At 45.0% G+C, this 115,343-nt stretch carries 99 protein-coding genes, 1 pseudogene and 1 riboswitch (1 of these 101 running past the window's edge); of the genes and pseudogenes, 34 read left to right on the forward strand and 66 right to left on the reverse strand.

The features are described from left to right. Positions 1-217: 217 nt before the first annotated feature. Positions 218-1,456 carry a beta-ketoacyl-ACP synthase II gene (gene fabF / locus J2T19_RS21010; RefSeq protein ID WP_307219216.1) on the reverse strand — a complete coding sequence of 413 codons (1,239 nt, stop codon included), beginning with the start codon at positions 1,454-1,456 and terminating at the stop codon, positions 218-220. A 131-nt stretch (positions 1,457-1,587) separates the two neighbouring features. On the opposite strand from fabF, the gene J2T19_RS21015 reads away from it, so the two are divergent. Beyond that, positions 1,588-2,451, forward strand: coding sequence for a helix-turn-helix transcriptional regulator (locus J2T19_RS21015; RefSeq protein WP_307219218.1), 864 nt, complete (start codon positions 1,588-1,590; stop codon positions 2,449-2,451). A 194-nt stretch (positions 2,452-2,645) separates the two neighbouring features. Beyond that, positions 2,646-3,320, forward strand: a complete 675-nt coding sequence (locus tag J2T19_RS21020; protein ID WP_307219219.1) for a response regulator transcription factor — start codon at positions 2,646-2,648, stop codon at positions 3,318-3,320. 26 nt (positions 3,321-3,346) lie between these two features. Here J2T19_RS21020 and J2T19_RS21025 read toward each other — a convergent pair whose 3' ends face one another. The 10 genes from J2T19_RS21025 to J2T19_RS21070 form a co-directional block, all read right to left on the reverse strand. Next, positions 3,347-6,637, reverse strand: coding sequence for a response regulator (locus J2T19_RS21025; protein WP_307219222.1), 3,291 nt, complete (start codon positions 6,635-6,637; stop codon positions 3,347-3,349). Between the two features lie 71 nt (positions 6,638-6,708). Continuing rightward, positions 6,709-7,014 carry a PAS domain-containing protein gene (locus tag J2T19_RS21030; protein ID WP_145049172.1) on the reverse strand — a complete coding sequence of 102 codons (306 nt, stop codon included), beginning with the start codon at positions 7,012-7,014 and terminating at the stop codon, positions 6,709-6,711. Between the two features lie 79 nt (positions 7,015-7,093). After that, entirely contained in the window at positions 7,094-9,088 is a 1,995-nt protein-coding gene (locus J2T19_RS21035; protein WP_446843241.1) for a methyl-accepting chemotaxis protein, read from the reverse strand. A gap of 315 nt (positions 9,089-9,403) precedes the next feature. Beyond that, positions 9,404-10,243: a MetQ/NlpA family ABC transporter substrate-binding protein gene (locus J2T19_RS21040; protein WP_307219227.1), complete on the reverse strand. Its 840-nt coding sequence runs from the start codon at positions 10,241-10,243 to the stop codon at positions 9,404-9,406. A gap of 67 nt (positions 10,244-10,310) precedes the next feature. Beyond that, entirely contained in the window at positions 10,311-10,979 is a 669-nt protein-coding gene (locus J2T19_RS21045) for a methionine ABC transporter permease (RefSeq protein WP_307219229.1), read from the reverse strand. Next, positions 10,969-11,799 carry a methionine ABC transporter ATP-binding protein gene (locus J2T19_RS21050; protein ID WP_307219231.1) on the reverse strand — a complete coding sequence of 277 codons (831 nt, stop codon included), beginning with the start codon at positions 11,797-11,799 and terminating at the stop codon, positions 10,969-10,971. Before J2T19_RS21050 ends, J2T19_RS21045 begins: the two co-directional genes overlap by 11 nt. 158 nt (positions 11,800-11,957) lie before the next feature. Further along, positions 11,958-14,243 carry an outer membrane protein assembly factor BamB family protein gene (locus J2T19_RS21055; protein ID WP_307219234.1) on the reverse strand — a complete coding sequence of 762 codons (2,286 nt, stop codon included), beginning with the start codon at positions 14,241-14,243 and terminating at the stop codon, positions 11,958-11,960. A 116-nt stretch (positions 14,244-14,359) separates the two neighbouring features. After that, positions 14,360-15,154, reverse strand: a complete 795-nt coding sequence (locus J2T19_RS21060) for an energy-coupling factor transporter transmembrane component T family protein (RefSeq protein WP_307219236.1) — start codon at positions 15,152-15,154, stop codon at positions 14,360-14,362. Continuing rightward, positions 15,129-16,685, reverse strand: coding sequence for an ABC transporter ATP-binding protein (locus J2T19_RS21065; RefSeq protein WP_307219238.1), 1,557 nt, complete (start codon positions 16,683-16,685; stop codon positions 15,129-15,131). Before J2T19_RS21065 ends, J2T19_RS21060 begins: the two co-directional genes overlap by 26 nt. Then, positions 16,686-17,279 (reverse strand): ECF transporter S component, encoded by a 594-nt coding sequence (locus J2T19_RS21070; RefSeq protein WP_307219239.1) that lies wholly within the window; start codon positions 17,277-17,279, stop codon positions 16,686-16,688. It lies immediately after the preceding gene. Positions 17,280-17,796: 517 nt separating this feature from the next. On the opposite strand from J2T19_RS21070, the gene J2T19_RS21075 reads away from it, so the two are divergent. Further along, the gene (locus J2T19_RS21075) at positions 17,797-18,747 is read left to right on the forward strand and encodes a copper amine oxidase N-terminal domain-containing protein (protein ID WP_307219241.1); all 951 of its coding nucleotides are present in this window, start codon (positions 17,797-17,799) and stop codon (positions 18,745-18,747) included. 93 nt (positions 18,748-18,840) lie between these two features. On the opposite strand, the gene J2T19_RS21080 is transcribed toward J2T19_RS21075, so the two are convergent. Both J2T19_RS21080 and J2T19_RS21085 read right to left on the reverse strand, forming a co-directional pair. Next, positions 18,841-19,509: a pectate lyase gene (locus tag J2T19_RS21080; RefSeq protein WP_307219243.1), complete on the reverse strand. Its 669-nt coding sequence runs from the start codon at positions 19,507-19,509 to the stop codon at positions 18,841-18,843. A gap of 349 nt (positions 19,510-19,858) precedes the next feature. Next, positions 19,859-20,734: a radical SAM/SPASM domain-containing protein gene (locus J2T19_RS21085; protein ID WP_186381067.1), complete on the reverse strand. Its 876-nt coding sequence runs from the start codon at positions 20,732-20,734 to the stop codon at positions 19,859-19,861. A gap of 270 nt (positions 20,735-21,004) precedes the next feature. Then, positions 21,005-21,105, forward strand: a riboswitch (TPP riboswitch). 197 nt (positions 21,106-21,302) lie between these two features. Between J2T19_RS21085 and thiM the strand changes: the two genes are divergently transcribed. From thiM to J2T19_RS21105, 4 genes are all read left to right on the forward strand, one after another. Next, positions 21,303-22,127, forward strand: a complete 825-nt coding sequence (gene thiM, locus J2T19_RS21090; protein ID WP_307219245.1) for a hydroxyethylthiazole kinase — start codon at positions 21,303-21,305, stop codon at positions 22,125-22,127. Then, positions 22,118-22,927: a bifunctional hydroxymethylpyrimidine kinase/phosphomethylpyrimidine kinase gene (gene thiD / locus J2T19_RS21095; protein WP_307219247.1), complete on the forward strand. Its 810-nt coding sequence runs from the start codon at positions 22,118-22,120 to the stop codon at positions 22,925-22,927. The genes thiM and thiD overlap by 10 nt, the downstream gene beginning before the upstream one ends. Next, the gene (gene thiE / locus J2T19_RS21100) at positions 22,927-23,592 is read left to right on the forward strand and encodes a thiamine phosphate synthase (RefSeq protein WP_307219249.1); all 666 of its coding nucleotides are present in this window, start codon (positions 22,927-22,929) and stop codon (positions 23,590-23,592) included. Before thiD ends, thiE begins: the two co-directional genes overlap by 1 nt. Positions 23,593-24,251: 659 nt before the next feature. Then, complete coding sequence (locus tag J2T19_RS21105; protein WP_307219251.1) at positions 24,252-25,001, forward strand: MerR family transcriptional regulator; 750 nt, start codon at positions 24,252-24,254, stop codon at positions 24,999-25,001. Between the two features lie 244 nt (positions 25,002-25,245). Here the strand turns inward: J2T19_RS21105 and J2T19_RS21110 are convergent, their stop codons facing one another. The 3 genes from J2T19_RS21110 to J2T19_RS21120 all read right to left on the reverse strand — a co-directional run bounded on the left by J2T19_RS21110 (position 25,246) and on the right by J2T19_RS21120 (position 27,281). Beyond that, positions 25,246-25,725: a hypothetical protein gene (locus J2T19_RS21110; protein ID WP_307219253.1), complete on the reverse strand. Its 480-nt coding sequence runs from the start codon at positions 25,723-25,725 to the stop codon at positions 25,246-25,248. 279 nt (positions 25,726-26,004) lie between these two features. Next, complete coding sequence (locus J2T19_RS21115; RefSeq protein ID WP_307219255.1) at positions 26,005-26,661, reverse strand: deoxynucleoside kinase; 657 nt, start codon at positions 26,659-26,661, stop codon at positions 26,005-26,007. Continuing rightward, the gene (locus tag J2T19_RS21120) at positions 26,658-27,281 is read right to left on the reverse strand and encodes a deoxynucleoside kinase (RefSeq protein WP_307219257.1); all 624 of its coding nucleotides are present in this window, start codon (positions 27,279-27,281) and stop codon (positions 26,658-26,660) included. The genes J2T19_RS21115 and J2T19_RS21120 overlap by 4 nt, the downstream gene beginning before the upstream one ends. A 326-nt stretch (positions 27,282-27,607) precedes the next feature. Here J2T19_RS21120 and J2T19_RS21125 point away from each other — a divergent pair, with 326 nt between their 5' ends. After that, positions 27,608-28,693: a hypothetical protein gene (locus tag J2T19_RS21125; protein ID WP_307219259.1), complete on the forward strand. Its 1,086-nt coding sequence runs from the start codon at positions 27,608-27,610 to the stop codon at positions 28,691-28,693. Between the two features lie 238 nt (positions 28,694-28,931). Here the strand turns inward: J2T19_RS21125 and J2T19_RS21130 are convergent, their stop codons facing one another. The 7 genes from J2T19_RS21130 to J2T19_RS21160 form a co-directional block, all read right to left on the reverse strand. Next, on the reverse strand, positions 28,932-30,035 hold the full coding sequence (locus J2T19_RS21130) for a PsbP-related protein (protein ID WP_307219261.1): 1,104 nt from the start codon (positions 30,033-30,035) through the stop codon (positions 28,932-28,934). 184 nt (positions 30,036-30,219) lie between these two features. Then, complete coding sequence (locus J2T19_RS21135; protein ID WP_082560289.1) at positions 30,220-30,384, reverse strand: DUF3934 family protein; 165 nt, start codon at positions 30,382-30,384, stop codon at positions 30,220-30,222. A 131-nt stretch (positions 30,385-30,515) separates the two neighbouring features. Beyond that, positions 30,516-31,739 (reverse strand): MFS transporter, encoded by a 1,224-nt coding sequence (locus J2T19_RS21140; protein ID WP_307219263.1) that lies wholly within the window; start codon positions 31,737-31,739, stop codon positions 30,516-30,518. Positions 31,740-31,806: 67 nt separating this feature from the next. After that, complete coding sequence (locus tag J2T19_RS21145; protein WP_307219265.1) at positions 31,807-32,406, reverse strand: TetR/AcrR family transcriptional regulator; 600 nt, start codon at positions 32,404-32,406, stop codon at positions 31,807-31,809. A gap of 236 nt (positions 32,407-32,642) precedes the next feature. Then, on the reverse strand, positions 32,643-32,816 hold the full coding sequence (locus tag J2T19_RS21150; RefSeq protein WP_156395345.1) for a hypothetical protein: 174 nt from the start codon (positions 32,814-32,816) through the stop codon (positions 32,643-32,645). Between the two features lie 94 nt (positions 32,817-32,910). Next, positions 32,911-33,093, reverse strand: coding sequence for a hypothetical protein (locus J2T19_RS21155; RefSeq protein ID WP_239290674.1), 183 nt, complete (start codon positions 33,091-33,093; stop codon positions 32,911-32,913). Between the two features lie 177 nt (positions 33,094-33,270). After that, positions 33,271-33,690: a VOC family protein gene (locus tag J2T19_RS21160; RefSeq protein ID WP_307219268.1), complete on the reverse strand. Its 420-nt coding sequence runs from the start codon at positions 33,688-33,690 to the stop codon at positions 33,271-33,273. Between the two features lie 276 nt (positions 33,691-33,966). Here J2T19_RS21160 and J2T19_RS21165 point away from each other — a divergent pair, with 276 nt between their 5' ends. Further along, the gene (locus tag J2T19_RS21165) at positions 33,967-34,719 is read left to right on the forward strand and encodes a class I SAM-dependent methyltransferase (protein WP_307219270.1); all 753 of its coding nucleotides are present in this window, start codon (positions 33,967-33,969) and stop codon (positions 34,717-34,719) included. Positions 34,720-34,929: 210 nt separating this feature from the next. On the opposite strand, the gene J2T19_RS21170 is transcribed toward J2T19_RS21165, so the two are convergent. Further along, positions 34,930-37,053 carry a penicillin-binding transpeptidase domain-containing protein gene (locus tag J2T19_RS21170; RefSeq protein ID WP_307219272.1) on the reverse strand — a complete coding sequence of 708 codons (2,124 nt, stop codon included), beginning with the start codon at positions 37,051-37,053 and terminating at the stop codon, positions 34,930-34,932. Between the two features lie 147 nt (positions 37,054-37,200). Between J2T19_RS21170 and J2T19_RS21175 the strand changes: the two genes are divergently transcribed. Then, positions 37,201-37,605, forward strand: coding sequence for a CBS domain-containing protein (locus J2T19_RS21175; RefSeq protein ID WP_307219274.1), 405 nt, complete (start codon positions 37,201-37,203; stop codon positions 37,603-37,605). A gap of 200 nt (positions 37,606-37,805) precedes the next feature. On the opposite strand, the gene J2T19_RS21180 is transcribed toward J2T19_RS21175, so the two are convergent. Both J2T19_RS21180 and J2T19_RS21185 read right to left on the reverse strand, forming a co-directional pair. Next, positions 37,806-38,255: a hypothetical protein gene (locus J2T19_RS21180; protein ID WP_307219276.1), complete on the reverse strand. Its 450-nt coding sequence runs from the start codon at positions 38,253-38,255 to the stop codon at positions 37,806-37,808. Between the two features lie 42 nt (positions 38,256-38,297). Beyond that, positions 38,298-38,771: a GyrI-like domain-containing protein gene (locus tag J2T19_RS21185; RefSeq protein ID WP_307219278.1), complete on the reverse strand. Its 474-nt coding sequence runs from the start codon at positions 38,769-38,771 to the stop codon at positions 38,298-38,300. Between the two features lie 146 nt (positions 38,772-38,917). On the opposite strand from J2T19_RS21185, the gene J2T19_RS21190 reads away from it, so the two are divergent. Both J2T19_RS21190 and J2T19_RS21195 read left to right on the forward strand, forming a co-directional pair. Beyond that, positions 38,918-39,064: a hypothetical protein gene (locus J2T19_RS21190; RefSeq protein ID WP_307219279.1), complete on the forward strand. Its 147-nt coding sequence runs from the start codon at positions 38,918-38,920 to the stop codon at positions 39,062-39,064. After that, positions 39,064-39,303, forward strand: coding sequence for a hypothetical protein (locus J2T19_RS21195; RefSeq protein WP_307219281.1), 240 nt, complete (start codon positions 39,064-39,066; stop codon positions 39,301-39,303). The genes J2T19_RS21190 and J2T19_RS21195 overlap by 1 nt, the downstream gene beginning before the upstream one ends. Before the next feature lie 191 nt (positions 39,304-39,494). Here J2T19_RS21195 and J2T19_RS21200 read toward each other — a convergent pair whose 3' ends face one another. Further along, the gene (locus J2T19_RS21200) at positions 39,495-40,481 is read right to left on the reverse strand and encodes a phosphotransferase enzyme family protein (RefSeq protein ID WP_307219283.1); all 987 of its coding nucleotides are present in this window, start codon (positions 40,479-40,481) and stop codon (positions 39,495-39,497) included. A 585-nt stretch (positions 40,482-41,066) separates the two neighbouring features. On the opposite strand from J2T19_RS21200, the gene J2T19_RS21205 reads away from it, so the two are divergent. Further along, positions 41,067-42,476 (forward strand): CAP domain-containing protein, encoded by a 1,410-nt coding sequence (locus J2T19_RS21205; protein WP_307219285.1) that lies wholly within the window; start codon positions 41,067-41,069, stop codon positions 42,474-42,476. A gap of 136 nt (positions 42,477-42,612) precedes the next feature. On the opposite strand, the gene J2T19_RS21210 is transcribed toward J2T19_RS21205, so the two are convergent. Genes J2T19_RS21210 through J2T19_RS21220 form a run of 3 tightly spaced genes read right to left on the reverse strand, consistent with a single transcriptional unit; the run spans position 42,613 to position 44,294 of the window. Next, positions 42,613-43,143: an isochorismatase family protein gene (locus J2T19_RS21210; RefSeq protein ID WP_307219287.1), complete on the reverse strand. Its 531-nt coding sequence runs from the start codon at positions 43,141-43,143 to the stop codon at positions 42,613-42,615. A 29-nt stretch (positions 43,144-43,172) separates the two neighbouring features. Continuing rightward, a complete protein-coding gene (locus J2T19_RS21215) occupies positions 43,173-43,559 on the reverse strand; it encodes an iron chaperone (protein WP_307219289.1) in 387 nt (128 codons plus the stop codon). 60 nt (positions 43,560-43,619) lie between these two features. Beyond that, positions 43,620-44,294 carry a M48 family metallopeptidase gene (locus J2T19_RS21220; protein WP_307219291.1) on the reverse strand — a complete coding sequence of 225 codons (675 nt, stop codon included), beginning with the start codon at positions 44,292-44,294 and terminating at the stop codon, positions 43,620-43,622. A gap of 235 nt (positions 44,295-44,529) precedes the next feature. Here J2T19_RS21220 and J2T19_RS21225 point away from each other — a divergent pair, with 235 nt between their 5' ends. Further along, the gene (locus tag J2T19_RS21225) at positions 44,530-45,291 is read left to right on the forward strand and encodes a GNAT family N-acetyltransferase (RefSeq protein ID WP_307219293.1); all 762 of its coding nucleotides are present in this window, start codon (positions 44,530-44,532) and stop codon (positions 45,289-45,291) included. A 51-nt stretch (positions 45,292-45,342) separates the two neighbouring features. After that, positions 45,343-45,579: a hypothetical protein gene (locus J2T19_RS21230; protein WP_307219295.1), complete on the forward strand. Its 237-nt coding sequence runs from the start codon at positions 45,343-45,345 to the stop codon at positions 45,577-45,579. Between the two features lie 134 nt (positions 45,580-45,713). On the opposite strand, the gene J2T19_RS21235 is transcribed toward J2T19_RS21230, so the two are convergent. Further along, complete coding sequence (locus J2T19_RS21235) at positions 45,714-46,616, reverse strand: SDR family oxidoreductase (protein ID WP_307219296.1); 903 nt, start codon at positions 46,614-46,616, stop codon at positions 45,714-45,716. Between the two features lie 169 nt (positions 46,617-46,785). Here J2T19_RS21235 and J2T19_RS21240 point away from each other — a divergent pair, with 169 nt between their 5' ends. Continuing rightward, positions 46,786-46,956, forward strand: a complete 171-nt coding sequence (locus J2T19_RS21240) for a hypothetical protein (RefSeq protein ID WP_307219298.1) — start codon at positions 46,786-46,788, stop codon at positions 46,954-46,956. Positions 46,957-47,063: 107 nt separating this feature from the next. Here J2T19_RS21240 and J2T19_RS21245 read toward each other — a convergent pair whose 3' ends face one another. Further along, positions 47,064-48,446: an amino acid permease gene (locus J2T19_RS21245; protein ID WP_307219300.1), complete on the reverse strand. Its 1,383-nt coding sequence runs from the start codon at positions 48,444-48,446 to the stop codon at positions 47,064-47,066. 215 nt (positions 48,447-48,661) lie between these two features. On the opposite strand from J2T19_RS21245, the gene J2T19_RS21250 reads away from it, so the two are divergent. The 3 genes from J2T19_RS21250 to J2T19_RS21260 all read left to right on the forward strand — a co-directional run bounded on the left by J2T19_RS21250 (position 48,662) and on the right by J2T19_RS21260 (position 50,190). Then, complete coding sequence (locus J2T19_RS21250; protein ID WP_307219302.1) at positions 48,662-49,381, forward strand: ABC transporter substrate-binding protein; 720 nt, start codon at positions 48,662-48,664, stop codon at positions 49,379-49,381. After that, positions 49,366-49,677, forward strand: coding sequence for an ABC transporter substrate-binding protein (locus J2T19_RS21255; protein WP_307219304.1), 312 nt, complete (start codon positions 49,366-49,368; stop codon positions 49,675-49,677). Before J2T19_RS21250 ends, J2T19_RS21255 begins: the two co-directional genes overlap by 16 nt. A gap of 144 nt (positions 49,678-49,821) precedes the next feature. Continuing rightward, entirely contained in the window at positions 49,822-50,190 is a 369-nt protein-coding gene (locus J2T19_RS21260) for a DUF6713 family protein (protein ID WP_307219306.1), read from the forward strand. A 131-nt stretch (positions 50,191-50,321) separates the two neighbouring features. Here the strand turns inward: J2T19_RS21260 and J2T19_RS21265 are convergent, their stop codons facing one another. The 4 genes and pseudogenes from J2T19_RS21265 to J2T19_RS21280 form a co-directional block, all read right to left on the reverse strand. Then, the gene (locus J2T19_RS21265; RefSeq protein ID WP_307219307.1) at positions 50,322-51,311 is read right to left on the reverse strand and encodes a phosphotransferase; all 990 of its coding nucleotides are present in this window, start codon (positions 51,309-51,311) and stop codon (positions 50,322-50,324) included. Positions 51,312-51,994: 683 nt separating this feature from the next. Then, a pseudogene (locus J2T19_RS21270) lies at positions 51,995-52,201 on the reverse strand (cold-shock protein); the annotation flags it as partial. 38 nt (positions 52,202-52,239) lie between these two features. After that, entirely contained in the window at positions 52,240-52,854 is a 615-nt protein-coding gene (locus J2T19_RS21275) for a hypothetical protein (protein WP_307219309.1), read from the reverse strand. Between the two features lie 86 nt (positions 52,855-52,940). Beyond that, positions 52,941-53,972 carry a hypothetical protein gene (locus tag J2T19_RS21280; RefSeq protein ID WP_307219311.1) on the reverse strand — a complete coding sequence of 344 codons (1,032 nt, stop codon included), beginning with the start codon at positions 53,970-53,972 and terminating at the stop codon, positions 52,941-52,943. A gap of 181 nt (positions 53,973-54,153) precedes the next feature. Between J2T19_RS21280 and J2T19_RS21285 the strand changes: the two genes are divergently transcribed. Continuing rightward, complete coding sequence (locus J2T19_RS21285) at positions 54,154-55,077, forward strand: alpha/beta hydrolase fold domain-containing protein (RefSeq protein WP_307219313.1); 924 nt, start codon at positions 54,154-54,156, stop codon at positions 55,075-55,077. A gap of 164 nt (positions 55,078-55,241) precedes the next feature. Here the strand turns inward: J2T19_RS21285 and gnpA are convergent, their stop codons facing one another. After that, positions 55,242-57,416, reverse strand: coding sequence for a 1,3-beta-galactosyl-N-acetylhexosamine phosphorylase (gene gnpA, locus J2T19_RS21290; protein WP_307219315.1), 2,175 nt, complete (start codon positions 57,414-57,416; stop codon positions 55,242-55,244). A 13-nt stretch (positions 57,417-57,429) separates the two neighbouring features. Further along, positions 57,430-58,449 carry a glycoside hydrolase family 88/105 protein gene (locus tag J2T19_RS21295; protein ID WP_307219317.1) on the reverse strand — a complete coding sequence of 340 codons (1,020 nt, stop codon included), beginning with the start codon at positions 58,447-58,449 and terminating at the stop codon, positions 57,430-57,432. A gap of 168 nt (positions 58,450-58,617) precedes the next feature. Between J2T19_RS21295 and J2T19_RS21300 the strand changes: the two genes are divergently transcribed. Then, a complete protein-coding gene (locus tag J2T19_RS21300; protein ID WP_307219319.1) occupies positions 58,618-59,559 on the forward strand; it encodes an AraC family transcriptional regulator in 942 nt (313 codons plus the stop codon). A gap of 92 nt (positions 59,560-59,651) precedes the next feature. Beyond that, positions 59,652-60,644 carry a DUF4003 family protein gene (locus tag J2T19_RS21305; RefSeq protein ID WP_307219321.1) on the forward strand — a complete coding sequence of 331 codons (993 nt, stop codon included), beginning with the start codon at positions 59,652-59,654 and terminating at the stop codon, positions 60,642-60,644. 196 nt (positions 60,645-60,840) lie between these two features. Here the strand turns inward: J2T19_RS21305 and J2T19_RS21310 are convergent, their stop codons facing one another. Continuing rightward, the gene (locus J2T19_RS21310) at positions 60,841-62,013 is read right to left on the reverse strand and encodes a DUF4317 domain-containing protein (RefSeq protein WP_307219323.1); all 1,173 of its coding nucleotides are present in this window, start codon (positions 62,011-62,013) and stop codon (positions 60,841-60,843) included. Between the two features lie 369 nt (positions 62,014-62,382). Here J2T19_RS21310 and J2T19_RS21315 point away from each other — a divergent pair, with 369 nt between their 5' ends. Beyond that, on the forward strand, positions 62,383-62,985 hold the full coding sequence (locus tag J2T19_RS21315; protein WP_307219324.1) for a hypothetical protein: 603 nt from the start codon (positions 62,383-62,385) through the stop codon (positions 62,983-62,985). Between the two features lie 81 nt (positions 62,986-63,066). After that, on the forward strand, positions 63,067-63,609 hold the full coding sequence (locus J2T19_RS21320) for a hypothetical protein (protein ID WP_307219326.1): 543 nt from the start codon (positions 63,067-63,069) through the stop codon (positions 63,607-63,609). Positions 63,610-63,693: 84 nt separating this feature from the next. Here J2T19_RS21320 and J2T19_RS21325 read toward each other — a convergent pair whose 3' ends face one another. The 9 genes from J2T19_RS21325 to J2T19_RS21365 all read right to left on the reverse strand — a co-directional run bounded on the left by J2T19_RS21325 (position 63,694) and on the right by J2T19_RS21365 (position 77,305). Then, positions 63,694-64,401: a DNA alkylation repair protein gene (locus J2T19_RS21325; protein ID WP_307219328.1), complete on the reverse strand. Its 708-nt coding sequence runs from the start codon at positions 64,399-64,401 to the stop codon at positions 63,694-63,696. 188 nt (positions 64,402-64,589) lie between these two features. Next, positions 64,590-66,101 carry a protoporphyrinogen oxidase gene (gene hemG / locus J2T19_RS21330; RefSeq protein WP_307219331.1) on the reverse strand — a complete coding sequence of 504 codons (1,512 nt, stop codon included), beginning with the start codon at positions 66,099-66,101 and terminating at the stop codon, positions 64,590-64,592. Positions 66,102-66,120: 19 nt separating this feature from the next. Continuing rightward, positions 66,121-67,218, reverse strand: a complete 1,098-nt coding sequence (locus J2T19_RS21335) for a TIGR04053 family radical SAM/SPASM domain-containing protein (RefSeq protein WP_307219465.1) — start codon at positions 67,216-67,218, stop codon at positions 66,121-66,123. A gap of 243 nt (positions 67,219-67,461) precedes the next feature. Further along, entirely contained in the window at positions 67,462-70,833 is a 3,372-nt protein-coding gene (locus tag J2T19_RS21340) for a HEAT repeat domain-containing protein (RefSeq protein ID WP_307219334.1), read from the reverse strand. 332 nt (positions 70,834-71,165) lie between these two features. Further along, on the reverse strand, positions 71,166-73,493 hold the full coding sequence (locus J2T19_RS21345) for an ABC transporter permease (RefSeq protein ID WP_307219336.1): 2,328 nt from the start codon (positions 73,491-73,493) through the stop codon (positions 71,166-71,168). Continuing rightward, positions 73,493-74,197 carry an ABC transporter ATP-binding protein gene (locus tag J2T19_RS21350; RefSeq protein WP_307219338.1) on the reverse strand — a complete coding sequence of 235 codons (705 nt, stop codon included), beginning with the start codon at positions 74,195-74,197 and terminating at the stop codon, positions 73,493-73,495. The genes J2T19_RS21345 and J2T19_RS21350 overlap by 1 nt, the downstream gene beginning before the upstream one ends. A 324-nt stretch (positions 74,198-74,521) precedes the next feature. Then, positions 74,522-75,682 carry a cobalamin-independent methionine synthase II family protein gene (locus J2T19_RS21355; RefSeq protein ID WP_307219340.1) on the reverse strand — a complete coding sequence of 387 codons (1,161 nt, stop codon included), beginning with the start codon at positions 75,680-75,682 and terminating at the stop codon, positions 74,522-74,524. A gap of 251 nt (positions 75,683-75,933) precedes the next feature. After that, a complete protein-coding gene (locus J2T19_RS21360; protein ID WP_307219342.1) occupies positions 75,934-76,674 on the reverse strand; it encodes an MBL fold metallo-hydrolase in 741 nt (246 codons plus the stop codon). Positions 76,675-76,735: 61 nt separating this feature from the next. Beyond that, the gene (locus J2T19_RS21365) at positions 76,736-77,305 is read right to left on the reverse strand and encodes an SF0329 family protein (protein ID WP_307219344.1); all 570 of its coding nucleotides are present in this window, start codon (positions 77,303-77,305) and stop codon (positions 76,736-76,738) included. 173 nt (positions 77,306-77,478) lie between these two features. Here J2T19_RS21365 and J2T19_RS21370 point away from each other — a divergent pair, with 173 nt between their 5' ends. The 4 genes from J2T19_RS21370 (at position 77,479) to J2T19_RS21385 (ending at position 81,008) form a co-directional block, all read left to right on the forward strand. Then, entirely contained in the window at positions 77,479-78,600 is a 1,122-nt protein-coding gene (locus J2T19_RS21370) for a C45 family autoproteolytic acyltransferase/hydrolase (protein WP_307219345.1), read from the forward strand. A gap of 17 nt (positions 78,601-78,617) precedes the next feature. Next, the gene (locus J2T19_RS21375) at positions 78,618-79,493 is read left to right on the forward strand and encodes an AraC family transcriptional regulator (RefSeq protein ID WP_307219347.1); all 876 of its coding nucleotides are present in this window, start codon (positions 78,618-78,620) and stop codon (positions 79,491-79,493) included. 69 nt (positions 79,494-79,562) lie between these two features. After that, positions 79,563-79,913 (forward strand): YkvA family protein, encoded by a 351-nt coding sequence (locus J2T19_RS21380; protein ID WP_370874922.1) that lies wholly within the window; start codon positions 79,563-79,565, stop codon positions 79,911-79,913. A gap of 36 nt (positions 79,914-79,949) precedes the next feature. Beyond that, entirely contained in the window at positions 79,950-81,008 is a 1,059-nt protein-coding gene (locus J2T19_RS21385) for an ankyrin repeat domain-containing protein (protein ID WP_307219349.1), read from the forward strand. A gap of 101 nt (positions 81,009-81,109) precedes the next feature. Here J2T19_RS21385 and J2T19_RS21390 read toward each other — a convergent pair whose 3' ends face one another. Next, the gene (locus tag J2T19_RS21390; RefSeq protein ID WP_307219352.1) at positions 81,110-82,096 is read right to left on the reverse strand and encodes a tRNA dihydrouridine synthase; all 987 of its coding nucleotides are present in this window, start codon (positions 82,094-82,096) and stop codon (positions 81,110-81,112) included. 475 nt (positions 82,097-82,571) lie between these two features. Between J2T19_RS21390 and J2T19_RS21395 the strand changes: the two genes are divergently transcribed. Then, a complete protein-coding gene (locus J2T19_RS21395) occupies positions 82,572-83,066 on the forward strand; it encodes a DinB family protein (RefSeq protein WP_307219354.1) in 495 nt (164 codons plus the stop codon). A gap of 291 nt (positions 83,067-83,357) precedes the next feature. Here J2T19_RS21395 and J2T19_RS21400 read toward each other — a convergent pair whose 3' ends face one another. From J2T19_RS21400 to J2T19_RS21410, 3 genes are all read right to left on the reverse strand, one after another. Continuing rightward, positions 83,358-88,526: an S-layer homology domain-containing protein gene (locus J2T19_RS21400; protein ID WP_307219362.1), complete on the reverse strand. Its 5,169-nt coding sequence runs from the start codon at positions 88,524-88,526 to the stop codon at positions 83,358-83,360. A 263-nt stretch (positions 88,527-88,789) separates the two neighbouring features. Further along, positions 88,790-91,837 (reverse strand): sensor histidine kinase, encoded by a 3,048-nt coding sequence (locus J2T19_RS21405; protein WP_307219364.1) that lies wholly within the window; start codon positions 91,835-91,837, stop codon positions 88,790-88,792. Continuing rightward, a complete protein-coding gene (locus J2T19_RS21410) occupies positions 91,827-92,981 on the reverse strand; it encodes a response regulator (protein WP_307219366.1) in 1,155 nt (384 codons plus the stop codon). Before J2T19_RS21410 ends, J2T19_RS21405 begins: the two co-directional genes overlap by 11 nt. 277 nt (positions 92,982-93,258) lie before the next feature. Between J2T19_RS21410 and J2T19_RS21415 the strand changes: the two genes are divergently transcribed. Beyond that, positions 93,259-93,465 (forward strand): DUF2536 family protein, encoded by a 207-nt coding sequence (locus J2T19_RS21415; protein WP_307219368.1) that lies wholly within the window; start codon positions 93,259-93,261, stop codon positions 93,463-93,465. Between the two features lie 112 nt (positions 93,466-93,577). Here J2T19_RS21415 and J2T19_RS21420 read toward each other — a convergent pair whose 3' ends face one another. The 7 genes from J2T19_RS21420 to J2T19_RS21450 all read right to left on the reverse strand — a co-directional run bounded on the left by J2T19_RS21420 (position 93,578) and on the right by J2T19_RS21450 (position 102,147). Then, the gene (locus J2T19_RS21420) at positions 93,578-95,443 is read right to left on the reverse strand and encodes a leucine-rich repeat domain-containing protein (RefSeq protein ID WP_307219370.1); all 1,866 of its coding nucleotides are present in this window, start codon (positions 95,441-95,443) and stop codon (positions 93,578-93,580) included. 74 nt (positions 95,444-95,517) lie between these two features. Beyond that, a complete protein-coding gene (locus J2T19_RS21425; protein ID WP_307219372.1) occupies positions 95,518-95,772 on the reverse strand; it encodes a nucleoside triphosphate pyrophosphohydrolase family protein in 255 nt (84 codons plus the stop codon). 477 nt (positions 95,773-96,249) lie between these two features. Then, entirely contained in the window at positions 96,250-96,876 is a 627-nt protein-coding gene (locus tag J2T19_RS21430; RefSeq protein WP_307219374.1) for a type 1 glutamine amidotransferase family protein, read from the reverse strand. A 108-nt stretch (positions 96,877-96,984) separates the two neighbouring features. Further along, on the reverse strand, positions 96,985-97,947 hold the full coding sequence (locus tag J2T19_RS21435) for a helix-turn-helix transcriptional regulator (protein WP_307219376.1): 963 nt from the start codon (positions 97,945-97,947) through the stop codon (positions 96,985-96,987). Between the two features lie 264 nt (positions 97,948-98,211). Continuing rightward, positions 98,212-98,697 (reverse strand): hypothetical protein, encoded by a 486-nt coding sequence (locus J2T19_RS21440; RefSeq protein WP_307219378.1) that lies wholly within the window; start codon positions 98,695-98,697, stop codon positions 98,212-98,214. A 476-nt stretch (positions 98,698-99,173) separates the two neighbouring features. Further along, a complete protein-coding gene (rlmD, locus tag J2T19_RS21445) occupies positions 99,174-100,904 on the reverse strand; it encodes a 23S rRNA (uracil(1939)-C(5))-methyltransferase RlmD (protein ID WP_307219380.1) in 1,731 nt (576 codons plus the stop codon). Between the two features lie 361 nt (positions 100,905-101,265). Further along, on the reverse strand, positions 101,266-102,147 hold the full coding sequence (locus tag J2T19_RS21450; protein WP_145053299.1) for a diacylglycerol kinase: 882 nt from the start codon (positions 102,145-102,147) through the stop codon (positions 101,266-101,268). 619 nt (positions 102,148-102,766) lie between these two features. Here J2T19_RS21450 and J2T19_RS21455 point away from each other — a divergent pair. Further along, positions 102,767-103,483 (forward strand): NPP1 family protein, encoded by a 717-nt coding sequence (locus tag J2T19_RS21455; RefSeq protein ID WP_307219383.1) that lies wholly within the window; start codon positions 102,767-102,769, stop codon positions 103,481-103,483. A gap of 70 nt (positions 103,484-103,553) precedes the next feature. Here J2T19_RS21455 and J2T19_RS21460 read toward each other — a convergent pair whose 3' ends face one another. After that, positions 103,554-104,321 (reverse strand): sirohydrochlorin chelatase, encoded by a 768-nt coding sequence (locus J2T19_RS21460; protein ID WP_307219470.1) that lies wholly within the window; start codon positions 104,319-104,321, stop codon positions 103,554-103,556. A gap of 2 nt (positions 104,322-104,323) precedes the next feature. Continuing rightward, positions 104,324-104,614: a YerC/YecD family TrpR-related protein gene (locus J2T19_RS21465; RefSeq protein WP_017690665.1), complete on the reverse strand. Its 291-nt coding sequence runs from the start codon at positions 104,612-104,614 to the stop codon at positions 104,324-104,326. Between the two features lie 454 nt (positions 104,615-105,068). Here J2T19_RS21465 and J2T19_RS21470 point away from each other — a divergent pair, with 454 nt between their 5' ends. Next, positions 105,069-105,704, forward strand: coding sequence for a tyrosine protein kinase (locus tag J2T19_RS21470; RefSeq protein ID WP_307219385.1), 636 nt, complete (start codon positions 105,069-105,071; stop codon positions 105,702-105,704). Between the two features lie 200 nt (positions 105,705-105,904). Then, complete coding sequence (locus tag J2T19_RS21475) at positions 105,905-106,990, forward strand: DNA alkylation repair protein (RefSeq protein ID WP_307219387.1); 1,086 nt, start codon at positions 105,905-105,907, stop codon at positions 106,988-106,990. 203 nt (positions 106,991-107,193) lie between these two features. Here J2T19_RS21475 and corA read toward each other — a convergent pair whose 3' ends face one another. From corA to J2T19_RS21495, 4 genes are all read right to left on the reverse strand, one after another. Further along, a complete protein-coding gene (gene corA / locus J2T19_RS21480; RefSeq protein ID WP_307219389.1) occupies positions 107,194-108,153 on the reverse strand; it encodes a magnesium/cobalt transporter CorA in 960 nt (319 codons plus the stop codon). Between the two features lie 585 nt (positions 108,154-108,738). Continuing rightward, the gene (locus J2T19_RS21485; RefSeq protein WP_056692924.1) at positions 108,739-109,728 is read right to left on the reverse strand and encodes an inorganic phosphate transporter; all 990 of its coding nucleotides are present in this window, start codon (positions 109,726-109,728) and stop codon (positions 108,739-108,741) included. A 14-nt stretch (positions 109,729-109,742) separates the two neighbouring features. Continuing rightward, a complete protein-coding gene (locus J2T19_RS21490) occupies positions 109,743-110,360 on the reverse strand; it encodes a DUF47 domain-containing protein (protein WP_056692927.1) in 618 nt (205 codons plus the stop codon). A gap of 382 nt (positions 110,361-110,742) precedes the next feature. Continuing rightward, positions 110,743-111,816 carry a DUF3048 domain-containing protein gene (locus tag J2T19_RS21495; protein ID WP_307219392.1) on the reverse strand — a complete coding sequence of 358 codons (1,074 nt, stop codon included), beginning with the start codon at positions 111,814-111,816 and terminating at the stop codon, positions 110,743-110,745. 342 nt (positions 111,817-112,158) lie between these two features. On the opposite strand from J2T19_RS21495, the gene J2T19_RS21500 reads away from it, so the two are divergent. Then, a complete protein-coding gene (locus tag J2T19_RS21500) occupies positions 112,159-112,698 on the forward strand; it encodes a DoxX family protein (protein WP_307219394.1) in 540 nt (179 codons plus the stop codon). A 269-nt stretch (positions 112,699-112,967) separates the two neighbouring features. Here the strand turns inward: J2T19_RS21500 and J2T19_RS21505 are convergent, their stop codons facing one another. Next, positions 112,968-115,343 carry the 3' portion of an InlB B-repeat-containing protein gene (locus J2T19_RS21505; protein WP_307219396.1) on the reverse strand. The gene runs 2,421 nt beyond the window's last position, so 2,376 of the gene's 4,797 nt are visible here — the last part of the coding sequence; its start codon lies off the right edge, out of view; it ends in the stop codon at positions 112,968-112,970.

Raw genomic sequence — 115,343 nt, forward strand, 5'->3', positions numbered from 1 at the left:
CTTAAAAAGGATGACCCCTGTAGAATACAGAGATCACCTTCTTCAAGCCATGTAGGTCTTTTTTAGAAATGTCCTTTACATAGGGTACAGTTTAGTGTGGCAACGCTGTTTTTTCATTTGGTTGCTTGAATGTTACTTCTAATTGCCTGAATGTTACTTCGTTACTCTTCTTCGTAATTTTCGTTATTTCGTCAGTTCGTTGAAGTAATTCAACAACTCAAGCCTCAACCTTTCGGAAAACTAACACTGCATTATGTCCGCCAAAACCGAACGAATTGGACATTCCGATGCTCATATTGGCTTCTCTAGCTTTATTAGGGACATAATCTAAGTCACATTCAGGATCTGACTGTTCCTGGTTAATTGTTGGTGGTATAACACCATGTCTCAACGTCTGGATTAGAGAGATCGCTTCCGCACCACCGGCTGCACCGAGCATATGCCCGGTCATCGACTTATTCGCAGTCACAGGAATCCGGTAAGCTGTTTCGCCAAATAACTTCTTGATCGCTCGGGTCTCGGAAAGATCACCTGCTTCTGTGCTTGTTGCATGTGCATTAATGACATCCACATTCTCAGGTTCGAGATGAGCATCCTTCAATGCAGCCCTCATCGCCAAAAATGCACCTCTTCCTTCGGGGTGGGTGGCAACCATGTGGTATGCATCTGAACTCGCGCCATACCCAACAACTTCAGCCAGAATATGAGCACCTCTAGCAAGAGCATGAGACAGCGACTCCACCACAACGATCCCTGCACCCTCAGCCATAACGAAGCCATCTCGCCCTGCATCAAACGGACGACTCGCTGCTTTCACCTCTTCATTACGCGTAGATAATGCCGTTGCGTTGGCAAAACTCGCCAAAGCGACCTCAGTCACTGCAGCCTCAGTGCCTCCTGCAAAAATAACATCAGCTCCGCCATGTCGAATTAACCGAAAAGCTTCTCCAATCGCTGTATTACCAATAGAGCAAGCAGTCACTGGCGAGAGCGTTGGCCCCCAACATCCAAACCTCATGCTGATCATCGATGCCGCCATGTTCGAGATCATCATTGGCACAAGGGTAGGACTGACTCTTCCCGGACCTCGCGCAGTAAGTAGGTTACTCTGTTCAACCAAGGTTTGAATTCCCCCAATGCCGGAACCAACATACACACCCACTCGCTCTCGCTCTAGCTTCTCCAGATCTAGACCCGATTGCGTTAAAGCCTGTTCTGCTGCTGCAACGGCAAATTGGGTGAAGCGATCCATACGGCGAGCCTCTTTACGCCCGAATTGCTGCTCTTCATCAAAATCTCGAACCACGCCAGCCATTTTAGATTTATATTGCGTCATGTCATACGTATCAATCATTGAAATTCCTGATTTGCCCTGAACGAGGTTATTCCAAAATGTTTCCACATCATTTCCCAAAGGAGAGATAATTCCCATTCCTGTAATTACAACACGTTCCATCTTCGTTCCCTCCAGCATGTATTCAAAATGAAGTTCGATTTAATATTGTCATGGGTGTTATCCTATTACAAGTTGTTGTTTATCCTAGTATAATGACCACTAGGATAACGGATTAGATGGAGGGTGAATTCGTGAATCATGACGCCAGGCTTCAAGCTCTATCCTCATTTATGAAAACCCAGCGCGCCAAAATATCGCCAGAATCCGTCGGTCTGCCTTTGGGCACGCGCCGAAGAACACCTGGTTTAAGACGGGAAGAAGTGGCTCAACTAGCTGGGGTAAGTACCACCTGGTACACCTGGCTGGAGCAGGGACGGGATATCCAGGTATCTCATTCCGTGTTGGATAATATCTCGACGGCTCTCAAGTTAACGCCCGATGAACGCAAATACTTGTTCTCGCTAGCACTGGAACATCAGGCAGCAGCACATATTGCGGAAGAAGAACCATTGCAGATCAGTCCACCACTACAACGGATTCTTCGCGATCTGGAGCATTGCCCGAGCATTATCTCTGATCGACGATGCTACATTGTTGGCTGGAACGATGCAGCGAGACATGTATTTATCGATTTTGATCTCATTCCACTTGAACAACGCAATATGATTCGTCTGTTATTTGAACGTAAGGAGTTCCGCAGACTTGCGGTGAACTGGGAGCATTTTGTTAGCGGCTTTCTAGCGATTTTCCGTGCCTACTATGGTCAGTATGTGGAGGATGAATGGTATAATTTGTTTTTGGAGGAGATGATGGATCAATATCCAGACTTTCGTACACTGTGGAAACAGAGTAGTGTCAGCAGCGCCCCTGACGTTCTCATTGAGTTTAGACACTCTAAGGCAGGTAAAATGTTATTTGACCTTACATCCTTGCAGATTCATGGCAGTTCTGACCTGCGCTGTAGCATCTATACACCGGCAGCGGATACAGCTACTGAACAGAAGCTTATGCATCTCATGGAACGAGATCCGAGAAAGCTCGGCAGCTCAGTATAAACCAGATTTGATGCCACATTTACACCAACTCGGCTCTACCCAATATCAAAATCAACTAAGATGAAAACTACATTTCGGATAGCGTCCATCCCATTCTTGACATCATCCCTTCGTAAGTATAGATTATCAGGTAGATTAAGGTGAATTTAAAACAGTTAGCCACTTCCACAACGTGGATTTTAGAAAGGAACATCATGACCAAAGTGCTTATAATAGAAGACGACAATATGTTAGGTGACACATTATCCCTATATCTTCAAGGGGAAGGATATGACGTAATTCGTGTCGATAACGCAAGAGATGGTCTTCTACAGCTTCAAGCGCTGCCTGATATCATTCTTCTTGATTTAATGCTCCCCGACCTGAGAGGTAAGAACCCTTGTCTGCTCATTCGAGAGCATACAACCACACCTATGATCGTCATCTCATCGTTAACCGATATCTCTGAACGAATTCGTTCCTTATCGGATGGAGCCGATGACTATGTATGTAAGCCCTTTAGCATGCAAGAGCTCAAAGCACGCATAGAAGCTGTGCTGCGCCGAACGACAATACATCATAACTCTATCATGTCTAAAGAGCAGCCAGGAATCTCTCTTGATTTGGAACGCAGAACGATTCTGCTCAATCATCGGAAGATTGAAACTACTTTTTCTGAATTTGAAATTATGAAATTATTTGTACTTAATCCAGGCAGGGTATACAGTCGCTATGCCTTGATTGAAGCCATTCGAGGTTTGGATGCCTACATTAATGATCGTACCATTGATGTTCACATTGCAAAATTACGCAAAAAAATTGAAATCAACCCCAAAAACCCCCAATACATTCATACCATCTGGGGGGTGGGATATAAGTTCACACCTTAATGTGAACCATCAGTTATAGATCTGCTTCACCATGGCAAAGACGTAGTAATCACATCTATTTCTTGTTGCACCTTTTCTAGTTGTGCAGCCACATCGGCTCTAGGTGATAGATTAACTAAACATGTCTCTAGTTCAAGAACAAGCTCCAACAACCTTTCGGCATGCAGGTTTGCAGCAACACCTTTGAGTGAATGAACATGGCGAATGGCATCATCCAGCCGATGATATTGAAGCTGCAACTCTACCTTTTTCTGAAACAAACTGTACTCCGCCTTAAACTTCGTAAGCGCATATTGTAAGATATGCGGCTTATCGCCCATCTGGTTGATGGCCTGCTCCACATGCATACCCCTGATCTCTTTCATACCTCTCAGGTTGATCCATAGTGTTAATTTCTCTGCTATTTGTTGCTCATTAATTGGTTTAAACAAGATACTATTCATACCCGCTTCAAGGCATTTCTCATCATCGCTTTGTAACCCATTTGCCGTTAGGGCAAGGATCGGCGTATGATCATACTGCCTAATCTGACGGATACGACGTGCTGTATCGAACCCATTCATTTCAGGCATATACAGATCCAACATAATGAGTTTCCATCTCTGTTCATCCAGCTTCTTCATGACCTCTTGCCCATTAGCCGCCAATGTGACCTCAAACCCCATATGTTCGAGTGTTGCACGTATGGCCAGTTGATTAATTTCATGATCTTCTGCAACGAGAATATGTCCCTTATGTTGTATCGACGAATCTTCTAGATCGTGGTCGGTCCGCTGTTGCTCCATAGCCCCATTTCCCTGAAGAGCAAGCAATGCTTCGAACAAGCCTAGACGTGTGATTGGTTTGAACAATAATATATCGGACTTGCTCAAATTTCCCTCTCCCCAGATATCATGCTCACTAAACGGATGGGTGTATCCGAGCACCTTAACCTTTGAGCGATCAAGACTATTGATAAAGCGGTTCCAATCCGTCCCGTTACCCGTCTCTATGATGTCCATATCAATCATAAATACGGAGTAGGTGCAATCATGATCGGAAGTAAACTCACGACCTGCTGCTACCTCAAATAGTTCAGGATATAACACAGCATGGACACCAAAGGAATGCATCATCTGGACCAAGCTTTCACCCAGTCGCTGATTGTCTTCAATAATCACCGCACCCAAGAGAGGCTGCAATTGAGGATACATGCGAAGGAAAAAATCCCCTTCCGTATCCGCCAAATCCAGTACCAACTCGAAAGAAAAACGACTATATGCTCCCTGTACACTATCCACTTGCAGGATTCCTCCTAATGAGCTCACCAGATGATAACAGATGGTTAAGCCCAAACCGGAACCTCCATATTTACGGTACGTTGATGGATCTCCCTGTGTGAAGGGTACAAATAACCGCTCCATATGTTCTGGCGCTATACCGATGCCCGTATCCTCTACAACAAACCGAACAACGGCCTGCTCAGTATCCAGCGATATGAGCTCAGCGTGAACAAGAACATGACCACGCTCAGTGAATTTGATTGCATTGCTGAGTAAATTCAGCAGAATCTGTTCGAGTCTCACCGGATCACCCAATACTCGCAAAGGCAGATCTGGATCTGTATTGAAGATAACATCAATATTTTTGTAACCCACTGCCGCGCCCGCTTGATCAGCAATGCCCTTGAAGAAATTTTCTAGAGAAAAAGGTACTCTCTCTATGGTAAGCTTGCCTGCTTCAATTTTGGAAAAATCGAGAATATCATTCACTAAGGTAAGCAAGGACTGAGATGACGTATTTATTTTATTCAAATACTCCATTTGCATGGTGTTCAGACCTGTACGTTGAAGCAATAATGTAAAACTGATGATGCCGTTTAGCGGGGTACGAATCTCGTGGCTCATCCATGCGAGAAAATTACTTTTTGCCTGACTAGCCTCGTCAGCCTTCAAGCGTTGAACCTGATCCGTAATATCATGAAATACACCCTTGATACGTTCTGTAGAGTTCGCCAGCTGAACAGGATGTAAGTGCACCCGATAATGTTGTAGCTGCCCATCTTCGAGCCTCAGGCTAAGCTCCATCTCTTGAGAAGACTGATTATACAAGGATTGTTGCAATAGTAATGACCAGTTCTCCAACTCCTCGATCGTAATCAAGTGCTCAAGCTGCTGTGCGAAGACCTGCTCCTTGTTGGTCTGAAGTGCATCGAGAAACCTCTGATTCACCGACACAATGCGTTTATTTGCATCAAATCCGACAAACCAATCCTGGGAGACACGCTCCAACGTTCGATACCGCTCTTCACTCTCTTGAACTCTTCGCTTCACGGCATGATGTTCTGTAATATCAAGTCCGTGACCAATAATATACTTCACTTCGCCGTCTTCCAGTAGAGGCTGTATCTTCACAATGGCATAATAACCCCTATATTCAAACTCATAAAATAAGGACTCTCCTTGCCAAGCCCGCTCATATTGTTCCTGTAGAAAATCCATTTTTTCTTTAGGTAGAAGACTCGTTCCTCCACGTATGTTATTTTCCATTACGCTTTTCATGTCCAAACCCATGCGGGAGAGCATCTCCCCTTCTAATACAACATATTCAAAATTAGCATTCCGCTTCTGTATTTTAAAGGCAAAGCCAGTCTGCATACGCAGCATCTCTAGCATTTCCCGATCTTTCTGAATAACGAGTAGTCGATAATTATGGTTCTGATTGAGATAGTACAAGAATAATGAAACTAATAAAACACAAGCATTCTGAAACGACAAATGAATGCCTAAAATGGGCAGAGACAGTGACTGTATTTCACCCATAGTGAAGATATACACTGAGTTAAACAGCACGGCTCCACATATCCATTTCAGTATAAAATGCCTAACATACTTGAAGATCAAACATACGATGATAACAAACATGATCTCAACGATTAGATATTCCAGATTGCCAAATTGGGGGGTAATCCCTATAACCAATCTAAGGCTTAACATTAAAGCAAAGGTGACAAGCGCAGAAAGACCTCCACCAAAATAAGTGGCTAAAAAATAGACAACGGCTCTAAAATTTAATAATGAGCCATCATTAATTTGAATATTAAAATAATATAGAGCTGTGCCAAGAATGCTATAAAGAACACCAACAACTATTCGATTAACAATGAAAGAAACACGTTTCGTACTCGTCTGGTTTAGATAATAATGTGTAAGAAAAACGAAGATCAGAATCAACGTAATATTCAGTACAAGATCGCGCAGCAATAGGTCACCGTCCAAATCGCGGATTCTGGTATGTGCATTCATGAATTTGGCTGGATTCACGTTTGCAGCTTCCAAGTTAAACAAATCATATTATGCCAATCTCTCTTAATCAATTAAACTATTTTTAATCTTACCCGAACGACGCCTTACTCACACAAATCATTGAAGATACTAATATAAAAGAGAGAATCGTCCAGATAAACAGAGGTAATCGTCACTTCGGCTTCCCAAACTTCTTGGTTAGCTCTTGCAATATGGGCAACGCCAGACCAAGTCTGATTACCTCTCCAATGCGTATCAATCTCTAAGCGAGCAGGCTGGCCGATCATATGCTCCCTAACACAACCTGTTTTGGCCTCATAGATCGAGTTCACCTCCAGAATTACACCATGTTCATCAGTAATCATGACCGCATCCTCTAACAATAAAAAAGTTTTAAGTTCTAGTTGCATCGCAAATACCTCCTCTTGATGTAACATGATGTAAGCTAACTTATCCCTTCGGAGAACACTCCTATATCCTAATACGAGTTTAATATTTGAATTTCTGAATAAGACTTTGTAGATGCTCAGCCATGGACGTTAAGCTTCGTGCTGAAGATGAAATCTCCTCCATCGCTGCTAGTTGCTCCTCTGACGAGGCCGCAACTTCTTCGGACGTTGCCGCATTAGACGAAGCGATACCTGCCAACTCCTTAGAAATCGCTGCTACTTCCTGCACACCTGCTGTAATCTGTTGTGACGTCGCTGCAATCTCTTCAATCTGTGGTGTCGTATCTCTCATGCTATTTAAAATGTACTCAAACTTCTGAATCGCTTCTGTGGAGATGGTCATACCATCACCAACCTCTGTGGTTACCTTTGCCATCATACGAACCGAGGCAGCCATATCCTCCTGAACCGCATTAGTGAGAGCCGTAATTTCGCTCACAGATTGTTGGGATTGTTCCGCCAATACGCGTACTTCACCCGCTACGACGGCAAAGCCATTACCGTGTTCACCTGCACGAGCAGCTTCAATCGATGCATTCAAGGCAAGCAAATTCGTCTGCTTGGCCATGTTACCGATCAGTTCTGTAATCGCAGAAATCTGGTTAGAACGTTTATATAACGCCTGAATCAATTGATTGGTCTCTTCTACGGTGTCCTGAATGGAGTGCATCTGGCTGACGGTCTGTTTGACCGCTTCCCCGCCCTCTTCCGCCTGAACGGTTGTGTGCTTCGCTAAGTCGGCGACACGCATTGAGCTTTCTGCAATACGAGTAATACCTACGGTCATTTCGTTCATCGCTCCATGATTATGTTCGATGCCATTCGTCTGTCTCTCAGCACCACTTGCAATTTCCTGAATAGCTCGTGCCACCTGATCGCTGGCTGCACTCGTCGATTCTGCACTCTGCGTCATTTCCTCTGAGGAAGCAACAACTTCACTTGCGCTGTTCTCGACATTTTGAATCAACAATCGCAGATTGTCCTGCATTTTTCCAAACGCATCACTTAGCTCACCGATCTCATCATGACTTGCACTCACAATCGTCTGGGTAAGATCCCCTTCGCTCACTTGGATCGCTTGGTCTTTCAGACGGCGAATCGGTCGAACGATAGAGCGCATGACCAGTAAGATAATGAGAAAGCCCACGATAAGACAAGCTGAAATGACAATCATCATCCGATGCAAAATAGGTGCAGCTGCAGTATCGATTTCGGAAGAATACATCGTACCGGCTACTTTCCACTCTGTCGCAGCATTGGTTTCGAAATACATCATTTTCTCGTCTTGACCTAACATATAATTAAATTGCCCGCTGTTATTCTCATACACCTGTGTCCACAGATCCTCTGTCGCATCTGTTCCAGCAGGCTGAGTTGGATGGTAAATGTACTTTTGACTGCTATCCAGCAAAATCATATACCCTTCTTCCCCTACCTTAATTCCGCTAACCAAACCACTAATGTTGGTCAAATCCAAATCCAGCTCTATCACACCAGATCTATCACGAAGCGCCTTCGCAATGGTGATGGTAACATCGTTCGTTTCCACAGAAGTATACGGATCACTCACAATAACTTCATCCGGGTTTCCCATCGCTTCGATATACCATGGTCTTGTTCTTGGATCATAGCCATCTGGCATGTCGCCCTCAGATGACATGAGATACACACCTTCCTCCGTCCCCAAGCCGATCGTTATAATATCTGGATTTTGCCCAGCATAGTCCTTCAATTCATCCACAATCAATGTCTCCGCATTTTCTTGACTCATTACTCCTGTGAGCTTATCTGCATAGAATTCGATGTGGCTACGCTTAGCATTTATCACAATATCAATGGTTGAATTAGCCAGGGTAACATTCTCTATCGCACTATGTAAAATTTGTTTTTCTATCTCGCCTCTTGCATTGTTATATGCTAATATTCCAACTAAGAACGAAGGTATGACCAAAAAAGCAATTAATGACAATGCTAGTTTAGCCTTAAAGTTTTTATGAATTTTTGCAAATGAAATCAACTTCCTCTTTATTCTCACCAAATTCCTCTACCTCTCCCGACATATATTTAATTTAAATTTTTTCATTCCTTTAGATTTTCGTTCTACTCCTTTCTCATCGAAAAATCTCTTGATTTTCACTTTTCCTAATGCTAAAGAACTATTTTTCACAAGCTAATTATAAGAAAAAGTTATTAAATAAAGTAAATTAGCGATATGACTAAAATGTTAACTTTTTAAACACATATTAAGAAAACTGTCTATTACTCAACAGCCAACAAAAAAAGACCTGAGCTACATCGCGCTCAGATCTTCAAGTTAATTTTATTCAATTGACGTGTTCAGGTTCACACCTTATTCAAATGCTGGAATTGCGATATCTGCATAGTTCTCTTCGAAGAATGCTTTTACCTCAGGACCAGCCATACGTTTCGCCAATTTCTGAATGGCTTCAGAGTCTTTATTATCTTCACGAGCAACCAATGTGATGGCAAAATGAGAATCATCCTTCTCCGTGAAGAGTGCATCCTTCTTCGGCGTAAGACCCAGTGGGCTTGCATAAGCAGGTGTCATCGCAACCAGATCTGCATCATCCAACATACGAGCCAGCATCAGCAGATCCACTTCCTTAAACTGGAAGTTCTTAGGATTCTCAATAACATCCGATAGTGTAGCATCGAATCCTACGCCCTCTTTCAACTTAATCAAACCATTTTGCTCCATCATGACTAATGAACGTCCTGTGTTCGAAGCATCGTTGGCAATTGCAACCGTCGCTCCGTCCGGCAGTTCGTCCATTGACTTGTATGTTTTGGAATATGCGCCATAGATCGCATTGTAGATGGGTTGAACGCCGACCAGATTAGAGTTATGTGCTTCATTATATTGAGTCATATAAGGCAAATGCTGGAAGAAGTTAGCGTCCACCTCTTTGTTCGCTAGTGCTGTATTCGGCTGCACATTATCGGACAAAACCACAACTTCCAGATTCACACCATCTTCTTTCAATAATGGTTTTACAATGTCCAACACATCCGTCATTGGCGGAATCAATGTAGCCACTTTCAATGTAACTTCCTGTGTTGCCTCGTTGTCTGTGTTCGTTCCTTCTGCTGCAGGTGCTGCTTCCTTCTGACCGCAACCGGCTACTACAAGCATCACTGCGAGCAGTGTAAGCATTAATTTCGCTTTCATTTCATCGTTAACCCCTTCATTATGTAGTCTGTGTGTGACATGTGTTCAGTTCGACCTCATTATACGCTCAAGATCGACGATCAAGCCAGCGTGATAACCTGCTGCCTGTATATTGAATCGTCTGTACCAAGATAATCATAATGATAATCGTAAATACCATAATATCCGTTTCGTACCGCTGGTAACCATACCGAATCGCAAAATCACCAACACCGCCTCCCCCAACAATCCCCATCACTGTGGAGTAGGAGATAAAACTGATGGTCGCCGTCGTAAGACCCAATACAAGACTTGAACGCGCCTCCACATATAGGAATTTCACGACAAGTTGTATGGTTGATGCTCCCATCGAGGTTGCCGCTTCAACCACGCCTTTGGGTACATCAAGCAACGCCTGTTCAACGAGTCTAGCGTAATATGCAATGGCAATGACCGCTAGTGGAACAGATGCCGCAATCGTACCCATGGAGGTTCCCACGACAAACCGTGTGAACGGAATCATGAATACAACCAGCAGGAGGAAGGGAAACGAACGAATAATATTAACCAAGCTTCCGAGAATCGTAAACAACGGTTTATTTTCGTATCGTTGACCCCTTCTGAACAGATAAAGCAACGTTCCTAGAGGCAACCCAATCAGAAGTGCTGCCGCAATGGAGATACCGACCATGACAAAGGTATCGCCGATCGCTTGCCATATTTCATCCTGATACTTGATCACGGATTCAGGTATCATGGCGATGTCCCCCTTGTTCCGTGTGATCTGAGACTGAGACATCTCGGTCTGGCATATCCGCCTCTGAATCATGCAGCAATAGCGATGTCAGCATGTCAGGCTGAGGTTCTGGAACGCTACTGACCTCTGCTTCAGATAAAGTTCTGAACACGCGGCCTTCTTTCATGACCGATATTTGATGGCAGAGCCTGCGTGCAACCTCCATCTGATGAGTAACCACAACAATCGTCACACCTAGCGTCTGGTTCACATGACGAAGTACATCCAGAATTCCACTCGTCGTCTGTGGGTCGAGTGAGGATGTTGGCTCATCACAGAGGAGAACACCGGGACGACTCGCAAGCGCTCTGGCAATCGCCACACGTTGCTTCTGCCCGCCACTTAACTGTGCAGGATACTGCTTCGCTTTATCCTCAAGACCGACAAATCTCAAGACTTCCATGCCTCGGGCAGCCCGCTCAGAACGGGATGACCCACCTGCCAGCTCCAAAGGCATACAGACATTACCGATCACAGTACGATTGCTAACCAGATTAAAATGCTGGAAGATCATACCGATCGATTGACGAGCCTTACGAAGATGCTGTTCACTCATCCCCGTGAGGTTCTGTCCATTGACAAGCACGTCGCCTTCATCCGGTTTCTCCAGCCCATTAAGCATTCGTAGCAGCGTGGATTTGCCGGCACCACTGGCACCGATAATGCCATGGATCTTCCCTTGTCCTATCTCAAGCGAGACAGAGCTTAACGCCTCGAATCCCTGATCTGCACGTTCGCCCCGCTCGTAATAACGTTTGCTTACTCCGTATAATGAAATCATGGAGATTCCTCCCGCGATTAATCGTGCATGGTTCTTCGCGAACACATGAAGAAAGCCCGCACAGCCGATAACCGGAGCGCGAGCAATCCTGTTTATTTATAATAAATCAACAAGCACTATGAGACAACCCTTAACGCGCAACCTCTTGTAATGAATGTTCAAAAAGGATCGTTGTGATTGACCACTGCACGTAAATCCTGTGATCGATATAAACTAAATCGTCCATTGGATGAGCCAATATAGACTTCATCTTCTATGCGATTTATCGCTCCGCTCTTGGCCTGTCGATCTCTATGCTCTGGCTGGCCTGTAACAATATCATTCACCCTGCCTATCAGTTCTCCGTTTTGCGCGTTGAAGACGAGCAGATCTGCCCCCATAGGCAGCAGTAACTGATCATTAATGAGCGTGTAACTCCCCTGATTGATAGGGTGCCGCACCGTTCCTAACGTCTCTTTAACACTCCAGCGTAATTTTCCCGTCTTATAATCCAGTGCAGCAGGAGAGCCGTTCCGGATCACGTATACTTGATCCCCTTCTACCAGACCACGTTCAATCTTAGCGTTCACACTCCAACGTTTCTGGCCACGCTGTGGATCATAGAGTGTTGTTGTGAAATCTTCGTATTCACCGTATTGATGCCCGTGTTTATTTTCACGAATCAGCACCATTCCATCGTTTAATACCTCGATCTGCTGTTCGTGTTTAGCAGGGAAATGTTCCCGCTTTTTGCCTGTATTCAAATCCACCAGCGTCCACTGATCTGCGAGCAGCATCCAACGTTCAGGTCTTGGGCTCTGAAAAGGGTCTATACGATATATCCCATCAAAGTACGGATTGTTCTCTGGGTGATCTACTGTAGACTTCTTAGCTACGATCTTCCAAACGACACGTCCTGTTAACGGATCAGCCGCCGTGAGTTTTCCTTTATCCCAATACAGCACATATGGATCTTCTGCACGCTGGTTCAACAACTGGTAACCCTTGTTAAGCTTGCGTGTCCATAATACTTTACCATTCTTACTATTCAGTACGGATAGATGCCCACCATTGGAAGTTTCGCTCAGACGACTATCTACAACAACCACATGCTTAGCTGCCGTTATATAGTTCACGTCATATCCCTGCTTAGGATTGAATCCCCACATCACCTGACCATCATTCAGTCGGAGATGACGAACACGATCATTGTAGCTTTTCTTATCCGGATCATAATCTGTAAATATGGTAACATGCTCACGTTCGATATCCATCTGAGCCTGCTGTATACCATAACCGGCATTGACCTCCCACAGCTTCTTTCCGGAAAGTCGATCCAGAGCATACATTGAACTTTCGTAATGGTTACCACTTAATCCACCATCGTCACCTTCCATTAAAAGCACATCCTCATTCGCCGCCTGTAAGAAGGTATAATTAATTCCGCCCTGATTCGTCCAGATCGGCTTCCAAGGTAGTGTAGCTGGCAGCACTTTGGCGTCTGTCTTGTTCGTATACTCGTACTCTTCACCAGTACTGAAATAATACTTATCCCAACTGTAGGTTTGTCCACCTTGTAGAATACGCCACTCTGTTCGAGCGATCTTGCCGGCCTGGCTAAAGGTTACAAGAAACTGACTATCCTCTCGTTCATACCGCCAAGTCTCGCCAATACTCATCTTCTGGTATGTATCGGAGAGATTGCTTGAATGCTCTTTCCAATCCGGTTCACCAAGCCACTGCTTCACCTGCTTGGAAGTTGCTGCCTTATTGAACTTTAGAAAGGTTAGATGTCTGATCGCTGTAGTGGTCAACGCCGAATTCTGCTGAAACCAACCATCCTTTATATTTTCATGCTGGTCAATATCCTCTGCCTTAACCCAGAGCAGTGGCGGAAGGTACTCCAAACTATTCTTCGTCCAGTTGCGCGGCGTTATTGAGACACCATACCATCCATTCCATTCTTTGATTAGAAATGCTTCTACAGCACCGATTGACCAGCTTGTTGTGCTCCCTGGGGACAAATATAATTTACGGCCTGGATGCAGTTTGAAAGTCTGTGGAGTGACCGCTTCAACACTACGACTCTCTTTCGATGCATACCACGCCGGGAACCACACCGTTCCCCGATTCTCATCCTGAATCTTAATCCATTCCCCTTCTGCAGACCGCACTTTCCATTTCTCCATGTGGGTCGTGTACGATTGCAGCTTCACACTGTCCAGATCTTCACGGCGCTCTACTCTCTGGATGAACAAAGGCGTATCGGGCACAACCGTCACGGCTTCTCCCTGTTTATAATTAACTTGGGTAGGCTTAGCTTGCGTTACTGTAATTGAGCTTGGTTCTCCTCCAACATCCGTGCGATTATCCAGTAACCCACAGCCTGTAACGAGCATGAGGGATACACCCATTACTGTAATCCATGGATACCTTGCTTTTACTCCGTTTAGCCCAATCTTCACGATGTTCACTCCACTCAAATAGAAGTTATTTCCATTAAAGACGTTTTGAACAAAGAAAAGTTACCCTATGAATCAAATTTAATTTCCCTGCTCACTGGCATTCTCGTATTCTCGTACTATCTTACGTCCACCAGATGGGGGTGATAAGGATACAGGATTCCCAGAGCAAAGGCGGTGGATAACAGGATAACATAATACAATGTGAACCATAGATCCGCACGCGAGTAACCAACCTGCACATAATAGGTGCGACTTTGTCCTTCTGCGAAACCTTTTGCCTCCATCGCAATCGCCATTCGTTGCGCGCGCCTTATGCTCTGAGCGAGTAGAGGAATCGCGTACCGTTTCAATGTGCCGTATAGGTTCCAACGAGAACTACGCTGCTTCGTCCCTCGAATACGAATGGCATAGCGTAACGTCTGAAATTCATCCAGTAGAATTGGTATCATCCGCATCGCTGCAAGAAAGCTATATGCATACTTGGCTGGTAAACGCCATTGCTGCATTAACGAATAGAACAAACGAACAGGCTTGGTCGTAAGTCCAAATAACAAACCGGCTGCTGCCATGCTTAAAGAACGGAACCCCAGATGCAACCCACGATAGAAGCTTTCTTCTGTAATATGAATAAGCCCCGAACGAAACCAAGTGGTTTCTCCCTTACCAAACATCATCATCCCGGTTGAAGTAGAGATGAACACCAGGATGAAGGGCGAGGCGTACAAAAGCAGCCTGTACCACGGGTGACCTGACCAGCATAGTAATAGCAGCATGACAACCGCTACATTAGCCATAACATTCAGATTGTGTATGAGAATAACCATAATAAACATCAGTGTCAGAATAACGAGCTTGAGACCCGGGTTGACCGCATGGAGCCAAGTTTCACGGTGTGGAAACGAGATCTGCATCAATCAACCTCCCCTTATCAATCGTCCAGACATGTGTGCAATACCTCTTCACAATTTCTCGATCATGCGTGACCATAATGATTGCTGTTCCTTGGCGACGTAGACGCTCCAGTTGTGATAACATCGCAAACGTATTACGGGCATCCTGACCAAATGTTGGTTCATCCAGCAACAGAATACGTTGCTCACGTACCAGAGCGGAAGCAACGCTTAACCGCCGTTTTTGTCCCATGGATAATTGATACGGATGCCGATCCGTTAAATTCTGCAGGTTAAATTGCTCTAGCATGGCATGCGTCTGCTGATGCTGCTCTTCCGCAGAGAGCGTTCCAGACAGAAGTGAAAATTCCACTTCATCCTTGACGGAATGAGCAACAAATTGAAATTCTGGATTCTGGAATACAAATGCAATATGATCAGCCAATTTCTCCGTTTTACCAGGTAATTGCCCTTCTACGCGATAATAACCTGTTGTTTTCAATATGTTCATGAGAGCTAATAACAAGGAGCTTTTGCCAGCACCATTGGCTCCAACGACCGCGATCCAATCCCCATGCCACACCTGTGCCAGTTCAATCTCAATAAACGGCGTTTTCCCTCGCCATCCGGTGAAATGCTGTAACTCAAGCGCAGGCTCAGCTTCTGGTGTACTCATCTTCACTAGATCAGTTAGGGAGCCTGTCTTGCCGGGTTCCGTATCGGTCATCACTCGGTAATCCTCTGATGCTAATCTATTACTTGATCGATGCAACCCTTGCTCTTGTTTCTGATTTTCCCCATGTTCTTGTTCCTGCTCATCCCATACCCCTGGGTACCAAATCCCATAGTCTCGCAGCATTTCACGATGATCCGCAAAGATCTGCTCTGCACGGTCGTCCGCAACAATCTTTCCGTCTGGTGACAACACGATAATTCGATCAACTAATCCCACAATCTCATTAATTTTATGTTCAACAATAATCAGCGTTTTGTTCTGCATGATCTGCTTCACCGTATCCCACACTTGCGTAGTTCCCTCGTCATCAAGCAATGCTGTCGGTTCATCTAGAAACAGCACATCAGGTTGCATCGCCAGCATGGAGGCCATAGCTAGGCGTTGCTTCATACCCTGGGACATCGAGTGGATCAATTGGCGATTCCGTTCGAACTTTAATCCCACTTGGTTCAGGTATTGGCTAATCTGCTCAGGCATATGTTCGCGCGGTATATTCCGGTTCTCCAGCACAAAGGCAATTTCTTCATCTGTATAGGACATGCAAAACTGGGTGTCCGGATCTTGAAAAACAAACCCGGCTTGTTTCGGCACCTGAATCTCATCACATTTCATCGGAATCTCTACTGAATTCGGGATGATGCCACTCAATATTTGCAATAATGTTGACTTGCCAGAGCCACTCGGCCCAAGCAACAGTACCTTTTCCCCCTGGCGAATAGTGAGAGACAAGCCTTGAAATAACAAGGCCTGCTCTCCAGGGAACTTACATCTTAGATTGTTTACCCCTACAACCTGCGGACGCTCTTCTTCATGCATTTAGTCCAACGCCTCGTAATCCTGTTTGGATACAGGTCGGAGTGAACGTGTCACGCCTGTAAGTTCAAGTGCTTTGGCTAAATAATATGCAAACACACCAGCAATGATAATACTTCCAAGGAAGCGAAAACCGATAAACAAGGTATAATTCCATGCCGACAATGAATCGATGTAGCCATATTGGTAATCCAGTATAAGCGAAGCTGCTGCTGCACCAACTGCTGCTAGGCAGGTTACCATCAGGTTGGTAAGACGATAGCGAAATGCTGCAAAAAAGACCTCGGCACCTAATCCCTGCAGCAATCCATAGACTAGCGTAGACATGCCCCATTCACTTCCCAGAAAAGCACTTACCGTTGCTGCGGCAACCTCGGCTAAGATCGCTACACCGGGTTTGCGAATCACAACAAAAGCAAAGGTTCCTGCCATAAACCACATGCCATAGATCATCTGCTCGGCATGAATACCGAAAGGCTTCATTAAGTCATAAGTAGGCCCCCATATTTTGTAGATCACGCCAAACACAACCGCAATCACAATCGTTACCAAAATATCTGTCAGCCTCAACTTATTACTGCGCACTGCATTTCCCATGTGAACAACTTCCTTCCTTCGTGTCGTTTAGATTGATAGAACACAAAAAAAGCCTCCCCGGTTTCCAGGCAGACCTACGTATCGTCATGATGATCAGCAGTAGACAATATACCAAAAATATAACAAGTGCATTTCATTACGTGATTGGACTCACATCCGTCATTTTATTTTGCATTGGTTCTCGGTGACCCTCTTACACAGGATCAAAATTGTACATCCATAGATGATTGCAAAATAACTAGGCTTCGAAATGATACTCATTACGCTATTTTCAACGTCTTGTTCACTGTGATTCTATGTTCTCTACGCTGGCATTACCCAGATCAGATATTACGGTCAGCAGCATAAGGCCGCCCTCTCAGCCCAACTTCATTGAGCACCCGGTTCACTTATTTCATTGCCTTTAATGTACACTATATGGGTAATTGTAGCAATGCTAGCTTCATTAAATTTACAACGATATGAAACTTTTGGGATAACTATTCCGTCTGTACACTTAGAAGGGAGATTGATTATGATGAAAAATATCCACTCGGCTTGGCAGCAAAAAAAATGGAAGATGATTCTTGCCGCTTCGATTCTCACCGCAGGTACGGCACCCGCACTGCTGTCACCTCACGTCGTAGAAGCAGCTACCAACCACAAACCCACAGCGTACATTAATAACATCCCATCTTCCTATGACGTTGTCATTCGGCAAGGTGTAACCTATGTAGCACTGACCGAACTTCAATTCTTGGGCAACTATACCTTCGGCTATAACAACAAAACTAAAGAAATTAGTATCCAGACCGATCGCGACAAATACATTCTTACGCCTAACACCAAAACGATAAAGAAAAATGGGCAAACAGCGACACTTGCAGCAGCTCCTATTCTGGTCAATGGCAAAGCTATGCTTCCACTTCGAGCCATTGGTGACGCCTTTGGCGCCCAAGTTAGTTGGAATCAGGCTGCCAAGGAAGCTTACATCTATCAAACGGATGATGCCCTAGTTAAAGCCTATAAAGGCAACGATCTCGTGGCTGCGCGCGAGGCTGCAATTCATCTACCACGTTTCTCGAAGCTGGGACAACCTCGTCTGGAGCTACGTGAAGAACGTGGTGATGTGGACTCCACCACAGCCTATATATTTGAACAAGGCAAAAAGGATCGTTTCTTCATTAACGAGAACAATGACCTAATCAGTTATTATGAGGTCAAAAACGGTCAGGCATTACTGAAATGGCAAGCGAACATAGGTAACGGTTCCGGGACTCTTGGTGATCTGTTCTTCGTCAAAACGAAGCCATATGCTGAAGCTGGAACACGCCCTTCATTAGCCGGTAAAACGATCGTGTCATTCCAGTACTCACTCATGGCCGAGGAAACTTCCTATACGGTCACCAACAAAGCCGGCTCGGTAGCTGAAGGGGCGGCTGTACCACCCAAAGGAAGTATCTTTGTTAACGTACCGGATGAAAAGTAGAAGTAAGAGCCCTTATGGGCACGCATGCTATCTCATCTAGCTGAAACGATATGAAAAGGCATCCCGCGGGATGCCTTTTATCTGTACGCTGCATCAATACTGCGTATTCCCTGACTGGCTTGTCTTACCTGAAGAGAACCCTTTGAACAAAGTAGGCACCTTCGAATATCTGGTGTTCGTAATTTTTCCTTTGGTACTGCTGCTGTCGGTTCGCAAAATGGAATCCTTCACATTGGAAATGTTCGAATTATCTACATTCATGTTCACGGCATAGGATGTGCCTCCATTTTGACGAACGAGCTTGCCAATATCATCTGCTCTGAAATTTTTGATGTTAATAGTTCCGGATGCATTCATCTGAAATACTTTGTCATATGCTTTGTAGGCTGCTCCCCCCGTAATGTTTACCGTTCCTGACGATTTCAAGGTCAATGCATCCTCTCCAACATCCTTCCAGGTGACATTCTCAATGTTACAGCTACCATAACAGTGCACGCCATCAGCTGCTGGCGCTTCAATGACTACGTTCTTCAATGTAGCGCCTGCCTCAAGGCGAAAGATCGGCTTTTGATTTTCCTTTTGACTGCCATCACCAAGTGTGTTCGGATCAGCAGCGACGCTTTTCCCTTTTCCATCATACGTCTTGCCCTTCTCTACAATGATGGTTGTCTTCACGATCTCGGGAGCAGCAGAAGCAGGAATTGCACCAAATACGGAAGCGACCAGACCAACCGACAATAACACCGTTAACAACTTTTTCATCGAAAACGTCCTCCTCTATTGATATGAATTAGTAGCGCATAAGCTTACGCTTGTCTTCACGGTTCCCCAGATGTGCACCTCTGCTTGGAACGTATCCTGATCCTACCAAATCAGGAATGTAACGAGAATAATCATTAGGTGATATGTCTTGGCATTCGCCTTGGAGCCTCCTTATCAGCACATTTTGTACGCCGGCTTATCCGGGCAGTATGCTATTCTGAACTTCAAATATGCTCTATTTAGGGCAGATGAACACATGAATATTGTGCAAAAAGAGCAAAAGATCACGCCATCTGTAACCAGATAACGTGATCTCAACTTGAATATTTGTTATGTGTAACGATGCCAACTATGCGCCAAACCGCTGGCGATACCCACACTTGCGGCACAATTCTTCCACGGCTTGTCTCTTCGAGAATCCATAAAATAAGTTATTGGCTCGTTCCCCATCAACAATCTCCGAGAATGACTTCTCATGTACGTTGCCTAAGTTAATTACACCTTCGCCATCCAGGCAACACGGTACAACCGTGCCATCCACCAAAACGGCTGCCTGACTACGAAGTGCGTGACAGAAGCCTTTGCCGTCATCCTCTGGTGCATCTAAGCTTGGCCACTGGAATTCATGATCTTGATTGAGGTATACATTCGGAGCGATTTTGACACCGCTACCTGGTACGACCTTTTCTTCGATCCGAAAATCCAAGTCAAACTCCCGCTCCAATACTTCAAGCGTTTCCCGGTTTCGGTTCATCTGAGCATTCGTAAAGTTATCCTGTGTCAGGTTCCATAGTCGGAATGAAATAATAACATTATGTTTCACGGCTTCACGAACAAAGGTCAACACGTTATTCAAATATCCTTCGCGGTCTGTCGAGCCTTCATGTCCGTCGAAGCTGTGCAAGGAAAAGTTCATCTGACGTAACGCTGGCTTGCCTAGCAGCTTATGCTGTGTTTTGGGCAGTAGCGTACCATTGGTCGTGATGTTGACCTTGAACCCCTTCTCGTGTGCAGAATCCAGCAGCAGATCGATTTTGGGATGCAGTAACGGCTCACCTTTGACGTGAAGATATATGTGTTTGGTATGTGGCTTAATCTGATCCAGTATATTATTAAAGACGTCAGGGTCAATGAAATTTTTGGCACGCTTGGTCTGCGGACAGAAGCTGCACGCCAAGTTACAGATGCTTGTAATTTCGATGTAGACTTTCTTGAATGTTTTCAACTCGGATCCCCATTCTTCTCCGGAGGGAGAGCGTCCCACCTTCATTTCGTGATATAACGATAACACTTTCATTCGTGAACGATCAAAGCGTTCTTTTGGAACAACCTCTATTATATCGGGTTAGGAAGTAGGGAACAACAACGTTTCAAATCAGATTCCTGCTGCTCAGCCTAAGCAGAAATCTGGCACATCCCTTCTTTACATCTGACTTGCATGTGATATATGCTGGAGCTATAAATACCTGTTCAAAAAGTACTAAAACTGAATATAGCAATGCACTGGGGGAGCCTAACGGCTGAGACGAATTAACTTTCGGACCCTTTGAACCTGATCTGGATCATACCAGCGGAGGGAAGTGGAGCGGCCTTTCAATAAACATCATGCGTTTCATCATACAGAATATGAATGATGAAAACCAATTGCGAATTGATCTTCAGCCCCACTCATTTCTCCGGAAATGGGCGGGGCTTTTTGCATTCTTAAAGACAGACAACATGCACTGAAATCAGGTCAAAATGTAGTCAAGATCCGGCTCCCAGCCTAGATGTACATACAAGGAGGAAAACAGATGTCTTACTTGGAACGTATACGCACTCAAAATCCGTTAGTGCACAATATCACCAACATTGTGGTAGCTCCCTTTGTAGCCAATGGCTTGCTTGCACTTGGAGCATCACCTTTTATGGCTTATGCACACGAGGAGGTTGCCGATGTTGCGAAAATGTCCGGCGCGGTCGTCCTCAACATTGGCACACTTAATAAAGATGTTGTGCAGTCCATCCTGCTCGCTGGTATATCTGCCAACGCCCATCAAGTCCCTGTCGTGCTTGATCCTGTTGGCGCTGGTGCCACATCCTATCGCTCCGAGCAGGTTCAGATGCTCGTTCGTGAGCTACGTCTCACGATCTTGCGTGGCAATGTGGCAGAAGTCGCCAATGTTATTGGTGAGCACTGGAATAGCAAAGGTGTAGATGCTGGACAAGGTGAAGGAGATCGAATCGGAATAGCTGAGCGTGCAGCTCAAAAGTTAAACTGTATCGTTGTGATCACGGGTCGCGAAGATGTCATTACGAATGGACATCTGACCTATCTCGTGAGCAACGGCCACGTCCTCTTAACTCAAGTTACCGGTGCGGGATGTCTGCTCAGTGCTGTAATTGGCGCATTTGCAGCTGTGGCGACTGATAACAAGGAGCGTCTGGATAGCGTTGTAGAAGCTCTCGCCTTCTACGGCGTTGCTGCTGAGTTTGCTGCAGATCGTACGGAAAGCCAGGGCCCTGGCAGTTTCCAGATCGAGCTATTGAACCAACTTGACCTAGTATCCCCGTCGGTATTGCAACAACGTGCTCTTATTCGCCACATCCATGGAGGTGAAGATAGACCATGCGTATAGCTCAGGCTCTAACAATCGCTGGATCGGACAATGGCGGCGGTGCTGGAATTCAAGCCGATCTCAAAACTTTTCAAGAACTTGATGTATACGGTATGACCGTCATTACTGCCATTGCGGCACAGAATACAACAGGAGTTCAAGGTGTATTTCCGATTTCGTATGAAGGCATAGCCCAACAGCTCGATTCGACCGGAGACGACTTCAAGCCAAATGCGGTGAAAACAGGCATGCTCTACAGTACGGAAATTATTCAATTGGTTGCCGAGAAATGGCGCCATTATGAATGGTCTAATCTGGTCATTGATCCCGTTATGGTAGCCAAGGGCGGCGCTCCGCTACTTCAGCAGCAGGCTATTCAGACACTGATTACGGAGCTCATCCCGCATGCACAGATCACCACGCCAAACATTCCTGAAGCTGAACTGCTGACAGGCATGTCCATTCGAAGTTTAAGTGAACGGGAAGAGGCAGCCCGGCGCCTTGTGCAGATGGGTTCTACGTATGCCTTGATCAAAGGCGGCCATGATACGGGCGGCATGATTGTAGATGTACTCTATGATGGGCAGTCCTTCCACTATCTGGAGAACATTCGAATTGTGACCCCTCATACTCACGGAACAGGCTGTACGTATTCTGCCGCCATTACGGCTGAACTGGCGAAAGGTTCGTCCGTTCTGGCTGCCGTCACGACTGCGAGAGCATTCATTCAGGCAGCCATTGAGGATGAGCTCGGTATTGGCGCTGGACATGGACCGACGAATCATTTTGCGTATCAGCGCAGGCAACGAGGTGAGAAGTGATGCATGAGCTGAATGCAGAAGCGGTGCGACGCGCAATGCAGGTGTATTTGGTGATGGGCAGCGTGAATACCACGCAAGACCCTGTGGAGGTGTTGCGCCAGGCGATTGCTGGCGGCATTACGTTGTTCCAGTTCCGGGAAAAAGGAACTGGTGCCCTGGTTGGCGAAGCCCGCCTAGCTCTGGCATGGCGGCTTCGCGAGGTGTGCAGCCAGCACGGAATACCGTTCATCGTGAACGATGATGTGGAGCTGGCTGTAGCTGTGGAGGCCGACGGTGTACATGTCGGCCAAGACGATGCGGACGCGGCACTTGTACGCGCCCGTATTGGAGCTGGGCGGATGCTTGGCGTATCCGCCCACTCCGTGGAGGAAGCCCGCCGTGCGATGCAGGCGGGTGCCGACTATCTTGGCGTCGGGCCAATGTACCCGACGCGCTCCAAAGCGGATGCCCATGCTGTGCTGGGCCCCGCAGGGGTTGCGGAACTGCGCGCCGCAGGCATCGCAGTTCCGGTGGTGGGTATCGGCGGCATTACGCCCGATACCACGGCCGCCGTGATGGCGGCTGGAGCCGACGGCGTAGCCGTCATCTCCGCCATTGCGGGCGCGGCCGACGTGCGCGCAGCGGCTGCGCGGTTCGCTGCGGCGGTGCTTGGGATGCTGGCGTAGCCATGCATCCCTGCACCGCGGCAACCCCGCCGGGGCGCAGGGGTTATGCGCTGAGCCTGTCCGTCGCGTCTACATCATTTAGCTTTATTGCATAGGGTTTATGCGCTGAGCCCATGCCTCGCATCTACATCCTTTAGCTTTATTGCATTATGAATCATGGATTAAGCATTACACATTATGAACTACGTAACTTTTACACACATTAACCTCCGACACAGCTCTAGATATACCCCAGAAAACTCCGCATTGAATTCACGCTTGAATTCAAAGACTTCATTTGCATCAATATCAGCAAGATTGTCTATACCTATAATGTTGAAGTAACCTCATTCATGTTCATAAACCGTCTGTGAATGGTTTGGGTTTGTCTACGAGTAACTTTTGGTCATAGTTCGTAATCATTGATTAGTATGGCGTAACGATTCACAATCTATATACAAAATATGATGCAGCTGTCGAATTGATATCCTGTATGCTTCTTGTTTTCTTCTTGCTCTCTTCTTGTTTGCTCCCTCTCGGTTTCCTATCATTCACTTCGGTTTCTCCTTCCTACTGTGCTTCTCCTTAAAATTTAGTTTAGGTGCTACATTCAAATATGACAGGGTTGACTCTCACGTAACGTGACACTGTACAATCGGTGATGTAAGGAGGTTGGAATCATGGCCATGAAGGTAAAAGAAGTCGCTAAGCTCGCCTCGATCAGTGTGCGCACACTGCATCACTATGATGAGATTGGTTTGTTAACACCGGATGAAGTCACTTCAGCAGGGTATCGACTATATTCAGATGCCAATCTAGACATGCTGCAACAGATTTTATTTTTCAAAGAACTCGACTTCTCACTGAAAGATATCAAAGACATTATAAATAGCCCTTCCTTCAATCGGGAGGAAGCACTTCAGATGCACCGCCAGATCCTTATGGAGAAAAGAGAACGATTAGACCGTATGATTGCCACCATTGATAAAAGTGTTCTGCATATGAGAGGAGACATCGATATGACGACGAAGGAACAATTTGAAGGTTTTAACTTCAAGGAGAACCCATACGAACAGGAAGCGCGTCAGCGCTGGGGGAATAAAGCGGTAGACCAGGCGAATGAAAAGTTACAACGCTCATCACCCAACGAACAAAAGGCAATGTCAGATCAGATGAATAGCATCTTTACTCATTTGGCAACGCTTCGTGACACTTCACCCGGATCGGATGAATCCCAGATGGTCATTGCGGAGTGGTACACCTATCTGAACCAGATGGGGCATTATTCACCTGAGGCTTTTCGAGGATTAGGTCAGATGTATGTGGATGATGAACGCTTCACTCGTAACATTGACCAATTTGGCGAAGGATTAGCTGCGTTTATGAAAGAAGCCATGGCGATCTTTGCGGATCAGCAGCAAGCAGACTAGATACAGCCCGCCGCAGAGCATTTTCAGACACGCCCTAGACTCGGGTTCCCTCTATGATTCACACACGCTAGATCCAAACCCTATTCACAGGGTAAAATATCATCACCAAAAAAGGGACGCACGCCTTCTGGCGTTACGTCCCTTCATGCTTATTTCTCAGCCGCAATGTGAAGGAGCCTCTCGGCACATTCACTCTGAGATTTTTTGGAATGAAGAATATAGGTTACTTCCCTACCTCAACTGATTATGCTCTCGGAGCGTGGTCTGTGGATGAGGCTTCGGTTGCCATACTGGTTTTTGCCATTCGGCCAGGAATCTGCCATGCGGATACGATCGCAAGACCAATAAACAACAGATCCATCGGTTCACCGAAATAGTCCGAGAACGTTTCGATAAACGCATTAACGATCTCGCCGTCAAATACCAATTGCATAAAACTCTCATCAAACATCTCGGATGCAAAATAAACCACCGTCAAGTATTTCCCTAGTACAATGCCGACAAGCGCAAAAATGACCGCAATCACTTTATGTACTGTTGCAATGCGTTTGTTGGACAACAACACGACAGCATAACCTGTCAGTGCACCAATGAGAATTGCAATTAAACCTACCTCATATTCAGTCATTGCTGCGACTGCAGCCCATATGGCACCACCCACAATTGCCGCAATTAACCCGCCGATAATCGGCATCCCAATCTTGATTCCTTGCTTTTCTTCCACGATGTCTTTCCCTCCTGAGTCATGCTTAGGCTTATTTCCCAAAATTCACCTAACTAATAAAACCACATTTCATTTGTTAATTCAACCATTTTCTACGATGATGAAGTTGTAAGCGATATCCAAGCTGGCTCAGTGGTGCGCCTTTCATGACCCGCGTAAAATTGGACAATTCCCTGTAGAATACCGTCAAATCTCAGCCAAACAAACGTAAACAAACACAAAAAAAACTCCCCACTATTCAACATGACATAAGGAGAGTCCATTTCCATTCTATTTATCTTAACGCTGTGCTTCCTTCGCTGGTGTAATCACAGCCGCAATCTGTGCCAGAATTGCATCAACCGATGCCGAATCATGCACATCATATTCATCAATGTTCAAGCGCAGTACCGGACAAGCTGTGAATTGATCGATCCATACGGAGTAGCGCTCATGCATATGCTCCCAATACGAGCGGTCTGTCTGAATCTCCATCTCACGTCCACGTTCGGTAATCCGGTTCAGAATGGATGGCAAGCTGCCTTCCAGGTAGATCAGTACATCCGGATGCGGGAAATATGGCGTCATAACCATAGCTTCGAACAAGCTGCTGTAGGTTTCAAAATCCGTTGCAGACATTGTACCTTGATCCGCATGCATCTGTGCAAAGATCCCCGTATCTTCATAGATCGAACGATCCTGTACGAATCCTCCACCCATTTCAAAAATTTTCTTCTGCTCCTTAAAACGTTCTGCCAAGAAGTAGATCTGCAGATGGAAGCTCCACCGTTCAAAATCATGATAAAACTTCTCTAGATACGGATTATGATCTACCTGTTCCAGAGAGGTTTTGAAATTCAAACGCTCCGCAAGCGCTGCTGTCAGTGTGGATTTACCCACACCAACGGTACCTGCGACGGTAATTAATGCATTGGTCGGAATGCCATAGTTATTCATGTGATATACTCCTTTACCTGGTTAACGATCTGCTTAAAATGTTCTGGATGCTCTACAAAATCGAGTGCTTCTGCATCCACTTTAATAATAATCGGAGGATTAGGGCTGTCTGCTAAATAGGCCATGCCTGTTTTGTAATCAGCAATAAGCTGTTCCATATACGCAGGATCCATGTCCTGCTCGAAGGATCTGCCTCGCTTGTTGATCCGATACATCAAGGTATCAAGCTCTGCTTCAATGTACAGCACCAAGTTAGGTTTCGGCAGGTCATCGGTTAACAGATGATAAATTTGACGGTACTTGTCCCGCTTCGTGCCTTTCAAGGTGCGTTCGGCAAAAATCATATTTTTGTAGATATGATAATCCGAAATGACGGGTGTATGCTGCTGCACATAGTGAGCGCCGGTATCTTCCAATTGCTTAAATCGATTACATAGAAAAAACATCTCAAGCTGGAAGCTCCACTCATCTATATCCTGATAGAAGGAAGCCAGAAATGGATTCTCTTCTACGATCTCCTTCACTAGCGGAAGATTCAACTCCTGAGAAAGCATCGTTGCGAGCGTTGTTTTCCCAGCACCAATTGGACCCTCCACAGCAATAAACGGGGCTGATTTCATCGTGTTCCTGTTCCTCCTCGTGCTTATGCGTGTTTCCGTTTCTCTATAGACCTCACCTATTGTATCACAGCTTCGTAGCGTCGAAGGCCAGTATTTTATGTATAAATTGAATATTGTGCGTATTCACGTAACAGAGCTAAACATTCATCGGATGAAAGACCCTTATACCCACTTTTGGAACTATAAGTCGAAAGTTATATATTCAAATGATTTTATAAATGGTAAAATAACCCTCTTACTATTATTATTATATTTTAATCCACATACAAGACTACCGAGCCTGTATATTACTACATATCATCATGCTCTAAGGAGAGATTAGATACATGATTCACCAATTCATGAAAACAACACGTTCACTTCCACGAACGATAACGATCGCCGCTGCCCTGACCCTTACGCTTACTGGTTGCGCCACCCAAGCCAGCACCTCCAGCCCAGCACCTGTAGCTACGGACACAGCAACAAAGACCGAAGAACAGAATCATGTTCTATCTTCAGCACAGAATGAAGTCGAAATCACTGTCCCACTTGATTGGAATACTTTTCCGCAACCAGGATCACCTATTTTATTGTCTGCCATGGAAAAAAACGGCGAGGGCATCCTTATGATTCAACGAGATAACCGAGAAGATCGAACAGAATCATCTCTTGAGGAAATTGTGGAAAACTGGGATGATGAGTTCTCCTCCGCTGATGGTGGTACATATGAATCGAAACGAACAGGAAGTATGACCATTGATTCAGCAGAAGCCTACCTTACCGAAGGAACAATGGCATTGCCTGTAATGACAGGGAATTTTCTCAGTGCTTCACTAGAGAAGGAAAATCACTACTACCATCTTTACTTCATCCGCCAGCGTGAATTGAACGATAACGATCGGGAATTCTTCAAACAGCTTGCCCAATCTATGCGAATTCTGAACGATCAGCCTGCTGTTGTTGAAACCGAACCGACTTCTGGTTCTACCAAAGTTATTAAATCAGAGGATGGGAAGACCTCAATGCGTATCCCTTCAGATTGGTTTAGTGAAATGAAAAGGGAGGTTGATAACGATCTAGATGCAACTTCTCTAAACGGTGATTTTATGATGCATTTGAAACATCTGAAGTCTGAGTTCGACCCTGGAACAACACTGGATGAGTATTTTGATGCTTATATGGAATACGAGATGGAATTTCTTAGGGATGTCACGGAGTCAGATCGGTTGGCTATAGAGATTGATGGCAGACCAGGTATACAGCTTGAACTTCATGCTACTGTGGACAAAGCAAAGCTCGGCTACTTATTTACGATTCTTGAATATCCAGATCACTTTGCGGTCATTAGTTTCGCTACTACGAGCGATCGATATGACCAAACGAAGGAAGCGTACATGGAATATACGGAGAGCTACCACGAGGAACAGTAAATAGAGTAAGTGTAAACAGAGAAGTTTCACTTGCATATTTGCTTTAAAATCAAAGTGAAGTACTCCCTCTTTAAACTTTATAGCGTTTATCAGTTTCGTACACGAACCTTAAAATAACCTTCTTGCTGATGACCTGACTTCAGGCTCTGTAAGAAGGTTATTTTGTTTTATATCAGGATTTATCAAGTACGATGATTACAGCAGCGATACAAGCGGTTGCCCATTCGGAGAAATTCTATTACCTTGCAGGCTCTACATATGTACGCGTATAGATTTGATAATCGCTCTTCACCCGGTCAAATCGGCTCTCTGTGGTGTAGAACACGATTTCCACAAAGTGATCCCGGGACTCCAGAATAGTGCATAACTCAACGATTTGGCGTTGATTATCCACGTAATGTCCTTCCAGCTGTATGCCTTTTAGACCGTTAATCTCAACAGGGATCATCTCTGGTATGGGAGTATCCTTACCATCCGCGTAGACTTCGGCGACGTATCGTCCGTATTCCTCCAATGTTAGGACTGAATCGAACTCATCCTTGGATGCAAGGTAAACCGACAACTGCTCATTATTCTCAGCCAAAGATACATCCAGCACTGATTCCGACAGATCAAATTCATGAACCTGCCAGTTGGAAGGTGTGCTAATCTGGAACTGTGCGTATTTACCTTGATGGGCAACCAATTCTGCCGAAGATGTGCTATAGTCCGTTGGCTGGTCATTCAAAATATTAAAATGCTTAGCCACTTGTTGTTCAAAAAACTCCTGATCTGCTGCCGTAAATTGGTACATCTTCGTGTATGTAATGATATAGAAATGCTGGTCTGTCTCTAGAAATGCGGTAATGTGTCCGTATTGATGTTTGCCATATTTCGTGCGCCCTTCTTTTACATAAGCTTCTTGTTGGTCAATTATCAACTGACTTGTTCTAATCACCTCATAACTTGTATCTACCGACTCTTGTGCTGCATTTATGTTTTCCTGATGCCGAACCATATAATCCGTCAATGACATCTTTGGAATATAGTCTTCACGGTTCACTCGGTCAATTCGAAGTGATTTCGTTTGATCCTTTGTAGCTAATTTTAAAAGGGACGGGCTGATTTCTTCCGTGACAACTTCCCATTCGGAGGGGAGGCTGACTGATAGTTCTTTCTGCTGAGGATAGAACGTTACGAGCTTTTCCACAGCATCCCTCGAAGAAACGATGGACTCAGAGTTGATCGTGGGCTCAGATACATCGAACGGTGTAGAAGGTATACCGCATCCAGTAAGTGTAGCCATCGCGGACAAACTCAGTATAGTAGTACATACAATGCCTTTGGTAACATGCTTAGCCAATGGTAAAGACTCCTTTGATAAAATAATGAGAATAATACACTCTGTAAATAAGAGGTTTATTTTACCATTTATATCGGCAATTTGGATGGAATAATAAAGGGGGATATAAGTAAAAAAGAGACCTGCCCTTGTCTTAAGGTCAGATCTCTTCATCATGAGCACCTCTCGCTTCGCCATTCCCCATTTACTGGGACTTGTCATCTGAGGTTTCGTTATCATCCTTTTTCTTCGTACCCTTACTCTTATAGGGTTTCGGTGCACTTTTGGCACGATTGGCACTCGCTTGCCAGCGATTCCAGCCTTTTTTGCCTGTACCGCGGCCTGTTCCGCCACCTTTAGATTTACTCATCGTATCACTCCAATAATCCTGTATATGCTTAAAAATGACCATCCTAGATAACGTTCATCGTGACCCAGCCCAATTACTCACTTCCAGCATATATTATTATACCAAAATATCACTTCAAATATCGTTAATCGTTACATTTCGGCTTTCAATTGTCCAGCCTGTTTGCCTCCTCGAAGCACCCACATCGATAATAGGAAACAAATCCCCAGTACAATGGAAGCAGAAACGTACGGATAGTTAATATTCACATCAAATAATGCCCCAGCAACAATTGGCCCTGCAATATTGCCTAGACTTGTGTACGCTGAATTCAATCCCGCCACAAAGCCTTGCTGCTCCTCCGCTAATTTCGACATTTGTGTACTGATTGCCGGGCGTAAGATATCCATTCCGAGGAACACAATAAAGGTAACGACCAGAATCAACCAATACGTATGCACGAATAAGGTCAGCATGACAAACAACGCTACAAAGAAGAGACATACCGAAATGACCTTTTTCTCCCCAAACCGGTTCAGTAACCAGCCAATGAGAGCAACCTGCACGACAGCCCCTGCAATGGAGCCAAATGTAATGATGAACGCAATATCTTGTGTTGTAAATCCAAATTTTTGATATACAAACAGCGAAAATACCGTCTCATAGTTTGCAAGTCCAAATGCCATCACGAATACGATAATCAAGCTGAAAAAGTAAGGCGCTTGATACGATCGTAGCAATTGGGATGCCAAACTCTGCGTTTTAACCTTCGCTTGGGCTGCTCCCACATCAGGTTTATTTGTTGCCGGACTACGTGTCGACTCTGGCAAAATAGCCAGTGTGATGATTGCAGCTAACAAACCGGCAACACCTGCAGCATAGAACGGAATCCGAATACCGAACTCAGCCAGATAACCACCGATACCTGGTCCAATGATGAACCCGGTGGAGATTGCAGCATTGATTAATCCCATTCCTCGGCCGCGTTCTTCCTCTGTCGTAATATCTGCGGTATAGGCCATAACTGCCGGAAAGATCAACGCCGCGCCAATTCCACCAAGCATACGTGCAGCGAAGAGCAGCACAGGTGCATTAACCGCACCAAACATAAATTCGGATACAGCAAAAATTAACATGCCGACGACGATAATCCTTTTACGCCCCAAAGCATCGGACCAACGACCCGCAACCGGGGAGAATAGAAACTGTGTGAAGGAAAATGCCGCTACCAGCAGCCCCACCGTGAATCCGGTGATATGCAGTAGCTCCATGTACGCAGGCATAATGGGCACAACAAGACCTATACCTGTAAAGACGAGAAAAATATTAACCATTAATAGTAGTAATGCGCCCCTATTGCGCGTTAGTAAAGCCATGATTGCATCCTCCGTAGTTGTCAAAATGTTGCCTTCTCATATACTCCGCTCAAGTGGCAACCTGAGTTCAATCCTTATCTTTTGCAATGCCGTGCAAGAATACACTTGCCGCGTGACGATATAAGGCAAGAGCCTGTTCTGGCTCCATGCTGCGCGACATGTGGCTCAATCCGATTATGGTACTTTCTAATATAAGCGCGAGGTGATCTACATTGTCTGTCTTGAACTCTCCGTTATCGATCCCCTCTTGTACCAGTTGCCGGTTAAATTGAATATGCCGCTCAAACATCGATGAGATGCGTTCTTCGATATCGTTCTCTTTCTTCTCCTTGGTGAAAAATTCATCGGCTGCCTTGGTCAGTGGGTGATTCATCTCATCCAGGACAAGCTGTTCAGCTAAACCGTAAATTTTCTCGGTAGAGGTGCGATAGAGATGTTCTTTGGCTGTCCAATTCTCTTCCCATTCCCGATCCCATTCATCAATCAAGTATAGAAAGAGACCCTCTTTACTTTTGAAATGGTAATAAATATTGCCCTTGCTGCTCCCTGTTGCCGCCACGATATCTTCAATGGATGTTGCCTTATAGCCTTTTTGTACAAAAAGAGCTCTAGAGGCATCCGCTAGTTTCTTCTTCGTCTGCTCTGTTTGAAGTTGCTTTTTGTTCATTCTTTCACTCCATTTCTTACATACTGCTTGCATACTGAACATTCGTTCTATATTTTAACGGATGAATGTTGAATAAGCAATATCTAGCCAGCTTGTTTTCATGACAAAAATTACATACCAAGTTGGCCTCTTCGCAATCCTTCCTTTTTCCCAGCACTAACGACAGTGAGATGTACAACAAAGAAGGTGCCGGACGGCACCTTCTTAGCTACTGTTATTTACTTACTTCATACCATTTATTGTTGTCCTGCACGTACCCGAATATTCCCGAGTTCATTGGCATTGATGGCAAATGCATTTCCGCCTTGCCCCACCGAAGCCTTCGCCGATTGTCTCGCATTAAACTTCAGACGACTTTTGTCTACCTCTACCCGATTGACGTGTTTAGCATGTTTTGGCTTCTTAGCCATACCGATCCGCCTCCCCTTTCCTATTATTCTTCTCTGCAGAAATAGAACTTCATGGACATTTCACGATTATTGATTCATTAATTACGTCAGGAGACTAACGTTTACGCGAGGATCGGCGTCCCTTCTTCTTCTCCTTTATAATCTGAACGTTAACAGCATTACTCGCGAGCACATTCCCCGACTCCGCATAACCTTTGGCGGTTTGGTGAATCTGAATAACAATATACTGATTCTTCCCGACACGATACCGGTAACTTTTCACGTTGGAACGGTTCATATCCATCTCCCCTGAACATCGTTGTGGGTCATGCATGTTCTATGTTATTCATGTCCATATTCAAGGGGCTGTGTGAATGCTGTATTTATAGTGGATTCCCAAAAAAATAACCTTCCTATTTTAATAGGAAGGCTATCTCAATTTTCATATATACAATTGAATGTTAACTTGCTTAATTTATTCCTCTGTCGGGAATGCACTCAGATCCATATAGGATACTTCCCACAGGTGATCGTCCAGATCTTGAAAGCTCCAGCCATACATAAATCCATGATCCTGCGGATCATTGTAGTGCTTGCCGCCTGCATCCAGAGCAGCTTGTACAATCTGATCGACCTGTTCACGGCTATCTACGGATAGAGCAACGATGACTTCGGCCGTCTCGGCAGCATTAGAGATTTTCTTAGGAATGAACGATAGGAAACGCTCTTCCACCAGCAGCATAGCATAAATGTTGTCCCCAATGATCATACAGGTAGCTGACTCATCCGTAAAATTAGCATTAAACTCAAACCCAATCTTGGTGAAAAACTCCACCGATTTATTCAAATCTTTGATGGGGAGGTTAACAAAAATCTGCTTAGCACTTACAGCCACCATCGATCACCTCGATCTATTGGATTAGATTCCCAACCCAAATTAACATGTCGCATATAGGCTGTCAAATGAATTATACTAGTTATATTCCAAATGGTGAGGTGAGAAGGATGCTATTCCAATTTGTTCGAAGTAATTAGTTATCGGGCTGGGTCAAAACGCGTACCAGCTATGTAAGGATACGTCTGTCTTCTTGACCTAGCTCGGTAGAGATTACTGTATCGAACTTGAATAACAACTACTCATTGTATCTACACAAATTTGGAGGAATAACGAATGAAACAAACCATACATTATGAAGCTTTTTATGAACAGATCGGGGCCATCAACGGTTGGGATTTCAGTTCCCTGCAGGTTGTATCCGAAGGCGTCCTATGGGATCTGTATACTGAAGTTATACGCCATATCCGTCCCTCTGACCTCTTACTCGACATTGGCACAGGTGGCGGAGAAGCATTGCTCTCTCATGCCGAGGCTGCATCATTACTTGTAGGGATTGACCTTTCCCACGGCATGATACAGACTGCACAGCGTAATCTTCTCGCGTCAGGGCGCTTCAACGTCCGATTTGTGCAGATGAATGCTGAGCAGCTTCAATTCCCCGATCAATTTTTCAATATGATTTCTTGCAGACATGCTCCCTTCTGCGCATCGGAAGCATATCGTGTACTTGCTGATGGAGGCATGTTTCTGACCCAGCAGGTTCGGGAAAATGATAAATATAACATCAAAGAAGCCTTCGGCTTGGAGGCAACCGAAGACTTGCCAACAAGCCCATTAGCGGAGAGATACGTGAACGAGCTGCATGAAGCTGGATTCCGTGATATTCAACTCAAGGAATATAATGCGACCGAGTATTATGCTCGTCCAGAAGATCTGCTCTTCCTGCTGACTCATGCGCCGATTATTCCCGGCTTCGGAGAACAAGTTACAGATGTGCAGACACTCCAACGTTTTATTCATCAATATGAGTGTGATCTGGGAATTCGGACGAACGCTGCACGTTTCCTGATAACAGCTCGCAAATAAAGCACTATAATTCGAATCAATTTCATAATACCTTTACTGCTTAAATCAAGACTAGATATAGATCAAAAACGGTTTAATTTGTTTATATCTAGTTACATAAAACTCGGTTTAATGAGTTATGAAATTGATTCATCTAACTGAAAAACAACAAAAAACAGCCCACCAGACCTTTGGCAATGCAATTCAGGTCTGGTGGGCTGTTAAGTATGATCATGATGCAGGTACGTTCAATTTCTCCAGAAACGGCTCTAACTTATCTACGACATAATGACTCCCGCCCCGGCCATTCACTTGTTCGATAACTGCAGAGATGAGGAAAGAAGGGGAGTCGGTATCAAACACCACAACAAATCCGTTCTCCTGTCCTTTCTCTCCCTTCTTCGCTTTCAGTTCAGCGGTTCCCGTCTTGGCAGCTAACGCACCTGGAAGCGAATTAAGGGAATGAGCTGTTCCACCGGAACGGGTGACGACTTGACCGAGTGCGTCCTTCACCGTAGCTGCCACATCAGGTGTGATGATCACCTCGGGTTCAGACGTTTCTTTGCCTACAATCAGTACCGGCTGCACCATTTTCCCTTCATTAATAAAAGGCGTAAACGAAGTCGCCAGATGGATCGGAGACATTAACATCTCTCCTTGACCGTAGGACGTATCTGCGAGAAGCACCTCTGATGCAAGATCTAGATGCGCCTCATTTGCATACTGGCTTGGCTTCAAGTACAATTCGTCCAATCCGAAGTTATCACCGAATCCAAACTTTTGAATACCTTCGATAAATTTGGCACTTCCCATCTCAATGGCTTCTTGGGCAAAATAGATATTATCTGAATAGACCAAAGCATCGACCATATTTACAGGTGATACACTCTTCACACGTTTCACATAATAACCGCCCCAACTCTCATCCTTACGCCATTGTAAACCAGGGATATCATGTTCTTTATCCGCAGTAGTTACGTTCTCCATGAGTCCTGCTGCTGCTGTGATTGCTTTGAAGGTTGACCCTGGTGCATAACGATTCGTGAATCGATTGATAAAAGGTAACCCTTCATCTGCGGAATACGCATCCCATTCTGCCTGTGTAAGACCTGTCACCATTTTATTCGGATCATAGGCTGGTGCACTAACCATCGCAAGTAGATGACCATCTGTCGGATTCATCAGCACCATCGCTCCGGCATCTCCACCGCTGGAAAGGGTCTGGTACAATTTTTGCTGTGTTTGCGCATCAATGGTCAGCTGCACATCTTGTCCATCAACTGCATCATGGCGAATTAGCTCAGAGCGGACATTCCCTAGTTCATCTGTAATCTCAATCAAGCCACCTCGCTCGCCGCGAAGTTGTTTCTCCATGGATTGCTCCAGACCGGCTTTACCAATCCAGTCCTCAGCTCGGTAATAACCTTCGGTATCTTTCTCCAGATCCTCTTTCGTCACTTTACGCACATAACCAACCAGATGAGCAGCCGCCTCACCCAGCGGGTAGTATCGAATCGTCTTGGATTGCAGCTTCACGCCATTCAGCCCGTCAGGCACCATGGATTCATCGGTCGTAGCAATTGGCACAAAATATTCTGGCTTAACCCACTTCTGAGCTAATGCTGTATTAATGGCATCTTCAGATACCTTGTAATGCTGAGCAATCTGGGCAATTATTGCATCTGGGTTGTCGCCCAGTTCTCCTGGCACAATGCCCCATTCATTGACCGACCCTTTTGTCGCAAGAGGCATCCCTTCATGATCTACGATGTTGCCACGTTCCGGAAATAGTGTCCGGACTCTCACCTTACTGCCTTTAACCATATCTTTGAGAATCATCGACGGCTGCCAATCAATCCGCCAGACTTTGGTGCCATCCTCAAGCTCTTGTCTGACAAGCTTCAAGGACTGGGTCTCGTTCACGTCGCCAAGCAAGGTTGTCAACTGCAGATTATAGTCCACCTCGTAGATGTCAGGGTTGGTTTCCTCGGCGCTTGCATTTTCACCGGCTCCTTCACTTGTTCCGGATTCTGATTCATTGGAATCCGCTGTCGTTTCGGTGGCCTGCGGCTTCACTTCTGCCTTGACCTCAGATACCTCCATGCCGGAGTAGATAGCGTTATACTTTTCCACGAACTGTTCTCGACTCAGTCCAGACTCATCCAGTGAAGCAGGCGTCATCATCGTATATAGCTGATCGAATTCCTTCTTCTGCAAATGGTCTATGTACTGTGTTACAGTGGCCTCTGGCTTCGCTTCTTCAGCTTTGCTGTTCTGCATATATAAGTACATTCCGACTCCACCCGCAAACAAGATCGGAAGTAGTCCGTACAAAATTTTATGTTTCTTTTTCATGGTCATATCACCTCTACAATATACTATAGATTTCCAAGCTCATTTAAACAATGGCACAAATCTGACGATTTTATCATAAAAAATAGCCGAATACTCACATAATATGTTTAAATAAGGAGAGTGAAATTACTGCAAAGGAGCCCGATGATGGAAATCAGCTATTTTTTACTCCCCAAAGCCGAAGTGGCCTATATCAAGTCTTCCGCTTCCATGAAGGATGCGATCGAGCAGCTTGAAGCGCAGCATTATACTGCCATACCCGTAATTGATGAGGATGGAAAATATGTTGCTACCCTGTCCGAAGGTGACTTGTTATGGAAAATGCGAAGTACGCCTGGATTGACTTTTGATAATATGGATCAGGTTGAGGTACATGAGATTAACAACCGTGTGTACAATGAATGCGTATACATTGAGGCCGAGATGGAGGATATGCTGACATTGGCAGCCGATCAAAATTTCGTACCTGTTGTTGATGTAGATCGTGTGTTTCTCGGCATCATCCGTCGCAAAGACATTATCGAATACTATACGCGCAACATCTCTGATTAGAGCAATACACTACTTACCCGCTGCACACTACATAGCACTAAGCTAGACCGTTGTACAATAGGGTGAAACAAATAAGGCGAGCCGCGGCTCGTCTTTTTGGCATGATTTCTGGATATAACATTTGGGTATGTCACCAGGGTAGGTCGTAACTTGCTCTCCGCTGAGATTCACTTCAATTTCACTTCAATATAACCGTTTCTTCATTGCGTGGGTTCCTCATCGAGCTTGAAATACCATTCTAGAAATACGTTGAAATTCGACCATTGCGGTGTACTCTCCCCCCGAAGGAAAAGCTCAATCGATTCGCCTAGCTCAACCAAAATGACTTCACCCGTCACTCGATTATAAAAGAACCCACCTTCACCCTCAAAGCTATCCAGCGGGATATAAGCATCCGGCAGTCCTAACGTGAGCTGTGCCACAGTAATGTCTTCCATATAAACGGTATTCACCATAAACCAACAAATCTGATATAGCTCCTGATTTCTACTATAGAATGTAGGGCCATCCTCAACATGCAAATAAAATTGCGCAAATTCGGATTCCAGAGCAATACCCAGTTTCCGTAACGCTTCTTCATAATCTACCGGTACATCTTCATGCCACCAGCCTTGATCCTCACAATACTCCATCACCCGAGTTGATAACATGATACGCCTCCTAATGATTGAACCTTCTAGAAATTTTACCTTTTACGACTTTACTGGGATCCACACTTGAGGCGGAGCACCTTCACCACGGTATACTTCAAGCTCTGGAATGCCTGCATGCTCATAAGAGCCTGTAGGAAACCATTCAGACATAATATATTCCCACAAGCGCTGTATCGCTTCTGGTGCAAGTTCTTCTCCTTCGAATACAACCCATTTCACCGCGGGAAGCTCTATTCCATACATGCCTGCTGGGATTTCATCCGAATGAGAGGTAGCAATCCAGTACTCCATTTGCCCGTCATGCAACTGCCTCTGATCTACACAGATCCCCACCAAACCAGGGATTACCCCGTTATTCAGCTCGCTCAGTCGATCCTCAATTCCCTCAGCCAGCGCTTCTTGCCACATTAGGGGAATGCCTCTAAGATTCTCACCGTCTACGCAAGAGAAGGTTCGTTTGATTCCAACAAAATGAAGAGCCTGCTGCTCCATAACGTCATACTTTACATTCATTACAATTCCCCTCTCCAATTCGCGCGGTCGTGTCTTCCTTCAGGATGACCTATAACTACTCTATCAAAAGAATCTATCGAATGGAAATGAGCAACCTTTCCTGCTGACATTCGTCTAATCACTAATTACGGAATAAGGAGCTGACTATGCGGATAACTTGCGAAGCTGGTACTGGATTTACGATTGGCATGATTGCACTTCAACCCGAGACACTGGACGTAGACTGTTCCAGCAGCCAGATCACCCATGTGGTTGATCCTGAACGAATTGGCGCGGTCGAACATATCATGTAATGACATATGGATACGATGAAGAAGTGCGCAATCCGAGCAATGTCATTTTTCGATGTACGAATGAAGAAGACGTATTTGTAGTTGGAGAGATTGTTCCTTACTCTACTACGTCAACCACAGGTCAGCGCTTCGGTATGCTTCATTTCCGTGCCTTAATCTCTGCCAGGGATGATCTCTACCCCCTTAGCTACATGTGCAAACCCGATTTCGATCTATCTATTCATGCTTCGGAATCATAGTTTGGCGATACATAATATGAAAGAGCGCTAGGTTTACCCATGACGTGGGTTCACCTGCGCTCTTTATGATAGTGAAAAGTCCCTTTGGCATATTGCTTATGAGTGCTGCGTGTGGGTACTATCTGGTGCTATTGGTACGATATGAACTCTGATAAGGTTTATGTCATACTCGCATTGCAGCTCCTACAACTCTAAGACAGCGGTTGACCGAATAGCTTCGCTTTTTCTACCATTGCCTTCTCCAACCTCTCCCGCAATCCACACATCCACTCTGGCTCATGCGCCCATTGTTGCGCGGCAGATCGAAGTATGCGTACGTAGCCGTACAGGTTGGCGAAGCGGCGACATGCCGGAAACATCATCTCCATATCAACCGTTTCATCGGCTACAGACCAGTAGCCTTGCATAAAGGATTGTTTCATCTGCTCCCCGTGCTCTGGCTCAATCTCCTCCTGTAAACTATCCAATGATTGCTGCACATCCATCGCATACCAGTGAACCATAGCATCATCGAAATCAATGGCATAGAAGGCATGATCCTCCTGATCATAAAATACATTATCCAGTTCAAAATCATAATGAATGAGACCAAAGTTCTGCTTCGTAACAGGCCATGAGGCTAATACCGTCCGTACAGCATCGACCTCGTTCAGAGCCTCTGTCTCATCAGGAAAACCTGCTAACACACCTTGCATCCAATTCAGCACTTCTGTATAAGTCCAGCGACTCGTATGTTCTGGCACGTACTGACGGGATACGTTGTGCAGCTTGCCTAATGCCTGACCGTAACCATGAACAATCGTCTCATCTAGATCAACACGAGCCAGTGATATGCCTGGAACCCGCTTGAACACCGATGCATAATAGGCCCCCCACGGTGTATGAACCTGAACAAGCTCCTCCCCGGTATGTGCCGGAACAGCCTCCAGAGCTCCATATTGATGTCGGTGCAGCTCGTGCAAGAATGCTAATTCGGCTTCTATATTCGATTTATCCTTTTCGTCCACGGGTGCAAAACGAAGTAACCGAACCTCCTCTTGAAACCGGAATGGGTATACCGCATTCGACGATATCCGGTAATGTTGGAACATATCCAGTGACTCTACATCATAGTCCCATTGCTTCAATATCATCTCGGCCAGATCGTGGTTGTGAAATAAATAGTTTAGTTTTAACATGGGCATCTAACTCCTCATTATTTAATGTCATTAATACTGCTCAGGCTAGCCTGATAAAAGGAATGATGACCAGCAGCTATTGACTGCAATGTCTCGTTCCATTGACCCGATGCCGGGTTAAATGGCTATTTTGGCGCGCAAAAAACCGCAGGCTATGCCTGCGGCTTTTAAAATTCGTGGTGTACGAGAGGATAGGCATAAACAAATAAACCTCGTGATCACCAGGAAAAAAATGCAGTTATATCCCTATGGTCAGCAGCATCCGATGGAATCCTGGGCAGCCTACTGCCGCCACCTAACCCCCGATGTCTGCTGTATCTATTCAATTTATAATCACCTTAATGGTTGTAGTCATTGGATTCGTCTTAGCCCGTCGTTTCATGACGCTCACTCCCTTCGAGAAACAAAGTCACTTCTATATTAATCCATTTTTTGAATGTAAGCAATTACAAAACCATATTATACGGGCTCTAACTGAAAATCGCTAAATTCAAGGAGAGAAAAGCTAACGAAAGATACCTCTACTGTCGATAATAACCATTGGATACATAATATTAAAATTTATAATTAAAAGGAGATTGAAACATGATTAATGGCAAACGCTACATTCGTTCGTTACTTGCGGTACCTCTAGCTGGTCTACTTTTTGTTTTGCTTGCATCCCAACAAGCTTCTGCAGCACCTATCGACAGCTTGTTACCTGAGCGGAATGAGCAAGAAATTACGCAGAAGTGGAATGAATGGATGAGCGAGAAAGATAAATCGGTTACGTTTACCGAGACACCTTCCGCTATGGCACCTTATATTGCAGGAAAAATTAGTGATACGTCCTTACAGCACGCCCTAAATGCAGCTAACTTTTATCGTTATCTGTCAGGACTCGAAGGAGATCTCGTCCTTGATCCTACACTTAATCATCAAGCACAACATGGAGCAGTCGTAATCTCTACATCAGCACTCTCACATTACCCACCTCAACCAGTAGACATGCCTAAAGACTTTTACGACTTAGGTGCGAAATCAGCCTCAAGCTCCAATCTATTTGCAGCTTACAGCTCCAGAGGGAACGTAGCCGTTAACAGTGTTGAGGCTTATATGGATGATTCGGATGCAAGCAACATTGCTGCACTCGGTCATCGCCGCTGGATTTTGAGCACACAATTGAAGAAGACTGGCTTCGGTGTTGCGTACCGTGATAACAAATCATATGCTAACCAGTTCAGTACGATGCAGGTTCTCGATACCAGCCGTGCGGAAAAGGTAAACTATAATTACAGCTTGTATCCGAATAAAGGGGATTTCCCGATTGAAGCGTTCAAAAGCTCTCAAGCTTGGTCTGTCCAACTGAACCCAGATGTCTTCGCGAAGCCTTCGCAATCGAATGTGCGAGTTGAGGTTGTTCGCTCATCAGATCAACGGACGTGGGTATTAGGAGCCAATCATAAGAACAGCACCGACCCTTCAGGAGCTTACTTTAATGTAAATAACGATTCTTATGCATACAACTATGCTATCATTTTCCGGCCGGATCAGATCCAATCTTTGAAAGAAAATGATACGTTTAACATCCGAATTACAGGCCTGAAGAAAAAAGACGGCTCCAATGCCGAGATTTCGTATCAAACCCGATTCTTCTCTGTGAATAAGTCACAACCGAATCCAGGAACAGATCCAGGATCACAGCAACCAGATCCTCAAGATATCTTGGATAATTTCCTAGTTAAATTTCAATATACAGCAGACCGTACGTTAAAGATTAATGGGACACTGTTGAAATACGCTAACCAAACGTTCACCTTCCAGATCTATGGCCCATCACCTGATGAAAGCCATATCAGAACAGTGAATGTGAACGTAGATGCAAATGGTAGATTCGGTCTCACACTCCCTGACCTGTCTGCTTCCGATCTCAACATCTACATGAAAGTCAGTGACGACATTACCTATCTCATTACAGCAGCTGGTAACTCAAACGTAACCTATTACATTGATTAATTAGAACATGGATGAAATAAAAAACAGTCAGGACGCCATGAAGGCATTCTCGACTGTTTTTTTGTATTGAGTGACATTATTCGGTTGGATAGATGAATCTGTGGCAAAACACTGCAGAATCTTCTGATAGATAAACTTAGGTGTACATTTCCTTGAACTCATCCACATACAACACTTCTATACACCCAGACCAATTGAGAATTGAGCCAACAAAATCCTGAATGTCTAAGCCCTTCATCTCATACGTTTCCTCGGTGTTGACGGTGCCTGTCGCATCTTCGATCAAGGTCACTTGGAAACCTTCATGCTCTGCTGTAATCGCTGTAAATAGGCAACAGTACTCCGTATTGAACCCTACAATAAATACATGATCAATGTGTCGTTCCAACATCCATGTCTTTAATGCCGGGTTGCTGAACGCACTTGGCTTGCTCTTCTCCAACACAGGGTGCTGCTTCGTATCAAGCACAATCTCTAGATTGGCACGCTCTTTATAGTACAAAGACGAATCCTCTTGCTCGTAATCTACATGCTTCATATATACAATTGGCCAGTCCCGTTCCTCGAACTCCGCAATGACAGATTGAATCTTGGCAACTGGTTCTGATACGTCACGTAATCGTACAATACCCTGCTGTACATCCAGCACAATTAAAGCCTTATTCATCTAAACGCTCCTTTGATCAGGTCGGTTTATTACTTCTTCTGCTTCTTCGTTGCTGCCTTCTCCACGTTCTCTTTCACCCGGAATTCAACGATTCGTCGAATCAACGCTTCAGGTAACGGCTGATTATGCGGGAACTGAACCGATCCCTTCGCATTCTTGAACGCTGAGAGTTCCTCTTGAAACGCCGTGATCCCACTAGGAGCCGGATAGAACCCAATATGATGTTGGTACGCAGCGAAATGAACCAAATTCCCATGCTGTGCATACGTGGGCATCTTGTAACTGATCTTCTCTTCCGCATTCGGGGCTGTCTCCCGAATCATCTGCCTTAAAGCTTGAAGTCGTGCCTGCACCTCAGGTGCAAATCCCATAATATATTCCTCCACCTGCACAGAAAAGGGATTGCTATCTGGCATCATTAACTCCTTCCACCACAGAGTAAACCTCGTGGTACGGGTATTTGGATTCATTGTAATTCACAGCGTCATCGCACGTCCATGTCTCATCAGGTAGTCTTCCTTTGATTTGTAATCAGGCATGATGCTGCCGACACGACGCCAGAACGAGCGGTCATGATTCATATGATGAATGTGGCAGAGCTCATGGATAATGACATAATCAATAACTTCATACGGTGCCATAGCTAAACGATAGTTAAAGGTAAGCTTTTTGTCCCAGCTACAGCTCCCCCACTTCGTGGCTGATTCCACAATGTCTACAGACTTCGGCTTCACCTTAAGCTCCTGTTGGTAGCGAATGATGCGCTCCCCAATTACCCTTTTGCACTCACTAAAGTAGAACTTCTTCAGGGTCGCTCTTAGCTCCTCTTCCCCCAATCCCTCGACAGGGATTAATTCATGTAGTGCATATTCCTTACCAAAATGTAAAAATGCTCCCTTGCCCTCTTGTTCATACTCCTTAGCCTGAGGGCCTTCTAGTGCCTGCTGCATAAGCGCCGACTTGGTGAGGATGACCTCTCCGTGCTGCTTCACGAGTGCTTTTAACGCCTCTTCACTAGTGCCATTAGGTGCCTTAATCGTAACCATGTAGGGCAAATCCATCGTGATGGAAGCTTTTTTTCGTTTGCCATATTCGATATGGCATGTAATGATCTGTCCCTGGACTTCTATCGTAATCATGTTGTACTCCATTTCTGCAACTTGAGCTGTATGCTAATGCTTGTTCACTGATATAACTTCTTATTTGTAACCTCTTATTTATCCTTACTAGTTAATGCTGCATTTCACTCTGTTCTACAGATTGTATACTAATAATCAGATGTTTAACATCCGTACGAAACTATTTGAATTTTTATTCATTTTTGTGTATTATTATCAAATTAAAATCTTACATATATTTGAGCATTACACTGGGAGGATGAACAAAATGTATGCAACAGAGTATACGCATCGGCATATTGAAGAACTGACGCTTAACCACTGGCAGCCTTTATCAACCTCACTGTATGACGGATGGGTGCTGCGTTTTGCCAAAGGGTATACAAAGCGAGCCAACTCGGTTCAAGCGCTCTACCCTTCTACCCTGGATGTACATGAAAAGATCACAACATGTGAGCAATTCTATACGTCCAACCAGTTGAGTACTATTTTCAAAATTACACCTTTTGTTCAGCCAGAAGAATTGGATCAGCTTTTGCATGATAAAGGTTATGTCACCGTGGATCGGACTCTTGTGCAGCTTCGAAATCTAGAGGAACTGAAAGCTCCTGTACATCTAGAGGTACATATCGACGAGTTGCTAACTGACGAATGGCTGGATCACTTCTGCCGTTTGAATGCAGTCAACGAAGAGTTCAAGGCAACGATGACACTGATGCTCTTAAATATTCGTGCAAAAACAGCGTTCATCACCCTCTCTGTTGATGGCGTTGTGGCGGCCTGCGGACTTGGCGTGGTAGAGCGGGGAGTCATTGGACTGCATGACATCATTACAGAGGCAACCTACCGTAATCGCGGCCTGGCGGAACAGATGATCCTGCATCTGCTCCACTGGGGTAAGAGTCATGGTGCTGTATCCAGCTATCTGCAAGTCGTAGAAAACAATGCACCCGCACGGCGGCTATATGCCAAGTTGGGCTATACCGATGCCTATTCGTATTGGTATCGGGTTAAGCAATACATACAGTAAAGCTCCATCATGTTGGTATTTTGGTGAAGGGTGTAGGCGTATGCGCTAGTTATGCTTCCGTATACAAACTGCTATCAGACCTTTCCAGCTAAAACCAAGGCAGAGACAGCGTTGAAAAAAGGGGAGACATCTGTTATCCTTCGGTTTGCTTCACCTGTTAACTCAGATGAACTGATGACAGCCGCTGGTGAAGCGCTCGCCGCAGTGGACGAATCACTGCTGAATACCGCACAGCTTGCCACGCTTGGTAGCTATGCCATTCTGGAATCGAAACCGGAACAGAAATAGTTCAAGTCTAATCTGACACGAGACATACAAAACGGGACAAAGCAGCTTACCACTGCTTTGTCCCGTTTTTTTTAAAAACCTGATGAGACGTAACGCCCCCAGATAATCGTTTATCGGAATAATACATGCTACGGTTACGGACTTACGGTACCACCATTCGCGTTCAACGTCTCTCCGCTCACATAGCTGGATTCCTGGCTCGCGAGAAATACGTATGCTGGAGCCATCTCAACAGGTTGTCCCGGACGACCCAGCGGCGTATTGTTGCCGAATTCGGCCAACTTCTCTACGGGTTGTCCACCGACAATCTGAAGCGGTGTCCACACTGGCCCTGGCGCGACAACGTTCACACGAATGCCTTTGCTGCCAACCTGTTGAGCAAGTGCTTTGCTGAAGGTATTGATCGAAGCCTTCGTCGTTGCATAGTCCAACAGAATCGGTGACGGACTGTATGCTTGGATGGACGATGTATTAATGATCGAACCACCGGGCTTCATATGTTTCACGGCTGCTTTACAGAGCCAGAACATGGAATACACATTGGTTTTGAACGTCGCATCGAATTGTTCAGTTGTTAGGTCTGCAATCTGCTCGACAAACTGTTGCTTCCCTGCCACGTTTGCCAGAATGTCTATACCGCCCAGTTCTTTGACCGCAGTTTCAATCAATTTCTCGCAGTATTTCTCATCCTTTAGATCACCCGGAAGAGCAATTGCTCTTCGGCCAGCTTCCTCGATCAATTGCACGACTTCCTTCGCATCCGCTTCTTCCTCCGGCAGATAGGAGAGTACAACATCCGCACCTTCACGAGCATATGCAATCGCCGCTGCCCGGCCAATCCCGCTGTCCGCACCGGTAACGACCGCTTTACGACCTGTCAGCCGGCCGCTGCCTTTATATGTTTTCTCACCGCAATCTGGAACAGGAGTCATCTCACGCTGTAATCCCGGCTCTTCCTGCTGTTGTTTCCACTCCGGTGTAGCCTTTGGATATTGTGTAGTCGGATCTTGTATGGTGTGTTGGTCTTGGTTTGCCATCGTCAATTTCCTCCTCGGTTATTATTGTTTAATTTCATATAGGTTGTTATAAAAGTCTCACTCCTTCCTTTGTAACCGAGATGGGCGGAGTTTAAACTGAGCATTCCTATTTACCATCCACTCCTACAGATAAATCTCCAAGAACTTGAAAGTGCATACCCTCCATTCCATGCTCTCCATTTTGCATCAAGCCAAACAATATGAAGCTGAATCCGCTCTAAGTACAAAGCAATCTCTTGGTTATGTATCCAGCCTGGTCGAATCGATGAACGCCAGCGCAGCTAGACGAAAAAAATTTGTCTCCGCCAAGCTTAAACCTCCAGTTACAGGAGATTCATGAACCAAAAAAGATGAAGCTGAATTTTCTCAGCTTCATCTTGAATTTTGAATTCTTACCGCCACTAATGGTTAAGAGGCGTAATCCCTTTTTATCTACATCACAGCTTATTAATGTTGAGTTGGATCCTGCTCAATTCGCTGCTTTTTCCCAATTCCGAACAGGAAGTAACCGATGACTACAATCGCCATAAAGGTCGCACCCACAATCAGCGGCAGACGTGTATCCGGATTAAACGCCATACCGATAATGACCAGAATCAGATACACGATAATGATGTAGTTACTGATTGGGAACCATTTCGACTTAAAGTTATGATCCCCCATCTCATTACCCCAACGCTTACGGAATCTGAATTGGCTAAATGCCAGTGCAAACCACGGAACCATCCCTGGCAGAACGCTCGCGCTGTAGATGTAAAGGAACAGCTTCGAATCTGGCATTATATAATTCAGAATTACACCAATGAGCAACAAGGATATGGTGACGACAATACTGTTGCGGGGAACTCCGCCCTTGGATAACTTTTTGAAAAAGGCTGGCGCCTGTCCATTCTCCGCAAGGGTATACAGCATTCGCCCTGCACTATAAATACCACTATTACAGCCTGACATGGCAGCCGTAAGTACAACAAAGTTGATAATACCTGCGGCAGCCACAATTCCCACTTTGGCAAATGTCAGCACGAATGGACTTCCCGTCTCCCCAACCTCATTCCACGGATACAAGGTTACAATAACGAAAATTGCTCCCACATAGAAGATCAGGATACGCCAAACGATATTTTTGATCGCTTTACGCAGTGTAAACTTTGGATTCTCCGCTTCTCCCGCTGTAATACCTACCATCTCGACACCCTGATACGCTGCCGTGACAATACATAGTGCAAAAAGGAAGCCTTTGAGCCCACCTGGGAAGAATCCGCCATGACTGAACAGATTGGATAGACCAATCGCTTGACCTCCATTCCCCCAGCCAAAGAAGATCAGCCCTGTACCAATCACAATCATCGCCACAATGGCGGTCACCTTGATCATGGCAAACCAAAACTCGAATTCACCATAGAACTTCACCGCAGCTAAATTCGCCGCAGCAATAATCAACACCCCAGCAAGCGCCGGAATCCACTGCGGAATATCTGGGAACCAATACCCTACGTAAATACCAATCGCCGTAACCTCAGCCATGCCGACCGTTACCCAGAGGAACCAGTAACTCCAGGCGGTGAGAAAGCCAGCAAGTGGGCCAATATATTTGTGGGCAAATGTAGCGAAGGAGCCTGTTACCGGTTCCTGAATCAACATTTCTCCCATAATGCGCATGACAAAAAAGATCACAATCCCAGCCAGCAGGTAGGCAAGCAAAACGGAAGGACCAGCCCATTTAATCGTACTTGCCGATCCCATAAATAAACCCACGCCAATCGTGCCGCCGAGTGCAATCAGCTCAACGTGCCTGGGCTTCAGCCCTCTAGATAGTTGCTTCGATTCCAAACGTCATTCCCCTTTTCTTGTGAACATCTTCATGTTGTAAAAAATCGTCTTTTCGCATCCACATTAACGCAATGCAGAATTACTTCACCAAATTGTACGAGATGTATCGCAGAAATACAACAAGGAATGTGAGGAAGGATTGAAATGAGAATGATTATCAACTATAATAACAACAAAAATCCCATTCTGACATTCACGATGGATGAGGAGGCAACATGGATTTATCCACCTATATACAGCAATGGACTCAATTGTCCATACATATACTTGATGTTCGTTATACGCTAATCCCAACGGGTAAGCCGCTTCCACCCTATCGATTTCCCGCAAACGCCTTCTTACTTGTCTCCCACAGTCGCGGGACTAGTATCCAGCCATCTCAGGCAAGCACATCTGTTGAATACCAGCATGATATGGGCGTAACGAAGCTGGAAGGCACACCGAATAAAATTGCAGCTGCCGATTATCGAATCATGGATACCCTGTATGCGTTAGGTGTATATCCTCATGCCACAACCACTTATGGGGGCTCTACGGTTCTGCCATATATGGATGTAGATCAGCAGAATCCAGATATTCTGCCTTTAGGGGATAAGATCAATCTTGAAGCAGCTGTGGAAAGCGAGCCCGATCTCATTATTGCTCGTCACATTGAACCCGCCGTCTATGAGCAATTGAGCAAAGTAGCTCCGGTTATCGTCTTCCGTGGGGATGGCGATTGGCGAGAAGAAATGAAGGAGATTGCCACTGTCGTGGGTAAAGAGCAACAGGCCGAAGACTGGCTAGCACAGTACGATCTCAAAGCAGCACAAATGAAAGAAAAAATGGCACAGCATATCGGTGAAGATGAGACCTTCCTATTCTGCGTGTTCAAAAAAATGTGCAGGTTGCCAGCCCCAATGTTCATCTGGGAGCAACCTTGTCCAATGATTTAGGGCTCAAGTATGTGCCTCAATTGGCAAACATGAAAGATACGTATGAGACGTTATCCTTGGAGACACTCCCCGAGTTGAACCCGGATCATATCTTTATGACCATAGGCAAATCCACAGTTAGCCATGATGATGAAGCTGAGAAGGTGCTTGAAGAGATGAAGCAATCTGCCGTATGGAGCAATCTAAAAGCCGTAAAAGCGGGAAATATTCATATCATGCCACAGTGGGTGTTTGGGGATTACCCGAATATTAAGGTTGAGTCACTTGAACTTGTTGAGCAGGCTTTAGTGAAATAATAGCTAGCGTTCATCTCAACACTCATCTAATGAAAATTTCCGAAATGGAACCTAACGATCAGCCTCAATGCGTTCTTGGAACCAACGTAATTCAACACTCGTATCTATATCTGATTGTTCATTCAGAATGAGGGGAGGCTCCGCATGCCCGATCTGTTATTGGTCTTATTTTTGTTCAACCTCTCTCTATTTCTTCTACACGAAATGGATGCCATTAGGCGATCCGAATGGAGATTGTTTATCGTACTGAAAGATATGGAAGACGACAAAGCCTTTAAGTACTTCACTTGGATTCACCTACCTCTGTACACCGTCATCCTATCGCTTCTATTTAGTTCGTATCAGAGTATTGCATTCTGGATACTCGATATCTTTTTCATCATACATACTGTATTACACTTTTTCTTCGAAAAGCATCCGCGCAATGAGTTCAAAAATAGTTTCTCCAGATCCATTATCTACTTCATGGGACTGGGCGCAACCATTCATTTGATATGGTTAGCACTTCAGTAAAGATAATTTGGAATGATGTAAAAAGCGGCGCAAAGGAGAAGGATTTCTCCTTCCCTCTTTGCTAACTGCTCGCTTTGCGAAACCGTCTGTTAGAAACAACACGTTATCAAGAAGAAGACAACTAGAAAGAATTACACTACGATCCCCATATCCCGGAACTCATTTACAAAATCATTTAGCCAATCCTCGCCATAATCCAGCGCCCCCATATCATTATCAATAAAGGCTACATCCAGACCCATGACCCAGAACCGTCGAGCCATGATAAAGAGATCAACGGCTTGTTCGTCCTCGGAAGAGAAGTTTCGAATAGAACGATAGCCGGACAGAAGCGCCTTCCACAGCACGTCCTTTTTCTCCCCAGATTGCCGTTTACGTGCCTTCACCTGAGCCAGATCATATGCACGCCATCCCTTAGCTACCCATTCAAAGTCATAATGAGTAAACACTTCCCCCTGCTGAAACGCATTATTATTCCCATGCATATCTCCATGGCATAAGCCTGTATCTAACGCTTTTTGGGACGCAATGTTAATGCTTTCTTTCAATGTACTCGCGAACGTCTGGAGGAAAGCAGTCGCTTGATTTGTCTCACCAATATAATGGATAATCCGCTCTAGTGGTTGATCAATAAGAAACGATGTATCCAATTCATAACGCGGCTGATCGACAACGACGTGATCTAGCGCCTCATGCAGCTGTGCTGCAGATTGACCAAATGCATAACAGGATGTCTCATCCTCAAGATTGTTCTCTACTCCATCAATATAGCGGAACATCACGGCAATCCGTGTACCTTCCGGGGCATCTATAACGGTATATGTACTATGATCTTTCTTCGCAATATGCTCTCCGACATCTGCATGACTAGAAGAGTTCAGCTTCTCCTTTAATTGAGAGATTACAGATAGTTCATACTGCACCTCTTCTTCCTTAATTTCAGTGCGATATACACGCAGAATATACAGTCCTGTTGACGTCTTTACTCGATACGTATCATTCAGGCCTCTTAGCCAGTACACGCATTCTTGCCAATTTCCGATGTCATACTGCTCACTCATTATGAATTCTAAGTATCTACCATCTAGTACAGATCGCAAAGCTTTCGGTTGGGTATACATGTACTATTCTCCTTTAAGTTAAATGAATAACAACTCTGATTCAGGCAGTAATGAAAGCGATACCAAAATATTGCATGTTGAACCTCGCAGCCCAACTTATGTATAACATATTATAGTCAACATTGAATTACCAGTTTTTATGTATAATTGAATCTGGATTAGAGCAGTCTATGAAACTCATTTAGATTAAATAAATAACTTTCCGTGGCGTTCTTCGTGTCATTAATTCGATGTTTATACTGGTGTAAAGCTACTTCGTTAGCTTCAATCCGTTCTTGAAGATATGGAAATGGTACTTCCCACACGCCATACAATGGTTCTACCGTGTACGTTTTATATTGAAGCTGTTCCCAGTGTACCCAGAAGTATATGGCGGCTGTCGGATATAATCTTTTATAATGTTCATAATCTTTGTGATTGAAAGTCACCGTGTATTGGGGATCATATCCATACCGACCTGCTGAGAAAAAGGGTGTCTTTTGTGTTTTGAGATCGGCTAGTGTTCCTTGATCCGTGTTCAGTAGATCTATCATGGTTTTGCGAGTCTTTTTGTCTGGATGCACGATAAGATTACGAGAGATGCGGGGAACAATTTCACGGACAAATGCTTCTTCTTCAATCTCCCCTGCTCGGCACCAATATAGCTTATCCTCGGTGTCATGCTCAATCGCTTGATTTCGCTCCAGAACCCGAACATGAATCGCGGTTAAGCCGCGCGGTGTTTCTTCTACATCATATTCAACGCTCTGGCCTTCGATTAATGTTTTGAACCCTTCTGCCTGGATGTTGCTAAAATGTACATTCACATCTTTAGGGCCATGATTGCCTGAGATAAAGCCATACCCTTTGGTTTTGTTAAACATCTTCACCTTACCGTTGAACTTCCCCATTGGCATCCTCCTTATTATTTCACAATGTGCAATCTACCTCATATTTTAAAATCCTTGAACGTATTCGATGCCAGCTCTTGGCACTTCACAAAGCCGAAATACGTTTCATCCCTATTGGGGTTCAATACATAGTCATGGTAGTGCACACAATCATCCGTATCAAATTCGAACACCACATTGCCTTTCGCATACAAGTTCAGATCACAATGACCGAATGGAAATGCCACTTTTGAATCAAAACCATATTCATAACAGGTTGAGTCTACAGATTCCATGCTCCATTCTCTTCGAAAAGACAAGATTTGTCCCTGCCGATCTCTAAAATATGTATAATCTTCCTTCACCGTTATATCTAGAGGTGATACCTCAATATTGCCGCCTACTAGCCCTTCCAATCTCAGCTTGCCAAAACCCTGAATTTGTATCGCTATACTCTTACTTCTATCTATAATTTCTCTAAGGCGTGTGTCCTCCTCAAGGTTTACATATGTAGTCCAATCGAACTCTGGCATCAAGCTCGCGCCCCACACCTCTATCTCCAGATTCTTGGGCAGCGTAGTCGGGATATCAAAAAACAGCGTCTTACCATCATAGAAATCTACTCCGTTAATATCATCAAATTTCTCGCGAGTTAAATCCACTTTAATTTTCATTAAGATCACCCCAGTACAGATATTATTTTAGTTTATGAAATTTTCAAAAGAACATATTGCTTTCCATGATACGTCTTACATAGAATCTAGGTTGCAGATCGAATTTCTCCAATAATGCAAACTTTCAAAAACCGATCTAATACATCAATACACTCTCTGACACGCTGTGTAGCTGCCTCAAGTTCACCACCATGGAAACTTTTGTTTCTAACAGAGTAGATACTTAACAACAACGCCCCTTCGAGATCTGCTGCTAATTCAGGATCGCATGCTGAGTCCACACTTTGTTTTACATCTAAAAAATGCTTCACTTCATCCGAAATGGAAGGGTACCGGCTGCCTTTCCTTAAAGTCAACGAAGCATCAGCAAAGCTTCTTATCACCTGAATGTTCTGTTCAGTATATTTGGTAATAAACTCGCGCGCATACGGACGATTATTCATATAGTTTACTATTTTATCTCTTTCCCCTTGTACGCTTTCCAATGAAAATAGAGCATTAAAGGCAGACCATAGATCCCGAAACCTCGCGTGTAGTCCACTAAAATCTATTCCTTGAGTACCACCCGCCTCATTTGCTCTATGAATCCAAAACATTGCGCTATGCAGGGCATCTTTGATTGATGCATTAGAAATATTATTAAAGTTTGCAATACTCGGCAGTGTCTCTTCTATTTCTTGGAGTTTTATTGGGTCGGCCTTGTCATAACTCATGTAACGCGCTTCCAGTGGAGAATCTGCAGAGAAGAAACTATCAAAACCCTCATCACTATGGTACTTCAATTTAAACTTAACAGGATCATTACGATAAACATAATTTAACGCTCCGATTCGTTCAGATTGAGTATGAAGTAGAAGTGTACTTGTTATCCACGGCTCAAGCGAAAATAAAACAAAACTTTTCCCTGCATGATAAACGTTAAAATTCTCAGCGGGAAACGCGAAGTCCGTTGTTACCTGACCATTCACAATGGTGGAATCCTCACCTGTACTTGTAAAATGTAAGGCATCTAATGTATTTAATGAATCACCTAACGAAGGATATAAATTTTTGTTTATAGAACCATTCACCGATGCGCCATTAAATTTCATTTGAAATGAATATGTATAACTGGCCATGTTGTTCCTCCAATATGTAATTGCTATTAGGTAAAATCCTTCCTAAATTATAACATGTTAGTACTGTGAGATTCACACCAACATACATAGGCAACCCGCTTATTCAGCCTTGACCTTGAAGTATACTTCAACCTTTATACTGTAGATGAATTACTTTTCAACCATGAAAGGCGGCATACCAATGAGTGTAACTATATATCCTAATAAACGCTCTGTCATGAGCTATCTCTTTGAGAAATATATCGGGTTACTAGATACCAAGAAAAATTTATCTTCACGGGAAAACACAATGAAGCATCTTGAGCACATGGGTACCCAGAATACCAAACCCTATCAGCTAGGAAAGGTTAAACTAACGTCTACCATAGTCGAATGCTCCTTTGAAGATATGCAGGTATTCACCTTGAATGATCAGCAATCTAGCGCTCAAAACGTTATTCTCTATATCCATGGAGGTGCACATACCCATCAGCCTTTATCCTTTCACTGGCGGTTCATGGATCGCATGGCACAAGCGCTGAATGCCAAAGTTATCGCTCCAATCTATCCCAAAGTACCACATTTTAATTATCAGCATACGTATCCGAGGCTCTTAAATCTGTACCGAAAAATGATTAAATCCGTAAAAACACCCTCTCAACTCACCATTATGGGAGATTCAGCAGGGGGCAATATTTCACTTAGCTTCGCTCATTACATCAACATGAATTCTCTGCCACAGTCCAAAGATATTATTTTGTTATCGCCATGCGTTGATATGGTACTAGACAACCCCGTTATCTTCGACTATGAAACTAGAGATCCAATGCTGGCCTTGGAAGGATATGATGTGATTCGACGGATCTGGGCAGCCGATAAACCTTTAGACGATCCACTTATCAGTCCGATCTATGGTGATTTTGAAGAGCTTGGAAAAATTAGTATCTTTATTGGAACCCACGAGGGATTATTTCCTGATAACATGAAACTTGATAAACTTCTTACAGACCAAGGCATTGAGCATCATACCTTTGTTTATCCCAAAATGAATCATGTCTTCGCGTTATACCCGATTCCTGAAGCCAAAGATGCGCAGCGCAAAATCATTGATATCATTAAATACTAATTCCCTTACTTATATAGATAGAGTCGATAAAGAGAACTGTCGAAATCTATCCTTTTAAACTAAACCGCCCATCACATCCCAAAAAGCTCAAGCATCAGACGAGTCTCGTCAGTCGCTTGAGCCTTTTAATAGGTTTTACCTGAAGTCATAGGGTTCTATGCATCCTATACGGACTTAATCACACCAATATTCGTGATCACCGTATCATACGGTTCGAGTTCAAACGTTTGTTGCCCATACTCCGTATCAATCGTTGTGGACTGAGCCTGATCACTATTGTTAATCACGACTAATATTTTACTTTCTGGATAATAGGCACACTCCGTATACCAATTATCTGAAATGTATTTTGGCTCACTCGGCTCATGACCTGCTAGACGAATTAGATTAAGCAATAATCTTGCATTAGCCCAAGTGAATTCGAATGAAGGCAGATAAATTCCTTTTCCTTTACCAAAGTCATGCGTAGACAGCGTAATGTCGCCATCTTGATCATTGACCACGTTTGCTGCTCCATCGGTAAGATAAATGTTATGTTTACCTTTTATCGTCGCTCCTTCAGGAACTAATTGATGCTCATCCTTCACGGTATACGACCATTTACCATGAACCACTCTTGCGCCAGTATCCTCATCGACGCCAAGCACATGCGCCATTCGGAAAAAGTGATCATACCCTTCAACTGCCGAAGGCTGATTCACGCCAATGAAGGTTCCCCCTTCATACACCCACTGCGTCAGAATATCTACACAAGTATGGTCATTCCAATGTTCTCCACCGCTCCAGGCGGAGCCCGCCGAACCCGCATTAATCACGACGTCACAATCTGCAAGTGCTCCCTGACGGATATCTTCAAAATCAATAAACTGCACGTCAACCGGTAACCCGGACAACGCCTCATTGATATGAATCAAATCATGCATATACGTTTCGTGAAAATGCCCGGACAACGTCCATGATCTTAATTTGCCCCAGCTATGCAGAATAGCTACCTTCGTCTTCAATTCATAAGGCTTGCCAGCCTGATGCAGTTCTTTCATCTCTCTGAATTCATCGGCAATCTTCTCAATATACGCCACAAAGTCAGGATAAGGCTCGACCAGATGTAAGTATCCTCCCAGTCCGATTCGATCAATCGACTCTCTTAACAGCGCACGCCGGATGTTAATCCAATATTTCTTCGCGTCCAGTGTAGGGTCTCCACCCTCTTTGAACGTAGGCAGTCCACCTAATCCCACTGGGAACAGGTACGGATGCAAGCGTATCTCATGCGTATCCACTTTAACCTCAGAGCACATCCGTGCCTCATAACCGGAGAATACACATTTAATCATGCCATCGAACCCAAACTCTTCGAAACGGTCATTGTAGGGTTCCATCCCTACCCAGCTATCATCGAAGAACACATATGCTAACTTGTCGTGCCTGTGCACGATATCAATCAACTGCTTACCGAATTCAATGACAAAATCATTAATAAATGCCATCCAATCGAGTTTGTGCTGCTGTGCTGGAATGTGGCTAACCCGGTATTTTCCACCGTTCACAAAGTCCTCTGCCGTTAATGAATACCCGTACTTCTGAGCAAACAGATCCAGCGCTCTGGAGCTTACGGTAAAATCATATGAACCCCAGTCTGAGAACAAATGGCGGTTACGCTCATCACTCCCCCAGATCCAGGCAAAGTTATAGAACAAGGATGTAAACCGAACAACCGTTGTTTCCGGATGCTGGACACACCACTTTTCCATCCAATCCAGAAGGTACGTTTGCGTCTCGGTATAGATCGGATCAATCTGCATGAGATGCTCTTTGTCCCAATGATTGGTGGTGTGATTGTACATGGAGATCTCTTCCCAGATCCGATAAGCTAAGAAACTCACGGTGTATTTATGCCAAGGAACAATGCCGGTGAGAACAACATTCCCAGACTCCCGCTCATAATTCCACTGCTCTCTTGGTACTTCCTCACCCGTCGTTCGGTCATATACCTGCCAATACTTAAAGGCTTCTTTGGAGTCATTCACCTTGAACTGTTCAGCAAAAAAATCCTCCATCAGATAGATGGAAATATAATCTTGTACAGCCACCTTCGGGTTCGTAATCAAAAAGCACTGTTGCAGCTTATCTAGATTACGAGATGCCCACTCGTTATGATCCCGAATAATGCAAATGGTCGAGTAGATACCATACCCGGCATTAATGATCTCATCAGACAATTTCGTACCATCACTATCACGGATGACATCTGCGCCCCAGCGCTCAGCAAGTTCCAGTGTTAACGTCTCATAACCGGATTCGCCCGGTAATGTAAAAGAGCCTTTCGTTGTTTTCGACAACTTCGTTCCCTCCCTATCTCAACATGTCGGACAGAAAAGCGAGTGTGAGCCCTTGACCCCAGCCTTGAATCCAATCTTTAGGAATATTGCGATACCCATCCCGGTCTTTCATTACTGCAGTGCCACCGGATACCCCTAGGACACGACCGTCTTCACTAATATTTTGCAAAATGCCTTCCAGCGCCTTCTGCACATACTTGGTATGAAGCGGGTTACCGTTATTAATCATCGCTGCTGCGATTCCGCTGGATGCAGATACTTCCTCATACGATTCAGCATCATCCAAAACTGTCCGCCACAGGCCATTCTCTGTCTGAAGCAGCTTCAGCGCTGCCAATTGATCGCGCAGTGAACACTCTACGTCCATACATTGCGGGTACAAGTACCACTCTTTCAACTGAGGTTTTACCTGAGACATCGTGTATGCTCCCCAAGCATTCGCTCTTCCCCAGTAGAATCCGGACATGTGATCCTTGTTCACGTTGTTGTAGCCGTGATACCACAGACCCGTGCTTGGATCTTGAAGGTATTTGATATGCCAATAATATTGATTCAAAGCATCTTGAATCATCGCCTCATCCTTCAATTTGCTACCCACACGAAGCAGGAAAAACGCCGCCATAAACAACGTATCTGCCCATGCTTGCTCCGGGAAATCATTGGCAACCGATACCGTATGCTGAAGCACATTGTCTCCAAAACGAAGCGCATGATTCTGGAGATAATCCACCTTGCTCATCGCAATATCCCAGTATTTCTGATCTCCTGTCTCTTCATAAAGTGTTATCAGCATATGCCCCATCGCACATGTATTTACTGTCCAGCTCGGTAGACCCAGCTCAATATATTCGTCTGCCCACTTCACAAGCCTGTCCAGAATCTCTTGGTTGCCTGTCGTCTGGTAGGCTCTAGATACTCCGTAATAGGCTACACCGCAGGGCCAATCCCATGTCAAATCCATATCCAGCGTTTTCTTGGTAACCCGATCAATAACCTGAAGAATCTCTTCTCTGTCATATTTCACTTGAAGCATTGTAATTCCCCTCTCCTGCGTACACACCCCCAAGTGCGCCCTGAGAGGTGTCCGTTCAATTTGTAAACGCTTTACTTATTCCATTTTACGCAGTAAAATAGTCTCAATCTAAGCATATTCGCAACAAAACTGCGCAATTTCAATCATTTATGAATGGGAGCATCGAATATGCCAAAAAAAAAGAAACCTGTTATTGAATACCGGCATTACAGCCTACCTATTGATTTTCCTGTGCTGCTGCTCAGTGGGGATCGCTGGAAAATATCGGATATCAAGAGTGAACACCTTCATTTTCATAATCACATGGAGATTGGCATCTGTTATTCCGATGGAGGCATTATGGAGATTAAGGGGGAATCTGTGCCTTTTCGAGCAGGGGACATCACATTTATTCCCCGCTATCTTCCGCACACTACATACAGTTCACCTAATACCGCGAGCTTGTGGGCGTATATCTTTTTTTCCCCAGAAGAGCTCTTCCGTCACTCACTGAAAACAGCCCAAAGCCACATCGAACCTAACCTGTGGGCAATCCAGGGAATGAATTGCATTTTGAATAAAGAGCAGCATCCGAAGATTTACACGCTCGCAACATCCATCGTAGAAGAAATCAAACAGCAGTCCCCCTACTATCAAGAGAGCGCATATGGCTTGTTAATGTCTTTATATATCGAGCTGCTTCGTATTCATGCAAGCAACGAGAACTGGTCTGAACAGGATCAGGAGCCTGACCTTCAAGGAGAGTTGGTCATTTCACCGGTACTGGAGTTTATCACCAAAAATTATATGATGCCTGTAAGCATCGATTACCTCGCTGATTTATGCCATCTGAGCACCACACATTTTCGCCGTAAGTTTCACGAGCTTATGGGGACTACACCGCTCGATTTTCTGAACAGTACTCGAATTGAGGAAGCCTGTAAACGATTGAAAAGCACGGATGCGTCAATCCTCTCCATCTCTGAGCAAGTTGGCTTCCGATCCATCTCCAGCTTTAATCGCTGCTTCGCCAAACTAATGGGACAATCGCCAAAAGCATGGCGAAAGGCAGCTCAGTCTGAAGCTCAATCTGCTAAAGCATCCATTCTCGAATTCACAGGTTGGGTATAAAATGATAGATACTTCATTAAAGCATTTTAATAACTTATTAAAATTAGTTGTAATAATGGTAGAATGACATTAACTTGGCAGGAGGACGACTTATGTTAGAGCAACACACGGCAAGAATTGAATTATTCGTTTCCAACACTCACATGATGAAAAAAGCTTTTAAATGGCAAAATGCAATGATTCATCGCCTTGCAGCCTTATTGTACACATCGGAAAATAAAACCGTCGATACGGATGGGATTAAGATCAGCCACGACCGTATTAAAGAACATACCGGATTGTTCTCCACCTTCAGAGGGAATACGGCCATCCTGCTCTCTTCATTCCTCACGCTTGCTCCAGAACGAGAAGACTTACTGGCCGACAGTCTGATGGTATATGACATGATGAAAGAACATAAATTCCGCGCCTCGGATTATCTCGTCATCGCGGCGTACCAGATAGCCGCACATACACCTAAAGAACAATTCGAAGACGCCGTACAACGAGCTAAACTATTCTATGACCTAATGAAGACAGAGCATTCTTTCTTGACAGGTAAGGATGACTACATATTTGCCTCCATGCTTGCACTGTCCACACTAGAGCCTGAGCCGGCGGTTGCACGGATGGAGGAGCTCTACACGGAGCTACGACGCGAATTCTCCGCGGGGAATGGCTTGCACACATTAACTCAGGTGCTGACTCTAGGTGAGCATTCAACGCAGGTCGGAACGCGATTACTTGAATTAAATGACGTATTCCGCGCAACAGGCTTGCGGATGGACAAAGCACAAACCCTGCCTACACTGGGTGTACTCTCCCTACTCCCCATTGACACAGGTACAATTGTGGAGGAGGTTAGTCAAACCTTTGAAGAGCTACGTCAGCAAAAAGGATTTGGTCCCTGGTCAGTTACCAAACAAGAGCTATTGCTTCATTCTTCGGCGCTCGTTGCTACAAGTCACGTTGAGAATTTGCAAAAAGGCGTGCTCACCACAAGCCTATCGACCAGCATTGTGAATATGCTCATTGCCCAGCAGGCAGCAATGGCCGCCGCCGCTGCATCTGCTGCTGCGGCAGCATCCTCGTCCAGCAGCAGTTGATGCAGCGATAAGCATCTATTAGCACAAACGCCACTTCACGAATGAATCCGAAACAGTTTTCTTCGGAGACGTATTTCCTATAACCAAAAAGTGAAAAAAGCCCAGTGCCTTGGCGGTTTATCGCTTAGACATCGGGCTTTTGACTGTCGTATAGGGAATGTAATTCATACCTTGGAAGTTTTATATCATTAAATTCTTATAAGTTCTCTGTAGTAAGTGTAAATCCTTCGATTACAGCATCCTCATCAACCTCAATCATAATGCAGCGTTTCCCCTGATAGTTAACTTGTCTTACGTATTTCAGATCTTGCGGACTGACAGAGATTGTGGCTACCTTAGTATCAATTTTGATCGATTTGGAAGTGTATTTCGGCATGACACTATTGGCCTTCAACTCATAGTTCTTGTTATCCACAATTGTCTCAAATGCCCGCTCTACTTTCTCCTCGGTCAGATCCTCTACTCCGCTCGCAGTGAGTACACGCTCCACATCCTTGTAATCAAGCTTCGGCGGCTCTTCCTCGTGTGATTCTTCACTCACTTCAATCACTCGATTAATCTCTTCATATACATGAGCAAGGGTAGACGCATCCATTTGTTCCCCCGTGATCTCTTTCACGATATCTTCAAAGATGGCTCGTTCCTCCAGTGCTGTCACAGACCGATCGCCATTCAACACCTGTTCTACAAAGTGTGGATCTGGAAAATTGGATTTCCCAGTACAGTATAGAACACGATTTACGTCAGAATAATTATCTGTCACGCTCGGATACAGGAACCCCTGCTCTGGCGTGCTCAATTTGATAATCGGATCAACAATGACATTATACTTAAACTCCCGTTCCACATAGTCAAACAACATTGTCTTCTTTTGTTTTTCCGTTGAGTTTACGCTACACAGAATGAAGGGATGAGCAAACACTTCGTTCTTCTCACTCTCTTCCGTTGCTTCGTTTCTAGCCTGAGTTGGCAGATAGTATTGCCCCTTAACAAACGTAACTACCATGTCCCGCTCATACTTCGCATCGGTCAGCATACGATCCACAAGCAGCAACATCAGGTCTGACCATTCGTCCGGATCACCTGTTACGAGTGCTTGGTGCAGCATCACCTGTGCAGGCTCTTCTGCCTGTTCTTGAAACTTCAGCTCGAACAATTTCTGATCCAGTTCGCCGGTCAGCAGTTTTTTGAAATTCCCCATGTATAGCTCTTGCTTCTCCCGATCCACGAGTTCAAACGGGTGGCGCTCCCAATGGTAGACCTCATTCGTTTCCTTCGTAATATAGACGTTAAGAATATCGTAAATATTCAGTAGATCGTGATCCAATTTGAATTGTTTGCGTATATGCGCGACTTCTTTTTTATTCATGTTCCGTTAGACAACTCCTATAATAAAATGATTTTTATCTATCCGCAGCTCCCATATGCTAGACATGAATGCTGCCTTTGAAGTCTTCCACCTATGCTAGATTGCGATCGGGGCGCAGGTATGGAGTAGCTACATATAACTGTGCTTGCTCTCCATTTTTGTACGCTCAGTGAAAAATTATATCATATAATGATGCGGATGAATGAGAATCAATCTGTGGCATTTTACCTTATTATCACCAAATGACGTGAGCATACAAATCGGAGCAAATAGTAACCTTTTTATACCTACATATCTTGTAATGAACGTAGAAACTTCACATATCATCTGGTAGACTTATTAAGATTACATACCAATGGAGGAAATATTGTGAAGAAATTAATACTCGTTTTATCAGCCTTTATTGTAGTTTCCGTGTTGAGTGCGTGCAATGCAACGACAAAGGCAAGAGAGACTGCACCAGCAAGTACTGAAAGTACAGAAGATATAGAAAGTACAGCAGCAACTGAAGCAGAAAATACGGATGTGGCAAAAGAGGAAGTATCTACGACCAGTGCCGTCGAACAGTCGGAACAGAATGATCAGATAGAACAGGCTTCTGTAGATTGGAAATCAAAAGTGAACGAGTTGGCTGACAGCAATCTGTCACCTACAGCCAAAGCGGAAGCTACCGAAAAGCTTGCTCGGGAGTACAAGCCTACAACAGATGAACTCGAAGAATTTAAGTACCATGTCCTTCAGGAGTTTATTAGTTTTAAATATCTCGAAGACGGCTCGAATGCAGAGTACATGTTAAACAATTTATTTCAAGCCATTGTGTTAGAACATCACGATGTTTCTGTTGTAAGGGACTTCGCTCTTGCCTTCTATCACAACACTAAGAATGTGTTTACAGGGGCAGAAGCAGTAGATAGCGATAGTGTGAAGGCTTACGAAGAACTACTCTTCAAAGCCATTAATGATGGTAGATAGTTCCTTCAAGTGAAAATAAACTCATGTTAACCACAAAATATATCAGCCTAAACTCAGCCTTAATAACATGGAGGTAGCCCGATGGATATATTCCAGTATTTAGATGAACTACAAGTAGATTTAAGTGGTACGCACCTTGAAGAAATTGAAGAAAAATATTTTCGTATTTGTTCCAAGTTAGCTGGAGTGGATCGAGCCCTTGCAATTAAACAAGTAAACTTAAATGAGTATGTGCATGATCTTAAATCTGGCCTTCATCAATCTATTACATTGGCTCAGCAACAATCGGCCAAAGCAATCTACTTTGAATATGATTTAGATAACAACTGGGATAGCACTTTTTATATTTGTGAGCAATACAGTAGACTTGAGGATCATGATGATGATTGGGCTAGTGATTGGCTTGAGGATCTAGAAGGTCCTTCTTTAGAAGCGTTTGCTGACATTTATGCGTTAGAAGGATTTGATGGTAATGAGACAGCTCTCGGTTCAACCATTTACTTAATCACTAGAACTGTTGTATCTTATGCCAAAGCATATCAATCACTATCTGGTGGAAGTTCACTCGCAGTTTGTATTGCATTTCATGATCAAGATCCTATCCTTAGAATGAAGAAATTGTGATAGTATACGTAATTATGGTGTGCACCTAGTAGAATAGGAAAACCGCTCCTTTATAGGTAGCGGTTTTCTTCATCCAATCTCGTACTAACACCTTACATATTTGCGCTTAAAACCTATCCGCCCTTGATCCACGGCCTTCTGAATGTTCTCAGAAGCTTGTATTAGCTTGCTCTTAGGCTTGTCCTTGTTCACTTCAACAGGGCCAACCATCTTAGCCGTCTCCACGGCCTGATCATGTAGAGGTTGATAGGATGTCGCTACAGTATATATGAAGTTATTCATAGAAAATTTTGTTCGTTCCGGCGAATCATGAATCGTGTCCTTCACCTGTTCCAGCATGGCTTCTAGCTTATCTGAGGAGAACTCACCATCCTTCCGGCTTCCGAGCAACCAACAGTAACAGCTCCAGCCTGCTGACATCTTCAGCTCATCCCCACTCGCAATCCAAGCATCGGCAACCTCTTGAGCAATATCCGTCTCCGCGAGTGTGACCGCTACGATATAATCAGAAATCATGTAGAAATATGCCGTTTCCATCCAACGCTCAAAATCCGCTGCAGTCATCGCTTTGGGGTCAGCAATAACGCCAGCAAAATACATCGCATCATAATTGCCCGTAGCATAGAGTTGATCGGCAAGTGCCTGGTCTTTCTTAATCTTGCGGGACATCGGCTTCATCGCACCAGTAGCAACACCAAAAAGTGGCTCGTGCGCACCATTAGACATATATATTTTTTTCGTCCGTTCCTTACCCAAGGATTCAAGCTCCTGCATCACTTCTTCCAGATTCATTGGAGGATATGCCCCTTTCTATAGAAACAATATTGATCATTAATGAAATGAATAGACCTGTTTGTATTCTATCACAGTTGTTCTAACGTCATACATTCAGAAGAGGCATACGATATCAATTTTAATGCTCACGTACGCACCCAAAAAAAGCAAAAAGCCGCCTCTCTAGAAGAGCAGCGACAATTGGATTAAGCCATATCTATTAATCTGGTTAACAACTTATTTGCCATAGCCTTGCCTTGGGATATACAATCCGGAACTCCAATTCCTCGGTATCCCCCACCACCAAGGTACACACCTGGCATAACCGTTGCCAATGCATCATCCAGATCCTGCATACGTTCCAGATGTCCCACCTTATATTGTGGCATCGCATCGGGAAGTCGGTTCACTTCCGTGAAGATCGGCTCGGCAGATATGCCCATCATCTCTTCCAGTTCACGGCGTACATGGTGCACCAGCTTCTCATCTGAGAGCTGATCATCATTCTCCTGGCCGTATTTGCCCACGTAAGCTCGTAACAGAATATGACCTTCTGGAGCCGTATGTGCCCATTTGGAAGACGTCCAGGTGCAGGCGGTTACCGTACGTCCTTCTTTACGAGGGACGACGAAGCCCGATGCTTCCAAGGAGATGCCCACATCCTGCTCGCGATAAGCAAGTACAACATTCATCACAGATGCATAGGGAATAGTTTGCAATAACTTGGATATAGACTCATCTGGCAATAACCTAGCTGCTACATGGGCTGGAGTAGCGATTACCATTGCGTCTGCATGAAGCTTCGTTCCATTATGCAAGTGAACAACATAACGTTCCCCTTCATGTGTGACACCTGATATTTCCGTATTCTTCATCATATTAATACTGGAGGATAACGACTTTTCGAGATGAGTTACGACCTCTTCCAACCCTCCACGGGCACTTAGAAACATGCTTTTCTTCACCGTACTTGTACTACCACTACCATTACCACTTCCAGTTTTACTTGTACTTTTATTTGTAGTTTTACTTGTCGTCTGGCTCGATTGCGTCGTCTGCTTCGGAGCCCTGCTCTTCCGCACACCAAGCATGCCTACAATTAAGCTCCGATGCTTTTGTTCGGTTTCTTGCAGCATCGGAAAGGTAGCCTGCACACTTAGAGCATCTGCATTGCCTGCATAGATTCCTGCCAACAGTGGCTCAGCAATCTGTTCCAGCACCTCATCTCCCAGACGTCTACGGAGCAGTTGTCCTAGAGACTCATCTTCCACATTCGACTTTCTTGGCAAAACAAGATCAGCAGCAGCTCGCACCTTCCCCCGTACAGATATCAGCTTGGTTGTAAGGAACGGTTTCCACTTCGTCGGTACGCCAAGCATAAAGCCATCCGGGATGGGATGCAGCTGATTCCGATAAGCAATGTAGCTGTGGGATATCCCAGGTCTTGTGCCAACAATGTCATCCCCGATGCCCAGCTCCTGCATCAGTTCAATGATGGAAGTTTTGCGGGCAAGAAACGAGTCCGGCCCCCGTTCAATGACAAATCCATCCTTTTTCCCAGTATGCACATGTCCGCCGAACCGATCACTTTTCTCCACCAACACGATCTCTGCTTCGATCGCGTGCGCCCTGCACAACTGCTCTACATAATAAGCTGTACTGAGTCCCGTGATTCCTCCTCCAGCAATAACGATTTGCTTCCTGCGTTGTTTATCCATTTCACACTTCCCACCAATATTATGTTTGTCGCAGCGCAGACGGAATATAGGCACACGCTGTATCACTCGCCATATAATCTCCCGTAAGCGCATACGCTCTTGCCCTTGATCCACCGCACATGGTTTTAAATTCACAGACACCGCATTTGCCCTGTAATTGAGACTTGTCTCGCAACGTCTGCATTACTGGAGAATTCCTGTACACATCAATAATTGATTGCTCCTTCACATTGCCGCACACAACAGGCAGAAATCCGCTAGGATACACATCGCCGGTGTGACTGATAAATACAAACCCGTCACCATCATTCACACTTTGAGGTGCACGCCCCAGCATGTCCACCCGTTTCAATGGGGCACTCCCCGTCTCCATTCCCGCTGTCCGGCGCTCCTGCATCATCACTCGCCGATAGTGCGGTGCTTCCGTCGATTTCACACCGTAAGGCATCTCTTGCGCAATACGTACCATCCACTTCATGACCTTTTCATGCTCTTCTGGGCTAATCATATCCTTCTCTTGGGCTCTCCCTGTCGGGATCAGGAAAAATAAACTCCACAGAACCACGCCCATCTCCTTCACCTTGCGGCTAATCGCCTGCAAATCGTGCAGGTTGTATCGGGAAACAGTGGTATTCACTTGAATCGGAATGTCGGCTTCTTGCAGATACTGGATTCCCTTCATCGTCATATCGTAAGAACCCTTCGTTCCGCGAAAATGGTCATGGATCTCCGCTGTCGAACCGTCCAGGCTGAATGCCCAGCGGGATAAACCCACTTCTTTGGCTTTTGTTATTGCAGCACGCGTCACCTTGGGTGTAGCACTTGGTGTCATGGAGACAGGAAGCTGCTTCTCCTTAATGGCGTACTCTGCCAACTCAAATAAATCCGGTCGCATTAACGGATCACCACCCGTAAACACAAATAACGGCTGCTCTTCCATTGCCGCGATGTCATCGATCAATTTTTTCCCCTGTTCTGTTGTCAGCTGCCTTGGGTCTGCTCTATACTGGGCTTCCGCACGGCAATGAAGACATTTCAGAGCACACGCTCGTGTGACCTCCCAGATCACAATGAACGGATATTTAGCATAATCTCGCGGTTTTATCTGAGGCATCATTTGAGGTTTCATCATCCATTCTCCTCCTCATACACATTCCATTAATTTTAAAGTAGCTGGAATAGCATGAAAGTGAGATGAATCACAATTATGTATTTGTCCTAGATCGCCTGCTCACTTGTATGAAAATAAATCAAAAAAACCGGACTCACCGCCGTATGGAGGTAAGACCGGTCTTTGATTATTTATATTCATGTAACTTCGAACTGAAGTTATAAACACTAGCGAATTCAAATCGTGTTTTTATTCAACAACAGTCCACAGATCCAATGCCATCATGCGGATCATCTCATGTTCATGATTTCGATAAGTCCTTAACCGATCGGCAGAAGCCTCGTTCCATAATAGAGCCTTACCGGCAATCTTCAACAGCGAAAGACCTATATATGAGGAAGCGATCTGCGGCTGAGCGTTCAACCGATCCACGAGTTCAAGCAGCCCCTCTGGTTTCCAGTAACCTACGCTGCCATTGACGACCCGGGCGATCTGATGATAGGCAAAGTCGAGCAAATAAGGCTGTCCATCTACCATCGGAATAACAGCATTCAAACTAGCGACCGCTCCTTCTGTATTGCTCCAATCCGTCATAGCTAATTGCAACTTAATTATAGAAGGTTTCATCGTATCTTGAGACTGGAGACATTCAATTAAGCCTTCATATAAAGGAACAAGTAACCGCCTAACAGGGCGAGGCAATGAGGCAAGTTTATCAATTAAGGCGAGCAAACGCTGCCGGTGTGGCAGATCTCGCTCAGTTCCGGCATTCCAATCAGCGGTCGTTGCAGTATCAGCCAATTGTCTGCACAAGGCGATGACCTGTTCATTCGTTTGGCCATCATGACAAGTTGCAATGAGTGTATCACGTGCCGCCTTCCAACGTGTGCCATCTTGCAGATCCCCGAGTGCTCTGCTCGCGCAAGCCGCAATCACATCTTCGTTCCCGTTCACCCACTGGGTCATTGCTCGGAAAGCTTCTTTTGCTACGGTCGAATCCGTGTGACCTGCAATCTCTGTAATCCACTGCAAATACCGCGGACGCGCGGACGCGGGAAGATCACCCGGCTGCTGATTCAGCAAACTCCTTGCGATGTCCCGCTGTGGAGACGAAGCCATCGTGCTCATCATCCCCCAGCTACGTTCTTCGTCAAGACACTGTCTTGCTGCATGCCCTATGGCAATAATCACGTCTTTGTGCGTATTCGGTTTCTCGTATTCCCGAACGAGCAGTGACATGCTCTCACTCGTTTTATAAGCGCCCAGAAGTCGAATTGCTTCTTTTCTAACCGTAACTTTCAGCTTCTCCCGGTTTAATAATTCGGAGAGAATGGACGTTAACAACAAAGGACTTACTCTGCGTGCGCATCTAGGAATGGAATACATCGCAACACGTGCTCGGTCTCCCTCTAGGTTGTCTAACAAAATAGGGAGTGCTTTCTCCGGCTCTTCCAGTAGCGAATACGCATGGAGCGCTGCCTCAACGACGTGTACTTCTTTGTCCTGCAAGAGGACTTCCAGTTGGCCCGAAGCATAGTCGGGCATACTCGCAAGGTTTCTCATCGCCGATGCACGCTCATGGAAACTGCGCTTGGCATCTAATGCGACTCGCTCTAGCAAGGTAGCTAGTGCTTTCTGCTGACGTGGCAGCCAACGGTAAAAGCCATTATAGACTGGCACAAGATAGATCGTTTTGCCCGATAGATGTTTTCCTTTAATAACTTTTCCTGAGATAAACGGATCGAGCCACTCTTGTCGTTTCAAATGCAGATGGTTGAACACCTCATAGAAAGCAATGAAGGACGGATCTCTGTCGAGCAGCTCTCTGACTCTCTCATCCCGCGTTTTATAAGAAGCTAGCCAGTGCCGAACAGCCTGTGCAGGGAACTTTTGAGTTTTGACCAGTTGCTCTAACAGGTGTTGGAGCTTCGGCAATCGCTCTACAGCTTTACCGAACGCATCCGCCATCCGTAGGACTACATCGTCATTTTCACGTTTGTTAGCTTCCGTGGCAAAAGCATAAATCTCATCAAACAAAATCTGAAGGGCATGATTCGGTATGCTATCCCAATCTTTGGCGAACAACACAAACTGCCCATCCCGCATAACCATTCTCTCAAAAGTTCGCAAAGCGAATTTAAACAGCCTACTCTCTGGCTCCAGTACATGCTCCCTCAGTAAGTCAAAAGCCAATCTTTCCGTCACGTTCTTCGTTCCATATGAGGTATCTCGTGCTTCAACCACACTATCTATCAAGACTGTTAGATCCTCTATATGCTCCTCCTTGAACATGTGCGCGGGACAGTTCGACAGTTCTGATATAACTGCAAATCGAACTGGATCTTGGTCGTTTTTGACTCGAATCAAGAAATGTAGTGTATCATCCATACCGCGCCGAGATAGAATTGTGCTCTGAATCAACCGCCTATAAGCTAGGGCACGCTCATCCGCATTAGATACTTGAACTGATCCCTCTAGCTCCGCTCTCACATGTCCAATCAAACGCCTTGCTGTAATTTCAAGCGTCTGATACTGATCATCGCGAATCTCTCGGAGCTCCAGCATCCGCGCAGCTACCTTATCCCGTAATTGGTGTGGCAACACATCTAACAATGAGGTAGGAAATACACGTGTTTTGCGCTCAGCTTCTGGATATGCGGCGTCAAACATCGCTTGACGAGATGATGGAGCGAGTGTATCCAGCACCTTAGCAACATGCACAGGCTGATCGGCAAGCAAGGTGACCAGTGTTGTCCACTGCGCTGTCGTAAACCACTTTCTTTTATTCAAAATACCTGCGGGCACCCCATGATTCAGAAGATACCCTCTTGCCTCTTCTCTTGTCAGCAGTTCAAATACACCCTCAGGGTTAGCCTGGATGAGCATACCTAAATGCCGCTTAAGGACAGGATGAATCTCGTCCTTCGGTCCATACTTCAGGGCGCAATCTATAACGATAGCCGGTCTTGTAACACTAAGTTTCTCAACGGCGGAAGAAAGTGTCCACCATACATATCCCTTTTCCCGATGCGTAGCCTTCTGCAGCTCATTTTCCAGATATTCAGCAACCAGATCCGGGAAACGTCTCGTTAACTTCCGCCAATTATGTACCGCATAACCTAAGTCGGAGAGCCGGCTACGAACCGTCTCCTCGCTGCATATAGACAATAACACAGCAGCCTCATGGGCTCCCCAGCGAGTATGCACAACCGGCAACAATCGCTCTGCCCAATCCTCTCTACCGATGTTCACAATGCTTTGCAACAAATGGCGACGGCAATGGTGCGACATCGTTGTGATCTCGGATTCAATGGCATATTCGGGATCGGTGATAAGTTCCGGCAACAATCTAGCTGCCCGTCCCCTGACCCCTGCCTTAGGATGCTGCATAGCGAACAGTACAGCCTGTGCATCCTTAGCGACTTGAGCGCCAGTCAGCGCTAAATGTGCCTCGTACGCGGTGCCGCTCTCCAGCAAGCTTATTAGTAACGCTGAATAGCCCTTATCTTCTCGGTGCACACGCGCCAGTAGCGCCATTTGTTTCATCCTATTCGAATACCCTAGTGTGTCTAGCTCCTTCAAGAGCTGTCCTTGGTTTAGTGGTGTTGGATTAAGTGTCATTGGTTCTGCTCTCCCTTCGTCTCCATGTAACCGTCTGAGCATTCATACAGAGATATCTCCTGTTTAACTCCACAGAATACAAAATCTCTCAAATCATCATAATCATTAATACGCTTAACACCAGCTAAAGGTTTTGCAAAAAAATCCCACCATTCATCATCGTAGAGATTTTTGCTTCTTCTACTGTGATTAATGGTGGGGGCATATCACATTAATTTCTATCTATTTTGCTACCCTTCTCCTGCATCAATTTTATGTGCTAAGCATCAACACCAATTCCGGAATATCGTTGTTTTGCGTCAATTGTTTGTATACTCACTTTTGTCACTATGCTACTCTACGCTTTTTAGCGATTCCGTCATATGAATATTGGCGATATTCCTTCTCAATAGCAGGTTGGACAACATGGTAAGCAGGAACGCCAGTAGTATGGAAATCAGTAGGCCTGTTACATTTAATTGATCTGGGATTTGTTGATGGGTACTAGATAATGCATTGATCACAATTGTAAAACAGTACATACCTAAAGGTACGGCAATAACAGCTGCCAAGCCAGTTAATATAATGTTTTCCTTAAAAATAAGACGATTGATTTTACCTATGGGATAACCCAGAACCTTGAGTGTGGCTAATTCTCTATTCCTTTCATGAATGTTAATAGAAGAGATTGTGTAGACGGCTCCCAAGGAGAGAATTACCGCACTTATGATGAACATCACAAACATAAACTGATTCTGATTCAGTATATATCTGGCCGATTCCTGAATTTCCTGCTTATCCGTAAGCGAGTTCACACGTTGATCCTGTTCAAAAAACTGGCGTATGCCTGCTAACTCCGTATCATTATTAGCTTTAATTAACATCGAGGTTGGATGATAATCGACCCTGAAGCTCTCCAAATAGGTTGGAGTGATATAAAAGGATGGGTGATTATACTGATTCGTAATCTGGGCAACCTCCATCGTTACAGATTGATTCCGTCGCTCCGGCTGCGTGAAGCGCAGTTGAATGAAGTCGCCTTCTACGATGTTGTAATGATCCGCATAGGATTTCGGTACAATCACGCCATGATCCCCCATAGCTATTGGTCGATCTGCTTGATCAAACAATTGAATGAGGTTGTTTTCTTTTTCCATCACGACAATCGTCGCATTCTCTCTGTTATTCGCCTCTACGAGTTCCACAGGTAGGGTAGAAATGAAGTGATGGCTTTGAATATCTGAGGGCAGGTCGATTGCCTCAAGCGCAGTACCTATTTTGTAATCTACTCTCAGATCATAGGTATACACATCCTCAATCTGGTTGGCTATTTTCAGCAATGACGCTTGGGTACCTACGGCGATGATCAGCAATACCATGCTCACCATCGTTCCAACGGAACTTGCCACTGCTTTCTTTTTGTTCAGAAATAGGTTTCGTAAAATGATTTTGTGGCTGAAGGAAATCCGTTTCCACATTCCGGGAATTCGTTCGATCAGTAGGTTCTTCATGTTGCGGGGTGGCTTCGGACGCATGGCATGAGCTGCACGCTCGTTAAGTATCGTTCTACCACTCCAATAGACGGACAAGAGTCCAAAGCTACTAGAGAACAACAACGGCGGCAGAACCGACCATGGGGAGAGCGCAAATGTAATGCCAGGCAACGAATATGACTTGGCGCTAGATGCTGTGACTAATGGGATAAACACGTAGAGGGCTACGATGCAGCCTACGAGGGAACCGATTATACTAACCAGCAGAGCATATTCCATGTAATGAAACATAATCCAGCTATTCTTAATCCCCAGAGCCTTCATGATGCCGATCTGATTGCGCTGTGAATCAATTGTTCTGGACATGGTTAGAAACAAAATGATCGCTGAGATCAAAAAGAGAATGAGCGGAATTACTTTACTCATCATACCGTTGTTATAGATGGTCTGCTGGATCTGGGCATATCCGAATGACCGCTCTTTGCTCGTTTGCCCTAGATATGAAAGGTCTGCGGATTGTGCTTCCATAGTCTTCGCAATGAAATCCACATCATGCCCTTCCTTGGTATCAATGAGCAATTCATTGTAATATAGACTACCTGCAATCTTTGGAATCGCTTCTGGGGCAACATAGGCTATGGCATGGGTTTTATGGTCTTGCGTAGCATTTTTCTTCACATATTCTACATTCTCAATCAGTCCGCTGATCTCAAACGTCACTTCTCTTCCATTCGTGCTCAAACGAATCGAATCACCAACCTGATACGAATGTTCCTCGGCATAATGCGAGTCCACCATGATCTCAGCAGGTTCGGAAGGAAGACGCCCCTCTATGATCATCGGTCTATTGATCTGATTGTCGGACGGCAGTGAATGGATAGTGAATGCCGCTGTATAACCATCGAAGTATTGTAATGCATCCGTTGTATAACGCGCTTCAATACGTTCAACTCCGTCTACTTTAGCGAATTGTGCTACATCTTCTACAGCCACACGGTCATAATACACATTCAGATCACTTAAGTGATATGTTGCAAAATAATCCTCGGTGTACTCACGCTGCTTCTGACTATAGCTACTTAATCCCGCATAGAAGAAGGCGCCTACAGCGATGACCAACACTAACGCAATACATTGGACAATGGATTGTTTCATATCTCTGAACAGCTTCACGACTAATTTCTTCATCACCATTCAATTCCTTCGATGCTTTGTTTGTTATCATTGATTGTGATGGATTCGATACCACCACTTTTGACCTTAATGATCTTGTCGGCGATTGGAGCGATTGCGGCATTATGGGTGACCAGCACGACACATGTGTTGTGATCCCGATTTACTTCTTGAAGAAGCTTCAACACAGCCTTGCCCGTAACGTAGTCCAAAGCCCCCGTTGGTTCATCACATAGGAGTAGCATAGGATTCTTGGCGAGCGCTCGAGCAATAGCAACCCTTTGCTGCTCCCCACCAGAGAGCTGAGATGGAAAGTTGTGCAGACGATGCGACAGTCCCACCTGGTTCAGTACAGCCTCCGCGTCGAGATGATCTCTGCATACTTCCGTGGCAAACTCTACATTTTCCAATGCATTCAGATTCGGGATCAGATTATAAAATTGAAATACGAAACCAACATTCTCCCCACGATGAGCGGTTAATTTTTTTTCGTTCCATTTCGTAATGTCCTGATTGCCGATGATAACCTGACCTGACGTAGCCGTATCCATGCCGCCAAGGATGTTCAAAATTGTGCTTTTCCCCGCACCACTTGCTCCCAAAATAACGACCAGCTCTCCCTCGGCAATCGTAAAATTCACATCGTTCAGCGCCTTGATTCGCACTTCGCCAATCTGATATTCCTTCGAAACTTGTTTGAATTCAATCAGTGTTCCCACCACTCACAACTCCTCCCGTGTTATATGCCGCATCCAAAGAGTTAGAGCCTAATATGAAGCCCATATCCCCTTTTAATCACTTCAGTTCCATCATACCTCTTGGTAAAAAAACGACCTCATGCAAGCGAAGGATCGTACCCTCCGTCTCAAGAAGGAATTCAGTGGAGGGATATAAGCTTAAACTTGGCATACAAAACAAAAAAAGAGATGACTCGCGATTCATTGCTGAATCTGCAAGCCATCTCTATGAACTTCATGTATCGTTATTGGCGTCTGGAGACTAGACTGTGACGAATGAAGTGATACTACTTTTCCGATACGTTCCTAGCTGCCCCAATATTGCTTGGCAATCCGTTGACCTTGATCAATCTTCGCCCATTGCTCGGATTCGCTCAGTTCGTTACCACCGTCGCAGGATGCAAACCCGCATTGGTGGGATAGCAGCAGACGATCCTTATCAATGATTTTGGATGCTTCGTCCAGCAGGCGGATTACACGATCTTCATCATCCAATGTGCTCGTTTTGGAAGACAACAGACCCAGTACAATTTCCGTTTCAGGTCTGTCCTTGAATACTTCCAGTGCTTCAATCGAACCTGCACGATCGTCATCCCACTCTAGGAAGAAGCGATCATACTTCAACTGCTTCAGGAATAGATTCGCGATTTTTGCGTATGATCCTCCACCCATGTTGCGGGAATCATAGTTACCGCGGCAGTTATGGGTCCACATTTTCAAGCCAAGGCTATGACCGAAGTCGATTACGGTGTTGTTAATATCAATAAATTCAGTAGCGAGACCCTGTACTTCCTCTTGATTAATATGCTCCCCAGTAAACGGAGAGTTCGGGTTGTCGTCTGCAAATAGCTCCCATAAGCAATCATCGAATTGCAGGATTTTACCGCCGGCTGCAGCAAATTCTGTTACGAATTCTTTATAAGCTTTTACAAGCCCTGCTTTGAGCTCCTGAATGTTCTGGTACACCGCGTCTGTGCCACCAATGTTATCCGACCAAGACAACTCACCGAAGATATGGGAAGGTGACGGTACGCAAAGCTTTGTTTGCTGATCACCAGCGGTGTCTTGCAGCTGTTTGAACAGTTGAATGAAATGGTGATTCTTGCCGCTCAGTTCACCAGTGATGCGGAGCCCAATGTCTTTACGTGTTTCATATTTCGAAGTGCCATCCACGTCTCTGAAAAAGTATCCATGATCCGCGATATAACGCTTCACTCCACCAAAACCCCACACAAAATCTAGATGCCACATGGATTTGGAGAATTCACCATCTGTAATAATTGACAGGTTATGCTCAATTTCTTTCTTGACCACCTGCTCGATTGCTTTCGTTTCGCACTGTGCATATCCCTCAAAATGGTTATAGAACGGATACTGGATATCATCACGGTGTTCAATTTGCGTTTTATATTCTAGCAGCTCATCCGGCCGCAATAAACTTCCTACGATCTGGAACTTATCAGTCATGTAAATAACCCCCTCGTTGTGTACGAGTATCATATCACGAGGAGATGAGTTCGAAGAATAATCAATAATGGATAACTAGTTATAGCTAAAAGCTATAGCAAATACTTCCTGCAGATCTTATCATTGAATGGTCATACTCTCTTTGCTCTCACAACTTAAGGAAACCGCAATTGTAACATTTATGATCTCCAGCCAAAGAAGAATACCGACAAGCGGTCATGAGAAGCTTAATATCCCTTCAACGTAATAACTTATGGACACGTATAATTATGGATTAGTTGTTGGAGTGCTTGTTTTACATGCCCATGAAACAAACCTCCATGATAGCAAATCAGCTGTTCAATGTCATATTCAAGCAATCGTTGGACAGAGCGGATGGCCGCTTCCATATCCATTGTGTATTGGGGATTAGCAATGGCTAGCTTGTCATCTTCAATCACGACGGCATCAGCTGCAATCATGGTTTTGCTGGCGGAAAAATAAACGGAAATATGACCAGGCATATGACCGGGAGTATGGATGATTTCGATCCCATCACACCAAGGGAGTTTTTCCTTATGGGTTACCGTTTGATCAACGGCAATGGGCTCAATTGACTCTAGCAAAGCCATAAATTGTTCTGCATACGGCTTGTCTTCATCAGGCAACGTGTTAAATGTGGATTCCGCCTGTTCAAGTCGCAATGACTTTTTCTGTCCTTCTATATACGGAGCCTCGAGCTCGTGGGCGATAATTTGGATATGGGGGTAAGCGCGCTTCAGTGCAGCGAGCGAGCCAACATGATCCATATCGTGATGCGTGACGATAAGTTTAGTCATAGATTGGAGAGTAACGTTATGCCGGTTTGCTGCTTCTTCAAGAAGAGGGACAAAATTCGGATAACCGCAGTCAATGAGTATCGTATCGATCTCATCTTGAAGAATCACTGGGGTAATGACCTGCTTTTGTCTGTTATGCTCAAACTCAATCTCCATTAGATGATAGCTACTCATACATACACCCCCCCCATTATTAACATAATTTCCCTAATACTTATAATGTCATACTACAATTTTATAGCGAGCTACGCCGTAATTCATAAAAATACTGCACAGCGGAATGCCTAGACTTCACCTTCTCGGACATGTTCAATATTCGCTTCTTGCCCACACGCCTGTCCACTAGAGCCAGAATATTCAACAGAATATCATCGCTCTCCAGGCTTACCTCTATCGAGGTTGTCAAAAACGTATTGGCCACCACGTTAAAATTGGATTTACTTAGTGCAGTCTGTGCGGACAAAATCTCTTTCACTACGGCTGTACTTTTCTTGCTTCTTGCCATGACGGGTAAACGATCCTCCGGCACGTTTCCTTTGGTCGCTTTTCTAACCGCTTCAATATCTTCATCACTGACTGGAATCTCAATCTGCGGGTCATTCTTAATCTCCTGATCCGACTGGTACCAGCGGATCGGGGTTGTTTTATCCATCATATTAAGAATGTTCTTCTTATCTACAACAAGATAACTAAGTCCAGCCTTATCCGGTGAATACCGGTAACTGGTTGATCCATATTCAACTCTTCCAACTAACGCAGGACAGAGGAAACTCTCCAATTGTTGCTTCAATTTACTCCAGGACATAATTCCTCCTATGTTGATCCATTTGATAGATGCTGCACACCATGTTTTCGAAATGCATTTTAAAACATCCATTCCACTCTTCATCTTACTTTAGTATAGCTCAAAAAACAGCACAAAATATCATGCACCCCTTCTCTCTCTGGCTTAAACTTTGGAAAAAAGGAGGGTTCACGATGTTAACACTTCCCGTTCATACACTAGAATTACAAGGTTCAAACTACGAAATTGGCTATAGACTAGGCACACTGATTTCTGAAAATAAAGAACAACAACTCGCGTATACACGCACACTTGAAGGCTTTGGCGAGAACGAATATCGAGAGGCAGTCCATCTCTTCGATGAATGGTGCCCAGGCATAACGGAAGAGATTGCTGGATTTGCAGAGGCCTTGCACGTACCTGCCAAACAAATTGCATATTATGCCCTATCTTACCTGCTCCCGCGATGCAGCCAGATTGCCCTGCTGCCCTCGATGACAGCACTGAACACACCCCTACTTGCTCGTAACTATGAATTCAATCATCAGATGGAGGAGTTTGTTCTTGCTAGAACCTCTGTAACAGGTAAATACACACACATGGGAACGAGTACGATGAGCTTTGGACGTGACGATGGTTTCAATGAGCATGGACTTGCGATAACGATGAGTGCTTGCGGTTTTCCCGTTGGGGCTGTGCCCTTTATGCGAGCACCTAAGCTTAAAGGCTTACATTTCTGGGCGGCTATTCGAGCGGTACTGGAGCGTTGTACTAATGTTGAAGAAGCGCTGCTCTATCTCAAAGACATGCCGATCGCCTGTAATGTCAATATGATGTTGCTCGATCAATCCGGTAACGCTGCTTTATTCGAAACGATGGATGGCAACCAAGCGACAAAGCACATTGACCCAGCCTCGCAAGAGCAGTTTCTCTGGGCGACCAATCATCCTGTTCTTCCTAAACTCGTGAGTTATGAGCCACAGGCTGCGATTCATTCTTTGCGACGGGCAGAGTGGATTATTTCCCAACTGAAGGGATCGACGGGTGTAACACATGAACAGCTCAAGGACATGTTATTGTCGAGCTACCCCAATGGGCTGTGTTGTCATTATTTTGAGGACTTTTTCGGCACAACCAAAAGCATGCTGTTCTCCCCCGCAGAAGGTATAATAGAGTTATGTTGGGGCGGTAGAGCCGCCAACGGCTGGCACACATACGATATCAGACAACCCCTGCCAGAAACATCGACTACGATTCAGATTAGCTTGGAGAGAGCTGACCCGGCGATGTTCGGATACCAATCCTTGCACCGTTGATCATGGAGGGATTCCTATTGGACTACCGACCAGCATTAGAGCAGGCAATCATCTATATCGAAGATAGACTTGGTGAAGACATCAAAGTGGAGGAGGTTGCGCGGGCAGCAGGATACTCCTACTACCATTTGAACCGCCAATTCAGCGCAATATTGGGAGAAAGCATTGGCAGTTACATTAAGAAACGGCGATTAGCAAGTGCAGCGAAGGCTTTACTTTATACGAATAAAAAGGTTATTGAGATTGCGCTGGAAAATGGATTCGAGTCGTCCGAGTCGTTTAGCCGTGCGTTTAAATTCAACTATAGGATCAGCCCACAGGAATACCGCATCAATCGCTTAGATACCTTTATTGCTTCCAAGTCGAAACTACACACGAATGATTTGGATCATTTAACGCTCAACGTCACCACACAGCCCACCATTGTCATGTTTCCAGAAACGAAGATCGTGGGAATACGTGGACAAACCACACTTAAAGATAATAAGCTATCCGCCTTGTGGCAGGAGTTCAACCGAATCTCCACCCAGATCCCCCACCGCTCCATTCCTGGACGAGGATTTGGTATTTGCGAGGCATGTCATGAGAACAGCCTGTACGAGATGAGTGATGAGGTGGTATTCACAGAGGTTGCTGGCGTGGAGGTTGAGTCTTTTGCTGAGCTGTCTGAATCATTCGTGCAAAAGATACTTCCAGCAGGACGTTACGCGGTATTCACTCACACAGGCTCACTGCGTGCCCTTCCTCAGACCTTCCAGTATATCTGGGGAACATGGCTGCTGAATACAAAAGAAGAAATGGACGACCGAGAGGATTTTGAATTATACGATCACCGTTATTTGGGATATGACCACCCTAATTCCAAGATTGATTTATACATTCCGCTTAAATAAGGTAAACAGGATGTACATATATAGAGGGGGACTACCACCATTTTACGAAAACTAAAACAAGCTGCGAAATTGCTTAAAGCCAATTTGCTCGTTTTGTACCTATCCTACCGTGACCCTAGAGTAAAATGGTTTGCTAAGCTGTTTACATTGTGTGTTGTAGCTTATGCCTTCAGCCCCATCGATCTTATCCCAGACTTCATCCCCGTTCTCGGTTATGTGGACGACCTCATTATCGTTCCAATCGGCATCGTTCTTGCCCTGAAAATGATACCTCAAGTGGTCATTGAAGAGAACAGACCCAAAGCACAGGAGATTTTAAGCAAACCCAGAAACTGGTACACGGCTACATTGTTCATGATCGTATGGGTTCTCCTTGCTGCCTGGCTTAGTTTGTACGTGTATAACCGTTTTTTCCGTTGAAGAAGGTCACTACTTATAGAGGAGAGGAATAAACGAATGGCTAAGAAAAAGAAAACAACCTTACCCGCTGATATTGAAAAACTTATTGCCAATAATGATATTGCTGCCGTCAAAGAGGTATTTGAGCAATGCGAATGGGATGCCCGCGGGGGCTATAGCAAAGGTACAACGCTCAGCTTACGGAAGATTTCCGATGAACTCATTCGCTGGTTAGTGGAACAAGGGGCTGATGTTAACGCCCAAGACAAATACCAGCGTACACCTCTTCACGCTCATGCTGCACACTGGTCAGGAAATGTAAGCTTGCTTCTTGAATTGGGCGCAGATCCGAATGCTGTTGATTACCAGAACGAGACACCGCTGCACGCAGCCTTCAATTCGTATAGAACCCAAGCGGTACAAGAGTTGGTTAACCATGGTGTAGATATTAACGTACAGAATAAAAGGGGAAATACTCCACTGGCTAAGGGCTTAATCAATTGCCGGAATCCAGATATTGTTCATATGGCAGAAATCGCCACTATTCTGTTGGATGCTGGAGCATCAGTCACCCCGGAGATGAAAGAGTCGGTAAAAGGAATTGGCAAGAATTTTGAATTCATTCGAGAAAAATATAATAAAGACCGTGTTGACGAGGTTTCAGGCGCACTACTCAAGCTGTATCAGCTCTTTGATGTGGAGCCAGTAGCTGTACGCATCATGCATGATGGAACTACGCCCATTCAGGTAACAGCAACCACTTGGCCTAAACAACACCAAGAGCTGTGGGAATATCTCATCCCGCCCCAAGGCTATGCCCCGACGGTTCAGGGAGAGGTTATTCGGATCACCGGGCGTGTGTCCCATGAAGTATTGGACAATGGTGGTGGCAACTGGGATGTCGATTTCCGTAAGATGCTGGATGCGTTGGTACAGCACTTCGGTACGGGTTCACCGTTAACTCCGGCACTTCTGCAAGAGGCAAACGACTTGGTCAGTAGGCTTCGCAAAGGTTCGGACTATGATGCGCCTGCCAGATTATGCGAATTAGCGGTGCAATGGGTGCTTGCTAATCCTCAGCCAGTGACGATGGCGCAACCGGCGTATTCTCGCTGAAGGTAGGCTTGGTCATTTTACACTCTATAAAAAAAGCTAAACTGCTTCTCCGACATGAAGTCAGAAGAATTGCAGTTTAGCTTTACTTTTTTCCATATATGTTACGACTCTTCTATCCTATCTTGACTCTTGCTTGCAAACTCATCAAGCAGCGTCCGCACGACACTTGTTGATTTTGCATTCATTAAGTCATTGCGAAGCTCACTTGCGCCTCGGAATCCACGAACGTAGATTTTGAAGAAACGTGTAAGCGCGCTGAATGAACGTGGCTCTTGCTCTGAATATTGGTCATGGAGATCCAGGTGCAACCGTAGCAGATGAAGCAATTCCTCACTGCTGTGTTCTTTAGGCTCCTTCTCGAAGGCAAACGGATTCTGGAAAATGCCCCGCCCAATCATAATACCGTCTACACCATACTGTTCAGCGAGCTTCAAACCAGTCTCACGATCAGGAATATCGCCGTTAATCGTCAGGAGTGTATGCGGCGCGATCTCATCCCGAAGCTTTTTAATCTCCGGAATCAGTTCCCAGTGCGCATCAACTTTACTCATCTCTTCTCTTGTCCGTAGGTGAATGGACAGGTTCACAATGTCCTGCTGTAAAATATGAGTTAACCAGTCGCGCCATTCGTCTACTTCTGTGAAGCCGAGTCTTGTTTTCACACTGACAGGCAGTCCCCCTGCTTTGGCAGCTTGGATGATCTCCGCAGCGATTGCGGGACGGCAGATCAGGCCGCTCCCTTTCCCATTCTCTGCAACATTGGCTACAGGACAACCCATATTAATGTCGATGCCTTTGAAGCCTTCTTTTGCCATACCGATACTCATTTCACGAAAGAATTCCGGTTTATCTCCCCAAATATGAGCCACAATAGGCTGTTCGTCCGCTGTAAACGTCAAACGACCACGCACACTTTTGTTCCCTTCAGGGTGACAGTAGCTCTCCGTGTTCGCAAATTCCGTAAAAAATACATCGGGTCTCCCTGCTTCACTCACAACATGACGAAACACAACATCCGTCACATCCTCCATCGGTGCCAGTATAAAAAATGGTCGTGGTAATTCTCGCCAAAAATTGTCTTTCGTCATATCCAAAACCTCTCTATGCATACTAGGGAATTCTTTATCCCGGAAATGTTAAATCATCTGTAACCGATTATATCACACCCCCGAGAGAAGCATACTTCTCCCGCTAGCATGAGTATGGTCAACATATAGAAATGAATATTTAAATATCTTGAACCTATTGAATGTACCATTATAAAACCACGGCTTGGCGCATGACAACTTCATTATCCACATTTAATCCAACTTCTTTTTTCCATCTGTGTATTCCATGACGATTACATCGTAACTAAATATGTGTTTGACATCAATATATATTGAAGATATTATGGATATGTATAATCTCCAATCAAGACGAAGATAAATTAAAGTCTGAATCATGAGCCATGTTGTGCAAGGGTGGGATTGAACGTAACCATTTCCCCCATGCTATAGAGGTAATTACGGTTATCCATCTAGTTCTGAATGTACAGTCCACTCAAAAAGGAGATTATTGATTATGGACGAATTAACTAGTCAAACGGATGTATTAATGCATCAGTACGAAATGATGAAGCGAACGAGAGAATCCCTTTTCCAGATGTGTGAAAGCATGTCCCCCACCGCGTATGTTCAACCCGTTGAAGCCCTAGGTGGAGATTCCATCCGTGACCTGCATGTACATGTCACAGATTGTTATCGCGTATGGTTAGGCGTTCGTGGACTTGGCCGATCTATCCCCAAATTAAGACCACAGTCTATTCAAGATGTACAGAAGATGCGTGCTTTATTTGAAAAGACAGACTTTCTCGTTCACGAATTTCTCCATAGTTTTCAAGACGGCTGGAACCCAGAAATTCAAGCAAGCTGGATGAGTGATACCGCTCAATCTACTGAACTATGGATTTTTACACATTGCATAACCCATGAATTTCATCACCGAGGGCAAATAACAAAAATCGCAAGACTACTCGGAACCATACCGCCCAAAATGAACTTATCTAAAATAAAGTAATGTTGCTCCTAAGTATTGATCAGACACATGAACACGCTGGGCTAAGGAAAATTACAATAGTTATTGCGTCGATAAGGGGGTGTGCTCTTGCTCAAATCATAAAGCTAGGCATTCACCTATATTTACGATAGGGACTGTCATGCTTATGCTTGCCGTTATAGATCATAATGGCGGCTAACCTTGAAACGAAAAAAACGGAACGCAGGCTGATCAGAGCCCTCGTTCCACTTTTTTATTTTCCATGCGATATTTTTGAATTCACCGCAAGATCGTTTAAACGCCTATCTCTACTTAGATTAGATCCGACTTCTGTAGCAATCTCTGCATGATCGTCGCAATCTCGGCACGTGTGATCTTACCTTTTGGCGCCAATAAAGACTGGCTGCGCCCCTGCACAAGACCCGACTTCACGCTATCTACTGCACTACTGCGTGCCCAATTGGATACCGTAGTCTCATCTTGGAATGACTGGAGCGTTGTATCCAGAGTTTCAGAGTTTAAGCTGTCTGCCAGCCCAGTAATCGTCATCGCTTTCGCCAATATGACCATCGCCTGTTCTCTTGTAATGGTTTCATTAGGATGGAACATACCATCCTCAAAGCCGTTGATCAGTCCATAAGCATTTGCTGTACGAATCGCGCCATTGTACCAATCCGTGGTTTGAACATCCGAAAATGGAGTCTCCCCATTCTCCGGACGAAGTCCTAGCCCACGAACCACGATGGCAGCAAACTCTGCACGGGTCACAGCTCGATCGGGATTGAAGTTGCCGTTACCGACACCTTCCACAATCATGCGAGATCCCATGTCGTTCACAGCATCTTTACTCCAATGATTCGTTACGTCTGCAAATTGTAGCGGATGCCATACCACGGCATATGTGCTATTGGTAAGGCTGTTAATTTGAGCTTCGTATCTTCCATTATTCTGACGTACTTTGGTTGGAACATGGCGAACCGTGCCGTCCGGCTCCACCACAACGCCGGTTGTAATCTTGTTAGGATCTACGTTGTCTGGAATAGCTATCGTTCTCTCGACATAGGCATCAAAATGACTGACTTCAACGGACTTGTCCCCATAAACGGCATTAACCGTAAAGTCCAGCGGTGGAGCAACTAGTGTGAACTCGTTTTGAGCGACTGCGCGCCCTACAATGTCCGATTGAGCAGATGTCGGAGCTGCGATTTCAATCTGTACCTTGATTCCCTGCAAATCGTTAGACCCTCCAACTTGGCTCGCAATCTCTCCAATGCGGATCTGTCCTGCAGGAACGGTATATGAAGCTTGCTCCGTTTGGAATTCCAGTACAGCTTGATAATCTTCCATCGTCCTGATCATTTCCCCAGTAAGCTCACCAATGAAGATATCAGACGTTTGGCGAATCGGAATTGTAACAACAGCGCGTTGCCCTTCCGCTGCCAATCTATCGTTCAGCTTCTGCTGATCCACCACAATCGTCAATGCGGATTGTTGATCACGCCGGGATATTGTCGCTTGTCCAGCATTCTCCACTTTTCCATTAACCAGAATATCGACACCTGTCGTTACCGTTGTTGGCACTGTTGGTACTGTTGTCGGTGTTGTGATTGGCGCTACTGGTGCGGTCGATGGAGCTTCTGTTACAGGTGGATTGGTTGGCGGAACTGAGGCTGCTATTGGCACAACTACATTGGACTTCACCGAGTCCATGCTTTTGCCTGCACCGTTAATGGCTTTCACCGTAAACGTGTAGCTTGTTCCGTTACTCAATCCTTGTACTGTAATTGGACTAGCACTGCCTGTAACTATCTTCTTCCCTGGTGATACAGTCACCTCGTATCCCGTAATTGGACTTCCACCATCATGGGCTGGCGCTGTAAATCTCACAGTGGCTTGTCCGTTGCCCGGCGTCGCTGTCACATCTGATGGAGCCCCAGGCACTTTTGAAGGAGTAACGCTAACCTGATTGGAGGCTTCGCTAAGTCCTCCCTTATTTTCTGCTTTTACAACAAAGTAATAGGTCTTACCGTTAACCAAATCAGGGATTGTATAAGGTGATGATGCATCCTCCGTGATTCCAACCATGAGGTCAGGATCATCGTCTGTTGCCATGTAAATCCGGTAATTTACATCGGGTTCCGTAACCCATTTCAATGTGACATGACCATCCCCAGGTTCCGCTGTCAGATTTCGAGGATTGGCTGGCGCATTAGGCAAATTCACCGCTTGTGTTACTTTGAACGTGATAGGTAGCATATGATCTGCTGCTAATGTAACCGTAGCTATATATGTTCCTGCTGGTAATCTGTCTTTGGCTTTCAAGGTAAAATGGGTCTGGTCTCCAGCGGCTAATTCAGTATCTGGCTGTGTGATAACAAAGGCTTCCGAATCATCCCCGCTCAGGGATGCAGATAAATTAGCCAGATCCCCCGTACCCGTATGCTGAATGGACACGGTATTTGTTTCCTGAGTACCAGATTCATATCCGAGTAATAGCGAGTCCAATATGCGATCTTCAATCGGAGCAATCGTATACGTTGGAGCTGCTGTTACTGTAAGCGCCATGCTACCTTTTTTGCTGATATCTACTGTGGAGGTCGCGGTTATCATGTATTCCCCTGGCTCAGCATCGGCTTCCACCGTAACATAACCCGTATCGCTGACCCTCACCTTATTCGTTGTATCGTTACTGCTCCAAGTCACCGTTATATCAGCTCCGCCTACAGTATCTACGGTTGCCGTCAGTTGTCTGCTCTCTCCCTGCATCAGGGTATCGGTAACCGGATTAACGATGACACTGTACACGGCCGGGGTATACGTTACCTTGATGACTGCCGTTGCAACCTTAGTTAGATCTGACACTGAGGTTGCTGTAATGATATAGTCCCCTGGTACGGCGTCGGAAGCAACGCTAACATTCCCCGTGCTGCTCACCGTTACCTTGTTGCTGGAATCGTTGCTGAGCCACATTACAGAAGGATCGGCTCCGCCCACCGCAGTTACCGTCGCTGTGAGTTGTTCACTATTCCCTTGTGCGACATTAACACTTTCCGGATTGACACTAATATTGTGAATGGCTGGCGCATACGTCACTGTAACGGTTGCCATTCCCATTTTGCTGCCGTCCTCAATGGATGTAGCTGTAATCGTATAGTCTCCTGGCACACCATCTGCTGCAACCGTTACAAAACCCGTATTACTTACCGTGATTTTGCCAGTTTGGTCGCTGCTGTTCCACGTAACGTCCATCGAGGCCCCACCTACCGCCTCAACGACTGCCTCTAACTGCAAGCTATCCCCTTGCATAATACTTGCCGGATCAGGTGAAACAAGTACCCCGTTTACTGCGGGTGCATATGTCACCGTAATGGTTGCTGTACCCACTTTACTATTGTCTAACGTCGAAGTTGCCGTAATCGTGTAGCTCCCTGGCACAGTATCTACTGCCACCGTCACGAAGCCTGTATCGCTTACCGCAACTTTGTTATCCATGTCACTACTAGCCCACGCAACTGTATCTGCGGCTCCACCGACGGCATTCACCGTTGCGACCAGTTGTCTGCTCTCTCCCTGCATCATACTGTCGGTACCCGGACTAACGCTAACGCTATTCACGGCTGGCGCATATCGCACCGTAATGACTGCCGATTCTCTCTTGCCCGTATCATATGAAGAAGAAGCTGTAATGGTGTAGTCACCCGGACTAGCATCGGTTGCCACACTAACCTTCCCAGTTGTATCTACCGTTACTTTATTATTGAGATCATGGCTATACCAATTTACCGTGTCTGGCGCTCCACCTACGGCCACGACGGTTGCCGTTAACTGAGTGCTCTCCCCCTGCATCAAGCTATCAGTACTTGGATTAACCGTTATACTCTGAATTGCTGGTGCATATGTCACCGTAACGGTAGATGTTGCTGTTTTGCTACGATCGAACGTGGAAGTCGCCGTGATGATGTAATTACCTGGTGTAGCGTCCCGTGCAACCGTAACTAAGCCCGTAGCATTTACTGCAGCCTTGTTCGCGGTGTCACTACTGCTCCATGTCACCGTCGTTGGTGCCTCTCCTACAGCGTTAACAGCAGCAAATAGCTGTCTGTTACCACCTTGCATCGTACTTGTTGTAACTGGGCTTACAGTAACACTAGTTACGCTTGGTGGTGGCGGCGGGGTGAATTGGGCTGCCCTTATATTTACTACCTTTCTGTCATTCTCGTCCCACACCGCATACAGCGCTCCGTTCATGGCTGCTATAGCAGGGTGCATGGCTGTTTTAGTTGCAAAAGCATTCAAGCCACCATTTCTTCCATTTTCGGCTAGAACCCATCCATTGCCATCATATTTTCTCACACGAATTTTGAAAACAGAAACGCCGCTTGCCATCTCTCCCGAATTTTCGGTCCATATGGCATATAATTCATTATTTAGACCTGCTAACTGCACCTCGAAAGCACGCAACCCTGTATTCACATTGATGCCGTATTCGCCATCACCATCAATATTAGTCCAAGTAGTGCCGTCGAATTTCTTAACACGAATCTGATCATCCGTGCTATATTGACCTCCACGAGCTTCCACCCATGCTACGTACAATTGATCATTCATAACACTTAGAGATGGACTGATTGCGTTATTCCAACTAACCTTGTTCAAGCCAGCTCCACCGTCAGCGACTGTCCAGTTGGTGCCATCATATTTCTTAGCCCGCACTGTATTGAAGCCGGTGCCTACTCTTTCAGACCACAGTGCATATAAATCATTGCCAAATACAATCATGGCTGGTCCACCTGCTCCACTGCCTGGGTCTACATTCAACCCATCCGTTCCGCCGCCATCGAGGCTTGTCCACGTCGTACCGTTGTATTTCTTCGCACGAATCTTAGCTGCTTCTTGCCAGATTGCATACAACTCACCTTTATATGCAGTCAATTTTGGACTTAATGCTGTGATGGAAGGATTCTCATTGATCCCGGCAGGGTTACCCCCTTCAGCATTTGTCCAGCTCGTACCATCATATTTTTTGACCCGAACTTGTGCAGTATAAGAAGCATTTCTCTCCAACCATGTGAGATACAGCTCATTGTTATAAACAGCTAATGCCGGAGACTCGACATCTCTGTTGACATCGTAATTCAAACCATAGGTTGGGTGCCCCCCATCAACACTGACCCAATTAGAGCCATTAAACTTCTTAACTCTGATCTGGCTAATCGTAGACGTACTTGGAATTGTTTCTCGCCATGCCACATAAATTTCACCATTCCATTCCAATATGGCAGGATTTTCGCCCCTCATGGCTGGATTTACATTAATGCCAGTTGCTCCATTCCCATCAATAATTGACCAGCCGGATGCCGCCGAAGTGACGCCTCCTCCAATCACCAAGGATGGTATTAAGAGAATGATGGCTAGCAATAGGTGTGCCATTCTTCGAAAATGTCTGTTGTATCTCTTACTTGTTGTTCTCACTGGAATCATTACGCATCTATCCCTCCGTCTTCTCGTTCTATTGATGCATCTCTATATTTCTACTCAACATAACGGAAGGCACCTTAAAAAAACCTTAAAAAATGACGTTATTCGACATTCTTCGACTAACTTAATTGCACAACTATCTCTTAATTCTTGCTCGTAGGGCATGTAAAACTAACCATTTCATATTTTGTTGGAACTAACGCTATACCAATACAAAAAAGGCTCCATCGCCAATGCGATGAAACCTTAGTATTAACACGTTCTCTTTAAGACTGCATATCTGGAATACGAAAAGCAACACTTGTTCCTCGTCCCGGCTCGCTTGTAAGTTCCAGAGCAGTTCCGTACTCAAATCTCAGTCGCTTATTGATATTTCGCAAGCCTACACCTTGCTCGCTACTCGATTCATTTTGATCCAAGAACAGATCTATTCGCTCCGAAGAAATTCCAACCCCATCATCGGTTACAGTGAACAACCAATAACCTTCCGTTCTCACTGCTGTCAATTGTACCGTACCGCCTTCAATTCGAGCTCCGATGCCATGGCGAATTGCATTTTCAACCAACGGCTGCAGCAGCAGTGGAGGCATCTGCACACGATATGCCGCTTCGGGAATATCATATTTGAAGCAGATCCGATCCCCGAACCTTGCTTGCTCAATCTCCACATATGTTTGAATAAGCTGGAATTCTTCATCAAATTCGATACGTTCATCCGTATTGCTGAACCGGAAGCTTCCTCGTAAATAATCTGCCAACGCAATAATCATGTTCCGTGCACGCTCCACGTCAGTATAACTGGAAGACACGATACTATTGAGAACGTTATATAGAAAGTGTGGCTTGATCTGCGACTGAAGGAATGCTACCTCCATATGTACTGCCCGTCCCAGCGATTCCTTCATGGCTAGCAAACTTCCGATTCGAGCTTTCAGTTCTTCTAGATCAAATGGCTTAGGCAGATAATCATTAGCTCCCACCTGGAATGCCGCCACTTTATCCTGAGGTTGCAGCGCTGCTGTAACCATGAGTACAGGCAAGTCTAGCAATGAATACCGTTTGCGAATTTCTAGACATACTTCATATCCAGACATACCAGGCATCATGAGATCAAGAATGACCAGATCAATTCTACCTGGCTGGTCGATCTGTTCGAGCGCCTCATATCCATCTTTGACCGCAATAACGCGATAATTGAGCGATTGCAATGCATCGAGCAGTACCTTTAGATTCACATACTGATCATCAACGATTAATACCGTAAGTTGGCCTTCGGCGTTCACAACATAAGGCGTTGAGAATGAATATCCCTTCTCCAAGGGATGATTATACGCTGTAGATGAAGAAACCCACGGATCGTCACTGTGTTGTAATGCCCTAGGCAATGTAAATGTAAAGGTTGTACCTACTCCGAGCGTAGACATTACAGCAAGCTCACCTCCTTGCAGTTCAATCAGCTGCTTCGCAATCGGCAATCCAAGCCCAAAGCCGCGCTTCCGTGTTTCCTCCGTGGATTTAAACGGCTCGTAAATATGCGGCAGATTCTCCGGGTCAATGCCTGCACCTGTATCTCTCACTTCAAATTGGAGCACATCTTCGTGCTCTTTCCCAGTAACAATAATCGTTCCATGTTCCGTGTGCTTGATCGCGTTATCGAGCAGATTACTAATGACTTGGCTTATCCGATTTTCGTCAGCTTGCGCAAGAGACAAGCCCGCTGGAACCTGATTGATGAGCTGAATATCCTTTTCTGTACAGAGATAGGTATAGAAACGGATCTGAACCTCCACAACTGAACGTACATCCACGGGTGCAAGCACAATCCTGAATTCTCCCTGTTTCAGTTTGGACAAATCCAGAATGTCATAGACAAGTTGAGACAGCTTTCGGGTAATCTCAATCATTAATTGCAGCTTTTCCTGCTGCCCAGTTGTAGCCGGATTGGCAGCATCATCAAGCATGGAGCGCGATATATTCATCACGCCGTGCAGAGGTGTCTTGAATTCATGCGAGGTACGCGCAAGAAAGTCATCCTTGTGTTTGTCTGCCTCCAGCAGTTGCTCGGAAAGCTCCTCAATCCGCTGAAAAGCATTGGAAAAGCGAAGTGACATCAACAGTGCAAGCATGAGGAGCACAAGAAACGGCTCGACTGGTGGCAACGAATAGATGGGCACGCCGAAATATACGTTCAAGTTCTGATTCAAAATCAAAGCGTTTAACGCCATAGCCGCCACGGCAAGATACCAACTGCCAGCGACCTTATGTAGAACAGCGTGAACAAACACATATGTTGCGTAAAGTAGAGCTAACGTGACATATAATGATGTCACAAGACGTAGCAGTCCTGTTGTAATTTGCGTAGCGAAGGCCAGATGCAAGAAGAGTAGACACGTCCCTGTAACCAAGCCTCCTTTAGTAAGCCACTTGTGAATGTAGGGGCGGAATGCGGTGTACACATATAGTAAAAATCCTACGCCTACCCCAACGGTCACTACCATTTGAATTCGGAAATATAGCCAAAATGGGACTGGTCCAATGACATCAAATAATACCCGCTCACCACTGACACTTGTAAACGCCGCGATAAACAAACAGACGAATCCAAATACAATAAGGGAAAGATCGTTTCTCCTCTGAGAGAATAGTCCGATAAAATAAAGCCCCATGATTAGAAAGGAGGTTAAGACCACCCAATCATGTGCAGTTGCAAGATCACGAATTCTAGAGATCTGATCAGCTTTACCGAATTGAAACGATTCACCTATTCCGCTAGCAACTTTAAATTCGTGATTAGCGACCTCAATCAAAATATCGTTCCAACCTTGTTTTAGTGTGAAGTAACTGACATATGGCTTATTGAGAGCACGATAGTACTCTTTCAGGTCTGGATCTCCGCTGGAGCCTACAACTTGACCATTGACGATCAGTCTGTTAGAGAGAAGGACGGCGGCTGTTTTGATGCCATATACGACACTGTTATCATCAATCCGAACCTTCAATCGGTATGTTGCCATGCCCAACGTATCCATCTGTTTACTCCAATAACCAGGTACCTGAATTAATGAAGGTGGCTGATCCCCCATACTCTCGTTATCGAGTGGGTGGCTGAAGAGTAGTCGATGAGGATAAAACTCCCATTGTCCATCCAAACGAACGACACCATTCTTGTCAAATGCCCAGTCGTTCAAGTCTATTGTTCCATTGCTTGCAATGGGCATCGTTTTCTTATTCACTGTGAAATATGTCAGCAGTAACCCATAAGTCGCGAACAGCATCGCAACTGTAATTAGTACGGCGATAAATTTACGTTTCATTTGGCTGTGCACTCTGTCTTTCCTTCGTTTGTTGAACCAGTAACATCGTTTCCTCCTCTAATTCTGTTCCAAGCTGGATGCGTACAGCCTGTTCCAACTGCAAGCATACTCGGTACGCTTCGCTCCGGGTACCAAGCTCCAGATGCAGTCTGATCAGCGCGCGGCCATCGATCTCGGAGTCAGGATGTAGCTTGAGCAGTCGCTGTAAACTATCCACCGCAAGCGAGAGCTTTTCTTGGCTACGGTAATACCTATTCCATTTGCGAAGAACACGAACATACAATGATTTGATCTCCAACTGTCTGGCAATCGCCCAGTCAAAATTGCAACCATCCATATAATCGCCGGTGTACATCTCGTTCATCTGATTGTAATGCTTCTCTTGCAGATTCTCTTCGTCCAATATTTGGTTTAGTAATTTCTCGAATGGAGCAACATCTGTTGTGATCCCGTTGAGTTCAGCGAAGAAACCCTGATTCCCTTTGCGAATATGGATCGGGATTTCCTGAGCCGTCAGGCTTCTCCGCAGATAAGAAAGGCAGGTGTATAAATACGATTTGGCTTTGTCGAGATCATATCCCGGCCATAACGCTTCAATAATAACACCAGCATTCACACGCTTGCCTTCATGATGAATCAGGAAGGCGCAGAGCTCTCGCTCCTTTTTCGTTTTCCACACTACTTCTTTGTCGGTCTCACTCGGTGAATCGATGCGAAACCCTCCAAGAGAATGAACAGACGGAACAGGAGCCTGATTGGGCTGCACTGGGTCTGCTTCGTTGTAAAGGTTTTTGGTTATCCGTGCAATTGTATTCTCTAATCTGCCTGCCGTAAAAGGCTTCAGCAAATAATCCGTAGAATCGATCTCGAATGCTTCTAGTGCATATTCCGCATAAGCTGTCGTAAATATAATAGGTAGCTCAGGAGAGATACTTCTGATGCGACGAGCAGCTTCAGTTCCCTTCATACCAGGCATCTGGATATCTAAGAACACTGCATCCACCATCGTTTGGTTTAGAGCATCGATCGCCTGAATGGGATTGAGATACGTTCCGGCAATCTCGACGTTTCCTACTTGTTTAAGCAATATCTGAAGCAGATTCAATGCATCGACTTCATCGTCGATTAACATGACTCGTATCATTGGCTGTTGACCTCCTTCTCAGTTCAAGCTAAAGGCTGGCGGTTTGAAGTCAATGTTTACATTTTTTACATCAGATGATGATTTATATATTTATCGGGCGGGTGCCTTCGTCTCATTAGACTCTTTTCATTTTCTGCGATAGACAATCTTTAAACAACTAGATTTCGCTGTTCATTTCTGACCCTTTTCCTCTTGTCGAACTGGAGAAGCTGCTCTACAATGAAGCTCGGCAGGCTCTTAACCTGCAATTAAGATTTGGAGGAGGCCTGAAAGAGACATGGAAATTTCACTGGATATGATCAAAGACAAAGTGGAGTGTGTACAAGCTTATGATTTGAAAGAACTGGAGCGTATGATTGAGGATCGAATTGGAATTAACAAAGCGCTGATGCTGCGGGTGAAGCACGTTCAGCATCAAGTGACGTACCACCCCATTCTCAACAAGATGTTATATAGTGCCGTTGTGCATTTTGCTATGGAGTGATGATACAGAAAACCATTATTACAGACGAAAACCCAGACTGGGCATCAAAGCCAGTCCGGGTTTTTACGTGATGATTGCAACCTAGAAGTAACATCCTAACGATTGGCACAGCTTAATAAACGGCAATCCTGTCATCCAACATAGTCTTGTTCTGAACGGGATTACCCGTAATGTAGACCTTTCTTAAAGAGGAAAGCTCACTAAGCGGGTTGAGATTGGATATCGCATTATTTTCTACGTGCAGAATCTCTAGCTGTTTCCAGCCTTTTACGAAATCAAGCGTTTGGATGGAACTGTCCTGTAGAGTGAAGGAGTGAATCCCTGTTAACCCTGCCAAGTAGGACGTAATCTGTTCTAAGTCCTCAATATGATTGTTACCGAGCGAAAAATACGAGTTATTAAGATTCAACTGCTCCAGTGCGCCGTTATTAAAAGGGGCGTCCCCTTCCAACTGAAATGTACACTCTACACATTCAAGTGTTTTAAGATTCGATAATTGAAACAGTTCTCGCGTCTCCCCGTAAAAAGAAGTCTTGCTGGCGTTCAATACTTGAAAATTAGGTAGACGATTCAAAGCCTTTACCTGAGTAAAGCTGCCTGACTCCAACATTGAAAGTTCCTCTAGCTGCGAGAAACGTAACATATCACCGCCGCTGATTTCCCCGCTGTTCAGATTAACGGTTAAGTGACGGACAGCGGGTGCATGAAGAAGCGGTACGAAGGAGGCAGGCAGCACCAATTCCGTTACACGGGGGAGGTTGAGCTCTGGCGCCGTGCTATAGTAACCAGAGACAGCAAGCGAAGACAACGAACTCAGGCTGTTGATTACTTGCAGTGTCTCCTGTGCTCCTGCATCCGCAAGCCTCAGCCTGGTGAGTGATGCTTTATTCCGCAATGGTTCCAGACTAACAAGGCTGACCTGATTTACATCCAGAGTATGAAGCTTAGGCATGCTGGCTACAAAATCGAGCGTCCTCAAATTTCGCACGCCGTCAAATTTTAACTCTTCCATTTGGCTGAGTGCATACAGACTGCTGAAGTCAGTCGCTTCACTGGTGCCGATGCTTAATGATTCCAAAGAAGGAAGCGTGGACAAAAAGCTCAGATCGTCTATTGTTGTAATCGCAAGGGATCGTAATGGTAGCTGCTGCAGTAATTGAAAATCGGTTACCGATTCATCAACGTATGTAATGCTTAAATTCTGCAGATTAGAAAATTCAAGCAATCGTGCCATTTCGTCATTGTTGCGTATCTGAGTCGTTAATTGCTGAATGCGGCTCTTATCACCGAAATAAGAGGCGAACACATGGAACGATTCGTTGAAGCCAGACGAATAACTTTTCAAATTCTTCATATGACTGAAGCCCACGTCTCTCGTCTGGGTTATTTCGTACTCCCCATTTAAGTCCAGCCCAGTCAAACCCGAAAACGCTTCGAAGTCCTTCTGCTCAATTCGCTGAGTATTCAGCACTTTATCTGTCACGACATATTCTTTCCATTCTGACTGTTCGTTTGTGAACGGATCGTCGAAGCTGTACCTGAACCGCCATCGGTCATCCGCTTTATCCACGGATAAAAAACGAATGCTGCCAAGTTCCTCTAACGATGGCATAGCCGCCGTCTTATCAAAGATGTCTCTTAGGAAGAGCTGCAGCACCTCGCTTTCTGGCTCTGTCCGCACAACATGGGATTGGCTTGCCCCTCCCCCACTTCCCTGATTGGCGAAAATCCATATAAAATAGACGGAAAGAGCAAGAACCAGCAAACCCGCTAGCAAGCCATTCCGTTTCAATATCGGCCTGACAGGTCTGGTTGGAACAGCTGTCCCGTGATAATGGTGAACCGATTGATCCACATGGTATACGTTATTCTCTTGGAGCAGTAGTTCCGTCTCACAAAATGGACATTTGAACAACCTTTCCCCTTTTGGCTCTATCTTTCCATTACAATTTGGACATTTCAGTTGAATAAATGCCACGGTACACCTCCTGCATTTATAAAAAACAAGTTTTCATCTTATACGCATCAGTCCACAGTAGGTAACAGCTCGATCTATAAGTAGACTTTTATCCAAGCTCGATGTGCAAAGATTTGCGTCCAATTAAACAAATCTTGATGTTCACACAAACTTAAACCTATTATCCAAGTTAACTGTGTTAAATCCATTGTTTGTGGTAAAGGATTGCTCATTTTCTGAATGATGGCATCCTTCATGTCAAAAGCATGCTCATTGATTGTCTGTTGGCTATTCATCCATTGGAAAAGTTCCAGCAGCTCGCTCGCTTCTAAAGTTATCGGTAACGCCAAATCCTTAGGATCATGAAACGAATTCTAATTTCTTGAACCCCTGAAATGAATAATTTTATTAATTCGTTCGTTCATATGTACCTTCTTCAATTCTCCAATATAGGTATATTACATCATCTACCATGAACAAGAGTAGCTCTTACAAGCAAACATTGTAACTTCAAAAATTACTAACTGTTATGGAGGGAAACTCAATAATAATCTAAGTATATATGTTGATGCATTAAAAGTAGCGAGTTGGGCGCAAAGCGGCATCGCCGACAGCTTAGAAACTGGCATTGTAAAAGGAAAAATCGCCTGTCCCTTCAAAAGAAGTTAAGACACGGCGATTTTTGGTCCATATTCGGGATTTCAAGTTTGTTATAGAGACAGTAGAGAAATACTGCTGCTTCTGCTTTGGTTGTGTTTCCTCGCGAGTTGACTCTGTTATTGAGAGAATTTTTCAATTTTGTAGCTCCATAGTGAATCCCTAATCTGTCATTGGATTGAATTCATTAACTCGTAGAAATATGTAGGTTCCTGAGTTTTATTAAGACGATACCAAGCATCTAATGTGTTTGGAGAAAATACATCTAGTGCTTTTAAAACATGAATAGAGAATTCTAATGGAGCTACTCCGGATGCAGTAATCAATTTCCCATCGGTGACAGCAGATTCTAGATTGTAATATTCTTCGCCTGTGTAAGAGGGACAGACCATTTTTAGGTAGGCTAGATCATTGCTTGTGTGCCGACGTGAATCTAACAACCCTGCTTGAGCAAGCCCTAGGGTAGCACCGCAAATGGCTCCAACGACGATTCCTTCCTTTAGACACATCTCGGCAATTGTTAATATCGGCTCGTGAACAGCATCTGTCCATGTATTTCCACCAGGTAAAATAAGTGCATCGATGTTTCTAATACTGCATTCATCCACTGTAACTTCAGGCATTATTTTCAATCCGCCCATTGTTGTTACTGGCGCCTTTTCTATTCCAACAGTAACTATCTGAACTGGAGCCAGCCCCGGTCTGAAGTACCTTCCAGAGTTCAATTCGGCGGTTAGATAACCTATCTCCCAATCGGACATGGAATCAAAGACATAAAGATATACCGTATTATTCATTCCTAAGTGCTCCTCATAAAGTTATTAGATACAGCAACCATTCATCTTTAATAAGTGGTTATCATTATAATAAAATAACTTCACTGACAACTGCTGTCAGTGAAGTTACTAAACTTGATAATATTCCATTAACTCTGATGCAACCGCTACAAGTTTATTCTTTAGATTCTGTGGCTCTATCACTTTGATGGACTTCCCATAGGGAAGAATGATATTCGGAACATGCGTATACAGTAACTCTTCTTCAAGTACAAAGGTAGCTTGCGTTGATGTCCGCTCCTGCAAATGATGCTCCAAAAACCAGTGTAAGCATAAATCATCCAACGCTTCTGCCCTGCCACCAATAATTAAAGAAATTAATCCGGATTTACCTGCTACATCTGGCAGCAGATTGTTCATAAAAAAAGTACGCGCTGAAAAATCATTGGGACGATTAAATGAGAATGGCGTACGCGTGATGTTCAGAATTCGTTCTACCCGAAAGCTTCGGATCTCATTCCGAAGGTGGCAAAACGCAATGGTGTACCACTTATTGTTCCAATTTACCACGCCATAAGGGTCAATCACCCTATTTTGCGACTGCTCGTCATGTTTTTTACGATAACAAATTTCTACAGACCCTTCATTTGCTACAGCATGCTCCAATTCTTGCAATACCGGCTGAACAGTGAGGTACCCCTTACGGTTTATCACTTCAAACCCAGCTAATTGATGGCTTAGTATGCTTTCCTGCTCCTGATTCGAATACATTTTCAACTTGGATGTTGCATTCTCCAGTGCCTCACTCAAAGGATATCCGGCTTCTTTGGCAAATAGGGCAGCATGAAGCAGTGTCTTTTTTTCATCCATACTAAAAAGCAGAGGAGATTGGATAAAATTGTGCAGCAAGCTATAACCTCCATTGTGGCCTGAATCAGATATGATCGGAACCCCACTGGCACATAATGCATCAATATACCGATACACGGTCCGTATACTTATCTCTAACTTTTCTGATATTTGCTTGGCAGTCCATTTCTCTCCCGAATTCAACATCCATAGAATGGTTAACATATTATCATTTTTGGACATTACTTAACCCACCTTTGGCTACACTGAGCTCTTGTTCTCAACTAAGACTGATACACCCAGCAACTTGCTCTTTCAACGTATCATCCTCAAACTCATAAAATTGTAGCACATCACCTTATTATTGATAGCAGAACTAGAAAAATATTCAATACAGAATCGTTAAAAGACCCAAGCATTAGATGCTTGAGTCCGAATCGAATATGTAAATGTAAGATTATGTAACTCACTTTTAGCTCCACAGTGACAGGTATTCCCCATCATACTTTACTTTCTCTTAGCAGGTCTCCATTTAAAGCCGCAGTTCATACAGCCGTTAACAATTTCACTTCTTCCAGCGAACCCGACCAGGATACTTACAGGTAAAGAAGTAAACATTGATATCCCGCAAATAACTCCGATGATCGCTAATATAGCTCCAAATGATCCATCTCCAGTACTACTTCCACCACTAATTCCACCAATTTCGATTCTTGCATTCGATTGAAAATAAAAAGCTACAATCGTACCAATTAACACTAATAGGAAAGGAAATAACCCCATCCATCCCAGAGTTTTAAACATGTTTGCGAAACTGTACCCTCTTTTGTTAGCTACTACTTGCTGTGACTTGCATTTGCGACATGCAACAGCTTTATTTGCAGTGTTCGGTTGCCTCTCTGCTCCCCCTGTTTGACTTTCAATAGCCCTGTTAGCTTGGGCGGGCGTTGTCCTGTTGGGACTTTTGACGGTTGATCTCGTAGTACTTTGCAATTCTTTTGACTCCCTCCTGATGCTTTATTGTAGGTATATTGAACTATTCGGCAAAACTTTCCAAACTCCTCTTTACGGCCTTCGTATTTATGTTCGCGCCTTATTAAACATGGAGCGACCATTAATAGTAAGGGGTTGATGACTATGAAATAGCAAGCAAATAGTACTGAAAATGCACATCCCTCCATTATCACAATGGACAAGCACTTATGCATATTGGAAAAGATGAATAAACAGAGATTGAAAGCCTACTTTAAACAAAAAAAGACACGGAAGAACAACTCCGTGCCTTTAGAAAGCAAATACCTCGCTTAACCGAACTTGACGTTGACGATAAAACAAGTCTTGAAGCAGGTACTTCAAAGACTTATTCAGAAAATTGAAGTAAATGAAGACGGTTCAATCAAAGCCATACATTACAACATTTCCCGTCCTCAATCCGTAAGAACGTTAAAACAAAAAGGGACGTAACGGAACTAATCCTGCCCCTTCCATTTTAACATCGCTACGCTCTCCACATGATTTGTGTGCGGGAACATATCAACCGGCGTAACTTCTACCGTTTGGTATCCACCATCCTCCAGCACTCGCAGGTCGCGTGCCAACGTACTTGGGTTACAACTCACGTACACTACGCGCTCCGGCTTCATCTCCAAAATCGTATTGAGCAAACGCGGGTCACAGCCCTTACGCGGCGGATCAACGACGATGACATCAGCTTCGATGCCTTGTTCTTTCCAGCGTGGAATCACGTCTTCAGATGCACCGACTTCGAACTTCACGTTTTTCATCTCGTTCAACATCGCATTGCTACGCGCATCCTCAATAGCCTCAGGTACAATTTCAACCCCGTACACCTGATCCGCATGCTGTGCGAGGAAAAGAGAGATTGTACCGATACCGCAATACGCGTCAATAACCGTTTCTTTGCCGCTGAGTCCAGCGTACTCTACCGTTTTTCCATACAGCACTTCCGTCTGAACCGGGTTTACCTGATAGAATGAACGAGCTGAGATTGCAAATTGCACATCGCCAATAAAGTCATAGATCACATCGCGACCCCAAAGGACTCGCGTCTCATCCCCAAAGATGACATTTGTCTGTTTCTTATTCACGTTCTGACAGATGCTCGCCACATGCGGGATCGCTTCACGGATACTGCCAATCCACTCATCCTTGTAAGGAATGTCCTTACCATTGGTAACGAGCACGAGCATCATCTCGCCTGTACGGAACGCCTTTTTCACAACGACATGACGCAGCAGTCCACGGCCAGTCTCTTCGTTATACGCACTAATTCCAAAATGACTGCCGATCTCCTTCACCTTCGCAACCACTTCGTCGTTGTGCTCATGCTGGATGAGGCATGTCTCCATGTCGATAATACGGTGGCTACCTTTGGCATAAAATCCACCCACTAGTCCACCTTCGGTTACACCAATCGGCACCTGTGCCTTATTGCGATAACGCCAAGGCTCGGTCATGCCCATCGTAGGGAGTACGCGAATCCCCTGCGCTGTGTCTTCCTCGTTCATGACACCTTCAAGACGCAGACGGATGCGATTGCTTTCGTTGCTGTTGGCATCGGACAAAGCCTGTCCAGTTGTCTCATTTGCATACTGTTCTGACTGTCCCGCCAACGTCTCCGCGTCCTCCACCAATACATTCAGCTTACCAATCCGCTGCAAATTATCCACCACGAGCTGGCGTTTCCACGCAAGCTGTCCGGCATAACTCATATGCTGGATCTGACAGCCGCCGCACTGATCATAAATTGGACAAGGTGCGGATACTCGATCTGGGCTCGCCTTCACGATCTCCAGAAGTTTGGCGTAACCATATTGCTTCTTGGTTTTCATCACGCGTACACGTACCGTCTCACCCGGAAGTGCTCCTTGTACAAAAAGGGTATACCCATTGGCACGGCCTACGCCCTCACCATCATGGTTCATGCCAATAATGTCAATGACCGTCTCTTCATTTTTGCTAACGGGCAATCCTTCGATAGACGCAGATTCACGCACACGCCCCTGTGGACGAACGGTAGAAAGAGATGCGCCTTGTGGCCGCCCCCCCTTCCCCTGCTGACGTGTAGATGGACGAGATGATTGACTCGACTGACGGGATGCTGAAGCGTTCCCTTGCCCCTGAGAGGCAGCCGAATTCCGGCGGTTTTTTCCACGACCGCTGCGGTTCGTATTAGACAACGTACATTCACTTCTTTCTTCTTAATATATAATCAACTCTAACGAACCTGAGACACCTTATTCACATCAAAAATAACGTTCCAAAATTCTAACGAACTTCAGAGACGTTATTTCATTCTACAGTGGTGTTTCCATATCTTTTTAGATCATTTCAGCCTAAATAGCGATGCTGAGATTCGTTAGGTTTCTAATTCTACTCATTTCGCCAGAATAAGGCTTCCTGGGTTCGTTAGCACGAACCCCATGAGATTATACGTGATCTTAGCAATCGCCGCAACTGGAAAAGCTCTACGATGAAGCACTCAGTCTATCGACTCGTCCATGTAGCAGGTAGCGCTTCTAGTTGCAGCTTCCACTCATATCAACGGTATAACATAAGATGGTGACGTAGGTTCTTAAACGTTGCTGGCAACGTACCGCCCAGCTCTCCATCCAGATTCAGTTGCACATAGCCTGGTGAAGTCACTTCCATATAGTCCGTCTGGAAATGAACAACTTTCTTATCATTTAGGTGTTCACCACGCAATGCAAGCGTGACAAGGCGGATCATGTCCGCCAGGTTACATTTGCGAACACCGATGACATCAAATAGTCCATCATCAATCGTCGCACCTGGGGCAAGCTTCTCGAAGCCACCAACGGAGTTCGTATTAGCGATCAAGAACAACATGAATTCATCATGAATTTCCTCCTGACCTGCCGCGCGGATAATTAGCTCCTGCGGAGACAGGCTCGCCATTTTCTCAATGCCCTTCATATAATAGGCCAATTGCCCAATCATCGTTTTGAGACGGCTTGGCACTTCGTAGGTCAGCTCAGTCAATGAACCTCCACCTGCGATGTTGATAAAATATTTATCGTTCACCTTCCCAAGATCCAGAGGACGAAGCTGTTGGTTAATCACCAGATCCACATAATCCTCCCACTGTCTTGGAATTCCCAGTGCACGCGCAAAATCATTGGTCGTTCCGAGTGGAAACACGCCTAATGGTGGACGATTCTCACGCTCAGCCATACCGTTGATGACTTCATATAGCGTCCCATCGCCGCCAGCAGCAATAATCATATCGTATCCACGCTCAATGGCGAGTTCCGCTTCCCGGGTTGCATCTCCCTCACCCGTTGTTGCATGACATGAAGCTTCAATACCGCCCTGATCCAAACGCTGCAAAATATCAGCCAGACGTTTCTTCATTTCTTCCCGGCCTGAGGTCGGATTATATATTAAACGAGCTTTTTTCATCTCATACGCCACCTATTCCACATTATGCATGAGTCTGTACGATCTCATTCTCATTAGCTTTCATTGTAAGCCTCTTGCGCTATCCAGAATTTACCCAATTCATCCCATCCGTTAATCATGCCTTAACAATGTTGTTACCCTATATCTATGCTTAAGGAATTCCGTCTCATTCCCTAAGCCTTTATATTACATCATATCATCAAATGTGAACTTGTCCTAGCCTGCTAGCCACAAGTATTTTTTCAGATATATGGTTTGCTGACACAGTATATATATGTATACAGGTACATATTAACAAAGTAAGTTGATTTAGAACAATCCCTTTGATCGTTAGGATACATATTCATCTATACCCACTGTCCCTATCATCTGACCTGCCTTGGATTTTGCCGAACAACATTTGAGTGAAGTAAGTAAACCATCAATCTCTCCCATCAATCTTTCATTCTGCCCGTCTGAGTAGGAAATAGACCATGCTTCAACCAGTTATGCCTTCTATTTTTCTATATTTTTACATAAAACCAGAATGGAACAACAATATAATCAATACTTTTCTAATATATTCATACTGCATCCTGCAACAATCTGACTAAAAAATCACATATGAAGGAGTATCAAAATGAAAAAATACTTACTCATGCTTATGGTTTCGTTATTAGCTTGCATTTCAATAGTCCCTACTGCTGGAGCAGCAGAGATTAATCATGACCAAGTTACCGGGTTCCAAGAAGTCGTTCCCGCCACGGTAACCCAAAAAGCAGCCAAAAAGTTTCAACCCTATCTAAAAGTCTTCCACGGATGTGTGCCTTTCCCTGCAGTTAATCAACAGGGCGATACAAGTGCAGGCTTGCAAACTTCTGGTGCATCGAATGGTCAATGCAATTCAAGCTCGGGGCAAATTTACTCCCGCTCGGCATGGCACAATGGTGTATGGGCAATAATGTATGCGTGGTATTTCCCTAAAGATTCCCCTTCTCCAGGACTCGGTCATCGTCACGATTGGGAAGGAATTGTTGTATGGCTAGATAATCCCGCAGCAGCCAATCCACAAGTCCTCTCAATTGCGTATTCCGGTCACGGGAGATTCACTAACGTTACACCAAATAGCAGCAATATGAAAGGTAACAATCCGTTAATTAGTTATAATAGTACTTGGCCTCTTAATCACGAGCTCGGAATTACTGGGGTAGTTGGTGGAACGCAGCCTTTGATCGGATGGGATGATCTAACTCCAGCTGCACGGGATGCTTTAAACACTACAGACTTTGGAAGTGCTAACGTTCCAATGAACGATCACAATTTTACGAATAACTTAAACAAAGCCTGGTTTCAATAATTTAAACGAAAATAGGCTAAGCCATTAAGGCTTAGCCTATTCACTATCCTATTATCCTACAGGAAATTTCCTAGCAGGCTCGCTCTAATAATATCCGAATCTGCCGTTCCAGCCACTGACCTAAGAGCGGATGTGGCAACAGTGTCTCACCGATATATGCATAACTCAGATCCTTCAGGCGCTCTGGAATAACGTTCATGGTGAAATAACCGGCACTCAAAAACAGCGGCGCCACGATCACTCGGCTCCCTCGCTCTTCACTCCAATACTTCGCCTTATCATACACACTCTCCGGGTTAAGCAAAGCATAATCGGTGTGTGCTACACCACTAACTTCACGAACCCGTTCCGCAAGTGAAGCAATACCTGCTTCCCAGCGCTGACGGAAACCATCACGGATACTTCCATGACCCACCAGCAAAATCGTTTCATGCTCAGGCTCCTGTGATAGTGACTTCACCTTATCCCACACCATAACAGCGATATCAGGGTCGTTATCGACCGGATAGCCGAAGTGTACCTTGGCTGTGACATGGAACGGTTCCAGATCAGTTTCGCGTTCTGGCGCGTCTTTGGCGCCAATCGCATACTCTATCTCATCCACATGCGTACTGCCTGAGGATACAAATAGAGGTACAACTAAGAGATCAGTAACGCCTTGTGCTTCCAGTCGGTCGATACCGTCCTGGATCAGGCGTCCTTCCACAAGTTCAAGAAAACCGGCTTCAACAGGCATAGCCTCAGGTAAGTTTAATTGAGCGATCGCGTCATCGACGGAGTCTACCCAAGTCTGCTCCTGAGAGCCGTGACTAATGATAAGTACACCCGGCTTCTTCATCATTAGCGTCCCAGACGTTCCAAAGTCATTTTATATCCATCGTTACCATAGTTCAGGCAACGTTTAACGCGGGAAATCGTCGCAGTGCTTGCGCCTGTCTCCGCTTCAATCTGATTATACGTGTTGCCTTTACCAAGCATACGGGCAACTTCCAAACGTTGAGACATCGATTGAATCTCATTTACTGTGCATAGATCATCAAAGAACACATAACATTCTTCAATATCTTTCAGTGTTAAGATCGCTTCGAATAATTGCTCAATACTTTTATCATTTAGCTTTTTCAGCTGCATTTTATCATCATCCCCTAGCGGTTACTGTGTACCCCCATTGTACGCATCCTGAGTTGGTATTTCAAGCGTTAACGATTTCACGCAGTGCAGAATAAAAATACATGTTACCGTTTTCAAAAGAACTATTGTCCTCCCACCGCGTACAACTCGTAATAATCCCGCAGTATATCCAGTTTTTCGCCTGTATATTCCCGATTAAATATGTAGGGTTTTAACCATCCTAATTGTTACAATTTTGTGTCGGAACTACCGAATGCGTCATAAAATCCCCTCTAATGCCCTGCGCCCAAATCCGCAAATATCCCGTTTTCCGTGACACCCGCCTACGCCGTCTCTCCGCGAATGACATACAGTATAGCAAAAGGGAGTTCCATCTCGGCCTTGTTATGTACGTTTGACACCAAGCTGAGGGAACGCAATTCCGAAATCCAACATAGAAGGAACGTGATTGTTTATGCCACAGCATTATTATCACCGCCAGCCTACGCCACGGCAACGTCCGTCTTCCCACCCACATCGGCAACGGCAGGCTTATACTTCAGCCTATGCACCGCCAGGGGTTATCCAACGTTCATTAAATGAAGCTCCGGTTCAATCCATGTATCCTGGCGTGGAACCCTATTATCCAAACTTCGCAGAGGTGGAAGCATCTGGACTGGTTCCTTATGGGCAAGGCGCACCTGCCCCTAATTTTTATGCCGGAGGCGCCCCAGTTAGTGCCCCCATTCCAGTTCCAGAACCTGCATCATCGGGTAGCTCTGGGTTCTCACTCGCCAACATCGGTGAATTAAAAGGAATGATCGACCGTTTCGGCGGTATTGATGGCATCATGAGCGGTATCGGCAAAATGCAAAAGGTTGTTGGCGGTATTCAACAAATGGCTCCAATGATGAAACTGGTGATGGGAATTCTGCCGTTTGGTAAAGGGAAAAACAATAACAGCGAGGCAGATGCGGATTATGAGGAATATTCTTCGCCTCGGCCACGTAAACGCCGCAAAAAAACGACAACAACTCCTCGTCGCCGTAGCAACACGGTCAAACGCAAAACAAGTCCCACCAAACGTCGTCCCAAAAGTAGCAAACGTTAACGCCCGCTTTGGCACCTTCTTGAAGAAAGAAGGTGCCTTCATTTTTCTCTATTTTAATTAAGAACTTATGTTCTTATTCATCTAAATTAAGGTATACTATATATGTTAACCCAACCATTGCGCATATTTAGTTGGTCGGACATATTGAACATAACCCATAACTGAACTTAGCCATTACATAAGAAACAAGGAGGCAGACTATGGAGCTCTTTAAAGACAAATACACACCTGCATTATTAGAACACACGGGTAAGCTACTGCATCAATTCCATCCCACCCTGGATACTCAGCGTTTTCACGATCTTGTCTTTGCCGAAGGCTGGGACACATTAGAGTTCAAGGGAAGAATACGCAGAATTACCCTCTCGCTAACCGAAGTACTGCCAGATCGTTATGAGGAAGCATTACAAATTATTGAGCAGGCTGCACCGGACATGCGCGGCGTTGAGTATCTATTTGTACCCGATTATATTGAAGTTAACGGGCTTGAGCCAGAACACTATGCGTTGTCCATGAAGTACTTAACCGTCTTCACACCTTATTCCAGCTCGGAGTTCGCGGTACGCCCGTTTATTGAACGTTATCCCATTGAAACGATGAAGCATTTGATGGAATGGACAGGCAGTTCGAACGAGCATATCCGTAGATTAGCAAGCGAAGGCAGCCGTCCGCGTTTACCATGGGGCTCGAAGCTCCGAAGTTTAGTCAGCGATCCTTCACCAGCACTCCCTATTCTCCATGCATTAAAACAAGACGATTCACTCTATGTGCGTAAAAGTGTGGCAAACCATCTCAATGACATCTCGAAGGATCATCCTGACCTGGTTCTCGATCTCGCATCTACTTGGTATGGGCAGCATGAACATACCGACTGGATTGTACGTCACGCGTGTCGTTCCCTACTCAAGCAAGGACATGTACAAGCACTGCGTTTATTCGGTTATCTTGAACAGGACGCCATTCATATTGAACATCTAACGCTTGCGCAGGAGACCGTAGCTATCGGTGAAGAACTTCATTTTTCGTTCGATGTGGTAAATGAGAGCGGTGAAGCACAGATGCTGCGGATTGAATACGAGATGGGCTATATGAAGGCAAATGGCAAACAGGCACCCAAACGGTTCAAATGTTCTGATAAGGTATACCCACCAGGAAGAACCCGAGTAACTACGAAGCAATCGTTCAAGGTGATTACCACGCGAAAATATTATGCCGGTCTGCACACGCTAACCATTATTGTGAACGGGGTAGAGACAGCCGCTGCTTCTTTTGTAGTGGAAGTGTAGAGCTACAGCATAACGCAGCGACAAACTAAAAAGTTATGCACATCTTATTTGCTGCCGAAAACTTATTCACATGTGGATACAATTGATCTCCCTTATATACAAGAATCATAAAGGCCACCTGGCAACCGATCTCCCGACCGTTAATACCGTCTGAGATTTTGCCCTGTGGCCTATACTGATGTGATGTTCGGAATTTTACGCTATCACTTGAACCATCCGCGCTTCACAAACCATGCCACCATACTGCCGCCTAGCACAAACATCAATAATAGCACCGCACCATACCCAAATTTCCACTGTAGCTCAGGCATATAAGCAAAATTCATCCCATAAATACCCGCGATCAGCGTAAGTGGCATAAACACCGTTGTAATCACCGTGAGTGTTTTCATAATCTGATTCATTCGATTGGAGTTCAGCGAGATGTAGCTATCACGCAGATCTGCTGTCATCTCTCGATCAGCCTCAATCATATCCGTCAGCTTGAGCAAATGATCATAGATATCTGTAAAATACGCTGTATGCTCTCCTGTACGCTGCACATGTTGGGAATTAATCACTCGGTAGAGCAGATCCCTCATAGGGACTACCGTCCGTCTGAGCTTAAGCAGCCGGCTACGCAGGTCGAACACCTGGTTCATCAGATCCTCCACGGACTCCCTGCCACCCCGGTTCTCCAGATCTGCTAGCTCATCCTCTATGGCAAACAAGGACGGAAAATAATGATCGACGAGTTTGTCCATCACAGTATAGGCTGCAGCTACCGGGCCGCGAGCCCAGATCGTTCGTTCATGTGCGTGATGCAATAACCGCTCCCAGGCCTCATCGACCTCTTCAAGTACACCGTGGTGGAATGAAACTAAGAAGTTAGTTCCTAGAAACAAGTCCACCTCTTCCGCTTCCAACGTGACTGGATTCAAGGCATGTAACACAAGAAACTGTAAATTATCATAATAGTCGAGCTTTGGACGCTGCAATACATGCAGACAATCTTCTATTGCTAATGGGTGAAAATGAAAATATGTATCCAGCATACGGCTTTCTTCTTCCGTAGGCTGGTTAAAATCTGCCCATACCCAGGCGTAATCGTTCAAATCTAGCTCTGCAAGTGGCACATTTACGGAGACTCGATGATCTCGTGTAATCGCGAGTGTACGTATCATAAAATAGACCACGTCCTTGTCCTAGTATCCTTTACGTTATTGTACAATTTAATCATCATATCGTCTCCTGCAACCGCCTGCTAGTCCTTGCTACGTAGTAGAAGCTCCTACGAACACGACAACAAAAAAAGCCAACCCTGTTGGCTTCTCTCATTCCCTATCCACAGTTTCCTGTATCCACAGGATAAATATCTTTTGGTTTATCATTCCACGGATGGCTATCCACATATCCAGCCTGTCCACACGTTCATGCACAGGCGTCTCTTCTTTTTGGTTGTATAATTATCCACATATCCCGATATTCACAATGTTATGAACAACTGTGACTAGCTTGTCCGTCATGATTAGGAACATTTTTCTTATTAGTACGTGTTCAAAAAGGTCGGTTTTCAGTACCAAGAAGATGGGATGAAGATAGAAATGGAGTAGCGGAGCGTAGATTAAGCTACGTGAGCAACTACATTGTTTCCGAAGGAAACAAACTCCGTAAGCATCCCACTTATTTCGGCTGAATCCCATATTCGAAGCTGAGATGCAGCTTGCGCATCCTTCGTAATCAAAAGCGGACTTTTTGAACAACCTCTATTAGAAAATGATCCAGTACAGCAAACCTGCTAATGCAGCAGTAATTGGAATCGTAATGAACCAGGTAATAATGATCCGTCCAGCCAGTCCCCATTTTACGGCAGAGAAACGTTTAGCAGAACCAACACCCAGAATTGCAGATGTGATTGCATGCGTTGTACTTACCGGAAGATGTAGTAACGTCGCAGTGAAAATAACGGAAGCCGCTGACAAGTCTGCAGCAAAACCATTAATCGGTTCGATTTTAAAGATCTTGGTTCCCATCGTTTTGATGATTTTCCAACCACCAATGGAAGTACCAAGTGCCATGGCTGTTGCTGCAGAGATTTTAACCCACAGCGGAACCTCCAAATGGTCTTGTACTTTGGCTGCAACGAGAGCAAAGGTGATAATACCCATCGCTTTTTGTGCATCGTTCGTACCGTGCGTAAACGCCTGTAGTGCCGCTGTGAAGATCTGTACCGTACGGAACCCTTTGTTCACGTTATGCGGACTGCGTTTAGCGAAAATGTATTTGAGAATAATCATGACCACATAACCTATGGCAAACGCAATCAGAGGTGATAACAACAAACCTCCGACGATATCAATAAATCCACTCCACTTCACTTTGTCCGATCCTGCACCCACGAACACAGCTCCTGCCAACGCTCCAATCAGTGCATGAGAGGATGAAGAAGGAATGCCGAACCACCAGGTTACAAGATTCCAGATAATTGCCGAGATTAAGGTGACGATGACGACCTCAATCCCGTTATCTAGCTTGGTGGGGTCAGTCACACTCCCCCCAATCGTCTTCGCAACACCCGTAAACATCATTGCACCGACAAAGTTCATCACGGCTGCGAGCAGAATCGCACGTCGCGGCGTCAGTGCCCGTGTGGATACCGAAGTGGCAATGGCGTTCGCCGTGTCATGAAACCCGTTGATGAAGTCAAACGCCAGTGCAAGGAAGACGACTATACCTAATACCCAAATCGTTGTTTCCATTATTCTCTGGCTCCTTAAGAATTACGCATGATGATAGACTCAAGCACGTTCGCTACATGTTCACAAGCATCCGTTGTCGTCTCAAGACGCTCATAAATTTCTTTGCGCTTGATCAGCTCAATTGGATCTGACACGGTAGCGAAGAGATTTTTGATACACATGCGTAGTACTTCGTCGCCCTGGTTTTCCAGATCATTCAGACGAATGGTGTACTCACGAATAGCGAGCAATTTTTTCTGTGATAGCAGATGAATTGCCTTCTGAATTTCGTAAGCCGATTGGCGCAAAATGTCAGCAAATTGAACGATATACTCGTCCGGGTCCGTCAGTTGGTACATATAGAAACGGGAAGCCGTTGCTTCGATTCCGTCCAATACGTCATCAAGAGTTGTTGTCAGCTCCATGATATCATCGCGTTCGATCGGCGTGATAAATGTTTTGTTGAGTTCTGTAATGATCGTATGCACGTAATCATCACATTTCGACTCGTACTTCTTCATTTCATTGGCAAAAAGAGTCACATCCTGAAGGTTGGAAACATGCTGGGAGAAATAATCTGCCGCTTGAACAACCGTATCTGCCATGTTCTCCAGTGTTTCAAAAAATATATCCTTCTTCTTCTTAAGCTTCATAGCTCTATCCCCTTTACGAGAAATTGCCGATAACCGATGAAACATGAAATGACAACCTTTGATATCTTATCATATTTGTTTCATGGTTTGTACAAAAGGTGTGATCCTTTTTTATATTCTTATCATATTAATCTGAAATGAATCTTAATTATTTGGTATGACTGGCAAATTCAAGGTTAGATTTTACACTGCGTTTACAAATGGGTACAAAAATCGGATGTGATGACCATCACATTTTCACACTAGAGCTAAATTCCCCGGCCTAAATCATCATCTATTCAAAATCTAAATTCATCGATCCATGTCGTTTCCCATCTATTTCCTCATCCTTTTTTCCATTCATTGTCATCTGCTGCTGTTGCACGGTTCGGGTGGACTTTATTTATTGCTCACTCAGCTTCACGTGGTCGGCAAAACTCGGCTGATTCGGCACAATGCTAATAAACGTCTTACCCGGTACAAGCGCTACCTCACGGCCATCCTGCACAAATCGAAGGATATCCCCTTGCTTCTTCTCCCACTGTCCACGAATCATCTTGCCCTTCTGGAATAACATCGCTTCCCCGCCTTGCTCCAGATTGACGGACAATCGCCCTACATCATCGAGCACCTTGTGATCTGCACCCGCAACAATAATGTTGGCTGCTCCAAGCTGTTCACCGTTATCCATATCCTGATCGGCTTTGCCGTTTACCAATCTCATATATCGTCCGCTAACTTCATCATAATCATACGTCACAAGGTAACTATTCAATAAATAATGAATTTCGAAGCGCTTCGCCGTCTCTCCGCTAGAAGTAGAACCTTCTTCATTATACGTATAGACAGGCGATACACTATCGTGACTGTAGCCCTTGATATCGGCTCCTTCTCTCAGCTTGTCCACAGAGGTGTATAGATTATGCGGAGCTTTGCGATCTGAGGAACGCCAGAAATACGGCCCCCCGTTTGATATTTCATCCATATGTTGTTTTTGTTGTCGTTGTAAAATCGAATACGCCTCTGGGCTACCACCTGCATGAACAAGCACCCCATCATAACTCTCGCCAAGCTCGATCAAATACGGCCGTATACTTCGTACTGGTCCTACCGTCTCAGCACCGCCTTCACTCTGGAAGATCGCGATGAAACGGGTAATGCCACCCTCTGCAAGCACCTCCATAATAATATCTGCAGAACTTAGACCTGATTGGGGTCTCGCGGCAGGCGCGTTATTAATCATGACAGCCAACGGTCTATTCGTAATCGCTTCATTAGAAGGTAAACCAGTAAGTGGTGCAGAAAAGAGAGCTTTCGCTGGTTCTTCGATGACTTGTTCCTCCTGTACGGGTGCTGGAACATTATTGGGCTGCTCTGGCATCTGGGATAACTCTTTGTTCTGACACGCAGCAAGACTAATGGCAAGGATAAGCAGGGACGTAGCAGATGCAGTGTGTTTCCATGGGAAAAGCTTCAATTCAATGTACCTCCTGAACGATATGGCTGGATCTAAGATGTGGATGAATATCTCAGTAGAAGACCATTTCACGTTTTTCTTTCCATTTAATCACATGAGCAGGGGTTTGTCTTTGATTTGGGAGCAATTGTGTACCCCATAACATCCATTTGAAACCATAGATAAGAAAAGATATGTGTCCTAACTGTGAACTTCTCAAAGCTTACTTAAAATTTGAACTAGATTGTGATTTTTATCACAAACAAAATAACCCTCGAACTATACAATAAAGACATCAAAGGTGATCACTTAGAAAAACAAAAACAAACAACACACACTAGATTCCATGAAGGAGTGGTTTATATGTTCAGCTTCAACCAATGGCTTAGAGAAAACAAAGTGGCAATGTGGATTTTGACAGTACTTCGGGTTTACATCGGTTACGATTGGATGATGCATGGGTGGGATAAATTGACTGGTGGATTCCAAGCTGGAGGCTTCCTTGCAGGAGCACTGGAAAAAACAACGGGTGACCATCCCGCAGTTCAAGCTTGGTGGGGAACGTTCCTTGAAAAATTCGCTGTACCAAACGCTGGATTGTTCGATTTCGTCATCCCACTGGGTGAATTCCTTGTAGGTCTTGGTCTCATCCTTGGATGTTTCACAACACTGGCTGCACTGATGGCTATGGTCATGAACTTCGCGTTCCTCTTCTCGGGCACAGTCAGCACGAATGCTCAACTGGTAGTGATGGAGATCTTCCTTGTAGTCGCTGGTGCAAATGCTGGTAAGATCGGTTTGGATCACTGGGTACTGCCTTACCTTCGCGGATTGTTCAGCCGTAACAAAGGTAATAACACCAAGGACACACCGACCATTAGCGCGAATCACAAAACAGCTTAACAAATATTAAACAACGCTGCCGCCCTGCTCTCCATCCCCCGGAGAGTGGGGCTTTTTACGTCCAATTATTCAATGTTCTGTACTTGGCGTGAACACGATAAAAAATGAAAAAAGCCGTTTTACGATACGACATCGTAAAACGGCAAGTAGGTCATCCCCGCATCGGGTTCATTTATGTTAGGTGCATTCATCAACACTTGCACCGTTTCCGCTCGTGTGGCTTCCGCGTGAGGAGCGAATTGCCCGTTGCTTCCGCCATCACATCACGATTACTTGACTCGTGCTCTCATCAATACCTGCGCTGCTTCCGCACGGGTTGTCAGGGCCGAAGAATCAAATGTACCATTGACTCGACCTTTCATCAGACCCGATTGCTGCATGTGAGCTGCTGCCTGGCTTGCCCAAGTAGGGATGCTGGCTGCATCAGTAAAGGAAGCTTCGGTCGCAGCGTCAGTCAGTATCAGCACACGGCTGACCATAACTGCCATCTCCGCACGTGTTATTGAAGCGTTTGGACGGAATTTTCCGTCCGCATGGCCTTGAATCCAACCTAGCGCGCTTGCCTGTACAATAGCATCATGTGCCCATGCTCCGATCTGAGCCTCATCCGTGAAAGAAGGCATGGTTGAGATAGCAATTTCTAGCTCAGATACCGGCTTCAGCATCCGTACAAGCATTGCTGTAAATTCTGCTCGTGTAACATGTGTCCCTGGACGGAAACTTCCATCCGAGTAACCATTTACGATACCGAGTGAAGCCGCTTCACGAATGCTGGCAGATGCCCAGTGACCTTCAATATCGCTAAAATTGGCTTCTGCAGGGACAGCTATCGTTGCCGGAACTGCCATCACAGCAAAACGTGTAAAGTGATTCACATCTACGCTGATGTTGTTCCCCTCCAATTTGCCGTCTTCAATCATTATCCATGGCGTATCCGGCTGTTGCTGGTAAAAGACCGCAAGCTTCTCATTACTTCGAAGTGAAGTTGGGTTAAAGGTTAGTGTTAATTTCACTGGAATTTTGAAATTGCCCTGCGTGTTTTTGGTGAATTCCACCACCTGACTTACAATGCGCTCATTGCTGGCTAAACCAGTCACCGGTGTGTCTACCATGATGGCTTTAATTTCTAACGGCTGATCCGACGCACCAGCTGGAACCTGGAGCAGCACTCCTGTGCCTAGCCGAAGCTCGCCAGCCTGCCCTGCAGGAATGGATACGGTTGCCTGTGTAGAACTTGAATCATTAGAAGGGTTACCGCTTGAGATTGGGCTGGAGTTGGAACCTCCTCCACTTTCGTTGTTTCCACTATCTCCACTACCGCCACTATTCCCTGTGTTTCCATTGTTTCCGGAGTTACTACCGCCTGGTGGTGGTATAAGCGTCCAACCCGCATATAACGTCATATCTGCATTTACAGTGGCTGTTGCAAAATCAAACGGCTGACTGCGTGCGATATCCGAGTACCATCCCGTAAACGTATACCCTGTTCGCACCGGATCGCTTGGAAGAGGCAACAGGTCACCGTTATTTACTTCAATAGCCTGTATTGTCGTTCCACCATCCGTATTAAAGGTGACGGTTCGCACGGCTATATTCCATTTCGCATACAACGTCATATCTGCAACTACTGTAGATGTTGCAAAATCGAATGACTGCCCATACTCCGAATCGGTATACCACCCAGCAAACATATAACCTGCACGCTCTGGATCGGTTGGACGAGACAACAGGTCACCGTAGGCCGCTGTCTGAGTAGCAATTGCACTGCCACCACCTGTATCAAATGTAATCTGCTGTACTTGAATCGCCCATTTGGCATACAAAGTTACATTCGACTGGATCGGCTGACTAAAGTCAAACTTAACCGAAAGCTGTGAATCCGCAAACCAACCGGCGAAGACCTGACCTTCCGTATCCGAAGTTGGCTCATTCATTAAGGTTATCTGATCACCATATCCGATACTCATATCCGGTATATTCGAGCCTCCGGTCGTATCAAAGCTAACCGTATAGAAAATACGTTCCCAGCCTGCATAGAGCTGAATATGATCCTGAATAGACGATGTCGCAAAATCGAAACGCTGCTGTAAGCTAGCATCACTATACCAACCGGCAAAGATATACCCCGTTCGGCTCGGTTGCTGTGGCTCCTGTACTGGATTGCCATAGTCGAGCAATTGCTCGCTCACTGGAGTACCGCCATTACTATCAAAGTTGGCTGTGTATTGGTCAGTGCTCCAGCCTGCATATAAGGTAAGTGAGTCAGTAATTATCGTTTGGAAATCAAAGGGCTGCGTATGTGCCGCATCTGCATACCAATCCGTAAACGTATATCCTGTTCGTACCGGATCTGCCGGTCGAGTAATGAGTGTACCGTACGGTATCGTCTGATCAGGCACATTAGCATGATCTCCTTGATATACATCGAATGTGACCGTATACGATTGGAGTGTCCAGTTTGCATAAAGTTGTGTATCCACCGTTACTGGCATATTTGCAAAATCAAAGCGCTGTGTATGAGCCTCATCTGTATACCAACCGCCAAATGTATAACCCGTTAGCGTTGGAGCAGTTGGCTCACTCATAAGCGTACCGTAGTCGATCTGACGATCGGATACCGCTGTACCTCCGTTACTATCAAAGCT

This window comes from Paenibacillus tundrae (assembly GCF_030812775.1).
Classification (GTDB): Bacteria; Bacillota; Bacilli; order Paenibacillales; family Paenibacillaceae; genus Paenibacillus; species Paenibacillus tundrae_A.

What these genes read in the sequence shown, in the direction of transcription:
- fabF (WP_307219216.1), bottom strand. Translation starts at nt 1,456, where the DNA reads ATGGAACGTGTTGTAATTACAGGAATGGGAATTATCTCTCCTTTGGGA.
- J2T19_RS21020 (WP_307219219.1), top strand. Translation starts at nt 2,646, where the DNA reads ATGACCAAAGTGCTTATAATAGAAGACGACAATATGTTAGGTGACACA.
- J2T19_RS21030 (WP_145049172.1), bottom strand. Translation starts at nt 7,014, where the DNA reads ATGCAACTAGAACTTAAAACTTTTTTATTGTTAGAGGATGCGGTCATG.
- J2T19_RS21040 (WP_307219227.1), bottom strand. Translation starts at nt 10,243, where the DNA reads ATGAAAGCGAAATTAATGCTTACACTGCTCGCAGTGATGCTTGTAGTA.
- J2T19_RS21045 (WP_307219229.1), bottom strand. Translation starts at nt 10,979, where the DNA reads ATGATACCTGAATCCGTGATCAAGTATCAGGATGAAATATGGCAAGCG.
- J2T19_RS21050 (WP_307219231.1), bottom strand. Translation starts at nt 11,799, where the DNA reads ATGATTTCATTATACGGAGTAAGCAAACGTTATTACGAGCGGGGCGAA.
- J2T19_RS21060 (WP_307219236.1), bottom strand. Translation starts at nt 15,154, where the DNA reads ATGCAGATCTCGTTTCCACACCGTGAAACTTGGCTCCATGCGGTCAAC.
- J2T19_RS21065 (WP_307219238.1), bottom strand. Translation starts at nt 16,685, where the DNA reads ATGCATGAAGAAGAGCGTCCGCAGGTTGTAGGGGTAAACAATCTAAGA.
- J2T19_RS21070 (WP_307219239.1), bottom strand. Translation starts at nt 17,279, where the DNA reads ATGGGAAATGCAGTGCGCAGTAATAAGTTGAGGCTGACAGATATTTTG.
- J2T19_RS21075 (WP_307219241.1), top strand. Translation starts at nt 17,797, where the DNA reads ATGAAAAATATCCACTCGGCTTGGCAGCAAAAAAAATGGAAGATGATT.
- J2T19_RS21080 (WP_307219243.1), bottom strand. Translation starts at nt 19,509, where the DNA reads ATGAAAAAGTTGTTAACGGTGTTATTGTCGGTTGGTCTGGTCGCTTCC.
- thiM (WP_307219245.1), top strand. Translation starts at nt 21,303, where the DNA reads ATGTCTTACTTGGAACGTATACGCACTCAAAATCCGTTAGTGCACAAT.
- thiD (WP_307219247.1), top strand. Translation starts at nt 22,118, where the DNA reads ATGCGTATAGCTCAGGCTCTAACAATCGCTGGATCGGACAATGGCGGC.
- thiE (WP_307219249.1), top strand. Translation starts at nt 22,927, where the DNA reads ATGCATGAGCTGAATGCAGAAGCGGTGCGACGCGCAATGCAGGTGTAT.
- J2T19_RS21105 (WP_307219251.1), top strand. Translation starts at nt 24,252, where the DNA reads ATGGCCATGAAGGTAAAAGAAGTCGCTAAGCTCGCCTCGATCAGTGTG.
- J2T19_RS21115 (WP_307219255.1), bottom strand. Translation starts at nt 26,661, where the DNA reads ATGAATAACTATGGCATTCCGACCAATGCATTAATTACCGTCGCAGGT.
- J2T19_RS21120 (WP_307219257.1), bottom strand. Translation starts at nt 27,281, where the DNA reads ATGAAATCAGCCCCGTTTATTGCTGTGGAGGGTCCAATTGGTGCTGGG.
- J2T19_RS21125 (WP_307219259.1), top strand. Translation starts at nt 27,608, where the DNA reads ATGATTCACCAATTCATGAAAACAACACGTTCACTTCCACGAACGATA.
- J2T19_RS21135 (WP_082560289.1), bottom strand. Translation starts at nt 30,384, where the DNA reads ATGAGTAAATCTAAAGGTGGCGGAACAGGCCGCGGTACAGGCAAAAAA.
- J2T19_RS21140 (WP_307219263.1), bottom strand. Translation starts at nt 31,739, where the DNA reads ATGGCTTTACTAACGCGCAATAGGGGCGCATTACTACTATTAATGGTT.
- J2T19_RS21145 (WP_307219265.1), bottom strand. Translation starts at nt 32,406, where the DNA reads ATGAACAAAAAGCAACTTCAAACAGAGCAGACGAAGAAGAAACTAGCG.
- J2T19_RS21150 (WP_156395345.1), bottom strand. Translation starts at nt 32,816, where the DNA reads ATGGCTAAGAAGCCAAAACATGCTAAACACGTCAATCGGGTAGAGGTA.
- J2T19_RS21155 (WP_239290674.1), bottom strand. Translation starts at nt 33,093, where the DNA reads ATGAACCGTTCCAACGTGAAAAGTTACCGGTATCGTGTCGGGAAGAAT.
- J2T19_RS21165 (WP_307219270.1), top strand. Translation starts at nt 33,967, where the DNA reads ATGAAACAAACCATACATTATGAAGCTTTTTATGAACAGATCGGGGCC.
- J2T19_RS21170 (WP_307219272.1), bottom strand. Translation starts at nt 37,053, where the DNA reads ATGAAAAAGAAACATAAAATTTTGTACGGACTACTTCCGATCTTGTTT.
- J2T19_RS21175 (WP_307219274.1), top strand. Translation starts at nt 37,201, where the DNA reads ATGGAAATCAGCTATTTTTTACTCCCCAAAGCCGAAGTGGCCTATATC.
- J2T19_RS21180 (WP_307219276.1), bottom strand. Translation starts at nt 38,255, where the DNA reads ATGTTATCAACTCGGGTGATGGAGTATTGTGAGGATCAAGGCTGGTGG.
- J2T19_RS21185 (WP_307219278.1), bottom strand. Translation starts at nt 38,771, where the DNA reads ATGAATGTAAAGTATGACGTTATGGAGCAGCAGGCTCTTCATTTTGTT.
- J2T19_RS21190 (WP_307219279.1), top strand. Translation starts at nt 38,918, where the DNA reads ATGCGGATAACTTGCGAAGCTGGTACTGGATTTACGATTGGCATGATT.
- J2T19_RS21195 (WP_307219281.1), top strand. Translation starts at nt 39,064, where the DNA reads ATGACATATGGATACGATGAAGAAGTGCGCAATCCGAGCAATGTCATT.
- J2T19_RS21200 (WP_307219283.1), bottom strand. Translation starts at nt 40,481, where the DNA reads ATGTTAAAACTAAACTATTTATTTCACAACCACGATCTGGCCGAGATG.
- J2T19_RS21205 (WP_307219285.1), top strand. Translation starts at nt 41,067, where the DNA reads ATGATTAATGGCAAACGCTACATTCGTTCGTTACTTGCGGTACCTCTA.
- J2T19_RS21210 (WP_307219287.1), bottom strand. Translation starts at nt 43,143, where the DNA reads ATGAATAAGGCTTTAATTGTGCTGGATGTACAGCAGGGTATTGTACGA.
- J2T19_RS21215 (WP_307219289.1), bottom strand. Translation starts at nt 43,559, where the DNA reads ATGCCAGATAGCAATCCCTTTTCTGTGCAGGTGGAGGAATATATTATG.
- J2T19_RS21220 (WP_307219291.1), bottom strand. Translation starts at nt 44,294, where the DNA reads ATGGAGTACAACATGATTACGATAGAAGTCCAGGGACAGATCATTACA.
- J2T19_RS21225 (WP_307219293.1), top strand. Translation starts at nt 44,530, where the DNA reads ATGTATGCAACAGAGTATACGCATCGGCATATTGAAGAACTGACGCTT.
- J2T19_RS21230 (WP_307219295.1), top strand. Translation starts at nt 45,343, where the DNA reads ATGCTTCCGTATACAAACTGCTATCAGACCTTTCCAGCTAAAACCAAG.
- J2T19_RS21235 (WP_307219296.1), bottom strand. Translation starts at nt 46,616, where the DNA reads ATGGCAAACCAAGACCAACACACCATACAAGATCCGACTACACAATAT.
- J2T19_RS21240 (WP_307219298.1), top strand. Translation starts at nt 46,786, where the DNA reads ATGCTCTCCATTTTGCATCAAGCCAAACAATATGAAGCTGAATCCGCT.
- J2T19_RS21250 (WP_307219302.1), top strand. Translation starts at nt 48,662, where the DNA reads ATGGATTTATCCACCTATATACAGCAATGGACTCAATTGTCCATACAT.
- J2T19_RS21260 (WP_307219306.1), top strand. Translation starts at nt 49,822, where the DNA reads ATGCCCGATCTGTTATTGGTCTTATTTTTGTTCAACCTCTCTCTATTT.
- J2T19_RS21265 (WP_307219307.1), bottom strand. Translation starts at nt 51,311, where the DNA reads ATGTATACCCAACCGAAAGCTTTGCGATCTGTACTAGATGGTAGATAC.
- J2T19_RS21275 (WP_307219309.1), bottom strand. Translation starts at nt 52,854, where the DNA reads ATGAAAATTAAAGTGGATTTAACTCGCGAGAAATTTGATGATATTAAC.
- J2T19_RS21280 (WP_307219311.1), bottom strand. Translation starts at nt 53,972, where the DNA reads ATGGCCAGTTATACATATTCATTTCAAATGAAATTTAATGGCGCATCG.
- J2T19_RS21285 (WP_307219313.1), top strand. Translation starts at nt 54,154, where the DNA reads ATGAGTGTAACTATATATCCTAATAAACGCTCTGTCATGAGCTATCTC.
- J2T19_RS21295 (WP_307219317.1), bottom strand. Translation starts at nt 58,449, where the DNA reads ATGCTTCAAGTGAAATATGACAGAGAAGAGATTCTTCAGGTTATTGAT.
- J2T19_RS21300 (WP_307219319.1), top strand. Translation starts at nt 58,618, where the DNA reads ATGCCAAAAAAAAAGAAACCTGTTATTGAATACCGGCATTACAGCCTA.
- J2T19_RS21305 (WP_307219321.1), top strand. Translation starts at nt 59,652, where the DNA reads ATGTTAGAGCAACACACGGCAAGAATTGAATTATTCGTTTCCAACACT.
- J2T19_RS21310 (WP_307219323.1), bottom strand. Translation starts at nt 62,013, where the DNA reads ATGAATAAAAAAGAAGTCGCGCATATACGCAAACAATTCAAATTGGAT.
- J2T19_RS21320 (WP_307219326.1), top strand. Translation starts at nt 63,067, where the DNA reads ATGGATATATTCCAGTATTTAGATGAACTACAAGTAGATTTAAGTGGT.
- J2T19_RS21325 (WP_307219328.1), bottom strand. Translation starts at nt 64,401, where the DNA reads ATGAATCTGGAAGAAGTGATGCAGGAGCTTGAATCCTTGGGTAAGGAA.
- hemG (WP_307219331.1), bottom strand. Translation starts at nt 66,101, where the DNA reads ATGGATAAACAACGCAGGAAGCAAATCGTTATTGCTGGAGGAGGAATC.
- J2T19_RS21335 (WP_307219465.1), bottom strand. Translation starts at nt 67,218, where the DNA reads ATGATGCCTCAGATAAAACCGCGAGATTATGCTAAATATCCGTTCATT.
- J2T19_RS21340 (WP_307219334.1), bottom strand. Translation starts at nt 70,833, where the DNA reads ATGACACTTAATCCAACACCACTAAACCAAGGACAGCTCTTGAAGGAG.
- J2T19_RS21345 (WP_307219336.1), bottom strand. Translation starts at nt 73,493, where the DNA reads ATGAAGAAATTAGTCGTGAAGCTGTTCAGAGATATGAAACAATCCATT.
- J2T19_RS21355 (WP_307219340.1), bottom strand. Translation starts at nt 75,682, where the DNA reads ATGACTGATAAGTTCCAGATCGTAGGAAGTTTATTGCGGCCGGATGAG.
- J2T19_RS21360 (WP_307219342.1), bottom strand. Translation starts at nt 76,674, where the DNA reads ATGAGTAGCTATCATCTAATGGAGATTGAGTTTGAGCATAACAGACAA.
- J2T19_RS21365 (WP_307219344.1), bottom strand. Translation starts at nt 77,305, where the DNA reads ATGTCCTGGAGTAAATTGAAGCAACAATTGGAGAGTTTCCTCTGTCCT.
- J2T19_RS21370 (WP_307219345.1), top strand. Translation starts at nt 77,479, where the DNA reads ATGTTAACACTTCCCGTTCATACACTAGAATTACAAGGTTCAAACTAC.
- J2T19_RS21385 (WP_307219349.1), top strand. Translation starts at nt 79,950, where the DNA reads ATGGCTAAGAAAAAGAAAACAACCTTACCCGCTGATATTGAAAAACTT.
- J2T19_RS21390 (WP_307219352.1), bottom strand. Translation starts at nt 82,096, where the DNA reads ATGACGAAAGACAATTTTTGGCGAGAATTACCACGACCATTTTTTATA.
- J2T19_RS21395 (WP_307219354.1), top strand. Translation starts at nt 82,572, where the DNA reads ATGGACGAATTAACTAGTCAAACGGATGTATTAATGCATCAGTACGAA.
- J2T19_RS21400 (WP_307219362.1), bottom strand. Translation starts at nt 88,526, where the DNA reads ATGATTCCAGTGAGAACAACAAGTAAGAGATACAACAGACATTTTCGA.
- J2T19_RS21405 (WP_307219364.1), bottom strand. Translation starts at nt 91,837, where the DNA reads ATGAAACGTAAATTTATCGCCGTACTAATTACAGTTGCGATGCTGTTC.
- J2T19_RS21410 (WP_307219366.1), bottom strand. Translation starts at nt 92,981, where the DNA reads ATGATACGAGTCATGTTAATCGACGATGAAGTCGATGCATTGAATCTG.
- J2T19_RS21415 (WP_307219368.1), top strand. Translation starts at nt 93,259, where the DNA reads ATGGAAATTTCACTGGATATGATCAAAGACAAAGTGGAGTGTGTACAA.
- J2T19_RS21430 (WP_307219374.1), bottom strand. Translation starts at nt 96,876, where the DNA reads ATGAATAATACGGTATATCTTTATGTCTTTGATTCCATGTCCGATTGG.
- J2T19_RS21435 (WP_307219376.1), bottom strand. Translation starts at nt 97,947, where the DNA reads ATGTCCAAAAATGATAATATGTTAACCATTCTATGGATGTTGAATTCG.
- J2T19_RS21450 (WP_145053299.1), bottom strand. Translation starts at nt 102,147, where the DNA reads ATGAAAAAAGCTCGTTTAATATATAATCCGACCTCAGGCCGGGAAGAA.
- J2T19_RS21455 (WP_307219383.1), top strand. Translation starts at nt 102,767, where the DNA reads ATGAAAAAATACTTACTCATGCTTATGGTTTCGTTATTAGCTTGCATT.
- J2T19_RS21460 (WP_307219470.1), bottom strand. Translation starts at nt 104,321, where the DNA reads ATGAAGAAGCCGGGTGTACTTATCATTAGTCACGGCTCTCAGGAGCAG.
- J2T19_RS21465 (WP_017690665.1), bottom strand. Translation starts at nt 104,614, where the DNA reads ATGCAGCTGAAAAAGCTAAATGATAAAAGTATTGAGCAATTATTCGAA.
- J2T19_RS21470 (WP_307219385.1), top strand. Translation starts at nt 105,069, where the DNA reads ATGCCACAGCATTATTATCACCGCCAGCCTACGCCACGGCAACGTCCG.
- J2T19_RS21475 (WP_307219387.1), top strand. Translation starts at nt 105,905, where the DNA reads ATGGAGCTCTTTAAAGACAAATACACACCTGCATTATTAGAACACACG.
- corA (WP_307219389.1), bottom strand. Translation starts at nt 108,153, where the DNA reads ATGATACGTACACTCGCGATTACACGAGATCATCGAGTCTCCGTAAAT.
- J2T19_RS21485 (WP_056692924.1), bottom strand. Translation starts at nt 109,728, where the DNA reads ATGGAAACAACGATTTGGGTATTAGGTATAGTCGTCTTCCTTGCACTG.
- J2T19_RS21490 (WP_056692927.1), bottom strand. Translation starts at nt 110,360, where the DNA reads ATGAAGCTTAAGAAGAAGAAGGATATATTTTTTGAAACACTGGAGAAC.
- J2T19_RS21500 (WP_307219394.1), top strand. Translation starts at nt 112,159, where the DNA reads ATGTTCAGCTTCAACCAATGGCTTAGAGAAAACAAAGTGGCAATGTGG.